This is a genomic window from Variovorax soli NBRC 106424 (genome assembly GCF_001591385.1).
GTDB lineage: Bacteria > Pseudomonadota > Gammaproteobacteria > Burkholderiales > Burkholderiaceae_C > Variovorax > Variovorax soli.
Genome location: NZ_BCUU01000009.1, coordinates 1 through 87,875, shown reverse-complemented (window position 1 = coordinate 87,875; position 87,875 = coordinate 1). Strand labels below are relative to the sequence as shown.

91 protein-coding genes, 1 tRNA gene and 1 pseudogene are annotated in these 87,875 nt (G+C 67.5%); 43 read left to right on the top strand and 50 right to left on the bottom strand.

Features of this window, described 5'->3' with window-relative positions:
• A pseudogene (locus tag VSO01S_RS05045) lies at positions 1-505 on the bottom strand (hypothetical protein); the annotation flags it as partial.
• Between the two features lie 147 nt (positions 506-652).
• Here VSO01S_RS05045 and VSO01S_RS05040 point away from each other — a divergent pair.
• Entirely contained in the window at positions 653-1,930 is a 1,278-nt protein-coding gene (locus VSO01S_RS05040; RefSeq protein ID WP_068640699.1) for a patatin-like phospholipase family protein, read from the top strand.
• On the opposite strand, the gene VSO01S_RS05035 is transcribed toward VSO01S_RS05040, so the two are convergent.
• Positions 1,867-2,340: a GNAT family N-acetyltransferase gene (locus VSO01S_RS05035; protein WP_153305135.1), complete on the bottom strand. Its 474-nt coding sequence runs from the start codon at positions 2,338-2,340 to the stop codon at positions 1,867-1,869. The genes VSO01S_RS05040 and VSO01S_RS05035 overlap by 64 nt on opposite strands.
• A gap of 139 nt (positions 2,341-2,479) precedes the next feature.
• On the opposite strand from VSO01S_RS05035, the gene metG reads away from it, so the two are divergent.
• Genes metG through VSO01S_RS05020 form a run of 3 tightly spaced genes read left to right on the top strand, consistent with a single transcriptional unit; the run spans position 2,480 to position 5,074 of the window.
• Positions 2,480-4,564: a methionine--tRNA ligase gene (metG, locus tag VSO01S_RS05030; RefSeq protein WP_068640697.1), complete on the top strand. Its 2,085-nt coding sequence runs from the start codon at positions 2,480-2,482 to the stop codon at positions 4,562-4,564.
• 4 nt (positions 4,565-4,568) lie between these two features.
• Positions 4,569-4,850, top strand: a complete 282-nt coding sequence (locus VSO01S_RS05025; protein WP_068640696.1) for a hypothetical protein — start codon at positions 4,569-4,571, stop codon at positions 4,848-4,850.
• Positions 4,851-4,858: 8 nt separating this feature from the next.
• The gene (locus VSO01S_RS05020; protein ID WP_068640711.1) at positions 4,859-5,074 is read left to right on the top strand and encodes a SlyX family protein; all 216 of its coding nucleotides are present in this window, start codon (positions 4,859-4,861) and stop codon (positions 5,072-5,074) included.
• 18 nt (positions 5,075-5,092) lie between these two features.
• On the opposite strand, the gene VSO01S_RS05015 is transcribed toward VSO01S_RS05020, so the two are convergent.
• Positions 5,093-6,928, bottom strand: a complete 1,836-nt coding sequence (locus VSO01S_RS05015; protein WP_084241691.1) for a hydrogenase maturation protein — start codon at positions 6,926-6,928, stop codon at positions 5,093-5,095.
• Positions 6,929-7,273: 345 nt separating this feature from the next.
• Between VSO01S_RS05015 and VSO01S_RS05010 the strand changes: the two genes are divergently transcribed.
• Genes VSO01S_RS05010 through VSO01S_RS05000 form a run of 3 tightly spaced genes read left to right on the top strand, consistent with a single transcriptional unit; the run spans position 7,274 to position 10,057 of the window.
• Positions 7,274-8,941: a SulP family inorganic anion transporter gene (locus VSO01S_RS05010; RefSeq protein WP_068640695.1), complete on the top strand. Its 1,668-nt coding sequence runs from the start codon at positions 7,274-7,276 to the stop codon at positions 8,939-8,941.
• A 30-nt stretch (positions 8,942-8,971) separates the two neighbouring features.
• Positions 8,972-9,187, top strand: a complete 216-nt coding sequence (locus VSO01S_RS05005; protein ID WP_068640694.1) for a DUF3460 family protein — start codon at positions 8,972-8,974, stop codon at positions 9,185-9,187.
• 15 nt (positions 9,188-9,202) lie between these two features.
• Positions 9,203-10,057 (top strand): segregation and condensation protein A, encoded by an 855-nt coding sequence (locus VSO01S_RS05000; RefSeq protein ID WP_068640693.1) that lies wholly within the window; start codon positions 9,203-9,205, stop codon positions 10,055-10,057.
• 22 nt (positions 10,058-10,079) lie between these two features.
• Here the strand turns inward: VSO01S_RS05000 and VSO01S_RS04995 are convergent, their stop codons facing one another.
• The 5 genes from VSO01S_RS04995 to VSO01S_RS04975 all read right to left on the bottom strand — a co-directional run bounded on the left by VSO01S_RS04995 (position 10,080) and on the right by VSO01S_RS04975 (position 13,078).
• Positions 10,080-10,760: a hypothetical protein gene (locus VSO01S_RS04995; RefSeq protein ID WP_068640692.1), complete on the bottom strand. Its 681-nt coding sequence runs from the start codon at positions 10,758-10,760 to the stop codon at positions 10,080-10,082.
• 89 nt (positions 10,761-10,849) lie between these two features.
• Complete coding sequence (locus VSO01S_RS04990; protein ID WP_068640691.1) at positions 10,850-11,851, bottom strand: NAD(P)H-dependent glycerol-3-phosphate dehydrogenase; 1,002 nt, start codon at positions 11,849-11,851, stop codon at positions 10,850-10,852.
• A gap of 39 nt (positions 11,852-11,890) precedes the next feature.
• Complete coding sequence (secB, locus tag VSO01S_RS04985) at positions 11,891-12,337, bottom strand: protein-export chaperone SecB (RefSeq protein ID WP_068640690.1); 447 nt, start codon at positions 12,335-12,337, stop codon at positions 11,891-11,893.
• 108 nt (positions 12,338-12,445) lie between these two features.
• A complete protein-coding gene (gene grxC / locus VSO01S_RS04980) occupies positions 12,446-12,706 on the bottom strand; it encodes a glutaredoxin 3 (protein WP_068640689.1) in 261 nt (86 codons plus the stop codon).
• A gap of 21 nt (positions 12,707-12,727) precedes the next feature.
• A complete protein-coding gene (locus VSO01S_RS04975; protein ID WP_068640710.1) occupies positions 12,728-13,078 on the bottom strand; it encodes a rhodanese-like domain-containing protein in 351 nt (116 codons plus the stop codon).
• A gap of 164 nt (positions 13,079-13,242) precedes the next feature.
• Between VSO01S_RS04975 and gpmA the strand changes: the two genes are divergently transcribed.
• From gpmA to VSO01S_RS04955, 4 genes are all read left to right on the top strand, one after another.
• Positions 13,243-13,986, top strand: a complete 744-nt coding sequence (gpmA, locus tag VSO01S_RS04970; RefSeq protein ID WP_068640688.1) for a 2,3-diphosphoglycerate-dependent phosphoglycerate mutase — start codon at positions 13,243-13,245, stop codon at positions 13,984-13,986.
• Positions 13,987-14,077: 91 nt separating this feature from the next.
• Positions 14,078-15,514 carry a S41 family peptidase gene (locus tag VSO01S_RS04965; protein ID WP_068640687.1) on the top strand — a complete coding sequence of 479 codons (1,437 nt, stop codon included), beginning with the start codon at positions 14,078-14,080 and terminating at the stop codon, positions 15,512-15,514.
• Between the two features lie 96 nt (positions 15,515-15,610).
• Positions 15,611-16,381, top strand: a complete 771-nt coding sequence (locus tag VSO01S_RS04960; protein ID WP_068640686.1) for a HesA/MoeB/ThiF family protein — start codon at positions 15,611-15,613, stop codon at positions 16,379-16,381.
• Between the two features lie 147 nt (positions 16,382-16,528).
• The gene (locus VSO01S_RS04955) at positions 16,529-16,945 is read left to right on the top strand and encodes a response regulator (protein ID WP_245684114.1); all 417 of its coding nucleotides are present in this window, start codon (positions 16,529-16,531) and stop codon (positions 16,943-16,945) included.
• A gap of 127 nt (positions 16,946-17,072) precedes the next feature.
• On the opposite strand, the gene VSO01S_RS04950 is transcribed toward VSO01S_RS04955, so the two are convergent.
• Positions 17,073-17,705 carry a response regulator gene (locus VSO01S_RS04950; protein ID WP_068640685.1) on the bottom strand — a complete coding sequence of 211 codons (633 nt, stop codon included), beginning with the start codon at positions 17,703-17,705 and terminating at the stop codon, positions 17,073-17,075.
• A gap of 116 nt (positions 17,706-17,821) precedes the next feature.
• On the opposite strand from VSO01S_RS04950, the gene VSO01S_RS04945 reads away from it, so the two are divergent.
• The 6 genes from VSO01S_RS04945 to VSO01S_RS04925 all read left to right on the top strand — a co-directional run bounded on the left by VSO01S_RS04945 (position 17,822) and on the right by VSO01S_RS04925 (position 21,343).
• On the top strand, positions 17,822-19,207 hold the full coding sequence (locus tag VSO01S_RS04945; protein ID WP_245684113.1) for a CHASE3 domain-containing protein: 1,386 nt from the start codon (positions 17,822-17,824) through the stop codon (positions 19,205-19,207).
• A gap of 77 nt (positions 19,208-19,284) precedes the next feature.
• Positions 19,285-19,449 (top strand): DUF1328 domain-containing protein, encoded by a 165-nt coding sequence (locus tag VSO01S_RS26620; protein WP_084241690.1) that lies wholly within the window; start codon positions 19,285-19,287, stop codon positions 19,447-19,449.
• A gap of 64 nt (positions 19,450-19,513) precedes the next feature.
• Complete coding sequence (locus tag VSO01S_RS04940) at positions 19,514-19,888, top strand: hypothetical protein (protein WP_068640683.1); 375 nt, start codon at positions 19,514-19,516, stop codon at positions 19,886-19,888.
• A 102-nt stretch (positions 19,889-19,990) separates the two neighbouring features.
• Complete coding sequence (locus tag VSO01S_RS04935) at positions 19,991-20,371, top strand: phage holin family protein (protein WP_068640682.1); 381 nt, start codon at positions 19,991-19,993, stop codon at positions 20,369-20,371.
• The gene (locus tag VSO01S_RS04930) at positions 20,361-20,786 is read left to right on the top strand and encodes a hypothetical protein (RefSeq protein ID WP_068640681.1); all 426 of its coding nucleotides are present in this window, start codon (positions 20,361-20,363) and stop codon (positions 20,784-20,786) included. The genes VSO01S_RS04935 and VSO01S_RS04930 overlap by 11 nt, the downstream gene beginning before the upstream one ends.
• Positions 20,783-21,343: a ferritin-like domain-containing protein gene (locus tag VSO01S_RS04925; RefSeq protein WP_068640680.1), complete on the top strand. Its 561-nt coding sequence runs from the start codon at positions 20,783-20,785 to the stop codon at positions 21,341-21,343. The genes VSO01S_RS04930 and VSO01S_RS04925 overlap by 4 nt, the downstream gene beginning before the upstream one ends.
• Before the next feature lie 78 nt (positions 21,344-21,421).
• Here VSO01S_RS04925 and VSO01S_RS04920 read toward each other — a convergent pair whose 3' ends face one another.
• The 6 genes from VSO01S_RS04920 to nudB all read right to left on the bottom strand — a co-directional run bounded on the left by VSO01S_RS04920 (position 21,422) and on the right by nudB (position 25,356).
• On the bottom strand, positions 21,422-21,922 hold the full coding sequence (locus tag VSO01S_RS04920; protein WP_068640679.1) for a BON domain-containing protein: 501 nt from the start codon (positions 21,920-21,922) through the stop codon (positions 21,422-21,424).
• A 99-nt stretch (positions 21,923-22,021) separates the two neighbouring features.
• On the bottom strand, positions 22,022-22,849 hold the full coding sequence (locus VSO01S_RS04915; protein WP_068640678.1) for a DUF429 domain-containing protein: 828 nt from the start codon (positions 22,847-22,849) through the stop codon (positions 22,022-22,024).
• A 19-nt stretch (positions 22,850-22,868) separates the two neighbouring features.
• A complete protein-coding gene (locus VSO01S_RS04910) occupies positions 22,869-23,291 on the bottom strand; it encodes a BLUF domain-containing protein (protein ID WP_068640677.1) in 423 nt (140 codons plus the stop codon).
• Between the two features lie 21 nt (positions 23,292-23,312).
• Positions 23,313-24,059, bottom strand: a complete 747-nt coding sequence (gene folE, locus VSO01S_RS04905; RefSeq protein WP_068640676.1) for a GTP cyclohydrolase I — start codon at positions 24,057-24,059, stop codon at positions 23,313-23,315.
• Between the two features lie 74 nt (positions 24,060-24,133).
• Positions 24,134-24,886 (bottom strand): endonuclease/exonuclease/phosphatase family protein, encoded by a 753-nt coding sequence (locus VSO01S_RS04900; RefSeq protein ID WP_068640675.1) that lies wholly within the window; start codon positions 24,884-24,886, stop codon positions 24,134-24,136.
• Complete coding sequence (gene nudB / locus VSO01S_RS04895) at positions 24,883-25,356, bottom strand: dihydroneopterin triphosphate diphosphatase (protein WP_068640674.1); 474 nt, start codon at positions 25,354-25,356, stop codon at positions 24,883-24,885. The genes VSO01S_RS04900 and nudB overlap by 4 nt, the downstream gene beginning before the upstream one ends.
• 399 nt (positions 25,357-25,755) lie before the next feature.
• On the opposite strand from nudB, the gene VSO01S_RS04890 reads away from it, so the two are divergent.
• Positions 25,756-28,377: a galactose oxidase-like domain-containing protein gene (locus tag VSO01S_RS04890; protein ID WP_068640673.1), complete on the top strand. Its 2,622-nt coding sequence runs from the start codon at positions 25,756-25,758 to the stop codon at positions 28,375-28,377.
• A gap of 130 nt (positions 28,378-28,507) precedes the next feature.
• Here the strand turns inward: VSO01S_RS04890 and aspS are convergent, their stop codons facing one another.
• From aspS to serA, 12 genes are all read right to left on the bottom strand, one after another.
• Positions 28,508-30,313: an aspartate--tRNA ligase gene (gene aspS / locus VSO01S_RS04885; protein ID WP_068640672.1), complete on the bottom strand. Its 1,806-nt coding sequence runs from the start codon at positions 30,311-30,313 to the stop codon at positions 28,508-28,510.
• A gap of 60 nt (positions 30,314-30,373) precedes the next feature.
• Complete coding sequence (locus tag VSO01S_RS04880; protein ID WP_068640708.1) at positions 30,374-30,991, bottom strand: DUF502 domain-containing protein; 618 nt, start codon at positions 30,989-30,991, stop codon at positions 30,374-30,376.
• 17 nt (positions 30,992-31,008) lie between these two features.
• Positions 31,009-31,326 (bottom strand): FmdB family zinc ribbon protein, encoded by a 318-nt coding sequence (locus tag VSO01S_RS04875; RefSeq protein WP_068640671.1) that lies wholly within the window; start codon positions 31,324-31,326, stop codon positions 31,009-31,011.
• 110 nt (positions 31,327-31,436) lie between these two features.
• Positions 31,437-32,879 (bottom strand): high affinity choline transporter 1, encoded by a 1,443-nt coding sequence (locus tag VSO01S_RS04870; protein WP_068640670.1) that lies wholly within the window; start codon positions 32,877-32,879, stop codon positions 31,437-31,439.
• Between the two features lie 50 nt (positions 32,880-32,929).
• Complete coding sequence (ubiB, locus tag VSO01S_RS04865) at positions 32,930-34,498, bottom strand: ubiquinone biosynthesis regulatory protein kinase UbiB (RefSeq protein WP_068640669.1); 1,569 nt, start codon at positions 34,496-34,498, stop codon at positions 32,930-32,932.
• A complete protein-coding gene (locus VSO01S_RS04860) occupies positions 34,495-35,055 on the bottom strand; it encodes an SCP2 sterol-binding domain-containing protein (RefSeq protein ID WP_068640668.1) in 561 nt (186 codons plus the stop codon). Before VSO01S_RS04860 ends, ubiB begins: the two co-directional genes overlap by 4 nt.
• Before the next feature lie 63 nt (positions 35,056-35,118).
• Positions 35,119-36,126 carry a Tim44 domain-containing protein gene (locus VSO01S_RS04855; RefSeq protein WP_068640667.1) on the bottom strand — a complete coding sequence of 336 codons (1,008 nt, stop codon included), beginning with the start codon at positions 36,124-36,126 and terminating at the stop codon, positions 35,119-35,121.
• Between the two features lie 26 nt (positions 36,127-36,152).
• A complete protein-coding gene (gene ubiE, locus VSO01S_RS04850; RefSeq protein WP_068640666.1) occupies positions 36,153-36,884 on the bottom strand; it encodes a bifunctional demethylmenaquinone methyltransferase/2-methoxy-6-polyprenyl-1,4-benzoquinol methylase UbiE in 732 nt (243 codons plus the stop codon).
• Positions 36,885-36,979: 95 nt separating this feature from the next.
• Positions 36,980-37,396, bottom strand: coding sequence for a gamma-butyrobetaine hydroxylase family protein (locus tag VSO01S_RS04845; protein WP_068640665.1), 417 nt, complete (start codon positions 37,394-37,396; stop codon positions 36,980-36,982).
• 2 nt (positions 37,397-37,398) lie between these two features.
• Positions 37,399-37,851, bottom strand: a complete 453-nt coding sequence (locus VSO01S_RS04840; RefSeq protein ID WP_245684112.1) for an HIT family protein — start codon at positions 37,849-37,851, stop codon at positions 37,399-37,401.
• A 25-nt stretch (positions 37,852-37,876) separates the two neighbouring features.
• Positions 37,877-41,758 (bottom strand): DUF3683 domain-containing protein, encoded by a 3,882-nt coding sequence (locus tag VSO01S_RS04835; RefSeq protein ID WP_068640664.1) that lies wholly within the window; start codon positions 41,756-41,758, stop codon positions 37,877-37,879.
• 87 nt (positions 41,759-41,845) lie between these two features.
• Positions 41,846-43,081: a phosphoglycerate dehydrogenase gene (gene serA, locus VSO01S_RS04830; protein ID WP_068640663.1), complete on the bottom strand. Its 1,236-nt coding sequence runs from the start codon at positions 43,079-43,081 to the stop codon at positions 41,846-41,848.
• Positions 43,082-43,235: 154 nt separating this feature from the next.
• Between serA and ugpB the strand changes: the two genes are divergently transcribed.
• The 6 genes from ugpB (at position 43,236) to VSO01S_RS04800 (ending at position 50,887) form a co-directional block, all read left to right on the top strand.
• Positions 43,236-44,546 (top strand): sn-glycerol-3-phosphate ABC transporter substrate-binding protein UgpB, encoded by a 1,311-nt coding sequence (ugpB, locus tag VSO01S_RS04825; protein WP_068640662.1) that lies wholly within the window; start codon positions 43,236-43,238, stop codon positions 44,544-44,546.
• A gap of 167 nt (positions 44,547-44,713) precedes the next feature.
• Complete coding sequence (ugpA, locus tag VSO01S_RS04820) at positions 44,714-45,595, top strand: sn-glycerol-3-phosphate ABC transporter permease UgpA (RefSeq protein ID WP_068640661.1); 882 nt, start codon at positions 44,714-44,716, stop codon at positions 45,593-45,595.
• 42 nt (positions 45,596-45,637) lie between these two features.
• Positions 45,638-46,486, top strand: coding sequence for a sn-glycerol-3-phosphate ABC transporter permease UgpE (gene ugpE / locus VSO01S_RS04815; protein ID WP_068640660.1), 849 nt, complete (start codon positions 45,638-45,640; stop codon positions 46,484-46,486).
• A 163-nt stretch (positions 46,487-46,649) separates the two neighbouring features.
• Positions 46,650-47,663 carry a sn-glycerol-3-phosphate ABC transporter ATP-binding protein UgpC gene (gene ugpC / locus VSO01S_RS04810; RefSeq protein ID WP_068640659.1) on the top strand — a complete coding sequence of 338 codons (1,014 nt, stop codon included), beginning with the start codon at positions 46,650-46,652 and terminating at the stop codon, positions 47,661-47,663.
• On the top strand, positions 47,660-48,403 hold the full coding sequence (gene ugpQ / locus VSO01S_RS04805; protein ID WP_068640658.1) for a glycerophosphodiester phosphodiesterase: 744 nt from the start codon (positions 47,660-47,662) through the stop codon (positions 48,401-48,403). Before ugpC ends, ugpQ begins: the two co-directional genes overlap by 4 nt.
• Before the next feature lie 42 nt (positions 48,404-48,445).
• Positions 48,446-50,887: a DUF3772 domain-containing protein gene (locus tag VSO01S_RS04800; protein WP_068640657.1), complete on the top strand. Its 2,442-nt coding sequence runs from the start codon at positions 48,446-48,448 to the stop codon at positions 50,885-50,887.
• A 3-nt stretch (positions 50,888-50,890) separates the two neighbouring features.
• On the opposite strand, the gene VSO01S_RS04795 is transcribed toward VSO01S_RS04800, so the two are convergent.
• Positions 50,891-51,166 carry a hypothetical protein gene (locus VSO01S_RS04795; RefSeq protein ID WP_068640656.1) on the bottom strand — a complete coding sequence of 92 codons (276 nt, stop codon included), beginning with the start codon at positions 51,164-51,166 and terminating at the stop codon, positions 50,891-50,893.
• An 80-nt stretch (positions 51,167-51,246) separates the two neighbouring features.
• Between VSO01S_RS04795 and hemA the strand changes: the two genes are divergently transcribed.
• The 6 genes from hemA to paeA all read left to right on the top strand — a co-directional run bounded on the left by hemA (position 51,247) and on the right by paeA (position 56,791).
• A complete protein-coding gene (gene hemA, locus VSO01S_RS04790) occupies positions 51,247-52,518 on the top strand; it encodes a glutamyl-tRNA reductase (RefSeq protein ID WP_068640655.1) in 1,272 nt (423 codons plus the stop codon).
• A gap of 110 nt (positions 52,519-52,628) precedes the next feature.
• A complete protein-coding gene (prfA, locus tag VSO01S_RS04785; RefSeq protein WP_068640654.1) occupies positions 52,629-53,717 on the top strand; it encodes a peptide chain release factor 1 in 1,089 nt (362 codons plus the stop codon).
• The gene (gene prmC / locus VSO01S_RS04780) at positions 53,717-54,577 is read left to right on the top strand and encodes a peptide chain release factor N(5)-glutamine methyltransferase (protein WP_068640653.1); all 861 of its coding nucleotides are present in this window, start codon (positions 53,717-53,719) and stop codon (positions 54,575-54,577) included. Before prfA ends, prmC begins: the two co-directional genes overlap by 1 nt.
• Before the next feature lie 26 nt (positions 54,578-54,603).
• The gene (grxD, locus tag VSO01S_RS04775) at positions 54,604-54,933 is read left to right on the top strand and encodes a Grx4 family monothiol glutaredoxin (RefSeq protein ID WP_068640652.1); all 330 of its coding nucleotides are present in this window, start codon (positions 54,604-54,606) and stop codon (positions 54,931-54,933) included.
• 18 nt (positions 54,934-54,951) lie between these two features.
• Positions 54,952-55,428 (top strand): cupin domain-containing protein, encoded by a 477-nt coding sequence (locus VSO01S_RS04770; protein ID WP_068640651.1) that lies wholly within the window; start codon positions 54,952-54,954, stop codon positions 55,426-55,428.
• 40 nt (positions 55,429-55,468) lie between these two features.
• The gene (gene paeA / locus VSO01S_RS04765; RefSeq protein WP_068640650.1) at positions 55,469-56,791 is read left to right on the top strand and encodes a polyamine export protein PaeA; all 1,323 of its coding nucleotides are present in this window, start codon (positions 55,469-55,471) and stop codon (positions 56,789-56,791) included.
• 6 nt (positions 56,792-56,797) lie between these two features.
• On the opposite strand, the gene VSO01S_RS04760 is transcribed toward paeA, so the two are convergent.
• The 3 genes from VSO01S_RS04760 to VSO01S_RS04750 all read right to left on the bottom strand — a co-directional run bounded on the left by VSO01S_RS04760 (position 56,798) and on the right by VSO01S_RS04750 (position 60,512).
• Positions 56,798-57,988, bottom strand: a complete 1,191-nt coding sequence (locus VSO01S_RS04760) for an MFS transporter (RefSeq protein WP_068640649.1) — start codon at positions 57,986-57,988, stop codon at positions 56,798-56,800.
• A gap of 149 nt (positions 57,989-58,137) precedes the next feature.
• Entirely contained in the window at positions 58,138-58,770 is a 633-nt protein-coding gene (locus VSO01S_RS04755; protein WP_068640648.1) for a lytic transglycosylase domain-containing protein, read from the bottom strand.
• Entirely contained in the window at positions 58,767-60,512 is a 1,746-nt protein-coding gene (locus VSO01S_RS04750) for a proline--tRNA ligase (RefSeq protein WP_068640647.1), read from the bottom strand. The genes VSO01S_RS04755 and VSO01S_RS04750 overlap by 4 nt, the downstream gene beginning before the upstream one ends.
• A 124-nt stretch (positions 60,513-60,636) precedes the next feature.
• Here VSO01S_RS04750 and VSO01S_RS04745 point away from each other — a divergent pair, with 124 nt between their 5' ends.
• On the top strand, positions 60,637-61,296 hold the full coding sequence (locus tag VSO01S_RS04745; RefSeq protein WP_068640646.1) for an RNA pyrophosphohydrolase: 660 nt from the start codon (positions 60,637-60,639) through the stop codon (positions 61,294-61,296).
• Positions 61,283-61,783, top strand: coding sequence for a CNP1-like family protein (locus VSO01S_RS04740; protein ID WP_245684111.1), 501 nt, complete (start codon positions 61,283-61,285; stop codon positions 61,781-61,783). The genes VSO01S_RS04745 and VSO01S_RS04740 overlap by 14 nt, the downstream gene beginning before the upstream one ends.
• 52 nt (positions 61,784-61,835) lie before the next feature.
• On the opposite strand, the gene proB is transcribed toward VSO01S_RS04740, so the two are convergent.
• The 4 genes from proB to rplU all read right to left on the bottom strand — a co-directional run bounded on the left by proB (position 61,836) and on the right by rplU (position 64,770).
• Positions 61,836-62,981 carry a glutamate 5-kinase gene (gene proB, locus VSO01S_RS04735; RefSeq protein WP_068640644.1) on the bottom strand — a complete coding sequence of 382 codons (1,146 nt, stop codon included), beginning with the start codon at positions 62,979-62,981 and terminating at the stop codon, positions 61,836-61,838.
• 62 nt (positions 62,982-63,043) lie between these two features.
• The gene (cgtA, locus tag VSO01S_RS04730; protein ID WP_068640643.1) at positions 63,044-64,108 is read right to left on the bottom strand and encodes an Obg family GTPase CgtA; all 1,065 of its coding nucleotides are present in this window, start codon (positions 64,106-64,108) and stop codon (positions 63,044-63,046) included.
• Between the two features lie 77 nt (positions 64,109-64,185).
• Positions 64,186-64,446, bottom strand: a complete 261-nt coding sequence (gene rpmA, locus VSO01S_RS04725; protein WP_068640642.1) for a 50S ribosomal protein L27 — start codon at positions 64,444-64,446, stop codon at positions 64,186-64,188.
• Positions 64,447-64,458: 12 nt separating this feature from the next.
• Positions 64,459-64,770, bottom strand: coding sequence for a 50S ribosomal protein L21 (gene rplU, locus VSO01S_RS04720; protein WP_068640641.1), 312 nt, complete (start codon positions 64,768-64,770; stop codon positions 64,459-64,461).
• A gap of 324 nt (positions 64,771-65,094) precedes the next feature.
• On the opposite strand from rplU, the gene VSO01S_RS04715 reads away from it, so the two are divergent.
• Together VSO01S_RS04715 and VSO01S_RS04710 are read left to right on the top strand one after the other, a co-directional pair.
• Positions 65,095-66,024, top strand: a complete 930-nt coding sequence (locus tag VSO01S_RS04715; protein WP_174544709.1) for a polyprenyl synthetase family protein — start codon at positions 65,095-65,097, stop codon at positions 66,022-66,024.
• 40 nt (positions 66,025-66,064) lie between these two features.
• A tRNA-Pro gene (locus VSO01S_RS04710) sits at positions 66,065-66,141 on the top strand.
• A gap of 103 nt (positions 66,142-66,244) precedes the next feature.
• Here the strand turns inward: VSO01S_RS04710 and VSO01S_RS04705 are convergent.
• Both VSO01S_RS04705 and orn read right to left on the bottom strand, forming a co-directional pair.
• The gene (locus tag VSO01S_RS04705) at positions 66,245-68,023 is read right to left on the bottom strand and encodes a DEAD/DEAH box helicase (protein ID WP_068640639.1); all 1,779 of its coding nucleotides are present in this window, start codon (positions 68,021-68,023) and stop codon (positions 66,245-66,247) included.
• A gap of 246 nt (positions 68,024-68,269) precedes the next feature.
• Positions 68,270-68,902, bottom strand: coding sequence for an oligoribonuclease (orn, locus tag VSO01S_RS04700; RefSeq protein WP_245684110.1), 633 nt, complete (start codon positions 68,900-68,902; stop codon positions 68,270-68,272).
• Between the two features lie 37 nt (positions 68,903-68,939).
• Here orn and VSO01S_RS04695 point away from each other — a divergent pair, with 37 nt between their 5' ends.
• From VSO01S_RS04695 to VSO01S_RS04680, 4 genes are read left to right on the top strand one after another with little or no spacing between them, the layout of a single operon-like run.
• On the top strand, positions 68,940-70,199 hold the full coding sequence (locus VSO01S_RS04695) for a M48 family metallopeptidase (RefSeq protein ID WP_068640706.1): 1,260 nt from the start codon (positions 68,940-68,942) through the stop codon (positions 70,197-70,199).
• 27 nt (positions 70,200-70,226) lie between these two features.
• Positions 70,227-70,565: a 4a-hydroxytetrahydrobiopterin dehydratase gene (locus VSO01S_RS04690; protein WP_068640638.1), complete on the top strand. Its 339-nt coding sequence runs from the start codon at positions 70,227-70,229 to the stop codon at positions 70,563-70,565.
• A gap of 44 nt (positions 70,566-70,609) precedes the next feature.
• Positions 70,610-71,551 (top strand): ribosome small subunit-dependent GTPase A, encoded by a 942-nt coding sequence (rsgA, locus tag VSO01S_RS04685; RefSeq protein ID WP_068640637.1) that lies wholly within the window; start codon positions 70,610-70,612, stop codon positions 71,549-71,551.
• Complete coding sequence (locus VSO01S_RS04680) at positions 71,548-72,675, top strand: glycosyltransferase family 4 protein (RefSeq protein WP_068640636.1); 1,128 nt, start codon at positions 71,548-71,550, stop codon at positions 72,673-72,675. The genes rsgA and VSO01S_RS04680 overlap by 4 nt, the downstream gene beginning before the upstream one ends.
• A gap of 5 nt (positions 72,676-72,680) precedes the next feature.
• Here VSO01S_RS04680 and hisC read toward each other — a convergent pair whose 3' ends face one another.
• The 7 genes from hisC to rpsP all read right to left on the bottom strand — a co-directional run bounded on the left by hisC (position 72,681) and on the right by rpsP (position 77,756).
• Positions 72,681-73,763 (bottom strand): histidinol-phosphate transaminase, encoded by a 1,083-nt coding sequence (gene hisC, locus VSO01S_RS04675; RefSeq protein WP_068640704.1) that lies wholly within the window; start codon positions 73,761-73,763, stop codon positions 72,681-72,683.
• Positions 73,764-73,768: 5 nt separating this feature from the next.
• Positions 73,769-74,770, bottom strand: coding sequence for a CobD/CbiB family protein (locus VSO01S_RS04670; protein WP_068640635.1), 1,002 nt, complete (start codon positions 74,768-74,770; stop codon positions 73,769-73,771).
• Positions 74,771-74,812: 42 nt separating this feature from the next.
• Entirely contained in the window at positions 74,813-75,550 is a 738-nt protein-coding gene (locus VSO01S_RS04665) for a CoA pyrophosphatase (protein ID WP_084241685.1), read from the bottom strand.
• A 102-nt stretch (positions 75,551-75,652) separates the two neighbouring features.
• Positions 75,653-76,036 (bottom strand): 50S ribosomal protein L19, encoded by a 384-nt coding sequence (rplS, locus tag VSO01S_RS04660; protein ID WP_068640702.1) that lies wholly within the window; start codon positions 76,034-76,036, stop codon positions 75,653-75,655.
• Between the two features lie 92 nt (positions 76,037-76,128).
• Entirely contained in the window at positions 76,129-76,878 is a 750-nt protein-coding gene (gene trmD, locus VSO01S_RS04655) for a tRNA (guanosine(37)-N1)-methyltransferase TrmD (protein ID WP_068640634.1), read from the bottom strand.
• 26 nt (positions 76,879-76,904) lie between these two features.
• A complete protein-coding gene (gene rimM / locus VSO01S_RS04650; protein WP_068640633.1) occupies positions 76,905-77,474 on the bottom strand; it encodes a ribosome maturation factor RimM in 570 nt (189 codons plus the stop codon).
• A gap of 18 nt (positions 77,475-77,492) precedes the next feature.
• Positions 77,493-77,756, bottom strand: a complete 264-nt coding sequence (rpsP, locus tag VSO01S_RS04645; protein WP_068640632.1) for a 30S ribosomal protein S16 — start codon at positions 77,754-77,756, stop codon at positions 77,493-77,495.
• Positions 77,757-77,904: 148 nt separating this feature from the next.
• Between rpsP and VSO01S_RS04640 the strand changes: the two genes are divergently transcribed.
• Together VSO01S_RS04640 and VSO01S_RS04635 are read left to right on the top strand one after the other, a co-directional pair.
• Complete coding sequence (locus tag VSO01S_RS04640; protein WP_068640631.1) at positions 77,905-78,432, top strand: GNAT family N-acetyltransferase; 528 nt, start codon at positions 77,905-77,907, stop codon at positions 78,430-78,432.
• Positions 78,429-78,881: an NINE protein gene (locus VSO01S_RS04635; protein WP_068640630.1), complete on the top strand. Its 453-nt coding sequence runs from the start codon at positions 78,429-78,431 to the stop codon at positions 78,879-78,881. Before VSO01S_RS04640 ends, VSO01S_RS04635 begins: the two co-directional genes overlap by 4 nt.
• Positions 78,882-78,918: 37 nt before the next feature.
• Here the strand turns inward: VSO01S_RS04635 and VSO01S_RS04630 are convergent, their stop codons facing one another.
• Complete coding sequence (locus VSO01S_RS04630) at positions 78,919-79,800, bottom strand: LysR family transcriptional regulator (RefSeq protein ID WP_245684109.1); 882 nt, start codon at positions 79,798-79,800, stop codon at positions 78,919-78,921.
• A gap of 123 nt (positions 79,801-79,923) precedes the next feature.
• Here VSO01S_RS04630 and VSO01S_RS04625 point away from each other — a divergent pair, with 123 nt between their 5' ends.
• Positions 79,924-80,913: a zinc-dependent alcohol dehydrogenase family protein gene (locus tag VSO01S_RS04625; RefSeq protein ID WP_068640700.1), complete on the top strand. Its 990-nt coding sequence runs from the start codon at positions 79,924-79,926 to the stop codon at positions 80,911-80,913.
• Between the two features lie 61 nt (positions 80,914-80,974).
• Here VSO01S_RS04625 and VSO01S_RS04620 read toward each other — a convergent pair whose 3' ends face one another.
• From VSO01S_RS04620 to hda, 5 genes are all read right to left on the bottom strand, one after another.
• A complete protein-coding gene (locus VSO01S_RS04620) occupies positions 80,975-81,985 on the bottom strand; it encodes an inorganic phosphate transporter (protein ID WP_068640629.1) in 1,011 nt (336 codons plus the stop codon).
• A gap of 16 nt (positions 81,986-82,001) precedes the next feature.
• A complete protein-coding gene (locus VSO01S_RS04615; RefSeq protein WP_068640628.1) occupies positions 82,002-82,646 on the bottom strand; it encodes a DUF47 domain-containing protein in 645 nt (214 codons plus the stop codon).
• 128 nt (positions 82,647-82,774) lie between these two features.
• Positions 82,775-83,233, bottom strand: a complete 459-nt coding sequence (gene folK, locus VSO01S_RS04610; RefSeq protein ID WP_068640627.1) for a 2-amino-4-hydroxy-6-hydroxymethyldihydropteridine diphosphokinase — start codon at positions 83,231-83,233, stop codon at positions 82,775-82,777.
• A gap of 48 nt (positions 83,234-83,281) precedes the next feature.
• Entirely contained in the window at positions 83,282-84,871 is a 1,590-nt protein-coding gene (pcnB, locus tag VSO01S_RS04605; protein ID WP_068640626.1) for a polynucleotide adenylyltransferase PcnB, read from the bottom strand.
• A gap of 30 nt (positions 84,872-84,901) precedes the next feature.
• Positions 84,902-85,588: a DnaA regulatory inactivator Hda gene (gene hda / locus VSO01S_RS04600; RefSeq protein ID WP_068640625.1), complete on the bottom strand. Its 687-nt coding sequence runs from the start codon at positions 85,586-85,588 to the stop codon at positions 84,902-84,904.
• A gap of 152 nt (positions 85,589-85,740) precedes the next feature.
• On the opposite strand from hda, the gene purM reads away from it, so the two are divergent.
• A complete protein-coding gene (purM, locus tag VSO01S_RS04595; RefSeq protein ID WP_068640624.1) occupies positions 85,741-86,781 on the top strand; it encodes a phosphoribosylformylglycinamidine cyclo-ligase in 1,041 nt (346 codons plus the stop codon).
• 19 nt (positions 86,782-86,800) lie between these two features.
• Complete coding sequence (locus tag VSO01S_RS04590) at positions 86,801-87,874, top strand: AI-2E family transporter (protein ID WP_068640623.1); 1,074 nt, start codon at positions 86,801-86,803, stop codon at positions 87,872-87,874.
• Position 87,875 lies beyond the last annotated feature (1 nt).

The window sequence follows — 87,875 nt, the reverse complement described above, 5'->3', positions numbered from 1 at the left end:
GCAGGGCCTCCTGCAGCTGCTGGCCGAGGCGGTGATGGGCCGCGCCGGGCTGGTCCAGCACCGCCGAGCGCAAGGCGCCGCGCAGCCAGCCGTCGTCGCCGTCGGCCGAGGGCGGGTCGCGCTCCTGCAGCATCGCCAGGTCCACGCACACCGCGCTGATGGTGCTGTCCGCACCGGTGAACAGCTCGAAAGCCTGGTTGCCGAATGCGGCGATGGCCTGGCCCTGGTCCAGCTTGCGCCCGCAGAACCAGCCGGTGGGCACCTGCTGCGACAGGAAGCCGACCGACACCGAGCCCGGCCGGGATTCCCCGCACTGCAGGACGGCCCGGTTGGTCGACTCCCGGAAGATCTGGACGGGGCCCAGCCGCAGCTCCTCCATCAGGCCTTCGAAGGGACCGTGCGACAACTGCTCGTAGCGCTGCTCCCAGTCGCCCAGTCCGCTGCCGTGCGCCTGTGCATCCGCCGAGCGGACGGCGGAAAAATGGAAGGCCTCGGCATCGTTCATCGTCCCGCGATGCTGGCACCTGGCGCCGCGAGCGGCAATCCGGGCCGCCCCGCGTGTGTCCGGTCTGCAACCGCTTGTGCACCCTCGGGCAGAATCGGACGCCATCCCGCCGCCCGCCCTTGCGCGCCGCAGCCCGACGCCACGACGATGCCCTCCACCTTGCACGCGCCCGCGCGCCCCCCGACCGGCCTGGTGCTGACGGGCGGCGGTGCCCGCGCGGCCTACCAGGTGGGCGTGCTTGAGGCCATTGCCGAGCTGCGCCGGATCCATGCGCCGGAAGAATCGCCCGCAAGCAGCCCCTTCGGCGTCATCACCGGCACCTCAGCCGGCGCCATCAATGCGGCCGCGCTGGCCTGCGGCGCGGACGACTTTGCCACCACCGTGCGCCGCCTGGCCGAGACCTGGCGCAACTTCCACGCCGAGCAGGTCTACCGCGTCGATTCGCTGGCCATGCTCAACAGCGCGGCGCGCTGGCGCCTGCTGCTGGGCATGGGGCAATTGCTGGCCCGGCTGCTGCGCATCAAGCCGCGCTCGCTGCTGGACAACACGCCGCTGGCCGAGCTGCTGCAGCGCACGGTGCCGCTGGAGCGCCTGCCGGGCCTGCTGCGTTCGGGCCAGCTGCAGGCGCTGGCCATCACGGCCTCCAGCTACAGCTCGGGCGAGCATGTGTGCTTCTTCGACAGCGCCATCACCACGCAGACCTGGGTGCGCACCCAGCGGCTGTCGGCGCACGGGCGCATCGGCCATGCGCACCTGCTGGCGTCCTCCGCCATTCCCTTCATCTTTCCCGCGGTGCCGCTGGGCATCCGCGGGCGGACGGAGTATTTCGGCGACGGCTCCATGCGCCAGTCGACACCGCTGGCGCCGGCCATCCACCTGGGGGCGCAGCGCATCCTGGCCATCGGCGCCGGGCGCATGAACGAGCCGCACGACGAAACCCAGCTGCCGCCCAACACCCTCACCGGCCATCCGTCGATGGCGCAGATCGCGGGGCATGTGCTGTCCAGCATCTTCCTGGATTCGCTGGGGGTGGACGTGGAGCGGCTGCGGCGGGTCAACCACACGCTCTCGCTCATTCCGCCCGGAGCGCGGGCCGCCAGCGGCCTGCGGCAACTGGACCTGCTGCTGATCTCGCCCTCGCAGCGCATCGACGCGATCGCCGCCCGCCACGTGGACGCCCTGCCCGGCCCGGTGCAGCGCCTCTTCGTGGGCCTGCAGCCCAACAGCGTGACGCAGCTCAAGGCCGCCGCCTTCGCCAGCTACCTGCTGTTCGAGACGCCGTTCACCGAGGAGCTGATTGCCCTGGGCCGGGCCGACACCCTGGCCAGGCGCAGCGAGGTGTGTGCCTTCTTCGGCTGGCCTCAGGCCGCGTCGGGCGCGGACAGCCGCTTGAGCATGCGCACCGCGTCTTCCACGCCCTCGTAGTAGCCGACGGCCACGCCCGCTTCCTCGAAGCCGCGCTGGCGGTAGAAGGCCATGGCCCCGGGGTTGGTGATGCGCACTTCGAGCCGCAGCAGCTTGCAGCCGGCCACCCGGGCCGTGGCCTCCAGCCAGGCGAGCAGGGCCGAGCCCAGGCCGTGCCGGCGCTGGGCCCCGCGCACGGCCAGCAGGGCCAGGTGCGCCTCTTCCTGCCCGTACTGCATGATGCCGAAGCCCGCCACGCCGATGCCCTGGCGCGCCACGACGACGTTGGTGTCGGCGTCGTGGATGCTGTGCATCACCCGCCGGGTGGTCCAGCGCCAGGCCAGGCCGTACTCGATGGCATCGCGCGACAGCTCGGCAATGGCCAGCGCGTCGGTGGTGCGCGCGAGGTCGATATCGTGGTGGTAGATCACGAGTGGGCCCTGGTTCACGACGACTATAGCCCGCCAACTAAAATACCGCTCCCCCCGCCTGGAGGCCGGGCCGCGCCGTCCGGCGGGGCCGGCGCCTCCTGCCCCTGAAGCCTCCACTCAACCGAAAAGCGCACGCTCGATGACCCAGCGCAAACTGTTCGTCACCACCGCCCTGCCCTACGCCAACGGCAAGTTCCACATCGGCCACGTCATGGAATACATCCAGGCCGACATCTGGGTGCGGTTCCAGCGAATGCAGGGCGCCGAGGTGAACTTCGTCTGCGCCGACGACGCCCACGGCGCGGCCATCACCATTGCCGCCGACAAGGCGGGCGTGACGCCGCAGCAGTTCGTGGCCGACATCGCCGCGGGCCGCAAGCCCTACCTCGACGGCTTTCACATCGCCTTCGACAACTGGCACTCCACCGACGCGCCGGAAAACCACGAGCTGGCTCGCCAGATCTACCTCGACCTGAAGAAGGCGGGGCTGATCGAGACGCGCCCGGTCGAGCAGTTCTACGACCCCGAAAAGGGCATGTTCCTGGCCGACCGCTTCATCAAGGGCGAGTGCCCCAACTGCCATGCCAAGGACCAGTACGGCGACAACTGCGAGGTGTGCGGCGCCGTGTATGCGCCCACCGAGCTGATCAACCCCTACTCGGCCCTCTCGGGCGCCAAGCCCGAGCTGCGCAGCTCCGACCATTTCTTCTTCCGGCTCTCCGACCCGCGCTGCGAGGCCTACCTGAAGGAATGGACCACCGCGCCCGGCCATGTGCAGCCCGAGGTGCAGAACAAGATCCGCGAGTGGCTGCACAAGAAGGAAGACGGCACCGGTGGCCTGGGCGACTGGGACATCAGCCGCGACGCGCCCTACTTCGGCATCGAGATTCCGGACGCGCCGGGCAAGTACTTCTACGTGTGGCTCGACGCGCCCGTGGGCTACCTCGCCTCGCTGAAGAACCTGCTGGACAAGACCTGTGTCGAAGCCGCCGGCGAAGGCATCTCCTACACCGAGTACATGGCCCAGCCCGACCTGGAGCAGGTGCACTTCATCGGCAAGGACATCATCACCTTCCACACGCTGTTCTGGCCGGCCATGCTGCACTTCTCGGGCCGCAAGGCGCCGGACGCCATCTACGTGCACGGCCATCTCACGGTGAACAACGAGAAGATGAGCAAGAGCCGCGGCACCGGCATCGACCCGCTCAAGTACCTGAGCGTGGGCCTGAACCCCGAGCACCTGCGCTACTACCTGGCGGCCAAGCTCAACGGGCGCAACGAGGACATCGACTTCAACCCCGAGGACTTCATCGCCCGCGTCAACTCCGACCTGGTGGGCAAGTTCATCAACATCGCCAGCCGCGCAGCGGGCTTCATCGCCAAGCGCTTCGACGGCAAGCTGGGCACGCCCAGCGCCGACGGCGGCGCGCTGCTGGCCGCCCTGCAGGCCGAGGCGAAGACCATCGCCCAGCTCTACGACAGCCGCGACTTCGCCCGCGCCCTGCGCGACGTGATGCAGCTGGCCGACAAGGTCAACGAGTACGTCGACCATAACAAGCCCTGGGAGCTGGCCAAGAAGCCCGACCAGGTGGAGCGCCTGCAGGATGTGTGCAGCACCTGCATCGAGGCCTTCCGCCTGCTCACCATCTACCTCAAGCCGGTGCTGCCGGCGCTGGCGGTGCAGGTCGAGGCCTTCCTGGGCTGCGATGCGCTCGGCTGGGCCGATGCCGGACGCCTGCTGGGCGCGGGCCACGCCATTGCCGACTACAAGCACCTGATGCAGCGCGTCGACCCCAAGCTGCTCGACCAGCTGCTGGAGCCGCCGGCGCCTGAGCCCGAAGCGAAGCCCGAGGCCGCCGCGCCCGGCGGCGAGCCGCTGGCCGAGACCATCGGCATCGACGACTTCGCCAAGATCGACCTGCGTATCGCCAAGATCCTGGCCTGCGAGAAGGTCGAGGGCTCGACCAAGCTGCTGCGCCTGACGCTGGACGTGGGCGAAGGCAAGACCCGCAACGTGTTCTCCGGCATCGCCAGCGCCTACCAGCCCGAGCAGCTGGTGGGCAAGCTCACGGTGATGGTGGCCAACCTGGCGCCGCGCAAGATGAAGTTCGGCGTGTCCGAAGGCATGGTGCTGGCCGCCAGCCACGCCGACGAGAAGGCGCAGCCGGGCATCCACGTGCTGGAACCCTGGCCGGGCGCCACGCCCGGCATGCGGGTACGCTGAACCCATGACACCTGCGCAGGCCGCTCTTCTTCTTCGCCCGGCGCTGGCGGCTGCCGTGCTGGGTTCGGCGGGCATCGGCCTCACGGGCTGCGCCGTCGTCAGCGTGGCCAGCGCCACCGTGAGCGTTGCCAGCACGGCCGTGAGCGTGGGCGCCAGCGCCGTCGGCCTCGCTGCAGACGCCGCCATCGGCACGGCGCGCATCACCGGCAAGGCAGTGGGCGCGGCGGCCGATGCGGCGCTTCCTTCCTCCTCCTCTTCTTCCTCCGAACCTGCGAGCGAGCCGTGACGGAAGGCATGTCCGAAGACGCGACTTCGCGCCTGACCGAACTGGAGATCAAGGCGAGCTATGCCGAGGACCTGCTCGAGCAGCTGAACATGACGATCTACCGCCAGCAGCAGCAGATCGACAGCCTCATCCAGCAGATCGCCCAGTTGCGCGAGCAGAGCAGCCGTACGGCGCAGGACCCGGCCACCCGCAACCTGCGCGACGAACTACCCCCACATTACTAGATCCCTCCGGTAGGGGTCCTACTGCACCAGCCTGTCGGTCAGTGGTGCCAGGTCCGACAACGGGATCAGATCCGACAAACCATCGCTTTCCAGCGCGCGCCCCGCGCCCTTGTGCGGGCGGACAGGCCGCGTGGCCTCGTGGCCGTTCAGGCCGAGCTCGGCCAGGTGCTCGGGCGTGCCGGGCGGCTTGCGCTTGTGCACGAAGTCGGCACGCAGCTGGTGGTACGGCTGGCCGGGCTCGAAGAAGTTGCGGTGCATCTCGGCCAGTTCCTCGTCGCGGTACTGCTGCAGCGGCTTGGCGGCCTCGTCGCGTGCACGAGCGGTCTTCTTGTGCGTGATGCGGCGGCCCAGCTCGGGTGCGCTCGCCAGTTCGGCTGCCAGGCGCAGCACGGCGTCGCCGAATTCCTCCGACGGCACATGCAGCAGCCGGTCGGCCAGGCCCAGGCGGCAGGCGCGCCGCGCACTCACCGGCAAGGCGTCGACCGCCAGCTGCAGGGCCATGTCCGGCCCCACGCGGCGCGGCAGCGTGTAGGTCCAGTACTCCGAGCCGTGCAGCCCCATGAGCCGGTAGTGCGGGTTGAGCACCACGCCTTCGCGGCACCAGACCTCGTCGCCCGCCAGGGCCAGCATGGCGCCGCCCGCGGCCGCGTTGCCGCCCAGGGCCGAGATCACCCAGCGGTCGGTGGTCTCGAGCACGGCCCGCACCACGTCGTTCATGGCGTGGATGTTCGCCCACGATTCGACCGCGGGATCGGCCGCCGCCTCGATGGCATTGAGATGGATGCCGTTGGAGAAGAAGCCGCGCGAGCCGCCCAGCACCAGCACCCGCGTGGGCCGGGTGCAGGCCCATTGCCAGGCCGCCAGCAGCCGGCGGCACTGCGCCGTGCTCATGGCGCCGCCGGCGTACGAGAACGACAGCATGCCGGCCTCGCCCAGCTCGCGGTAGCGGATCTCGCTCCAGGTGCGGCGGCCCTCGGGCAGCTCCAGCGGCGCCGGCACCTCGGGCAGCTTGGGCATGTGCTCACCCAGCGCTTCGGCCAGCGCATCGACCGCCGCGCGCTTGAAGCCGGGCGCCTCGCCCGGCGCGGCCACCGGGCGCAGCTGCGGGATCCACACCGCGCCGTCGACGGTGGCGCGGCAGATGGCGCCGTCGCGCGTGGCGATCAATTCGCCCGGGGCGCCGCGCAGCTCGTCCTCGAAATGGCCGCCGTGCAGGTACCAGCGCCGGCCCAGCAATTCATCCTGCACGCCGGGCTGCGAATCGGCGGCGCGCAAGCGGCGCAGCACCTGCTCGGTGCTGTCCCGCCGCCAGTCGATGCCCCGCTCGGGCTGGCGCATGAAGCAGCGCCAGCCGGCGGCCAGGTCGGCGGCCTTCTGGCGCTTGGGGGTGTACTTGCCGGTGGCAAAGCGCTTCACCGCCTGCATGACGGCCGCCACGGCGGCATCGGCCACCTCGCCCCGGTACAGCTCGCTCTTGCCCACCTCGGACACGGGGAACGGGCCGCTGGCCCAGACATCGCCGGCGTCCATCTCGGCCACCGCCTCCAGCACGGTCACGCCCCACGCCGGCGCGCCCTGCTGCACCGCCCAGTCCAGCGACGAAGGCCCGCGGTCGCCGGGCGGGCCGGGATGCACGATCAGGCAGGTGTGCGATCGCCAGACGTCTTCCGGGATGGCGGTGGTCAGCATGGGCGCCACGATGAGCTGCGGCGCGTGGCGTGCCACCGCGGCGCGCAGCGCGTCGTCGTCCCCCAAGGCCAATTCGACCCCCACCGTGTAGCCCTGGTCGCTCAGCTCGGCATGGACGCGCTGGGTCAAGCTGTTGAACGCACTGGCAACGAGCAAGATGTGCATCAGGATCCTCCCGGTTTCCGGACTGTTTTTCTGGCGAGGCGTGAATTTGTTATCGCCAGTTAACAATGTATATCTTCGAACCAGAACGCAACGCAATGTCACATGACGTCGTTTGACGCCATTTGAGTAAGAAGGCAGTACGGCCAGAAGGCGTAGACCGACGCCTCCCCGAAAACCGGCGGGCCCCGTCGCCGCCGCCGCGCGATCGGCCTACACTGGCGGCATGCCCGCCCTGCCTGTCTTGACGATGTCGCGCCGACGGCGCTTCATCGCGCGGTTGCTGCATTGCGGGCCTCCGGAGCCGAACCGTTTCCTTTGCGAACCGTTCGACTTCCGGAGACTCACTTGCCCCTGAATTTCACCTTCAGACCGCGCCTGCTCGATGCAGTGCGCGGTTACGACCGTTCACGCTTCTTCAAGGACCTGGGCGCGGGCGCCACGGTGGGCATCGTCGCCCTGCCGCTGGCCATGGCCTTCGCCATCGCCTCGGGGCTGACGCCCGAGGCGGGCATCTGGACGGCCATCATCGCCGGCTTCCTGATCGCCGCCTTGGGCGGCTCGGCCGTGCAGATCGGCGGACCCGCCGGCGCCTTCATCGTCATCGTCTACGGCATCGTGGAGCGCTACGGCGTGGCCAACCTGCTGATCGCCACCGCCTGCGCCGGCGTGGTGCTGTTCCTGCTGGGCCTGTTCCGGCTGGGCACGCTGGTGCGATACGTGCCGGTGTCGATCGTGGTGGGTTTCACCAACGGCATCGCAACGCTGATCCTGCTGTCGCAGCTGCGCGATCTGCTGGGACTGACTGTCGAGAAGATGCCCGCCGACATGTTCTCGCAGATGGCCACGCTGTGGGAGCACCGGGGCAGCTTCAACCCCTACGCCTTCGGCCTGGGCGCCACCTGCGTGGCGGGCCTGTTCATCTGGCCGCTGCTGCTGCACGACAAGTCGCGCTTCGGCTATGCCGTGCACCTCATGTTCGGCCGCGTCACCGAACTGCGGCCGGTGAAGGTGGCCAGCCGCGTGCCGGGCCCCATCGTGGCCCTGGTGAGCCTGACGGCCGTGGCCTGGGCTTTCGAGCTGCCGGTGGAAACCATCGGCACCCGCTTCGGCGGCATTCCGCAAGGCCTGCCGGCCTTTGCCCTGCCGGAGTTCAGCTGGGAAACCGTCAAGCAGCTGGTGTCGCCCACGCTGACCATCGCCATCCTGGGCGCCATCGAATCGCTGCTGTGCGCCCGGGTGGCCGACCAGGTCAGCGGCCTGCCGCGCCACGACCCGAACCAGGAGCTGATGGCCCAGGGGGCGGCCAACCTGGTGGCGCCCTTCTTCGGCGGCATGCCGGCCACCGGCACCATCGCCCGCACGGTGACCAACATCCGGGCGGGCGCCACCTCGCCGGTCGCCGGCATCGTGCATGCGCTCACGCTGATGGCGGTGGTGCTGCTGGCCGCGCCGCTGGCGCGGCTGGTGCCGCTGTCGGTGCTGGCCGGCATCCTGATCTTCGTGGCCTGGAACATGGGCGAGTGGCGCGAATTCGCGCCCTACATGCTGCTTCGCTTCAGCAACCACTACCGCCTGCTGATGCTGGGCACCTTCTTTCTCACGGTGGTGTTCGACCTCACGGTGGCGGTGCAGGCGGGCATCGTGCTGGCCTGCGTGCTGTTCATCCGCCGCATGAACACGCTGTTCCGGGTGGAGCTGGTGTCGCTGGAGCCGCCGGTGCTCACCTATCGCCTCTACGGCGCCTTCTTCTTCGGGGCGGCGAACAAGCTCGACGCCGCCATCCAGGCGGTGGAGCGCGCGCCGCGCGGCATGACGGTGGTGCTGGACGCCATGCACATGATCCAGCTGGACACCACCGGCCTGGATGCGCTGCGCCAGTTGCACAAGGCAGTGCTGGCCCGGGGCGGCACGCTCCGGCTGGACTCGCTGCAGCCGCAGCCGCAGGGCCTGATCGAGCGCTCGGGATTCGCCGCCGAACTGGCGGCGGGCGCCGCAGGGCCCGCGCACCAGTAAAATCGCGGGCAGCCAAAGGTACCCCACCCCATGTTCTCTTTCTTCCGTCGCCCCCACTACAGCTCCGAAATCACCAATTTCATCGAGGAAATGCGGCAAAAGAAGCCCACCCTCGAAGCCGAGCAGCGCGCCGGCCGCGCCCTGCTGTGGGACAAGCACCTCGACCGCGAGTCGCTGGAGGAGTTCAGCGAGGCACGGGTGGCCCAGCAGCCGTACGTCTACCAGACCCAGCCTACCAGCAAGTAAGCGCGTCACCGGTCGATGACCAGCGAGGCGTACAGCACACAGGACGACGACGGCTCGCCCGTCGTCTCGCCCATGCCCGAAGTCGTCGACCAGGTTGCCCTCGCCCGCCTCTACGGCGAGCCGCTGTTCGCGCTGCCGAACGACCTTTACATCCCGCCCGAGGCGCTGCGCGTCTTCCTGGAGGCCTTCGAGGGGCCGCTGGACCTGCTGCTCTACCTCATCCGCAAGCAGAACTTCAACATCCTCGACATCCCCATGGCGGGGCTCACGCGCCAGTACCTGGCCTACGTCGACGAGATCCGCCAGACCAACCTGGAGCTGGCCGCCGAGTACCTGCTGATGGCGGCGATGCTGATCGAGATCAAGTCGCGCATGCTGCTGCCGCCCAAGAAGACGGCCGAGGGCGAAGAGGCGGAAGACCCGCGGGCCGAGCTGGTGCGCCGGCTCATGGAGTACGAGCAGACCAAGATGCAGGCCGCCGCCATCGGCGCCATGCCCACCTTCGGCCGCGATTTCTGGCGGGCCAATGTCTACATCGAGCAGTCGCTGAAGCCGCGCTTTCCCGATGTGAACGTGGTCGACCTGCGCGACGCCTGGGCCGACATCCTCAAGCGGGCCAAGCTGGTGCAGCACCACAAGATCTCGCGGGAAGAACTCAGCGTGCGCGAGCACATGAGCATCGTGCTGCGCCACCTGCAGGGGCGCCGCTTCGTCGAATTCGAGAACCTGTTCGACGTGAGCCGTGGCGTGCCGGTAATGGTGGTCACCTTCATCGCCATGCTCGAACTGGCCAAGGAAACCCTGGTCGAGATCACGCAGGCCGAGGCCTTCGCCCCGATCTACGTGCGTTTGGCCTACTCGCCCGCCTGAACCCGCGCGCCCGCCAAGGGCCTCAGTTCGTTGCGAAGCAATAGAGAAGGCCGGCGCTGCCGCTCATCTTCAGTTGGTCGACGCTGCAGCCGCGGGTGCCGTGCGAGGCGTTCCACGAAGCGTTGGCCACCGGATCGGGGTTGGTGCCCTTGCGGTCATGGTGGCCGACGATGGCCGAGCCGCCGTCGGACTTCGTCCAGTTGCCGCAGGTGGTGTCCTTGCCCGCTTCGGGCACGGCCACCGTGCCGTCGGGACGCGAGCCGGTGAGGATGTCGTGCCGGTTGACCGGATCACCGAAGCCGCTGACCGGCTCGCCCTTTTCGGTGAGCGAGGTGTCCTTGCCCAGCTTGGCGTTGGGGCTGTGCAGGTCGGCCACGCTGCTGGCCACCATCACGCCCTTGGCGTTGTACCAGGGGCCATTGCCGATGCGGTCGCGCGCATTGACCGCCGGTGCGCTGCCGCTGGCCGTGGTGCTTAGGTAGGCACGCCAGGTGCGGCCGCCGCCGCCCGCCGACGCCGCCAGTGCCTGGCACCAGGCGTCGGCGCCGGTCAGCCCGCCCAGGTCGCCGCCCTTGCCCGGGCCGTTGCTGGTGATGAAGAAGCCCATGGGTTTGGACCCCATGCCGGTGGCGCAGGCGGCCAGCAGCCCCGCAGCGCACAGCGCAGCTGCAGCGAGTCGAATCGGCTTGGCGTGACGGATCATGGGCAGTCCCCCGGGATTTGGAGTTGAAGGAGCCGCCACGCTAGCGCAAGCCCCCGCCGCCATCAAGGCGGGATTCACTGCTGGCGCAATCAGCCGAGTTCGGCCGTGGGCTCGCGCCCCATCAGGGCTGCCACCACGTCGGCCGGCCGGGCGCCGCCATCCAGCAGGGCCACGACGCCGCTGGCAATGGGCATCTCGACGCCCAGTTGCGCGGCGCGCTGCACGACGGTGCGGGCGCAGTACACGCCTTCTGCCACGTGGCCGAGGGATTGCACCGCCTCGGCCAGGCTCATGCCCTGGGCCAGGAGCAGGCCCACCTTGCGGTTGCGCGACAGGTCGCCGGTGGCGGTGAGCACCAGGTCGCCCAGGCCCGACAGGCCCATGAAGGTGTCGGCCCGCGCACCGAGCGCGCAGCCCAGGCGCGTCATCTCGGCCAGGCCGCGAGTGATGAGCGCGGCCCGCGCATTCAGGCCCAGCGCCAGCCCGTCGGCCAGGCCGGTGGCGATGGCCAGCACGTTCTTCACCGCGCCGCCCACTTCGACGCCGACGATGTCGTCATTGGCATACACGCGCAGCGACGGGCCATGGAAGGCTTCGACCAGCGCCTGGCGCACGTCGGCATGGGTGCTGGCCGCCACCAGGGCGGTCGGCTGGCCCCGCGCCACTTCCAGGGCGAAGCTGGGGCCGCTGAGCACGCCGGCCGGAAGGTCGGGCGCGACCTGGGCCTGGATCTCGTGCGCCAGCAGGCCGGTGTCCTGGCCGCTGCCCTGCGCCGGTTCCACGCCCTTGCAGAGCCAGGCCACGGGTACGCGCAGCCCGCGCAAGGCCTGCAACTGCTCGCGCAGCGCCGCCATGGGCGTGGCGACGATCACCAGTTTTGCCGCGCGGGCCGCATCAAAGGCGGTTCCGCCAACGATTCGCAAGGACGGCGGGAAGGCGACGCCCGGCAGGTAGCGGCGGTTCTCCCGCTCGGCCTGCATGGCGGCCAGCTGCGCCGCGTCGCGCGCCCACAGGCTGACCTCATGGCGGCCGGTGGCATTGATGGCCAGCGCCGTTCCCCAGGCACCGGCGCCAAGCACGCAGATCTTCATCTTCGAGGCACGCCGCGCCTCAGCGCGGCATGTTGCCGTTTACTGGGCCGGAGTGCCGGCGGCCTGCGCCTGCTGCTGCTCGAACATGGCCTGGAAGTTGATCTCGGCCAGGTGCACGGGCGGGAAGCCGGCGCGCTGGATCGTGTCCGCCACGTTGCCGCGCAGGTAGGGGTAGACGATCTGCGGGCAGGCAATGCCCAGGATGGGCGACATCTGGTCCTGCGGCAGGTTGCGGATCTCGAAGATGCCGGCCTGCTTGGCTTCGACCAGGAACACCGTCTTGTCGTTGATCTTGGTCTGCACGGTAGCCGACACGGTCACCTCGAAGATGCCGTCGTTGACCGGCTGCGCGTCCACGCCCAGCTGGATGTCGACGGTGGGTGCTTCCTGCTCGAGCAGGATGGCCGGCGAATTGGGCTGCTCCAGCGACAGGTCCTTCAGGTAGACGCGTTGGATCTGGAAAACGGGATCTTGGTTGTCGGCCATGGTGTTCTTTCGGGTATCAAGACAAGGCCCGCCGGGAAGCAATTCCCGTCGCGGGCCAGAGGTGAATCGGTGATTATGACCGGTGGGCGCGACACGCCCGCAGGAGGTTCAGGCGGCCTTGAGCAGCGGCTCGAGGCCGCCGCGGCTGTCCAGCGCCATCAGGTCGTCGCAGCCGCCCACGTGGGTGTCGCCGATGAAGATCTGCGGCACCGTGCGGCGCTGGGTGATCTGCATCATGGTGGCGCGGGCGTCGGGGTCGGCGTCCACGCGGATTTCCTCGATCTGATCCACGCCCTTGGACTTGAGGATCTGCTTGGCGCGGATGCAGTAGGGGCAAACCGCGGTGGTGTACATCTTGACGGGCTTCATCTTGGGTATCTGGCGCGAGCCTCAGGCTTTTTCAAGCGGCAGGTTAGCGTCTTTCCAGGACTTGAGTCCGCCCGCCAGGGCTTGGGCCTGCTCGTAGCCGAGCTTCTTGGCCACGGCCACGGCGCGCTGGGCGCGCGCGCCGCTGGCGCACACGATGAGCAGCGGCAGCGACTTGTTCTTCACGGTGCCGGCCAGCTTGGCCTCGAGCTGGTCGAGCGGCACGTTGCGCGCGCCGCTCACGTGGCCGGCGGCAAATTCCTCGGGGGGGCGGATGTCCACCACCACCGCACGCTGGCGGTTGATGAGCTGCACGGCGCCCTCGGCGCTCAGCGCGCCCTGGCCGGCCTTCTGCAGCATGGGGACGAACAGCATGGCGCCGGAGCTGATTGCAACCAGGAACAGCACCCAGTTGGCAATGACGAAGTCGAAGAAGAATTTCACGGGAGTCCTTGGATGACGAACCCCGGATTTTAGAATGTCGGGTTTTGCGGATCTGCCGATGGCAGTCCCTCCCAGTCGAAAAAGGGCCCCTACACATGTACAAGCTGGTGCTGATTCGCCATGGCGAATCGACCTGGAACCTCGAAAACCGCTTCACCGGTTGGACCGACGTCGACCTCACCCCCACCGGCATCGAGCAGGCCAAGCAGGCCGGCCGGCTGCTCAAGGCCGAGGGCTACGACTTCGACATCGCCTACACCAGCGTGCTCAAGCGCGCCACGCGCACCCTGTGGCACACGCTGGACGAGCTCGACCGCACCTGGCTGCCCGTGGTGCATTCCTGGCGCCTGAACGAACGCCATTACGGCGCCCTGCAGGGCCTGAACAAGGCCGACATGGCCAAGCAGTACGGCGACGAGCAGGTGCTGATCTGGCGCCGCAGCTACGACACGCCGCCCCCGCCGCTGGAGCCGAACGACCCGCGCAGCGAGCGGGCCGACGTGCGCTACGCCAAGCTCTCGCCCGAGCAGATTCCGCTCACCGAGTGCCTCAAGGACACGGTGGCGCGCGTGCTGCCCTTCTGGAACGAATCCATGGCGCCGGCCATCCGCGCCGGCCGCCGGCTGGTGGTGGCCGCCCACGGCAACTCCATCCGCGCCCTGGTGAAATACCTCGATGGCATTTCCGACGCCGACATCGTGGGCCTGAACATCCCCAACGGCATTCCGCTGGTCTACGAACTCGATGGCGATCTCAAGCCGCTGCGCCACTACTACCTGGGCGATGCCGAGGCCGCCGCCAAGGCCGCGGCGGCCGTCGCCAACCAGGGAAAGGCCTAGCGCCCCGCACAGGCTTGGAACTGTTGTGGATGCTTCGCTTCCAAGCTGTGTATATTGACCCGGTTCGCTGACAGGACACCAGGACTCCCCCATGGGCCAGAAACTCAAGATTACAGGCTGGGTCGCCGCCGGCGCCGTGGCCGGCGCGCTGACCACCGTCTCGCTGCAAACCGTTGCCCGCGGCTCGCTGGCCCCGCTTCCGCTCGAAGAGCTGCAACAGCTCGCCGCCGTGTTCGGCATGGTCAAGAGCGACTACGTGGAGCCGGTGGACGAGAAGAAGCTCATCTCCGACGCCATCTCCGGCATGGTGGCCGGGCTCGACCCCCATTCCCAGTACTTCGACAAGAAGTCCTTCAAGGAATTCAAGGAAGGCACCACTGGCCGCTTCGTCGGCGTGGGCATCGAGATCTCGCAGGAAGACGGCCTGGTCAAGATCGTCTCGCCCATCGAGGGCTCGCCCGCGTTCCGCGCGGGCCTCAAGCCCAACGACATGATCACCAAGATCGACGACACGGCCGTGCGCGGCCTGACGTTGAACGAGGCCGTCAAGCGCATGCGCGGCGAAGCCAACACCAAGGTACAGCTGACCATCTTCCGCAAGGACGAGAACCGCACCTTCCCGGTGACCATCACCCGGGAGGAAATCCGCACGCAGTCGGTGCGCGGCAAGATGCTGGAACCCGGCTACGGCTGGATCCGCCTGTCGCAGTTCCAGGAACGCACGGTCGACGACTTCGTCAAGAAGGTCGAGGAACTGTACAAGGCCGACCCCAACCTCAAGGGCCTCGTGCTCGACCTGCGCAACGACCCGGGCGGTTTGCTCGACGCGGCCGTGGCCATCTCGGCCGCCTTCCTGCCCGAGAACGTCACGGTGGTGTCCACCGACGGCCAGCTGCCCGAGAGCAAGTCGGTCTACAAGGCAGCGCCCGAGTACTACCAGCGCCGCTCCGGCAGCGACCCGCTGCGCGGCCTGCCGGCGGCGCTCAAGTCGGTGCCCCTGGTGGTGCTGGTCAACGAAGGCTCGGCATCGGCCAGCGAGATCGTGGCCGGCGCCTTGCAGGACCACAAGCGCGCCACGGTCATGGGCAGCCAGACCTTCGGCAAGGGCTCGGTGCAGACCGTGCGCCCGCTCGGCCCCGACACCGGCCTGAAGATCACCACGGCGCGTTACTACACGCCCAGCGGTGCGTCCATCCAGGCGCGCGGCATCGTGCCCAACGTGCTGGTCGACGAAACCGCCGAGGGCAGCCCCTATGCCATCCTGCGCATGCGCGAGGCCGACCTCGACAAGCACCTGACCAGCGGCCAGGGCCCCGAGGACAAGAGCGCGGACCGCGAAAAGGCCCGCGAGGAAGCGCGCAAGCGGCTGGAAGCCGAAGCTCTGAAGTCGCCCCAGGACCGCAAGGCGCCCGATTTCGGCTCCGACAAGGACTTCCCGCTGATGCAGGCCCTGGCGCAGCTCAAGGGCCAGCCGGTCCTGGTGAGCAAGACCCAGGTCGAGCGCAAGGAAGAGAAGAAAGAGAACTAGCCCCCTCAAGGGGCCAACACCTGCGGCCTGGCAACGCCAGCCCGCGGTGTTTCCCTAACGGGCTTCGCCCGCTCGCCGCTTTGCAGCTGCCAAGCCATGGAAGACGACGACCTGCTGCGCTATTCGCGCCACATCCTGCTGGAGGAGTTCGGCATCGACGGCCAGGCCCGCGTATCGGCGGGCCATGCGCTCGTGATCGGCGCAGGCGGGCTGGGCTCGCCAGTGGCGATGTACCTGGCCGGTGCCGGGGTCGGGCACATCACGCTGGTGGACGACGACGAGGTCGACCTGACCAACCTCCAGCGCCAGATCGCCCACACGGCCGCTCGCGTCGGCCAGGCCAAGGTCCGGTCGGCGGCGACTGCCATGGGCGACCTCAACCCCACCATCCGGGTCGAGACCCACGTGCGCCGGGCCGACGCGCCCCTGCTCGAAGAGCTGGTGCCGCAGGCCCAGGTGGTCATCGACTGCTCCGACAACTTCGCGACCCGCCAGCTGGTGAACCAGGCCTGCGTGCGTCACGGGCGGCCGCTGGTGGCCGGCGCCGCCATCCGGTTCGACGGCCAGCTCAGCGTGTACGACACGCGCGACGAAGCCTCCCCCTGCTACGCCTGCGTCTTTCCGGCCGACGCGCATTTCGAGGAAACGCGCTGTGCCGTGCTGGGGGTGTTCGCGCCGGTGGTGGGCACCATCGGCGTGCTGCAGGCCGGTGAAGCGCTGAAGCTGCTGGCCGGCATCGGCGAGCCGCTGGCCGGGCGCCTGCTGATGTTCGACGGCCGCACGGCCAGCTTCGACACCCTGCGCGTCGCCCGCGATCCGGGCTGCCCGGTCTGCGGAAACCGCCACCACGGCAACGCCCACAGCTGAAATCCCCATCGCCGGGCCTCAGGCGTCGATGTCGGCGCACTCCTACAGCGCGAAGCCCTCACAACTTGCACCATATGGTGCAACCGATCGATACGATTGGCACTCCTGGACCATTGCTCCTCGTCAGTGGCAGGCCGAAAAATGTGAATGTCTTCCGACATGCCAAGGACGCTCAAGACATACATCGTCGAAGACAACGCCACGATCCGGGAAAACCTGGTCGGGACCTTGGAGGAACTGACCCGAGTCTCGGCCATCGGCCATTCCGAAACTGAATCCGACGCCAGGCGCTGGCTTCATGAGCATGCCAACGACTGGGACCTGACCATCGTCGACCTCTTTCTCAAGCAAGGCAGCGGCCTGGGCGTCCTGCAGGAATGCCTCCAGCGCCTGTCCACCCAGAAGGTGGTGGTGCTCAGCAACTACGCCACGCCCGACATCCGCAAGCGTTGCGCGCAACTGGGCGCGGATGCCGTGTTCGACAAGTCCAATGAAATCGACGCACTGGTGGACTACTGCGCGCTGCTCTCCAGCGACTCAGGCGCGGCGGCCAGTGCGCCGTAGCCGCAGCCTCCTCCCCGGCCGCTTGGCGGCAGCGCCCGGGCGCCGTCGGCCCGCGGGGCTGCCGCAAGTGCAGGCATGCGGCAGTGCAGCACAGCCCGGGGGCCTGCGCTGCGCTTTCGCGACCGGCTCAGTCGATCAGCTTGTTCTTCAGGGCGTAGTAGGTGAGGTCGCTGTTGGAGGACAGGTTCATCTTCTCCATCAGCCGGGTGCGGTAGGTGCTGACCGTCTTCACGGACAGCGACAGCGCCTTGGCGATGTCGCCCGCGGTTTCGCCCTTGGCGAGTTTCAGGAACACCTGGAACTCGCGCTCGGACAGTTGCTCGTGCGGCGCGCTGTCGGTCTTGCGGTCCAGCTGGCGCGCCAGCAGGTCGGCCACGGCCGGCGTGATGTGGCGGCGGCCCAGGGCGATGGTGCGGATGGCGTTCACGATTTCCATCGGATCGCATTCCTTGTTGAGATAGCCGCTGGCGCCCTGTCGGATGAGGTTGAGTGCGTAATGCTCCTCGGGATAGGCGCTGAGGATGAGGATGCCCACGTCGGGCGCCTTGGCGCGAATCATCGCCAGCGCATCGATGCCGCTTTGCCCCGGCATCGACAGATCCATGACGAGCACATCCATTTCGGTGTTGCGCACGAGGTCGATCGCCTCGCGGCCGCTGGCTGCCTCGCCGACGACGCGCAGGTCGACATGTTCCGAGAAGAACTGTCGCAAGCCCGAGCGGACGATGGCATGGTCGTCCACAATTCCGATTCTGATCATCTGTTGCCCTTGTCGCTTGATCGCATTCTGATGAGCGCTTACGGTCCCGTCCCTGGTTCAAGATGATTATTCACAGTTTGACCTCAAGTCTTGTCGGACAGCGCCTGCAACGTTGGTTGGCATTTCGCCCACTCCAGCTGGGCCTGGGCCTGGCCGTGCTGGCCGCGCTCGTGCTGGTGTTCATCAACGAAACCGGCTATCGGCAATCCACCCGGGCGCTGCAGGAGATCGGCGAGGCGCAGGGCGAGCGCCTGGTGCTCAGCTCGCTGGTGCAGAACATCGTGGACGCGGAAAACGGCCAGCTCGGCTATTTGCTGACCGGCCAGCCGCAGTACCGCGAACCCTACGACGCGGCGGCCAAGCAGATTTCCAACCAGCTGGCCGCCCTTCGCAAGCTCTACGAGGGCAAGTCCGACGAAAGCGCGCGCCTGGCCACCCTCACCGACCATGTGATGCGCAAGATGGCCGAAATCGAGATGACGGTGCGGCTGCGCGAATCGGGCAAGGACGATGCCTGGAAGTTCGTGGTCACCACCGACGTGGGCCGCGAGGAAATGGCGGCCATCCGCACCGAGGCCGCCGGGCTGATGGCCCTGAGCAACCAGTCGCTCATGGCGGGCCAGGCGCAGATCGCCCGGTCCCTGGCCACGGCGCGGCTGGGCATCGGGCTGGCCGCCCTCACCGGCCTGTTCGCCTTCTATCTCTACCTGCGCCAGACGCACCGCCTGCGCGAAGCCGGCGAGCGACAGCAGCAAGCGCTGGAACGCGAGCGCAACGCCCTGGAAGATGAAGTGCGCGAGCGCACCGCCACGCTGGGCGAGCTGGCCACCCACTTGCAGGAGGTGCGCGAGAACGAGCGCGGCTTCCTGGCGCGCGAGCTGCACGACGAGCTCGGTGCGCTGCTCACCGCCGCCAAGCTAGACGCCGCACGGCTCAAGTCGCGCCTGGCCACCTCGCCGGAAGCGACCGAGCGGCTGCAGCACCTGACCGAGCTGCTCAACAGCGGCATCGCGCTCAAGCGCCGCATCATCGAAGACCTGCGCCCTTCGTCGCTGGCCAACCTCGGGCTGGTGGCATCGCTCGAGATCCTGGGCCGCGAGTTCGCGGAGCGTTCGGGCATCCAGGTGGAGATGGCGCTGGAGCCGGTCAACCTCAGCGAGAGCAACCAGCTCACCGTCTACCGCATGGTGCAGGAGAGCCTGACCAACATCGGCAAGTACGCGAAGGCCACCGAGGCCACCATCGTCCTGCAGAACTTCGGCAGCCATGTGCAGGTGGAAGTCGCCGACAACGGCCAGGGCTTCGACATGCACAAGATGAAGCCCGCCACGCATGGCCTGTCGGGCATGCGCCATCGGGTGGAGACCGCGCACGGCAAGCTCAGCATCGCGTCGGCGCCCGGACGCGGCACGACGCTGCGCGCGGTGCTGCCCGTGGCGGCTCCGCCTGCCGCGGAGCCGGCAAATGGCCTGCCTCCTACGCCCCCCGCGCCCGGCGGCTGACACCTTCGCCCCAGCAGAGCGCCTAAGGTTTTCACATGCGCCAGACACGTGGCGCAAGACCCGCTGAGGAGTTCATCATGCTGTACTACGCAGTCGTCTTCCTGATCATCGCCCTGGTGGCCGCAGTGCTCGGCTTCGGTGGTATCGCTGCCGGCGCGGCCGGTATTGCCAAAGTGCTGTTCGTCATCTTCGCGGTTCTCGCCATCGCCGGTTTCATCGCAAGCTTGATGCGCCGCGGCTAGCGCGGCTACGATGGCCGGGGCAAGTTCCATCGTCAACATCTCATTCAAAGAAAGGGAAGAAGCAATGAGCGCAACACCCAAGACCGCCTCCGAACTGGCCGAGGAATATCGCCAGGCCGCACAGGACACGGTTGAATCCACCCGCGCCTATGCGCAAAACGCGGTGAACGCTGCCGGGGAACGAGTGCGCGACTTCCGGCGCGAAGCCGAACCCACCATGGAGCAGATCGCCGCCCGGGTCCAGCAGGCCGTGCAGCGCGGACTGGAATCTGCCTCGAAGACCAGTGCGCGCGCGCAGCGCCGGTTCGAGGAAGCCGCGGACATGACCGGCCGGTACATCGCCGACCAGCCTGTGCGCTCGGTGCTGCTGGCGGCCGCCGCGGGCGCTGCCATCACGGCGCTGATCGTGCTGGCCACGCGGCGAAGCGACGACGACTGACCGATGGCGCCAGGGCACGCAGGTGCCCTTTGCGCCTGTTCGTCAGCCGAGCTTCGCGCGGCGCGAGGCATTTCTCCATTCCGGGCCTCGCCCGCATTCAACATGCTGCATCCCATCTACACCACGGTACTCGGGCATCCGGAACTGGTTGCCGACCATGTTGCCAACTACATGGCGCTGGTCAGGGAAGAAGCCGCAGAAGCGAGCCGCCGCCTGGTGGCCCGCATCGTGGCAGGCGTCCTCGCGGCCATCAGCGCGGTCATGGCGTTGGGGCTCATCGGCATCGCCGCCATGATGGGTGTGATGCACGGGAGCTTTCACTGGGTCCTGGCCGCGGTGCCGGGCGTCGCGGTGGTGGTGGCGCTGGTCGCCGGCTACTACGCCTCGCGCCCGGCCAACCTCGAGGGCTTCGAGGACATCCGCGCGCAACTCGAAGCCGACGTCCGTGCGCTGCACATGGCAGGAGAAGCCCGTGCCGACTGAACCACAACAGCGCCTCACCCCGCAGCAGCGCCTGGCCGTTTCGCGCCACGCGCTGATGAGCCAGCTGCAAGGCAGCGAAGCCTCGGGCCAGCGCGCGAGCGAGCGCCCTTCCTTCCTGAACGGCGTGTCCTGGGCACCGGTCGCGCGCGGTGTGGCGCGCCATTGGTGGCAGCGCCACCCCCTGCACGCTGCGGGCCAGTTGGCCCGCCCGGTCCTCGAGAAGTACGCGCGCGAAGAGCCGCTCAAGCTGGTGGCCGTGGCGGCGGCCGTCGGCGCCGCCGTGGTGCTCACCCGCCCCTGGCGCCTGCTCAGCGCGTCGGCCCTCGTCGCGACCACGTTCAAGACCTCGGAACTCGCGGGCGTGGTCAATGCGCTGATGCAGCGCAAAACCTCCCCACGAAAGGATTCGCCATGACACAACAACAGAACACGGCCCATGCGGCCCCGGCCAGCGGCCGCCTGCAGCTGGACGAGGCGGCCATCCGCGCAGCCGGCCAGCGCCTGGACGACGGCGCCGTCACCCCGGGCTTCGGCCCCTGGCGCGACGACATCGTGAAGCTGCTCAACGATGCGCTGGCCACCGAGCTCGTCTGCATCCTGCGCTACAAGCGCCACTACTTCACCGCCAACGGCGTGCAGTCGCCGGCCATTGCCGACGAGTTCCTGGTGCATGCCAACGAAGAGTCGGCGCATGCCGACAAGATCGCGGAGCGCATCGTGCAATTGGGCGGCGAGCCCGACTTCGCGCCCTCGCACCTGCTCGAGCGCAGCCATGCCGGCTACGACGCCTCCACCGACCTGCAGTCCATGGTGCGCGCCAACCTCGTGGCCGAGCGCATCGCGGTCGAGAGCTATCGCCAGATGATCAACCTGATCGGCGACAAGGACCCGACCACCCGCCGGATGCTGGAAGAGATCCTGGCGCAGGAAGAGGAACATGCCGACGAGCTGAAGGACTGGCTGGGCCACTGAAACGGCCGGCCGGAAGACAGTAAAAAGCCCTGCGATGCAGGGCTTTTTACTGTCCGTCGGGTCCCGGTAGCGCCGCGCCTACATCGTCTTGACTTCGAGCTGGTTGTCCACCGAGCTCACGCCCTTGACGTTCTTGGCGATCTCCTCGGCACGTTCCTTGGCCACCGGGTTGGGGGCCGGGCCGCGCAGGGTGACCTTGCCGGCCTGCGTGTCGACGTCGATCTTGATGGCACTCAGATCCGGATCCTTGGCCAGGCCGGCGCTCACGGCGGCCGTGATGGTGGCGTCGTCGGCCGCCTTGGCCATGGCGCTGCCGGCGTCCTTGGCCGCCTCCGTGACGCGCGATGCGGCATCGGAAGACTCCACCTTCGCCCGCGCTTCCTGCGCCATCTGCTCGGTCTTTGCCTTGGCTTCCTCCGCCGCGCGCTCCGTACGGGCGACCGCGTCGTCCACTGCCTGTCCGGCACTGCGGTTTTCGCCCTTGTCGCAGCCGCCCAGTGCCAGCGCCGCAGCGCCCAGCAGCGCGCAGGCGCAGCCGGCCTGCAGCTTCCCGGCCAACAGCAGTTTGGCTTCTGTCATGGCAATCTCCTGAAATCGAGATGACCCAATCTAGCCAGGGCACCACGCGGCGCCTGTCTGCCCGGTGCCGCCAATCGCTGTAGGACAAGGGTGCACGCTTCAGGCGGTGACGATCCAGCCTTCCAGGGGGTCGATGCCCTCCGGAAGCCCGAAGCCGGGCACGCGCTGGCTGGCCCATGCCGCCTGCACGAGGCACAGCAACGCGTCGATGGCGTCGCCGGTGGCATCGGCCACGAGCATCTCGAGCTGCCCGGGCGTCGCGTCGAGCGAGATGGCCAGCCGTGTGTCGCCACGCACGAGCGCAGCCGCCAGATCGGCACGCGCCACCCGGCGTTCCTCCGTCTGGCGCGACGTGTCGTCGCTCTTGTAGCTGCGGCGCCCGATCAACTCGCGCGCCAGCAAGCCGGGGTAGCCTTCCAGGGCGATCCGCCCGGCGGCGTTCGCTGGCATGTGCAATGCAGGAAACGCGGCGCCGGCCGCCAGCAGGCGCGGCACGCCGGCGTGCAGCATGTAGGCCACCGGCGGGTTGACCCACTTCATCGAGGAGCTGGAGCCGGCCGGCCCGTCTGTCGCCCGGTGGACGAACTTGGCGCCGACGGGACGCGCGGCGCAGAACGCGGCAAACAGGCGGCGGATCTCGGGGCGCTCCAGTGCGGCGTAGTGCGCGATGAGTTCAGGCCATGCGGTGGGCCAGCCCAGGTGCTCGACCAGCTCGCGCGGCAGGCTGAACGGGAAATCGAAGGCACCGATCCAGCGCGGCTGCCCGGCCAGCCAATCGCCCCAGGCCTGCAGCGTGGTGAATCTCAGCAGTTCATCCAGCGCCAGCCTGCGGCCGGCCGGGTCGAGCGAACCGACTGCGACGACGATGGCCTTGCGGCGGGTCGGTGCGCTGGAGAAGTCGCAGCCGAGCAGCAGCTCCGGTGGCAAGGGGCCGTCCGGCGGTGCCCTAGGGGCGGCAGACGATCGATGCGGTGGCCATCAGCTCTTCGAGCAGCGCCATCGAGACCTTGCCGGACACCGCATACGGGTCGAGCTCTGGCCGCTCGGAATAGCGCAGCAGCATCGAGGAGTGGACCTTGGTGAGGCTCACCAACCCCATGGTCCAGCCGCCGAAGCGGCGCTCGTTGATCTCTTCGAAGTGCAGCAGCTCCACGTCCTTGTGGCGCGGGTCCTTCTGGATGTGGCCGAAGAGCTCGCTCACCGCCTTGCGGCCGCCCTCGATGGCCTGCAGGAACACGCCGCCGCCATGGCACAGGATGCCGGTGATGCCGGTGGAGGTGTTGTGGGCGCGCGCCTGGGCCAGAATGGCCTCGACGGTCCTCGGATCGGAATCCACCGCACGGCTGGCATAGAGCAGACGGACGAGCATCTCGAATCAACCTTTGCTTGATTAGCCTTTGCGCGGAAGCAGCGACAGGAATTCGCGGCGCAGCGAGGCGTCTTTCAGGAAGGCGCCGCGCATGACCGAGTTGATCATCTTGCTGTCCATTTCCTTCACGCCGCGCCACTGCATGCAGAAGTGCTCGGCCTCGACCACCAGCGCCAGGCCGTCGGGGCTGGTCTTTTCCTGGATCAGGTCGGCCAGCTGCACCACGGCTTCTTCCTGGATCTGCGGACGGCCCATGACCCACTCGGCCAGGCGCGCGTACTTGGACAGGCCGATGACGTTGGTGTGCTCGTTGGGCATGACGCCGATCCACAGCTTGCCGATGATCGGGCAGAAGTGGTGCGAGCAGGCGCTGCGCACCGTGATCGGGCCGACGATCATGAGCTCGTTCAGGCGCTCGGCGTTGGGAAACTCGGTGAGCGAAGGCGCGGGCACGTAGCGGCCCCTGAACACCTCGTTGAGGTACATCTTGGCCACGCGGCGGGCGGTGTTGCCGGTGTTGTGGTCGCCTTCGATGTCGATCACCAGGCTTTCGAGCACGCCCTTCATCTTGTCCTCGACCTCGTCGAGCAAGGACTCCAGCTCGCCGGGCTGGATGAACTCGGCGATGTTGTCGTTGGCGTAGAAGCGCTTGCGGGCGGCCTGGATCCGCTCGCGGATCTTCACGGAGACGGGCGTGCCTTCATCCTCCGCAGCCGGCGTGGCCGGCGCCTCCACGGGGCGCAGCTTGGCGTCGATCTTGGTCAGCATTGGTGCATCCTATCAGTGAATGGATTCCCTGCCCTCCCAGGCCGGAATACACGTGGCAATTGCCTCGTCTGCTATCAATCTTGTAGCGAAAAATCGGCCACGAGCGGCAGGTGATCCGACATGCGCGCCCAGATCGGGCCGCGCGGTACCGAGCACTCCGTCAGCCGCAGGTGGCGTGCATAGATGAAATCGAGCTGCGTCAGGGGCAGGCGCGAGGGGTAGGTCAGGATGCGCGGGCCGCGCAGGTCGCTGGCGTCGCGCAGGCCCATCGCGTTCATGGCGTAGCGCATGCGCGCACCCCAGTCGTTGAAGTCGCCGGCCACGACCAGCCGCTCGTCCGGCGGGATCTCGCGCTCGACGAAATCGCGCAGCTGGGCCACCTGGCGGATGCGGCTGCCCTTGATCAGCCCCAGGTGCAGCACGATGGTGTGCAGCGGCGTGCCGTCGACGTCGATCACCGCGTGCAGCAGGCCGCGCTGCTCGAAGCGGTGGTCGGAAATGTCGCGGTGCGTCTTGCGGATCACCGGCCAGCGGGTGAGCAAGGCGTTGCCGTGTTCGCCGTGGCGGGTGTAGGCATTGGTTTCGTAGACCGCCGTGTAGCCCAGGGGCGCGAGGAACTCGGCCTGCGACTGCTCGGGCCAGCGCGCGAACTTGAGGGCCGCCTTGCGGTTCATCTTGCGCACTTCCTGCAGGCAGATGATGTCGGCGTCCAGCTGCTCGACCGCATGGCCGAGGTTGTGGATTTCGAGCCGGCTCGCGGGCCCGAGCCCCTGCACACCCTTGTGGATGTTGTAGGTGGCAACGCGCAGCTTGTTCTCGGCAGTCATTCCAGAAATTTTGGCATCAACAGGATCGCTTCGGCGTTCGACGGCGAAAAGCAGGCGTCGGCCGCCTGCCGGAACGGCAGCCATTGCCAGGCGTCATGCTCGCGCGGCTCGAGCACCGGCTCGATGCGCTCGGGAACGCACAGGCCGAACAGGTGCTCGGTGTTGCGCAGCACGCCCGGCGCGTAGCGCCATCGCCATTGCGGATAGATGGAATAGACGTTGGAAACGTTCCAGGCCCGCAGTCGCGCGGACAGCGGCGTGCCGGGGCGGCAGTCGATGCCCGTTTCCTCGTACACCTCGCGCGAGGCGGTCAGCGTCAGAGGCTCGTCCACCGTGTTCTTGCTGCCGGTGACCGACTGCCAGAAGTCCGGCGCGTCGGCGCGCCGGATGAGCAGCACGTCTTGCGCCGGCGTGTAGATCACGACCAGCACGGACTCGGGGATCTTGTAGGGCTTGGCAGGGACCGTCATGGGATGCAGCGGGGCTCTTGCGCAGTGGGCGGGACCGGACCGACATGCTATTGCACGGCTGAAGAAAGTTGAATTTCAGAGGATGGCTCGCCGCCCATACTGCGCCCGCCAAGGGATGGTTCGCTGTGTCATTCCCATCGAATCTGCATTCGCCGAAATGGCGCGCGGTCCTCTCGAGGCATCACACAAATATCGCTCAGAGAGGAAACCATGAAGATGCATTCAGTCCCCAGGGGTATTCAGCGGCTACGGGCCGTCGTTTCGGCATCCGCGGTCGTTGCCCTGCTTGCCGGTTGCGGCGGAGGCGGCAGCGGCGGTGAAAGCGGCCAGTCCGCCGCCGTCCAATCGGCGAATGGCGACCCGATCGCGCAAGCGGGCCGGGCTGAAGGCACGGGCAACATGGCGGCGGCGCCCCAGGGCGCTTCCAACGCGCTGACGACGGACATTCCGCCGCCTCAGCGCCAGCCGGAGAGCAACTACGACTCTGCGCTGAACTGGGCATCTCAGAAGCTCGCCCAACTGACGACCCGCACCGTGACGGCTGACAACGACGTCAAGTCCACCAGGGCCGCCGTGGCGCCCGCCGCCGCACCGGATGCCAACGCCAAGGGCGGCTGGACGCCCCGGGCGACCTGGCCGCTCATCGCCATTCACTCTGCCCTGCTGCCCGACGGACGCGTGATGACCTACGGCACCGACGGCACCGGAATGCTTCAGACCGGCAAGCTCATCTATGACGTCTGGGATCCGGCCGGCGCCCTGGATGCAGGGCACCTGACGCTGCCGAACATGACCGGCACCGACCTCTTCTGCAATGCGCAAACCCTGCTCGCGGGCAGCGGGCAGTTGTTCCTGGCAGGCGGCGATCAATACGAGCCGGGCGATCCCCCAGTGGGCTACAACCTCCGAACCCGCGACACCGCGCTCTTCGACCCGGGCACCAATACCTTGAGTCCGGCCAAGGGCCTCAACCGGGAGCGGTGGTATGCCACCGTCACCACCTTGTCCGATGCGCAAATCTTCATCGCCGGCGGCGCCGGCGGAAACGACAGGCCCGAAGTGCGCGCCAAGGACGGCACGTTCAGGCTCCTCGAGGACGCGCCCACCGACAATTTCAGCTACTGGTATCCGCGCAATTTCCTGACGCCGGACGACCGGATTTTCGGCCTGGACATCGACGGCCTCATGTTCTTCGTCGATCCGCGGGACCGGGGCTACGTCCAGCGGGTTACCAACCTCGTCAAGGATTTCGCTGCGAAGGGCTCCAGTGCCGCCATGTACACGCCCGGCCAGATCCTGCAGATGGGCGCCAACAGCAATCGCGTGGCGCGCATCGGAATCAACCGGCCGGTGCCCCAGGTCAGCGAGACGGCACCGACGTCGACCAAACGCTTCTGGGGCACCACCACCGTGCTTCCGGACGGCAAGGTCCTGGTCACGGGCGGGAGTGAAGTCGACAACCGCTTCGTGGGCGTCAACAACGCGGCGGAGATGTGGGATCCGGCCGTGGGCCAGTGGAGCGTCGGTGCCGTGGGCACCGACCCGCGGCTCTATCACTCCAGCGCCATTCTGCTTCCCGATGCCACCGTGCTCGTCGCCGGGGGTGGAGCGCCCGGGGTGCGCCCCGCCGACAATGTCAACGCGATCGATGGCGTGAACTACAAGACCGCCGAGCGCTATTCGCCGCCCTACCTCTTCGGCCCCAATGGCGAACCCGCGCCGCGCCCGCAGATCACCTCCGCACCGGACACCCTCACGCCGGGGCAGATCATCTCCATCGGCGTCAACAGCGGCCTGCCCATCTCGAAGGCGGTGCTGCTGCGCACCGGCTCGGTCACGCACTCCTTCAGCTTCGACAACCGGCGCGTGCCACTGGACATGCAGCAGACCGGCAACACGCTCCAGGCGCATGTGCCGACCAATGGCGCGGTGGTCCCGCCGGGCTACTACATGCTGTTCCTGATCGACACCGCCGGCGTGCCGTCGGTCGCCAAGATCGTGTCGATGAACGAAGGCGCCCGACAGGCCATCCACGCCGACTGGCTGGGCACCATCGGCAACTGGGGCGGGGGCCAGAGCTTCACCTCTGAATGCCAGAGCGACGAAGTGCTGGCGGGCATCCAGGGGTCCTCGAACAACGAGGTGAGGAACATCGGTGCGCAATGCGTGCGCGTCGACAAGGCCGGCCGCTGGATCGGCGAGCCGTACAACGAGAAGACGTACGGCGGCACCGAGGGCGGGGCCTACACCCGCACCTGCCCGCGCGACCAGGCGGTGGTGGGCTACAGCGGACGCTCGGGCGCGCGCACCGACAACATCGTCGTCTCGTGCGAGCCGCTCAGCGGCCTCAACCGCGCCGGCGGCGTGCCCACAGCGCTGGCCGCCGTGGGTGGCGCAGGCGGCACCGAACGTGCCTACCGGCGCTGCGGCGCCGAAGGCGTTGCGCGGGGCCTCTACGGGCGCTGGGGCGCTTCGGTGGACGCGGTGGGCCTGCTGTGCCGCAGCGAAGACACGGCTGCCGCATTCCCCTTCTTCACCGCCTCGAAGACTAGCTCGTTCGGCAGCAGCACCGGTGGATCGCCCTTCGCCCTGTCCTGCCACAGCGACGAAGTGCTCGTGGGCGTCAGCGGCCGTTCCGGCGGCAATCTCGACAAGCTCGCGCCGCTGTGCGCGAAGGTCGACGAATGGGGCAAGTGGTCTTCGGACGTGATCGGCCGCGGCGCAGCCGGCAACAACGGCGGCAGCCCCTTCAGCCGGCTCTGCCCTGCCGATCAGGCGGTCAGCGGCTTCGGCGTGCGGACCGGCGCCTACGTCAACCACATCACCCTCCAATGCCAGCCACTGGCCAGCCCGGGGCGGCTCAAGGCTGGCGTGACCACGCTGGACGGTGCCGGCAATGCCAACGGAACGGCCAACGGCGCTGCCTGCGCCAACGGGCAGCCGGCGAATGGGCTTTACGGCCGTGCCGGCTGGTACATCGATGCGGTGGGCCTGGCGTGCCGGGGCAGTGCCTCGAGCTGATCGATTGCCGGACAACGCCGGTCGTCGCGCCTGACGTGCGATGACCGGCAGAAACAAAAACGCCGGGCATCACCCCGGCGTTTTTTTGTTGTGCGGCGAATGAAGCCTGCTCGCCCGTCGGGCGCCCGCGTCAGCCCGCAGGCGTCGGGTTGCGCAGGCGGATGTGCAGCTCGCGCAGCTGCTTCTCGTCGACCGGGCTCGGGGCCTGGGTGAGCAGGTCCTGCGCGCGCTGGGTCTTGGGGAAGGCGATCACGTCGCGAATGGACTCGGCGCCGGTCATCAGCATGACCAGGCGGTCCAGGCCGATGGCGATGCCGCCGTGCGGGGGCGCGCCGTATTGCAGCGCGTCGAGCAGGTAGCCGAACTTGGCCTGCGCTTCGTCGGCATCGATCTTGAGGGCGCGGAACACCTTGCTCTGCACTTCCTCGCGGTGGATACGCACCGAGCCGCCGCCCATCTCGATGCCGTTGAGCACCATGTCGTAGGCCTTGGCCAGGCACTTCTCGGGCGCGCTGTCCATCAGGTCTTCGTGGCCGTCCTTGGGGCTGGTGAAGGGGTGGTGCACCGCGCTCCAGCGCTGGCCGTCCTCGTCGTATTCGAACATGGGGAAGTCGATCACCCACAGCGGGGCCCAGCGGTCTTCGAACAGGCCCGCCTTCTTGCCGAAGGCGCTCTGGCCGATCTTGATGCGCAGCGCGCCGATGGCGTCGTTGACCACCTTGGCCTTGTCCGCGCCGAAGAACAGCAGGTCGCCGTTCTGTGCGCCGGTGCGCTCGATGATCTGGGCCAGCACGTCGTCGCCGATGTTCTTGACGATGGGGCTTTGCAAGCCCTCGCGGCCGGCGGCCACGTCGTTGACCTTGATGTACGCCAGGCCCTTGGCGCCGTAGATCTTGACGAACTCGGTGTAGGCGTCGATTTCGCCGCGCGAGAGGCCGCCCTCTGCGCCGCCGCCGGGCACGCGCAGGGCCACCACGCGGCCACCGGGCATGTTGGCCGCAGCCGAGAACACCTTGAAGTCGACCGTCTTCATCAGCTCGGTGAGTTCGGTGAACTCCAGCTTCACGCGCAGGTCGGGCTTGTCGGAGCCGTACTTGAACATGGCGTCGCCATAGCTCATGACCGGGAATGCGCCCAGCTCGATGCCGGCGGCGTTGGTGAACACCTGGCGGATCATGCCCTCGAACATGGCGCGGATCTCGTCCTCGGCCAGGAAGGAGGTCTCGATGTCGATCTGGGTGAATTCGGGCTGGCGGTCGGCGCGCAGGTCTTCGTCGCGGAAGCACTTGACGATCTGGTAGTAGCGGTCGTAGCCGGCCACCATCAGCATCTGCTTGTACAGCTGGGGCGACTGCGGCAGCGCGAAGAAGCTGCCGTCGTGCACGCGGCTGGGCACCAGGTAGTCGCGCGCGCCTTCGGGCGTGGACTTGCCCAGCATGGGCGTCTCGATGTCGATGAAGCCGTTGGCGTCGAGGAACTTGCGCACCTCCATCGTCACCTTGTAGCGCGTCATCAGGTTCTTCTGCATGGCCGGGCGGCGCAGGTCCAGCACACGGTGCGTGAGGCGCGTGGTTTCGCTGAGGTTGTCGTCGTCCAGCAGGAAGGGCGGCGTGACCGAGGGGTTGAGCACCTTCAGCTCGTGGCAGAGGACTTCGATCTTGCCGCTCTTGAGCTGGTCGTTCACCGTGCCCTCGGGGCGGGCGCGAACCAGACCGGTGACCTGCACGCAGAATTCGTTGCGCATGCTCTCGGCCGTCGCGAACGTGGCGGCGCGGTCGGGGTCGCACACCACCTGCACATAGCCCTCGCGATCGCGCAGGTCGATGAAGATGACGCCGCCGTGGTCGCGGCGACGGTTGACCCAGCCGCACAGGGTGACGGTTTGGCCCATCAGGGCTTCGGTCACGAGACCGCAGTAGTGTGAACGCATGGCCATGGCTCGTTGCCGGCGCCCTCTTGAGGCGCCTACTCCTCTAACTTGATTTCTGTCGGTTTCTTAAGCGGTGGCGATCGATGCGGGGCCGCCTGGCACCACCACACCCATCGACACGATGTACTTGAGCGCCTCGTCGACGCTCATCTTGAGTTCGATGCATTCGCTGCGCCGCAGCATCACGAAATAGCCGCCGGTGGGGTTCGGCGTGGTGGGCACGTACACGCCCAGGTAGTCGTCCTGCAGGTAGTTGAGCACATCGCCGCCCGGCGTGCCGGTGACGAAGGCAATGGTCCAGACGCCCGGGCGCGGCCATTCGATGAGCACCGCGGTGCGAAAGGCGTTGCCGCTTTCGGAGAACAGGGTATCGGAAACCTGCTTGACGCTGGAGTAGATGGAGCGCACCACGGGAATGCGGCGCACCACTGCGTCGCCCCAGCCCAGCAGGCGCTTGCCGACGAAGTTGCTGGCAATGGCCCCGACGCCCAGCAGGATGGCCAGCGTCAACAGCACGCCCAGGCCGCGCACGCGATGCTGGGTCAGCCATGTCTGCCAATCGGTGGGCAGGAGCCAGAGGGTCTGGTCCAGCGTGCCGATGATCCAGTCGAGCACCCACAGCGTGATGGCCAGGGGAACGATGACCAGCAGGCCGGAAAACAGCCACTTGCGCAGCGCGAGCATGGTGCCGTGCATGCCTCTTAGTTGGTGCTTGCAGGAGCGGGACTGGCCGCAGGCGCAGGCGCGGCGGCAGGCGCCGGGGCGCTCGCCGCCGGCGCGTCAGAAGACGAGGCCGACGCGCCCTTGCTGTCGCTGCCGGCCTTGCCGGCGCTGTCGCCGCCCCGGAAATCGGTGACGTACCAGCCGGAACCCTTCAGCTGGAAGCCGGCGGCGGTCACCTGCTTGCTGAATGCGGCGGCGCCGCATGCCGGGCAGTCGGTCAGCGGTGCATCGGACATCTTCTGCAGCACGTCCTTGGCATGGCCACAGGCGCTGCACTTGTAGGCATAGATTGGCATGGGAAACGGGGAGAAAAGGCACTGGCAGGATGGCGCCAGCAAAGCCTTCAATTATAAGGGCGCCCTCCCCCGGTCGGCGCCCATGGCGCCCGAGCGGGCGCCATGCCGGCTCAACTCACCGCAATCGGGCGGTGCGGGGTGCGTACATTGGTCAGCCATTGCGGCGCCAGCGACCCGGCCAGCATGCCGGCCACCGAGGCCAGCAGCCCGGCCAGCTGGGCCGGGAAAGCCTCGCCCCAGGCCATGCCCAGGCCGGCCAGCCAGACGCCGATGCCCAGGGCGATGGCCGCCACCGCACCCTGGGTGGTGGCGCGCTGCCAGTACAGGCCGAACACCAGGGGTACGAAGGCGCCCACCAGCGGCACCTGGTAGGCGCCGGACACCAGCTCGTAGATCGAGGTGCCCTGCATGCGGATGGCATAGCCCAGCACGCAGGCGCTGAACACCAGCACGGTGATGCGCATGGTCATCAGGTTGGACTTGTCCGACCCCGCCGGACGGAACTGGCGCCAGATGTTCTCGGTGAAGGTCACGCTGGGCGCCAGCAGCGTGGCCGAGGCGGTCGACTTGATGGCCGAGAGCAGCGCGCCGAAGAACAGCACCTGCATCACGAAGGGCATCTTCTCCAGCACCAGGGTGGGCAGCACGCGCTGGGGGTCTTCCTTGAGCAGGGTGGCCGTGGCTTCGGGCATGATCAGCAGCGCGCTGGCCACCAGGAACATGGGCACGAAGGCGAAGAGGATGTAGCAGATGCCGCCGATCACCGGCCCGCGGGTGGACGACTTGACGCTGTTGGCCGACATCACGCGCTGGAACACGTCCTGCTGAGGGATCGAGCCCAGCATCATGGTCAGTGCGGCCGCCAGGAAGAAGATCATGTCCTTGAAGCTCGGCTCCGGCCAGAAGCGGAACAGGTCCTTGCTGGCGGCGAACTCGATCACCTTGGACGCCCCGCCGGCCATGTTGCCGGCGAACATGGCGATCACCGCCAGGCCCAGCACCAGGATGATCATCTGGATGAAGTCGGTCACGGCCACCGACCACATGCCGCCGAACAGGGTGTAGGCCAGGATGGACACCACGCCGATCACCATGCCCACCGGCACGCTGATGAAGCCGCCCGACAGCACGTTGAACACCAGGCCCAGCGCCGTCACCTGCGCCGAGACCCAGCCCAGGTAGCTGAGCATGATGATCAGCGAGCACGCCACTTCCACGCTGCGGCCGTAGCGCTCGCGGTAGTAGTCGCTGATGGTCAGCAGCGTCATGCGGTAGAGCTTGCCGGCGAAGAACAGGCCCACCAGGATCAGGCAGGTGCCGGCGCCGAAGGGGTCTTCCACCACCGCGCCCAGGCCGCCTTCGATGAACTTGGCCGGAATGCCCAGCACCGTCTCCGAGCCGAACCAGGTCGCGAAGGTGGTTGTGACGATCATGTACAGCGGCAGGTGCCGCCCCGCGATGGCGAAGTCGGCCGTGTTCTTCACCCGCTTGGCGGCCCACAGGCCGATGGCGATGGTGACCAGCAAATAGACGATGACCAGGCTCAGCAGCACGAAAGTCTCCTCAAATCCTCTTTTTCGATCTCTTGAATGCCCGCCGCGGCTCAGAAGAACAGCCGCACGCGCACCAGCAGCTGCATGGCCAGCAGGCCCAGCACGAACCCGATGCCGCCGTAGATGATGGCTTGCAGCAGCTTGTTCGTGCGCTTCTGTGCCGCCAGCAGTTCCAGGAGTTCCCGGCGGTGGTCGGTGGGCGGGCGCTCCAGGTAGTCGTGCAGCAGGCGCGGCAGTTGCGGCAGCAGCTTGGCCAGGCGCGGCGACTCGGCGCGCAGCTGCTGAAGCAGCTTCTTGGGGCCGAGCTGGTCGAGCATCCACTTCTCGAGAAAGGGCTTGGCGGTGGCCCAGAGGTCCAGCTCGGGGTCGAGCTGGCGGCCCAGGCCTTCGATGTTGAGCAGGGTCTTTTGCAGCAGCACCAGCTGCGGCTGGATCTCGACGTGGAAGCGCCGCGAGGTCTGGAAGAGGCGCATGAGCACCATGCCCAGCGAAATTTCCTTGAGAGGCCGGTCGAAGTACGGCTCGCACACGGTACGGATGGCCGCCTCGAGTTCGTCCACCCGGGTGCCCGGCGGCACCCAGCCGCTTTCCAGGTGCAGCTCGGCCACGCGCTTGTAGTCGCGCCGGAAGAAGGCGGCGAAGTTCTGCGCCAGGTATTCCTTGTCGACCTCGGTGAGGGTGCCGATGATCCCGAAGTCCAGCGAGATGTAGCGCCCGAAAGTGGCCGGCTCCAGGCTCACCTGGATGTTGCCCGGGTGCATGTCGGCATGAAAAAACCCGTCGCGGAACACCTGCGTGAAGAAGATGGTCACGCCGTCGCGCGCCAGCTTCGGGATGTCGACGCCGGCCGTGCGCAGGCGGTCGAGCTGGGCGATGGGCACGCCGTTCATGCGCTGCATCACGATGACTTCCGGATGGCAGAAGTCCCAGAACATCTCCGGAATGAGCACCAGGTCGAGCTTGCTCATGTTGCGCCGAAGCTGGGCGGCATTGGCGGCCTCGCGCACCAGGTCGAGTTCGTCGTGCAGGTACTTGTCGAACTCGGCCACCACCTCGCGCGGCTTCAGGCGCTTGCCGTCGGGCGAGAGCCTCTCGACCCAGCCGGCCATCATGGCCATCAGCGCCAGGTCCTTCTCGATCACGCCGCGCATGCCGGGGCGAAGCACCTTCACCGCGACTTCGCGCCTGCCGCCATCGGGCTTGCGCAGCACGCCGAAGTGCACCTGCGCAATGGAGGCGCTGGCAATGGGCACCTCGTCGAACTCCTCGAAGATTTCCCCCACCGGCCGGTGGAAGGCGCGCTCGATGGTGGCGATGGCCACCTTGGAGTCGAAAGGCGGCACCCGGTCCTGCAGCCAGGCGAGTTCGTCGGCGATGTCGGCCGGCAGCAGGTCTCGCCGGGTCGACAGCACCTGGCCGAACTTCACGAAGATGGGGCCCAGGCGCTCGAGCGCCTCGCGCAGGCGCTGGCCGCGCGGCGCGTCGAGCTTGCGCCCGAACGAAACGATGCGCGCCAGCGCGTGCAGCCAGGGCTTCTGGAAACTGGTGAGAACGAGCTCGTCCAGGCCGTAGCGCAACGCGACCAGCACGATGAACGCGCCGCGAACGAGCCGGCTCATTCGGCGTCGGACTTCGTGGCAGCAGGGCCTTTGCGAGCCGCCTTGTCGACGAACTGGCGCAAGCCCGCCACCATCCTGCGCGCGGCATTGCCGATGGCATGCGCGGGCACGTCGCCGATGACGCGCGCCAGGTCGTCCTCCACGTCCCAGCGGACATGGTCGACCAGCCAGTTGACCTCGGCGGCCAGTTGCACGTCGCCGACGATGCGCACCATGGGCTTGTCACCCAGCATGGCCGCCTGCGCCAGCTCCAGCGGGTTTTCCTGCGTGATGCTCAACGTCAGGTCGGGCGTGGCGCCCTCGGGCGCCAGGTCGAGCAGGCCGGCGGGCGTGGCCACCAGGCGAATGAAGATGCCGCGCCAGCGCGCCTCCACCACCTGGCCCTGCTGGCGCTTCAGGCGCGCCTGCGCCTCGGGCTCCTGCTGCAGCACATGGTTGAGGAAGAGCACCGTCCGATGCTGGATCTCGTGGATGGCCCACGCGGGGGGCTGCAGTCGGCTCGACGCCTTGTCGAACAGCTCGGCGAGAAAAGCAAATGGGGACGATGGTGTGGCCATGTCCCCATTATCGTCGCGTCACGCAGGCGCCCCGCTTTGCGGCGGCCGCCCCAGGCTGACTTTTTACTGCAGCGCTTGCACGCCCGCCACCAGCCAGCCGCTGCTGCCGTTCAACGGCTTGGTCATGTTCCAGACCTCGCGGAAGGGGCTCGGGCCGGCCGACATGTCTTCGCGGATCATGCCGGAGAACTCGACGCTGGCCATGTAGACGTCGGGCAGCTCCTCGATGCCCAGCAGCTTGGCGTCGAGCATGACCACTTCCGTCTTGTTGGGCTGGCCACCCGTGTGCGCCTCGCGCTCGGCCAGTTGCGCGCGGATCTCGCCGACCATGCCGTCGGTCATCATGGAACGCAGCATGGTGATGTCGCTCTTGTCCCAGGCGTCCTGCAGCGTCACGAAGTTGCGCTTGGCAGCGGCCAGGAAGCCGTCGGTGTCGAAGCCGGCCGGGATGCCCCACGACTGCGCACCCGACAGGGCCGAGCCGATCATGCTGCCGCCGGCCAGCGCGGCCGAGCCGTGCTGGGCCGACGCACCGGCGTCGAAGGCCGCGCCCTGGCGCTCCCAGGGGCGTGCCGAGGCATCGTTGCCGACGTTGTTCGGGCTGTACTGCGCGGGTGCCGTGGCCGTGGCCGGGCCGCCCGCGCCCTGGAAGGCGTAGCCGCCCTGGCGGGCCGGCGGCGACTTGCGGGCGCTGAACATCCGCCACGCAATGAGCGCGGCCATGGCCACCAGCATGATCAGCAGGAAGTTGGCAAAGGCCGGGCCCAGGCCCAGCGAATTGGCCAGCCACGCCAGGCCCAGGCCGGCCGCCAGGCCGCCGAGCATGGCGCCCCACGGACGCTTGGGCGCTGCCGCGGGTGCGGCAGTGCCAGGCTTGGCGGTAGCAGCCGACGGATTGGCCGACTGCGTGGGCGCTGCCGTGTTGGTCGGGGCGCTGGGAGCCGCCTCGCGCTGCGTCACGTTGCTGGACTGGCGGCCTACCGACTTGCCGCCGCCGATGCGCGCGGCATCCGCTTGGATGCTCGCAAGGGCGATGGCACAGGCAAACAGAACAGGCATCAATTTCTTCATGGCGTCTCCTCTAGGGCGCTTTTCTTTCAACACTTGATTCCAACATGCAGGGCAACCACGCCCCCGGTCATGTTGTGATAGTCCACATGCCCGAAACCGCCCTCCTTCATCAGGGTTTTAAGTTCTTCTTGGGCGGGATGCATGCGGATGGACTCAGCCAGATAGCGGTAACTCGCGTCGTCACCGGCCACCAGCTTGCCCAGGCGCGGCAGCACCTGGAACGAATACCAGTCGTAGACCTTGGCCAAGGGCTTGGCCACCTTGGAGAACTCCAGCACGAGCAGCTTGCCGCCCGGCTTGAGCACGCGGTTCATCTCCTTGAGCGCCGCGTCCTTGTGCGTCATGTTGCGCAGGCCGAAGGCGACGCTCACCACGTCGAAATAGTTGTCGGGAAAGGGCAGCTTCTCGGCGTCGCACACCAGCGTGGGCAGCGCCACACCGGCGTCGAGCAGGCGGTCGCGGCCGGTGCGCAGCATGGCCTCGTTGATGTCGGTGTGCACCACCTGGCCCGATTCGCCGACCTTGCGCGCGAACGCCTGCGACAGGTCGCCCGTGCCGCCGGCAATGTCGAGCACGCGCGAGCCTTCGCGCAGGTTGGCGACCATGACGGTGTAGGCCTTCCAGGCGCGGTGCAGTCCGCCGGACATCAGGTCGTTCATCAGGTCGTAGCGCGAGGCCACGGAATCGAAGACGCCGCGCACGCGGCGCGCCTTGTCCTGCTCTTCAACCTGCTCGAATCCGAAATGCGTGCTGCTCATGGCACGCATGTTAGGACGGAAGCCCTATTTCCAAGCCGACGACCCCGCACGGTCGGCGGGCATTTGTGGTATTTCCGTGCCCGGAGGCGATGGCTTCAGTGGCTGCCGCAGGCGTGGCCGCCGCCCTTTTCGGGCATGGGCGCATCGCGATCCACACCGGCAGCGGCCAGGCGCGACGCGTATTCGGCCCACAGCGACTTCTCGTTGGCACCCAGCTCGTACAGCAGGTCCCACGAATAGATGCCCGAGTCGTGGCCGTCGCTGAAGGTGGGCTGCACCGCATAGTTGCCCACCGGCTGCAGGTCGACGATCTGCACCTCGCGCTTGCCGGTCTGCAGCACCTCCTGGCCCGGACCGTGGCCCTGCACCTCGGCCGAGGGCGAATAGATGCGCATCAGCTCGAAGGGGATGCGAAAGACGGCGCCATCGGAAAAACCCACCTCGAGCACGCGCGACTGGCCGTGCAAGGTGATCGATTGGGGCGTCGGCGCCCCGGACTGCAGACCTGCCATGTCTAGGAACTCCTGAGTCTCTCGATGATGCGCGATTCGAGCGCCGGCAGCCTGGCCGCCACCTCGGCCTCGCGCTGCACGGCGCGTTCGCGCTGCGCAGCCGACCAGACGGGGCTTGGGAAATGGCTGTCCCAGTCGAAACGGGCGATCAGGTGCCAGTGCAGGTGCGGCACCACGTTGCCCAGGGTTGCCAGGTTCATCTTGGTGGGCGAGAGCAGCTCGCGCATGGACTGCTCGATGACCGTCACCGCCTCCATGCACAGCAGGCGGTCCTCCTTGGACAGATCGGAAAACTCGCGCACATGCTCGCGCCAGATCAGGCGATAGAAGGCCGGGAAGCCCGCTTCCGAGGCGTGGATCACCCGGAACCTGGGGGTCTCGTACACCAGCCGTCCGCCGCTGCCCTCGCACAGGGGGCAGCTGACGATGCCGCTCGACGCCAATGCTCCCATCATGCCCTCCGGCTCATCGGTGCTGTGCTCATACCAGCACCCGCTCGATGCCGCCCTGGTTGGCGGCCTCCACATATTGCGGCATCCATTCCTCGCCCAGGATCTGGCGGGCCATCTCGACCACGATGTAGTCGGCTTCCAGCAGGCCGTTGTTCAGGTCGTTGCCATAGCGGGAAAGGCCCTGCAGGCAGCTCGGGCAGCTGGTGAGGATCTTCACGTTGTCCTTCTGGCCGACCAGGCCGCCCTGGCGCAGCGCGGCTTCGCCCTTCTTCAGCTCTTCTTCCTTGCGGAAGCGGATCTGGGTGGAGATGTCCGGCCGGCTCACGCCCAGCGTGCCCGACTCGCCGCAGCAGCGGTCGCTCTTGAGCACGTTGTCGCCCACCAGCGCCTTGACCGTCTTCATCGGGTCCTGCTGCTTCATGGGGCTGTGGCAGGGGTCGTGGTACAGGTAGCCGCCGCCCGCGGCATCGCCCAGGGTGATGCCCTTTTCGAGCAGGTATTCGTGGATGTCCACGATGCGGCAGCCCGGGAAGATCTTGTCGAACTGGTAGCCCTGCAGCTGGTCGTAGCAGGTGCCGCAGCTCACCACCACCGTCTTGATGTCCAGGTAGTTGAGCGTGTTGGCCACGCGGTGGAACAGCACCCGGTTGTCGGTGATCATCTGCTCGGCCTTGTCGTACTGGCCGCTGCCGCGCTGCGGATAGCCGCAGCACAGGTAGCCCGGCGGCAGCACGGTCTGCACGCCGGCATGCCAGAGCATGGCTTGCGTGGCCAGGCCCACCTGCGAGAACAGGCGCTCCGAGCCGCAACCCGGGAAGTAGAACACCGCCTCGGTTTCCGACGTGGTGGCCTTCGGGTCGCGAATGATCGGGACGTAGTTCGCGTCCTCGATGTCCAGCAGCGCGCGCGCCGTCTTCTTGGGCAGGCCGCCCGGCATCTTCTTGTTGACGAAGTGGATGACCTGCTCCTTCACCGGCGCCGGGCCCAGCGTGGCCGGCGGGTGGGCGGTCTGCTTCCTGGTGGCCACGCGCAGCAGGTCGTTGGCGAAACGCTGGGCCTTGAAGCCCACCTCGACCATGCCCGTGCGCACCGCCTTGATGGTGGTCGGGTTGGTGGCATTGAGGAAGAACATGGCCGCCGCATTGCCGGGCCGGAAGCTCTTCTGCCCCATCTTGCGCAGCAGGTTGCGCATGTTCATCGACACGTCGCCGAAGTCGATCTTCACCGGGCAGGGCGTGAAGCACTTGTGGCACACCGTGCAGTGGTCGGCCACGTCTTCAAATTCTTCCCAGTGCTTGATGCTGATGCCGCGGCGGGTCTGCTCTTCGTACAGGAAGGCCTCGACCAGCAGCGAGGTCGCCAGGATCTTGTTGCGCGGCGAGTACAGCAGGTTGGCGCGCGGCACGTGGGTGGCGCACACCGGCTTGCACTTGCCGCAGCGCAGGCAGTCCTTGACCGAATCGGCAATGGCGCCGATGTCGCTTTGCTGCATGATGAGCGACTCGTGCCCCATCAGGCCGAAGCTGGGCGTGTAGGCGTTGGTCAGGTCGGCATGCAGCACCGGTGCGCCCTGCCCTTGCACGCGCAGCAGCTTGCCCTTGTTGAAGCGGCCCTCGGGGTCGACGCGGCGCTTGTAGTCGGTGAAGGGGGCCAGTTCCTCGTCCGTGAGGAACTCCAGCTTGGTGATGCCGATGCCGTGCTCGCCGGAAATGACGCCGCCCAGGCTGCGCGCCAGCACCATGATGCGGGCCACCGCGGCATGCGCGGTTTGCAGCATCTCGTAGTTGTCGCTGTTGACCGGGATGTTGGTGTGCACATTGCCGTCGCCGGCATGCATGTGCAGCGCCACCCACACGCGGCCCTTGAGCACCCGCTGGTGGATCGCATTGCACTCCGCCAGGATCGGCGCGAAAGCGGCGCCGGAGAAGATCTGCTGCAGCGGGGCGCGAATCTGGGTCTTCCAGCTCGCGCGCAGGGAATGGTCCTGCAGGTGCGGGAACAGCGCATCCACGTCGCGCAGCCAGCCGGCCCAGCGTTCGCGCACCTCCTGCACCAGCGCCACAGCCTGGGCCACGCGGTCTTCCAGCAGTTCGGCCGAGGGAATGTCGTTGGCGTCGTCGGTCTTGCCCAGCGGCAGGTTGCCGCGGGTGAGGAAAACCTCCAGCGCGTCGCACAGCGCGAGCTTGTTCGCGAGGCTCAGCTCGATGTTGATGCGCTCGATGCCGTCCGAATACTCGGCCATGCGCGGCAGCGGGATCACCACGTCCTCGTTGATCTTGAAGGCGTTGGTGTGGCGGCTGATGGCCGCGGTGCGCTTGCGGTCCAGCCAGAACTTCTTGCGCGCCTCGGGGCTGATGGCGATGAAGCCCTCGCCGCTGCGCGAATTGGCGATGCGCACCACCTCCGACGTGGCCCGCGCCACGGCGTCGGCATCGTCGCCGGCGATGTCGCCCACCAGCACCATCTTGGGCAAGCCGCCGCCGTGCTTCTTGGACTTGGTGGCGTAGCCCACCGCCTTCAGGTAGCGGTCGTCCAGGTGCTCCAGGCCGGCCAGCATCACGCCCGTACGGCGCTGCTCGGCGAACATGAAGTCCTTGATCTCGACGATGCTGGGCACCGCGTCCTTGGCGTTGCCGAAGAACTCCAGGCACACCGTGCGGGTGTGCTCGGGCATGCGGTGCACCACCCAGCGGCAGCTGGTGATCAGGCCGTCGCAGCCCTCCTTCTGGATGCCCGGCAGGCCCGAGAGGAACTTGTCGGTCACGTCCTTGCCCAGGCCTTCCTTGCGGAAGCTCCTGCCCGGAATCTCGAGCCGCTCGGTACGCAGCAGGGTCTTGCCGTCGGCCGCGTAGTAGGTCAGGTCGAACGCCGCCACCTCGGCGTCGTGGATCTTGCCCAGGTTGTGGCCCACGCGGGTGACTTCCAGCCACTCGGCCTGGGGCGTGACCATGCGCCACGAGGCCAGGTTGTCCAGCGCCGTGCCCCACAGCACGGCCTTCTTGCCGCCCGCGTTCATGGCGACATTGCCGCCCACGCAGGAGGCCTCGGCGGAAGTGGGGTCCACCGCGAAGACGAAGCCGGCCCGCTCGGCCGCATCGGCCACACGCTGGGTGACCACGCCCGCCTCGGTATGGATGGTGGGCACCGGTGCGTCGAGGCCGGGCAGCGAGACCAGCTCGACCTCGGTCATGGCCTCGAGCTTCTCGGTGTTGATGACCGCGCTGTTCCAGGTCAGCGGAATGGCGCCGCCGGTGTAGCCCGTGCCGCCCCCGCGCGGGATGATGGTCAGGCCCAGTTCGATGCAGGTCTTGACCAGCTCGGCCATCTCGGCCTCGGAGTCGGGCGTGAGCACCACGAAGGGGTATTCGACCCGCCAGTCGGTGGCGTCGGTGACGTGCGAGACGCGCGACAGGCCGTCGAACTTGATGTTGTCCTTGGCCGTGACCCGGCGCAGGGCCCGGGTGGCCTTGCGGCGCAGCTGCGCCACGTCGCGGAACTTGGCGTCGAAGGCGTCGATGGCCTGCGACACCAGGCCGGTGAGCTCGCCCACCAGGGCGTCGCGCTGGGGGTCGGCGTCGGGCGTGCGGCGCTTCTGCACCTCGGCCATGCGGTGGTGCAGGGCCTCCACCAGCTGGCTGCGCCGGCGCGGGTTGTCCAGCAGGTCGTCCACCAGGTAGGGATTGCGCTGGACCACCCAGATGTCGCCCAGCACCTCGTAGAGCATGCGGGCCGAGCGGCCCGTGCGGCGCTCGTCGCGCAGCACCTGGAGCAGTGACCAACCGCGTTCGCCCAGCAGGCGGATAACGATTTCTCGGTCGGAGAAACTGGTGTAGTTGTACGGGATCTCGCGCAGTCGCACCGGCTCGGCAGCCTGCGACAACAACGCGGTCAGCGCGGTCGGAGCATTCATCGGGATGGGGCCTCGGCTGGGCGCTGCGCGCCCCATGAGCCGGGGCCGGTCATTTTAAGGCAGGGGCCAAAGGCCCGCCCGGCGTGGCTAGAAGAGCACCCGGCTGCGGATGGTGCCGGGCACCTTGGCCAGCTTTTCAAGCGCCAGGTCCGAATAGGCCGCATCGATGTCCGTCACCACGTAGCCGATCTTGTCGTTGGTCTGCAGGTACTGGGCCGAAATGTTGATGCCGTTTTCGGCAAACACGCGGTTGATCTCCGACAGCACGCCCGGCACGTTGCGGTGGATGTGCAGCAGCCGGTGCTTGCCGGGGTGGGCCGGCAGCGCCACTTCAGGAAAGTTGACCGACGAGGTGGTGGTGCCGTTGTCGCTGTACTTCACCAGCTTCTCGGCCACTTCGAGGCCGATGTTGGCCTGCGCCTCCATGGTGGAGCCGCCGATGTGCGGGGTGAGGATCACGTTGTCCAGCCCGCGCAGCGGCGACTGGAACTCGTCCTTGTTGCTCTTGGGCTCGACCGGGAAGACGTCGATGGCGGCGCCCAGCAGCCTCCTGTCCTTCAGCGCCTTGGCCAGCGGCTCGATTTCGACCACCGTGCCGCGCGAGGCGTTGATGAGGATGGACCCCGGCTTCATGGCCGCGATCTCGCGCTCGCCGATCATCCATTGTGTGGCCGGCGTCTCTGGCACGTGCAGGCTGACGATGTCGCTTTGCGCCAGCAGCTCGTGCAGGTCGCGCACCTGGCGGGCATTGCCCAGCGGCAGCTTGGTCACCACGTCGTAGAAGGCCACCTGCATGCCCAGCGCCTCGGCCAGCACCGACAGCTGCGCGCCGATGGAGCCGTAGCCCACGATGCCCAGCGTCTTGCCCCGGATCTCGAAGGCGTTCTCCGCCGACTTGAGCCAGCCGCCCCGGTGTGCCACCGCGCTTTTTTCCGGCACGCCGCGCAGCAGCAGGATGGCCTCGGCCAGCACCAGTTCCGCTACTGAGCGGGTGTTGGAATACGGCGCGTTGAACACCGCCACGCCATGCTCGCGCGCGGCGTCCAGGTCGATCTGGTTGGTGCCGATGCAGAAGGCACCCGCCGCCACCAGCTTGGGCGCGGCCTCGAACACGGCGCGCGTGAGCTGCGTGCGCGAACGGATGCCCAGGAAGTGCACGTCCGCCAGGCGCGCCTTGAGTTCGTCCTCGCTGAGCGCGCCGGCCACCTGCTCGACCCGGCTGTAGCCCTGCTCGTGCAGCAGCTTCACGGCCGAGGGATGAATGCCTTCGAGCAGCAGGAAATGGATCTTGTCCTTGGGAAGCGAGGTGCGGGCGGTGGTCATGAAAGCCTTCTTGCAAGTGAGAACCGGAAGGAAACCGGAAGGGTTTTTACGGTGGAGTCGCGACTCAAAACGTGTGACAAACGCTGACTCCGCTGTGTAACAACTGTCAAATACCCTACACGGTTCCGTATTTCCCAAGCAGGAGTGTTCCCTTATGCAAATCAAGACCGCAGCGATGGGTGCCGCGCTGGCCGCCGCACTGATCGCCCCAGTCCACGCTCAAACCGAAATCCAGTGGTGGCATTCGATGAGCGGGCCGCTGGGCGAGTGGGTCAATGACTTGGCCAAACAGTTCAACGCCAGCCAAAAGGACTACAAGGTCGTGCCCACCTACAAGGGCCAGTACGACGAATCGATGACCGCCGCCATTGCCGCCTTCCGTGCCGGCAATGCGCCCGACATCCTGCAGGTGTTCGAAGTGGGCACCGCCACCATGATGGCCTCCAAGGGCGCGATCAAGCCGGTGGGCGAAGTGATGAACTCGGGCGGCGCCAAGTTCGACCCCAGCGTGTACGTGCCCGCCGTGGCCGGCTACTACACGGCGCCCAACGGCCAGATGCTGAGCTTCCCGTTCAACAGCTCGACCACCATCTTCTATTACAACAAGGACGCCTTCAAGGCGGCCGGCCTGGACCCCGAGAAGGCGCCCACCACCTGGCCCGAGGTCATGGCGGCGGCCGACAAGCTCAAGGCCAGCGGCCACAAGTGCCCCTTCACCACCAGCTGGATGAGCTGGACCCAGCTCGAAAGCTTCTCGGCCTGGCACAACACCCTGTACGCGACGCAGAACAACGGCTTTGGCGGCACCTCGGCGCGCCTGGCCTTCAACTCGCCGCTGCATGTGAAGCACTTCGAGAACCTGGCCAAGATGGCCAAGGACGGCACCTTCGTCTACAAGGGCCGCAACAACACGGCCGACGCCGCCTTCCCCTCGGGCGAGTGCGCCATGATGACGGGCTCGTCGGGCCTGTACGCCCGCGTGGCCAAGGACGCCAAGTTCAAGTACGGCATCTCCACCCTGCCCTACTACCCCGACGTGAAGGGCGCGCCGCAGAACACCGTGATCGGCGGCGCCAGCCTGTGGGTCATGTCGGGCAAGCCGGCCGACCACTACAAGGGCGTGGCCAGCTTCTTCACCTTCCTGTCCGACACCAAGGTGCAGTCCGACAGCCACAAGCGCACGGGCTACCTGCCCATCACCACGGCGGCCTACAAGCTGACCGATGCCTCGGGCTTCTACAAGGAGAACCCGGGCACCGACGTGGCGGTGACGCAGATGATCCGCAAGACCACCGACAAGTCGCGCGGCGTGCGCCTGGGCAACTTCGTGCAGATCCGCACCATCATCGACGAGGAAACCGAGCAGATCTGGAGCGGCAAGAAGAGCCCCAAGGAGGCACTCGAGGCCGCGGTGAAGCGCGGCGACGAGCAGCTGGAGCGCTTCCAGAAAGCCAACAAGGGCTGAAAGCCCTTGTTGGCTGACGCCACACTGTTTGCACCCCTCCCCAACCCTCCCCGCCGAGCGAGGAGGGAGCCCGCCGGTGATGGTGTCGTCGCAGTAGACTCGCACGCCCGCCCTGAATAACGCCGGGGCGGGCGTTTCGTTTTTTGAGAGAGAAGGTCCGAGGGGATATGGAGAAACGCGTTCTTTTTCGGTCAGGCTGGCTGCCGTGGCTGCTGATCGCGCCGCAGATGGCGGTGATCCTGGTGTTCTTCTTCTGGCCGGCCAGCCAGGCCATCCTGCAGTCCATGCAGGCCGAAGACGCCTTCGGCACGTCCACCACCTTCGTCGGGCTGGAAAACTTCAAGACGCTCTTCGACGACCCGGCGTACATCGAGTCGTTCAAGGTCACCGCGATCTTCTCGATCCTGGTGGCCGGCATCGGCATTGCGCTGGCGATGCTGCTGGCCATCTTTGCCGACCGCATCCTGCGCGGCGCGCTGGTCTACAAGACCTTCCTGATCATTCCCTACGCGGTGGCGCCCGCCATCGCGGGCGTGCTGTGGGTCTTCATGTTCTCGCCCAGCATCGGGCTGGTCACTTATTACCTGCGCTTCCTGGGCGTGGACTGGAACCACTTCCTCAACTCCAACCAGGCGCTCACCCTGATCGTGGCGGCCTCGGTGTGGAAGCAGATTTCCTACAACTTCCTGTTCTTCCTGGCGGGGCTGCAGTCCATTCCGAAGGCGCTGATCGAAGCCGCCTCCATCGACGGCGCCGGGCCGCTGCGGCGCTTCTTCGACATCCAGTTTCCGCTGCTGTCGCCCACCACCTTCTTCCTCCTGGTGATGAACGTGGTGTATGCCTTCTTCGACACCTTCGCCATCGTGCACGCCACGACCGAGGGCGGCCCGGGGCGCGACACCTCCATCCTGGTCTACAAGGTGTGGCACGACGGCTTCAAGGCGCTGGACCTGGGCGGCTCGGCCGCGCAGTCGGTGGTGCTGATGGTGATCGTCATCGCGCTCACGGTGATCCAGTTCCGCTACGTCGAAAAGAAGGTTCAGTACTGATGGCCCGCCCGCAACCTCATCAATTCATCCGGAGTCGCCGACATGGTTGAACGCCGCCCCGGGCTCACCATCCTGTCGCACGTGGTGCTCCTGCTGGGCATTGCGCTGGTGGTGTTTCCCATCTACCTGGCCTTTGTCGCCTCCACCCACACGCGCGACGAGATCCTGAACGTGCCCATGCCCATCGTGCCGGGCAAGCACATGCTCGAGAACTACAGCGCCGCCCTGCTGGGCGCCGACACCCAAGGCGCCCGCGTGGTGGTGGGCCGCATGATGTGGATCAGCTTTGTCACGGCGATGGTGATCGCGGTGGGCAAGATCGCCATCTCGCTGCTGTCGGCCTTTGCCATCGTCTACTTCCGCTTCCCGTTCAAGAAGCTGGTGTTCTGGCTGATCTTCGTGACGCTGATGCTGCCGGTGGAGGTGCGCATCCTGCCCACCTACAAGGTGCTTGCCGACCTGAACATGCTCAACACCTATGCGGGCCTGACGGTTCCGCTCATCGCATCGGCCACCGCCACCTTCCTGTTCCGGCAGTTCTTCCTCTCGGTGCCCGACGAGCTCGTGGAAGCCGCGCGAATCGACGGCGCCGGGCCGATGCGCTTCTTCAAGGACATCCTGGTGCCGCTGTCGCAGACCTCGATTGCGGCGCTGTTCGTCATCCAGTTCATCTACGGCTGGAACCAGTACCTGTGGCCGCTCTTGGCCACCACCACCGAGGACATGTACCCGGTGGTGATCGGCATCAAGCGGATGATCGCCTCGGGCGATGCCGCGGTGGACTGGAACCTGGTGATGGCCACCGCCGTGCTGGCACTCATCCCGCCAGCCATCGTGGTCGTTCTCATGCAGCGCTGGTTCGTCAAGGGCCTGGTGGATACGGAGAAATGAGCCCACCCCCGACTCTCGCCCACTTCGTGTGGCTCGCATCCCCCCTCAAGGGAGCAACACCTGCGGCCCGGCAAAGCCGCTTCCGCGGCGTTTCCGGCTCCTATCTTTCATCCGCCGCCACAGAAGAACGCAAAGCGGCCGCTACTTAAGCTGAAAAAACAAGATGTCTGCAATTTCATTTCGCAACGTCATCAAGCGCTACGGCAAGGGCCCCAAGGCCAACCAGGTGATCCACGGCGTCTCGGCCGAGGTCGAGGCGGGCGAGTTCATCGTGATCGTCGGGCCCTCGGGCTGCGGCAAGTCCACCCTGCTGCGCATGGTGGCCGGTCTGGAGGAAATCAGCGCGGGCGACATCGCCATTGGCAACAAGGTCGTCAACAACGTCGAGCCCGCGCAACGCGACATCGCCATGGTGTTCCAGAACTACGCGCTGTATCCGCACATGCGCGTGTTCGACAACATGGCCTACGGCCTGCGCATCGCAGGCGTCGGCAAGGACGAGATCAAGACCCGCGTCGACAAGGCCGCCAAGATCCTGGAGCTGGGCCACCTGCTCGAGCGCAAGCCGCGCGAGCTGTCGGGCGGGCAGCGCCAGCGCGTGGCCATGGGCCGCGCCATCGTGCGCCAGCCGCAGGTCTTTTTGTTCGACGAGCCGCTGTCCAACCTCGACGCCAAGCTGCGCGCGCAGACGCGCCTGGAAATCCAGAAGCTGCACCGCGAACTGGGCATCACCTCGCTGTTCGTCACGCACGACCAGGTGGAGGCGATGACGCTGGCGCAGCGCATCATGGTGATGAACGCCGGCGTGATGGACCAGTTCGGCACGCCCGAAGAGGTCTACAACCGCCCCGCCACCACCTTCGTGGCCAGCTTCATGGGCTCGCCGCCGATGAACCTGCTGCACCATGCCCCGGGCGTGAAGCAGGGCGCCATCCTGGGCATCCGGCCCGAGCACCTGGTGTTCGGCGACGACGGCTGGCTGGTCAAGGTCGAGCAGGTCGAGATGCTGGGCGCCGAGCGCCTCATCTACGCCCGCATCGGCGACGAGCAGCTGGTCATGCGCGTGGAAGAAGGCGTGCCCGCGCCCGCCATCGGCGCCTCGGTGCGCATTGCCGCGCGGCCCGAAAAGCTGCATTGGTTCGACGCCGGCTCCGGCAAGCGGCTGACCAACGCATGAGCACGCTCCCCGCCTGGCCCTACCCCCGCTGGATCGCCCACCGCGGCGCCGGCAAGCTGGCCCCCGAGAACACCCTGGCCGCGTTCCGCCTGGGCGCGCGCCACGGCTACCGCATGTTCGAGTGCGACGCCAAGCTGAGCGCCGACGGCGTCGTCTTCCTCATGCACGATGCGCTGCTGGACCGCACCACCAGCGGCAGCGGCACCGGCGGCGAACTGCCCTGGTCGCAGCTGTCGCAGCTCGACGCCGGCAGCTGGCATTCGCGCGAGTACGCCGGCGAGCCGCTGCCCACGCTGGCCAACCTGGCGCGCTGGTGCCTGGCCAGCGGCCATCTGATGGACATCGAGATCAAGCCCACCCCCGGCACCGAGCGCCGGACCGGGGAGGTGGTGGCGCGCGAGGCCGCTGCCTTGTGGGCAGGCACCCCGGTTCCGCCCTTTCTCACCTCCTTCCAGCCGGAATCGCTCAAGGCCGCGCTGGAAGTGGCGCCGCAGCTGCCGCGCGGGCTGCTGCTCGACAAGCTGCGCGAAGGGTGGCTGCAGGAGGCGCAGGCACTGCAATGCGCCGCTGTGGTCTGCCACTACAGCCTGTGGGATGCCGATGCCGTTGCCCAGGTGCACGGCGCCGGCATGCGCGCCCTGAGCTACACCGTCAACGACGAGAGCGTGGCCCAATGGCTGTGGCAACTGGACACGGACGGCATCGTGACCGACCGCGTCGACCTCTTCCCGCCGGACTGACGCGCCGGCCGCCCCGGTCCGGCCTTTTCTTATGATGCGCCGATGACCTGGATCACCCGCTGCGCCCTCCTGCTCGTCGCCCTGCTGCTGGCCTGCAGCGGCGCACTGGCGCAACAGGGCCCCGCTTCGGCCACTCCGGCACCGCCCGAAATCACCCTGGAGTCGCTGCGCCTCAAGGTGGAGCAGATTCCGGAGACGGCGGACACCGACGAGGACGTGCAGCGCCTGAACACGCTCACCGACGAGATCACCGCCGAGTCGGAGCGCTTCGTGGCCAGCCGCACCACCCAGCTCAACGACCTCAATGCGCGGCTGGGCGAACTCGGCCCGGCGCCGGCGCAGGGCGCCGCCAGCACCGAAACACCGGACATCACCCGCCAGCGCGCCGCCCTGACCAAGCAGCGCAACGCCATCGACGCCGACATCCGGCTGGCACGCCTGTTGATCGTGAATGCGCAGCAGCACCGCACCGAGATGCTGGCCCAGCGCCGCGCGGTGTTCGAGGCCAAGCTGTTCGAGCGCTCCCTCTCGCCGCTGACGTCCAGCTTCTGGGAGCGGATGTCCGACGAATGGCAGGGCGACAAGGAAGACCTGGCGGGCCTGTCCAAGGAGTTCGGCCGAGGCATCGAAAGCGCGCTGGGCGAGACGGGCTGGTTCGCCATCGCCCTGGGCCTGCTCCTGGGAATCGGCGCCCTGGCACTGGCGATCCGGGTCATGGAAGCGTGCCTGGCCTGGCTGGCCGCGCGCAGCTTCCCCATCGGGCGGCTGCGGCGCTCGCTGCTCGCGCTTTTGACCGTGCTCGCGTACGTCCTGATTGCCGGGCTGGCAGGCACCGCCGTCTGGGGGACGGTCGAGCGGCTGGGCGACTGGGGCACCCGCACCACGCGCCTGGCCGGCATGCTGGTGCAGTGGCTCATGTTCCTGGCCTTCGTGGTGGGCCTGGGGCGCGCCATGCTGTCCAACCGGCGGCCGTCCTGGCGGCTGCCGCCCATCACCGACGGAGTGGCCCGTCGGCTGTGGCCGCTGCCCTGGCTGGTGGCGCTGTGCGCACTGGTCAGCGGCGCCCCGCTCTCGATCAACCAGGTCATCGACGATCCGCTCAACAGCATGCTCACCAACCTCATGCCGGTGGCCGCCTTCCTGGCGACCTGCATGCTGACGGTGTTCCTGGTGCGCCAGTCTCGCATCGGTGCACTCGGCGCCGAGTCCGAGGCAGCCGATACCGCAGCGGTCGAGCGGCCGGCCTGGGTCAGCCTGCTGCGCGGGCTGGTGGGCATGGTGCTGCTGGCGCTCCTGCTGCTGGTGGCGGTCGGCTACCTCGCCTTCGCCCGGGTCCTGGCGGGCCAGATCCTGTGGGCGGGCATCGTCGCGGTCCTGGGCTACCTGCTGCTCAAGTTCGCGGACGACCTGTGGATGTCGCTGCTGTCCTCGCGCAGCACGTCGGGCCAGAAACTGCAAAAGAGCATGGGCCTGCGCGCGCAAACGCTGGACCAGGCTGCGGTGCTGATGTCGGCGCTCAGCCGCATCGTCATTGCGTTCTACATGGTGGTCGCCTTCATTGCGCCGCTGGGCAGCACGCCGGGCGAACTGGCGCAGCGCAGCGGCCGCGTGAGCACGCGCCTGAAGGTGGGCGAGTTCGAGCTCGACTCCAGCGCCATCCTGGGCGCCGTCGCGGTGCTCATCATCGGCTTCATCGTGCTGCGCCTGTTCAAGCGCTGGCTCGAAAACAGCTACCTGCCCAACACACAGCTCGAATCGGGCATGCGCAGCTCCATCAGCACTCTGCTGGGCTACGTGGGCGCGGTGGTGGTGGTCGCGCTGGCGCTGTCGGCCCTGGGCATCGGGGTGAACCGCATCGCGTGGGTGGCCAGCGCGCTGTCGGTGGGCATCGGCTTCGGTTTGCAGGCCATCGTGCAGAACTTCATCTCGGGCCTGATCCTGCTGGCCGAGCGGCCGGTGAAGGTGGGCGACTGGGTGGTGCTGGGCACATCGGAGGGCGACGTGCGCCGCATCAACGTGCGCGCCACCGAGATCCAGCTGGGCGACCGTTCCACGCTGATCGTGCCGAACTCGGAGTTCATCACCAAGACCGTGCGCAACATGACGTTGGCGAACGCCGAGGGCCGCGTGCTGATCCGGCTGCCCATGCCACTGACCACCGATGCGCAGCAGGTGCGCGAGGTGATGCTCAAGGCCTGCCGGGAACACGACGCCGTGCTGCCCACCCCCGAGCCGAGCGTGACGCTCGACGGCATCGAGAACGGCCTGCTGGTGTTCCAGGCCATCGCCTTCGTGCCCAATCCGCGCATGGCCTCGGGCGTTCGCAGCGACCTGCTCTTCACCATCCTGGACGGGCTGCGCCAGGCCCAGGTACCGATGGCGGTGTACCTGTCGGCGCCGGTGCCGGGCACGCTGGGCGCGTCGCTGGCCCCGGCCTCCCCTGCAGCGCCGCCGGCGCCGTCCTCGCCGCTCAGCGGCGCCTGAGCCTCAGCTGCGCAGGCCGCCGGCCAGAAGCCATTGCAGCGTGCCGCAAACCAGTACCAGGGCGGCATACGTCGCCATCATCCCGTCGCGACCGAAATACGCCAGCCCGCCGGCCAGCACGACGACGCCAGCCACGAAATTGATGACGATCTGCTTCCACAGCGCGAGCGGGGCGCCCTTGCCCATGATGAGCCGGCCGCCCAGGCCCAGCACCACAGCCACGACAAGGGCCGGCAGGGCGAAATTGGCCAGGTGGTCGATCAGGGCAAACGGGGACATGAATAGGGGTGGAGGGCACCTCGAGGGGCCATTGATTCAGCGCAAGGGCCGAGCAAGGCGGCAAATTTTATAATCCGGGGATGGCAGTCTGGGCCCTGGGCTTGAATCACACGACCGCGCCGCTCGATCTGCGCGGTCGTTTTGCGTTCGCCCTCGACCAGTTGGCGCCCACCCTGCACAGCCTGCGCAGTTCGTTCGGCGCCCAGCGCCATCCGGACGTCGAGGCGGCCATCATCTCCACCTGCAACCGCACCGAGATCTACTGCGCGGCCAACAACGCCGCGCTGGAGCACACGGTGGGCTGGCTGGCCGAGAGCGGCGGCGTGTCCCCATCCCTGCTGCGCTCGCATGCCTACACGCTGGAAAACGACCAGGCCGCACGCCACGCCTTCCGGGTGGCCAGCGGGCTCGATTCCATGGTGCTGGGCGAGGCCCAGATCCTGGGCCAGATGAAGGATGCCGTGCGCGCCGCCGAAAGCGCCGGCTCGCTGGGCAGCACGCTGAACCAGCTGTTCCAGCGCTCGTTCGCGGTGGCCAAGGAAGTGCGCACCGCGACCGAGATCGGCGCCCACTCCATCAGCATGGCGGCCGCCTCGGTTCGCCTGGCCAGCCAGCTCTTCGAAGACCTGAAGCAGACCCGCGTACTGTTCGTGGGTGCCGGCGAAATGATCGACCTGGCGGCCACGCACTTCGCGGCGCGCAGCCCCAAGGCGATGGTCATTGCCAACCGCACGCTGGAGCGCGGCGAAAAACTCGCCTCCCGCTTCGGCGGCGAGGCCATGCGCCTGGCCGACCTGCCGGCGCGCCTGGCCGAATTCGACATCGTCGTCAGCTGCACCGCCAGCACGCTGCCGCTGATCGGCCTCGGCGCCGTGGAGCGGGCGCTCAAGCAGCGCAAGCACCGGCCCATGTTCATGGTCGACCTGGCCGTGCCGCGCGACATCGAGCCCGAGGTGCGGGCCCTGTCGGACGTGTACCTCTACACGGTGGACGACCTGGCGCAGGTGGTGCAGCAAGGCCAGGCCCAGCGCCAGGCCGCCGTGGCGCAGGCCGAGGTGATCATCGACGCCGGCGTTCAGAGCTTCATGCACTGGCTCGGCCAGCGCGGTACGGTGCCGCTGATCCAGCAGCTCAACGCGCAGACCGACGCCTGGCGCAGCGCCGAGCTGGCCCGTGCGAAGAAGCTGCTGGCCAAGGGCGAAGACCTGGACACCGTCCTCGAAGCCCTGTCCCGCGGCCTCACCCAGAAGATGCTGCACGGCGCCATGGCCGAGCTGCATGCGGGCGACGCGGCCTCGCGCGAACAGACGGCGCAGACCATTGCGCGCCTGTTCCTGCGCAAAGAGCGTTAGCGACGCTGCCTTTGCCGATGGGCCCATGCGGCCTGCTCCGTGCCAGTCCATGGCGGGTCCCAAGGCCCCTTCCCTCTTTTGCCCATCTGCCGACCTCGGCCATTCTTCTTGTGAAAAGCTTTCTGCGCCAACAACTCGAACGTTATGTGCAACGCCTGGAAGAGTTGGACTTCCTGCTCTCGCGCGAGGACATCATGGCCGACATGTCGCAGTACCGCGTGCTCTCGCGCGAACATGCGCAGGTGACCCAGGTGGCCGGCCGCTACCAGCGCTACAAGCAGGTCGAGTCGGACCTGGCCGGCGCCCGCGAAATGCTCGAAGACCCCGACATGGCCGAGATGGCGCGCGAGGAAATCGAAGGGGGCGAGGCCGAGCTGGTGAAGCTCGAAGCCGAGCTGCAGCGCCTGCTGCTGCCCAAGGACCCGGACGATGCACGCAACGCCTTCCTGGAAATCCGCGCGGGCACCGGCGGCGACGAATCGGCCCTGTTCGCCGGCGACCTGCTGCGCATGTACACCCGCTACGCCGAGCGCGCGGGCTGGCGCTGCGAGATCGTGAGCGAGAGCGAAAGCGAACTGGGCGGCTACAAGGAAGTGGTGGTGCGCATCGTGGGCGACGACGTATTCGGCGCCCTTCGCTTCGAATCGGGCGGCCACCGCGTGCAGCGCGTGCCCGCCACCGAGACGCAGGGCCGCATCCACACCAGCGCCTGCACGGTGGCGGTGCTGGCCGAGCCCGATGAAGCACAGGCAGTGCAGATCAACCCGGCCGACCTGCGCATCGACACCTACCGCGCCAGCGGCGCCGGCGGCCAGCACATCAACAAGACCGATTCCGCGGTGCGCATCACGCACATCCCCACCGGCATCGTGGCCGAGTGCCAGGACGACCGCAGCCAGCACCGCAACAAGGCCAAGGCGCTGCAGGTGCTGTCGGCCCGCATCCAGGAAAAGGAGCGCAGCGAGCGCGCCGCCAAGGACGCGGCGCTGCGCAAGGGCCTGATCGGCAGCGGCGACCGCTCCGATCGCATCCGCACCTACAACTTTCCGCAGGGGCGGCTGACCGACCACCGGATCAACCTCACGCTCTACAAGCTGCAGTTCATCATGGAAGGCGACCTGGGCGAGGTGCTGGGCGCGCTGAAGGCGGCGCACGAGGCCGAGCAGCTGGCGGAGCTGGAAGCGGCGGGCCAGGCGTGATGAATACAGCCGAAGACAAGGGCGCCCTGCCCGCCACCGTCGCGCAGGCCCTGTCGGCCGCCGCTGCGCTGGGCGTGGAGCGGATCGATGCGCAGTTGCTGCTGCTGCATGCGCTGGGCCGCTCGAGCGGCGAGCGCGCCTGGCTGCTGGCGCACGACAGCGATCCACTCACTGCCGACGCGGCGCAGTGCCTGCAGGACAGCCTGCTGCGCCGCCTGGCCGGCGAGCCGGTGGCCTATCTGCTGGGCGAAAAGGAATTCCATGGCCTCGCATTGCAGGTGGACGCCCGCGTGCTGGTGCCCCGGCCGGACACCGAGACGCTGGTCGACTGGGCCCTCGAGCGCCTTCAAGGCCTGCACGAGGTGCGCGTGATCGACCTGGGCACCGGCAGCGGCGCCATCGCCCTGGCGCTGCAGAAGGCGCGGCCCGACCTGCAGATCCATGCCGTCGATGCCAGCGAAGACGCCCTGGCCGTGGCCCGCGCCAACGGCGAGCGCCTCGGCCTGCCGGTGCGCTTCGCCCACGGCGACTGGCTGGAGGGGGCCGGCACCGGCTACGCCCTGATCGTGAGCAACCCGCCCTACATCCGCGCCGACGACCCGCACCTGCCGGCCCTGCGGCATGAGCCGCTGTCCGCCCTGGCGGCCGGTGCCGACGGCCTGGCCGACATCCGCCGCATCGTGCAGGCGGCGCCGCGACACCTGGCCGACGGCGGCTGGCTGCTGCTGGAGCACGGCCACGACCAGGCGGCCGACGTGCGCGCCCTGCTGGTGGCCGGCGGCTTCCAGGAAGTGCAAAGCCGCAAGGATCTTGCCGGCATCGAGCGCTGCTCCGGCGGGCTTTGGCGCGCGGTGAAATAATCAACCCATTCTTTCGAGGAGCCCCCATGAGCGACGCCCAGCAACGCATTGACGACCTGGTCAAGCAAAACGAGATTCTTCTTTTCATGAAGGGAAGCGCCAGCTTTCCCATGTGCGGCTTCTCCGGCCGCGCCGTGCAGATCCTGAAGGCCTGCGGCGTCGACCCCAAGTCGCTCAAGACGGTGAACGTGCTCGAGGACGACGGCATCCGCCAGGGCATCAAGGAATACAGCAACTGGCCCACCATTCCCCAGCTGTACGTGCGCGGCGAATTCATCGGCGGCTCGGACATCATGATGGAGATGTACGAGTCGGGCGAGTTGCAGCAGGTGCTGGCAACGCCCTCCGCACAGTAAGAGCAGGTCGGAGCCGGCATGGCGCACCCCCACCCCACCGATTGGAAAAACGATGGCGTGCGGGTGATCCCGGCCAACCAGCTGGACGCCAACACGGCGCAGACGCCCGGCATGAACCGGGCGGCCGCCATCAATTTCGCGCGCGTCGGCGCCCAGAAACTCTGGGCCGGCACGGTGCACATCCACGCGGGCGCCAAGACCGGCGCCCATCACCACGGGCCCCTCGAATCGGTCATCTACGTGGTGCGCGGTCGCGCCCGCATGCGCTGGGGCGAGAAGCTCGAGTTCACAGCCGAAGCCGGTCCGGGCGACTTCATCTACGTGCCGCCCTTCGTGCCGCACCAGGAAATCAACGCCAGCAGCACCGAGACGCTCGAATGCGTGCTGTGCCGCAGCGACGGCGAGGCCGTGGCCGTCAACCTGGACATCGAGCCGGTCGAGAAGCCGCAGACGGTGCTCTGGGTCGACCCGACCCACCCGACAGGCGGGGTCTGACGGCAGGCTCGTGGCACCATGTGGGGTTGAAGAACCGCACATGACCCTCACGCAGAGCCTCCTGACCATTGCCGCGCTGATCGCAACCAGCGCCTTTTTCTCCCTGGCCGAGATCTGCCTGGCGGCCGCGCGCCGGCTGCGTCTGCGGCAACTGGCAGACGACGGGGACGCCCGGGCAGAAAAGGTACTGCAGTTGCAGGAGCAGCCGGGCCACTACTTCACCGTGGTGCAGATCGGCTTGAACGCGGTGGCCATCCTGGGCGGCGTGGTGGGCGAAGGCGCATTCAGCCCCTACTTCGCGGACCTGTATTCCAACTGGATGAACCCGGAACTGGCGCAGCGCGCCGCCTTCCTCAGCTCCTTCGTGCTGATCATCTCGATCTTCCTGATCTTCGCCGACCTCTTTCCCAAGCGGCTGGGCATGAACGAGCCGGAGCGGCTCGCGCTGCGGCTGGTGGGGCCGATGCAGTTCCTGATCACCGCCTTCAAGCCGCTGGTCTGGCTCTTCACGCACGGCACCGACGTGCTGTTCAAGCTGCTGGGCATGCCCACGCAGCGCGAGGAAACCATCACCTCGGCCGACATCCTGGCCATGACCGAGGCCGGCCTGCGCGCCGGCGTGCTGGCCGAGCGCGAGCAGCAGGTGATTGCCAACGTGTTCGAGCTGGACACCCGGCCGGTGAGCAGCGTCATGACCTCGCGCGACCGCGTGATCTGGTTCGACAAGGGCGAGTCCGAAAGCATCCTGCGCGCGCGCATCATTGCCGAGCCCTTCTCGGCCTATCCGGTGTGCGACGGCGACATCGACCATGTGCTGGGCTATGTGGACGCCAAGGACATGTTCCAGCGCGTGCTCAGCGGCCAGCCGCTGTCTTTCGACCAGGGGCTGCCGCTGAACAAGGCGCTGGTGATCCCGGACCGCATCTCGCTCACCGAAGTGCTCGAGCAGTTCCGCCAGGCCCACGAGGACTTCGCCATCGTCGTCAACGAGTACAGCCTGGTGGTGGGCGTGATCACGCTCAACGACGTGATGAGCACCGTCATGGGCGACCTGGTGCCGCCCTCGGACGAAGAGCAGCAGATCGTCCGGCGCGACGAGAACTCGTGGCTCATCGACGGCGTCACGCCCATTCAGGACGTGCAGCGCGCGCTCGACATCGACGAGATGCCGCACGTCGACGAGTACGAGACCCTGGCCGGCTTCCTCATGTACATGCTGCGCCGTGTGCCCAAGCGCACCGACAGCGCCACCTGGGCGGGCTTCAAGTTCGAGGTGATGGACGTGGACAGCCACCGCATCGACCAGGTGATGGTGACGCGCGAGGCCGCGCGCCAGCCGGCTGAAGCCAGCGCGGCAGGCTGAACCGCCTCAGGCGGAGCGATTGGCCACGACGCCCGTGGCCGCCGGGGCCTGCGCTGCGCCGCGGCTTGCAACGCGAGCGGCCCAGGCGCTCACGGCCATCGCGGCCACCAGCAGCACCAGGCCCGCCAGGTGCAGGCTCTGCATGGCCTGGTGCGAGATCATCCAGCCGCCGACGGCCGTGCCGATCGCCTGGCCGGCATACATGGCCGAGGTGTTCAGCGCCACCGAGCCGCCTGCCAGGGCCGGCGCCAGCGACACCAGCCGCGCTTGCTGCGCCGAGTTGGCCGAGAAGCAGCCGAGCGCCCAGGGCACCAGCACCACGGCGGCCAGCACGAGCGTCGAGGCCAGCGGCCAGGCCAGCATGCTCAACGCGATGGCGCCGATGGTGATCATCACGCCGCGGGGCGCGCCCAGCCGGTCGATGTAGCGGGACATCAGCACGTTGCCCAGCAGGCCGAATGCGCCGAAGAACATGAACAACGCGCTCAGCTCATGCACGCTGGCGCCCAGGCTGTTGCGGAAGATGGGCGCGAAGTAGGCAAACACCACGAACTGCCCCGCCGCGCACAGCAGCGTCACGGCCACGCACAGCATGAGGGCCGGCATGCGCAAGGCCGTGCCCCAGCTGGCCAGCGAGAAGCGCGGCGGCCGCACGTCGTGGGGCATGGCCTGCCAGACCCACGCCGCACTGGCCAGCGACAGCACTGCGACCAGCCCGTACGCGCCCTGCCAGCCGAGCATGCCGCTCAGCCACGCATTCAGCGGCATGCCCAGCACCGAGGCCAGCGACCAGCCGACGAAGACGAAGGTGATAGCGCGCCCGCGCTGTTCGGCCGGCATCAGGTAGCCGGCGCATGCCGCAGCCTGCGGCGTGAACACCGCGGCCGGAATCACGGCCAGCACCCGCAGGGCGAGCAGCACATGGAAGTCGGTGGCCAAGGCACAGGCCGCATGCAGCAGGCCGTACCAGACCATGGCCGCCGCCAGCAGCTTGCGCCGGTCGAAGGGCGCCACCGCGGCGGCCAGCGTGGGCGCGCCCAGACAGACCACCAGGGCCGCCACCGAGATGAGGTAGCCGGCCACGGGCACCGGCACCTGGAAGAAGGCGCTGACTTCGTTGAGGGTGGCGCTGGCCACCATCACGCCGGTGCCGATGGCGAAATTGCCGGCCAGGAGGGCCCAGAGCATGGAAGGCATGGAGTTATCGGATCGAAGGTTGGAATGCGAGCAGCCATATCGACAGCCGTTCGAAGGACCGCGATATTGCTATGCGATCCCCGCCTCCACAAACGCTGATTTGGAATGCCTCGCATGCGCCGCACGCATGCGAATGCCGACCTGCCCGGTCAATCCTGCCGGTCGACGAACTTCCAGTTTCGCTGGTTCGCAAACACCGCGTTCGGATAGGGCGACTGGCCCCGGCTGCCGTTGTAGCGGCCCAGCGTCATGAACAGGTCGCCGCGCTCGCGGTCCAGGTAGTGGCGCAGGATCACGCAGCCGAAGCGCAGGTTGGTCTGCATGTGAAAGAGCGTGGACGGATCGCCGTCGCCGATCACCCGCGTCCAGAACGGCATCACCTGCATGAAGCCCCGCGCGCCCGCGCTCGACACCGCGAACTTGCGGAAATTGCTCTCCACCTGCACCAGCCCAAGCACCAGGCTCACGTCGAGGCCGGCGCGCTTGGCCTCGTACCAGATGGTCTGCAGGAATTCCTTGCGCGTGTTCCAGTCGGGCATGCGCTTTTTCAGGCGCTCGCTCATGCTGCCCAGCCAGCGCAGGTAGGCCAGGCGCGATTCGGTGTCCTTGAACTCGGGGATTGGCGGCGCGCTGTTGTGGATGGCCGAACTCAGCGCGGTGCGCACCGAGTCCATCAGCGGCTCCTCGATCTGCGCGCCGGCCATTGCCTGGCGTGGCAGGCCCGCCAGCGACAGCACGCCGGCCGCGGCACCGCCCAGGCAGTGGCGCCGCGAAAGTGTCATGCCGCGAGTTTGCTGCGCACGAAGGCGGCCGCCTCGGCCACGGGAACCTTGGTGGCAGCGGCATCGCGGCGGTGCTGGTACTCGACCACGCCGTCCTTCAGGCCCTTGTCGCCGATGGTCAGGCGATGAGGCACGCCGATCAGTTCCCAGTCGGCGAACATGGCGCCGGGGCGCTCGCCGCGGTCGTCCAGGATCACGTCCACGCCGGCAGCCAGCAGGTCGTCGTAGAGCCGGGTCGCAGCCGCCTTCACCTCTTCGCTGCGGTCCATGCCGATGGGGCACACCACCACGGTGAAGGGGGCGATGGCATCGGGCCAGATGATGCCGCGCTCGTCATGGTTCTGCTCGATGGCCGCGGCCGGCAGACGCGTGATGCCGATGCCGTAGCAACCCATTTCCAGGTGCTGCGGCTTGCCGGCCTCGTCGAGGAAGGTGGCGTTCATGGACTTGCTGTACTTGGTGCCCAGCACGAACACGTGGCCCACCTCGATGCCGCGCTCGATGGCCAGCAGGCCCTTGCCGTCGGGCGACTTGTCGCCGGCCACCACGTTGCGGATGTCGGCCACCACGTCGGGCTCGGGCAGGTCGCGGCCCCAGTTGACGCCGGTGGTGTGGAAGTCCGCCTCGTTGGAGCCGCAGATCCAGTCGGCCATGACGGCCACGTCGCGGTCGGCCACCAGCTTGACCGGCTTCTTCATGTTCAGCGGGCCCAGGTAACCGGGCTTGGCGCCGAAGTGCTCTTCGATCTCGGCGACGGTGGCAAAGCGGAAGCCCTCGTTCAGGCCCGGCACCTTGCTGACCTTGATCTCGTTCATGTCGTGGTCGCCGCGCACCAGCAGCAGCCACACCTGCGAGCCGACGATCTCACCCTTGTCGTTGGTCTTGTCGGTGGCCAGCACCAGCGACTTGACGGTGGTGGACAGCGGCACGCCTAGCAGTGCGGCCACTTCCTCGCAGGTGGCCTTGCCGGGGGTCGGCGTCTTGGTGGCCGGCTGGCTGGCAGCCGGACGCGGACCGGCAGGCGCCAGCGCCTCGGCCTTTTCCATGTTGGCCGCGTAATCGCTCTCGGGGCAGTAGACGATCGCGTCTTCACCGGTGGCGGCAATCACCTGGAACTCTTCGCTCATGTCGCCGCCGATGGCGCCGCTGTCGGCGCGCACGGCCCGGTAGCGCAGGCCGAAGCGGTCGAAGATCCGGCGGTAAGCCTGCGACATCACCTGGTAGCTGGTCTTGGCGGCATCGAGGTCGCGGTCGAAGCTGTAGGCGTCCTTCATGGTGAACTCGCGCCCGCGCATGAGGCCGAAGCGCGGACGGCGCTCGTCCCGGAACTTGGTCTGGATCTGGTAGAGGTTCAGCGGCAGCTGCTTGTAGCTGCGGATCTCCTGCCGGGCGATGTCGGTCACCACCTCTTCGCTGGTGGGCTGCACGACGTAGTCGCGCTCGTGGCGGTCCTTGATGCGCAGCAGCTCGGGGCCCATCTTGTCGAAGCGGCCGCTCTCCTGCCACAGCTCGGCCGGCTGGACCACCGGCATCGTGATCTCCACCGCACCCGCGCGGTTCATTTCCTCGCGCACGATGGCCTCCACCTTGCGGATCACCCGCAGGCCCATGGGCATGTAGGTGTAGATGCCAGCGCCCAGCTTCTTGATCATGCCGGCGCGGGTCATCAGGCGGTGGCTGACGACTTCGGCGTCGGCCGGTGCTTCCTTGAGGGTGGAGACAAAGAAACGGGAGGCTTTCATCGGGTGGCGGCTCAGATATGCGGGAAAAACAGGATGCCCCGGGGCCAGGGCCAGGAAACCGGTCTACTTGCCGAGCGCAACCCGGCATGCATAATCGACTCAGTTCAAAAATTGGGGTTCGATTATGCTCGACCGAGATGGCTTCAGGCCCAACGTCGGCATCATCCTGCTCAACCATCGCAATCAGGTTTTCTGGGGCAAGCGCATACGCACCCATTCATGGCAGTTTCCGCAAGGCGGAATCGACCGCGGCGAAAGCCCCGAGCAGGCCATGTATCGGGAGCTGCATGAGGAGGTCGGCCTATCGCCGGAACATGTGCGCATCGTGGCCCGCACCCGCGACTGGTTGCGCTACGAGGTGCCGGATCGGTTCATCCGCCGCGACGCGCGCGGCCACTACAAGGGCCAGAAGCAGATCTGGTATCTGCTTCAACTCACCGGTCACGACTGGGACCTGAATCTTCGCGCCACCGACCACCCGGAATTCGACGCCTGGCGCTGGCACGACTACTGGGTTCCGCTGGACGTCGTCGTCGAGTTCAAGCGCGGCGTCTATGAAATGGCGCTGACCGAACTCGCCCGCTACCTGCCCCGCCAGGATTTCCGCAACCGCTTTCTGCGTGGCAACGTGCGCGGCCGCGAGTTCGATCGCCATCCCGCCGTCGGCGGGCACGAGCCGAACTTCGAGCTGCCGCCCGGCGCCTCCTTCGATCCCGATCCCAATGTCCCGTCTGCCCCCGAGGGTGCCGCACCGGCGCCCAGCCAGCTTCTTGCGCCGCGCTAGCCGGCTGCTTGGCGCCGCCCTGCCCGCACTCGTGCTGGCCCAGGCCGCGTCAGCGCAGCTTTTCACCGACCCTGACTGGAAGGAATCTCCGGTGCCGCCGGCGCCGGAATTCGACCAGCGGCGCATGCTCGAGATCGACATGCCGCGGGTGTACGACCTGAAGTACGGCGTCGATCCCAAGACACTTGCCATTACCGACGACGGCGTGGTGCGCTATGTCGCCATCGCCAAGAGCACCGGGCCGGGCGCTGCGCTCAATGCCTTCTACGACGGCGTGCGCTGCGCCACGGGTGAAATCAAGACCTACGCCCGCTACAGCGGCGATGCATGGCATCCGGTCGAGAACCCGGAGTGGCAGCCGCTGGGACAGGCCAAGACGCGCTACAGCCTTGCCCTGGCGCGGCAGGCCATCTGCCGCAGCGGCGCGCCGCGCGGCACCACGGGCGAGATGGTCCAGGCCCTGAAAAAGCCGCACTACATCGACTGAGACATCGCAGGCAGGCCAGGCAGCCTGCCCACTTCCGCACCCCCCGTGCAGATCAGACCGCGACAGCAGTCAGGATCATGTTGTCGCGGTGGATCATCTCGGGCTCGGCCACGTAACCGAGCAGCCGCTCGATTTCGCCCGACGCCTTGCGGCACAACAGCCGCGCTTCGGCGCTCGAGTAGTTGGCCAGGCCGCGCGCCACTTCGCCGCCATCGGGGCCGCGCACCGCGATCACGTCGCCGCGCGAAAACTCGCCTTCCACCGCCGTCATGCCGATGGGCAGCAGGCTCTTGCCTTCGCCGCGCAGCTTGGCGGCCGCCCCGGCATCCACGCTCACCGCACCGCGCAACTGCAGGTGGTCGGCCATCCAGCGCTTGCGCGCCTGGTGCTTGGGCGTTTGCGCCACCAGCAGCGTGCCGATGGCATCGCCCTTGGACAGGCGCACCAGCGCATCCGCCTCGCGGCCCCAGGCGATCACGGTGGACGCCCCCGAACCGGCCGCGCGCTTGGCCGCCAGGATCTTGGTGATCATGCCGCCCTTGCCGATGCTGCTGCCCGCGCCGCCGGCCATGGCCTCCAGCGCCGGGTCGCCCGCGGCGGCCTCATGCACGAACTGTGCGGCCGGGTCCTTGCGCGGGTCGGCCGTGTACAGGCCCTTCTGGTCGGTCAGGATCACCAGCGCGTCGGCCTCGACCAGGTTGGCCACGAGGGCGCCCAATGTGTCGTTGTCGCCGAACTTGATCTCGTCGTTGACGACGGTGTCGTTCTCGTTGATCACCGGCACCACGCCCAGGCCCAGCAGCGTGAGCAGCGTGGAACGGGCATTCAGATAGCGCTCGCGATCAGCCAGGTCGGCGTGGGTGAGCAGCACTTGCGCGCTGCCCAGATCGTTCTCGCGCAGCTTGGTCTCGTACATCTGGGCCAGGCCCATCTGCCCGACCGCCGCGGCCGCCTGCAGCTCGTGCACCTCGTGCGGCCGGGTCCGCCAGCCCAGGCGCTTCATGCCTTCGGCGATGGCGCCGCTGGAAACCATCACCACTTCCCGGCCGTCGCGCACCAGCAGCGCCAGCTGCCGGCACCACTCGCCGATCGCCGCCTCATCCAGCCCGCGCCCCTCGTTGGTCACCAGGCTGGAACCGACCTTGACGACGATGCGACGGGCGTCGCGAAGAACCGTGGAACCAGCTTTGGCAGTCATCGACTTTCTTGAGAATTGACGGATCGATTGTTGGACGGAGCTCGCGCCGCGGCAGCGCAGGCTCAGGTGGGATCGACGAAACGCGGATCGACCTCGGTGGGCGGCTGCTCCGCGACCTGCGCAGCCTTGACCTGCTGGTAGACCGCCTGCACCAGGTGCTCGCAGCCTTCGCGCGTGAGCGCCGAGATCTCGAACACCGGCCCCTTGAACCGCAGCCGCTTCACGAAGTCCTTCACCTTGGCCGCGCGCTCCTCGACCGGAATCATGTCCAGCTTGTTGAGCACCAGCCAGCGCGGCTTTTCATACAGCTGCGGGTCGTACTTCTTGAGCTCGCCCACGATGGCCTTGGCCTGCGCGACCGGGTCGACGCCTTCGTCGAAAGGCGCGAGGTCGACCACATGCAGCAGCAGGCGCGTGCGCTGCAGATGGCGCAGGAACAGGTGGCCCAGGCCCGCGCCTTCCGAAGCGCCCTCGATCAGCCCGGGCAGGTCGGCCACCACGAAGCTTTGCTCCGGCCCCACGCGCACCACGCCCAGGTTCGGATGCAAGGTGGTGAACGGGTAGTCGGCAATGCGCGGGCGCGCATTCGAAACGGCCGAGATGAAGGTGGACTTGCCCGCATTGGGCATACCCAGCAGGCCCACGTCGGCCAGCACCTTGAGCTCGAGCTTGAGGCTGCGCTTCTCGCCGGGATGGCCAGGCGTCTTCTGCCGCGGCGCGCGGTTGATCGCGCTCTTGAATCGCAGGTTGCCGAAGCCGCCGTCGCCGCCCTTGGCAATGGTCAGGCGCTCGCCCGGCTTGAGCAGTTCGAACAGCACCTCGCCGGTCTCGGCGTCGGAGATGATGGTGCCCACCGGCATGCGCAGCGTGATGTCGTCGCCGGCCGCGCCGAACATGTCAGAGCCCATGCCATGCTGGCCGCGCTTGGCTTCGTGCCGGCGCGAGAAGCGGAAATCCACCAGCGTGTTCAGGTTCGGGTCGGCCACCGCGAACACGTGGCCGCCGCGTCCGCCGTCCCCGCCGTCGGGGCCGCCGAACTCCTTGTACTTCTCATGACGGAACGACACGCAGCCGTTGCCGCCATCGCCGGCGGCGATGTCGATGAAGGCTTCGTCAACGAACTTCATGAGCTACTTTCCAAGTTTACAAACAAGAAAGCCCCGCCAGGCGGGGCTTCGGGTTCACGATCGAGGTGACCGGGCTTTTAGGCCGCGGGCGTCACGGTGACCGTGTGCTTGTTCAGCGAACCCTTGGTGCTGAACGACACGTGGCCGTCGACCAGTGCATAGAGGGTGTGATCCTTGCCAACGCCGACATTGGTGCCGGGGTGGAATTGCGTGCCGCGCTGGCGCACGATGATCGAGCCTGCGCTGATCAGTTCGCCGCCGAAGGCCTTCACGCCGAGCATCTTGGGCTTGGAATCGCGCCCGTTTCGCGTAGAGCCGCCGCCTTTTTTCTGTGCCATGGTGTCCGCTCCTTAGCCAGCAATCGCGCCGATTTGCAGTTCGGTGAACTGCTGGCGATGGCCTTGACGTTTCTGATAGTGCTTGCGACGGCGCATCTTGAAGATGCGAACCTTGTCGTGCTTGCCGTGCGACAGCACCGTGGCCGTCACCGTTGCGCCGGACACCAGGGGCGTGCCGACCTTGATATCGCTGCCGTTGCCGACAGCCAGAACCTGGTCGATCACGATTTCCTGGCCAACGTCCGCAGCAATCTGTTCTACTTTGATTTTCTCGCCGGAAGCAACGCGATACTGCTTGCCACCGGTTTTTATGACCGCGTACATGTTTAACCTCTTGGAATGCGGGCTCAGACTGCAGCCAGTCAACAAGTAACCGGCCAGGGCCAGCCAAGAGCCCATCGAAGCTTCGTAGACGAATTTCCACGAAGCCCAATATTCTAGCACGAAGCACTCCGGAAGCCAGTGGGCGGCCTGGGGCCGGCCCCATCCGGCGCCGGAGGGCGCGTGAGCCTCTCCCTATAATTGCCGGCTGCCGGCGGACGCAGGTCCGCCTCCCCTCCACCCTTCCTCCGGCGCCAGGCGCCCCGCGACTTGCCAGTTTCCGCCGCAACCAATACCGCGTCCGTGCTCGGCCTTATCGCCGACGACATGGTCGAAGTCGACCGAGTCATCGCCAATCGCCTGGACACGGGCGTGCCGCTCGTCAGCGAGGTTTCGCGCTACATCATTTCCGCCGGCGGCAAGCGCCTGCGGCCGGCCCTGCTCCTGCTGATGAGCGGCGCGCTCGAGTACAAGGGCACGCAGCACTACAACCTGGCGGCGGTCATCGAGTTCATCCATACGGCCACGCTGCTGCATGACGACGTGGTGGACGAATCCACCCTGCGCCGCGGCCGCCCCACCGCCAACGAATCCTTCGGCAACCCGGCCAGCGTGCTGGTGGGCGACTTCCTGTATTCGCGCGCCTTCCAGATGATGCTGGATGCCCACGACATGCGCGTGATGGAGATCCTGGCCGAAGCCACGAACATCATTGCCGAAGGCGAGGTGCTGCAGCTCATGAACATGCACGACGCCAGCCTGGACGAGGCGGCGTACCTGCGCGTGATCCGCTCCAAGACCGCCAAGCTCTTCGAGGCCAGCACCAGGCTTGCGGCGGTGCTGGCCAAGGCACCGCCCGAAGTGGAAGAAGCCTGCGCCACCTATGGCCAGGCGCTGGGCACCGCCTTCCAGGTCATCGACGACGTGCTCGACTACGCGGGCGACGCCAACGAGACCGGCAAGAACCTGGGCGACGACCTGCGCGAAGGCAAGACCACACTGCCGCTCATCCTCGCCATGCAGCGCGGCACCGACGAGCAGCGCGCATTGATCAAGGCCGCCATCGAAGCCGGCGACACCACGCAACTGCCGCAGATCGTTGCGATCGTGAAACAGACCGGCGCACTGGAAGCCACGCGCGCAGCAGCAGCCGCGGAGGCTCAACGCGCAATTGATGCACTTCCTGCACTTGCGCGCAATCAACACGCCGAAGGTTTGCTACAATTAGCGGCTCAGCTGACTGAGCGACGCGCCTGAAGTCAAAAACACAAGGCCGCTTTCTCAATTCACTGCACTTCGGGGTGTAGCTTAGCCTGGTAGAGCGCTACGTTCGGGACGTAGAGGCCGGAGGTTCGAATCCTCTCACCCCGACCAGATTCCTGTTTTGAAAAACAAAAGCCCGGCTCCTTGCGGAGTCGGGCTTTTTGTTTTGCCTGGCTTGTTCGCCATCGGCCCTTGCGGGCCGGGCGAGGCGCGATCAGCGGCCGGGCTTGAAGGCGCGCTTGGCCGGCTGGCCGTCGCGCGGCGCGAAGCTGCGCGCACCACCGCCGTTGCCGCGATGTCCACCGTCGCGCTGCTGGAAGCCGAAGCCGTCGCCACGGCGCTGGCCATCGCCGCGGTGGGCGTTGTCACCCCAGCCAGACTTGCGGCCGTAGCCGCCGCCTTCGTCGCGCGGGCCGCCATGGCCGCGGCCACCGCCGAAGCCGTTGCCGCCACCGAAGCCATGGCGCTGCTCGCCAAAGCCGCCGCCCGAAGAACGCTGGCCGCCGCCGCCGAACTTGCGGTCACGCGAATGGTGGTCGCGGTTGTCGCGACCACGGCCGCCGAAGTCGCCATGCGGGCGCGACTGCGGGAAGCGCTGCTGCGGCTCCAGACCTGGAATGGTTTCTGCCGTGAACTGCTGGCGCGAGTAGGCCTCGATGTCGAAGATCTTGCGGCGATCGCGGAACTCGGCAAAGGTCACGGCCAGGCCCTGGCGGCCGGCGCGGCCCGTTCGGCCGATGCGGTGGGTGTAGTCCTCCGCCTTCATCGGCAGGCCGAAGTTGAAGACGTGGGTGATGGTGGGCACGTCGATGCCGCGCGCCGCCACATCGGTGGCCACCAGGATCTGCACCTGGCCGTTGCGCAGCGCCATCAGTCGGCGGTTGCGCAGGCCCTGGCTCAGTGCGCCGTGCAGCGCCACGGCGGAGAAGCCCTCTTGCTGCAAATCGTTGGCCAGCCCGTCGCATTCGACTTGCGTGCTGGCGAAGACGATCGCCTGGTTGATGCTGGTGTCGCGCAGCCAGTGGTCGAGCAGCTTGCGCTTGTGCTGGGCGTTGTCGGCCCAGAACATCACCTGCTTGATGTTGGCGTGCTTTTCCTGCGGCGTGTCGATCTGCACGCGCTGCGGCTGGCGCATCACGCGCGCGGCCAGTTGCTGAATGCGCGGCGCAAAAGTGGCGCTGAACATCATGGTCTGCTTGCGCTCGATGGTCAGCTGGTTGATCTCGGCCAGATCGTCGGCAAAGCCGAGGTCGAGCATGCGGTCGGCTTCGTCGACCACCAGGAACTGCACCTGGTCCAGCTTGATCTGCATCGAACGCTGCAGGTCCAGCAGGCGCCCGGGCGTGGCCACCACGAGGTTGGCGTTCTGCAGGCGCGCGATCTGCAGCTGGTAGGGCATGCCGCCCACCACGCTGGCGATGCGCAGGCCGCGGCAGTGCTGCACCAGGCCGATGGCGTCATGCGCCACCTGCTGCGCCAGTTCACGCGTGGGGCACAGCACCAGGGCGCCGGGCACGGCAGGCTTGAAGTTGCGCGAGTTGGTCGGGTCCTTGCGCTTGGGGCGCTTGGGGGCGGGCTCGCCGCGGGCGGCGGCCTCGGCGGCCAGGCGCTGGAATTCGGCGCGGGCAGCCTCTTCGGCTTCGGCCTGCTGCTGGATCAGGGTGTGGAGCACGGGCAGCAGGAAGGCCGCCGTCTTGCCGCTGCCGGTCTGGCTGGAGACCATGAGGTCGACAAAACCCTTGGCATCGGTGCCCATGGCCAGGGGAATGGCCTTGTCCTGCACCGCGGTGGGCTGGCTGAAGCCCAGGCTCTCGACGGCGGCCAGCAGTTGCGGCGACAGGCCCAGGCGGGCAAAGCCGTTGGGTTCCTGGGGTGCCGCGGCGGCGTCGAGCGCCTCCAGCTCGGGCGATTCAACGCCGGCATTGAATTCGGCGGATACGGAAACGGATTGCGCGGGCGCGAGATCGCCCTGCGCTTCAAAAGCGTCGGTCATGAAAGCAAACTTTCTTGCACGCAAAACAAGAGCCGTGGGGCCTTGCTTGCCGTGGATGGTCAAAAAACATCAACCATCCAACGACATTCAGCTCGGTCAGAAGGCACCGGGCTGCGGCCCATTCAAAGGGGCACGCTGTGCAAGATAGGGAGATGCGGGAACTCGCTGCCGGCCTTGGTTGCGCATCTTCATGCGCACCGGACATTTCGCGAAGCCTGCGATTATCACATGGCTTCGGGTTTTTACCTAATCATTGATTTTCAGGAAGGTTTCCCGGTAGTGCTCGAGCTCGTCGATGGACTCGTGCACGTCGGCCAGGGCCGTGTGCGCCTGCTGCTTCTTGAAGGCGCTGTAGGCGGCGGGCTTCCAGCGCTTGGCCAGTTCCTTGAGCGTGCTCACGTCCAGGTTGCGGTAGTGGAAGAAGGCTTCCAGCTTGGGCATGTACTTGACCAGGAAACGCCGGTCCTGGCCGATGGTGTTGCCGCACATGGGCGAGCCGTTCTTGGGCACGTAACGGGAGATGAACTCGAGCAGCTGCTTTTCGGCCGCCGCTTCGTCGACGGCGGACGCCTTGACCTTGTCGATCAGGCCGCTGCGCCCGTGCGTGCCCTTGTTCCAGGCATCCATGCCGTCCAGGACCTCGTCGCTCTGATGGATGACCAGAACGGGGCCGTCGATGCGGGGCGTGAGGTTCGGCCCGGTGACGACCACGGCAATTTCCAGCAGGCGCTCCTTTTCGGGATCGAGCCCGCTCATTTCGCAGTCCAGCCAGACCAGGTTCTGGTCGCTCTTCTTCAGGCTGGCGGGGGCTTGTGCGGCTGGCTCGCCAGCGGGCGCCTGAATGGGTGCGGAAGGGTTCGGGTCAATCGGTTCGTGCATCGGGCGATTGTCGTCGATGGCCTACACTGCGCCCCGCATGTCCGCCTCGCTGATCCTGACCTACGCCTTTGCCGCCGCCCTGGCAGCCGGCCTGCTGCTGAAGTTCTGGCTGGCCTCGCGCCAGATCCGCCACGTGGCGCAGCACCGCGACGCGGTGCCCGCCGCCTTTGCCGGCACCATCACGCTGGCGGCGCACCAGAAGGCGGCCGACTACACCGTGGCCAAGAGCCGCTTCGGCATCCTGGAGATGGCCTGGGGATCGGCCGTACTGCTGGGCTGGACGCTGCTGGGCGGCCTGGACCTGCTCAACCGCGGCCTGGGCGACCTGCTGGGCGGCGGCATGTGGCAGCAGCTGGCCCTGCTGGCCTGCTTCAGCCTGATCGGCGGCCTGCTCGAGCTGCCCTTCTCGCTCTGGCAGACCTTCCGCCTGGAAGAGCGCTTCGGCTTCAACAAGATGACCTGGCGCCTGTGGGTGGCCGACGCGCTCAAGGGCGCGCTGGTCGGCGCCCTCATCGGCCTGCCGCTGGCGGCGCTCATCCTGTGGCTCATGGGTGCAGCCGGCGCGCGCTGGTGGCTGTGGGCATGGCTGGTGTGGGTGGGCTTCAACCTGACGCTGATGCTCGTCTACCCGACCTTCATCGCGCCGCTGTTCAACAAGTTCCAGCCGCTGGACGACGCCACGCTCAAGAACCGCGTCACCGCGCTGATGAAGCGCTGCGGCTTTGCCGCCAAGGGCTTGTTCGTGATGGACGGCAGCCGCCGCAGCGCGCATGCCAATGCGTACTTCACCGGCTTCGGTGCGAGCAAGCGCGTGGTGTTCTACGACACGCTGCTTCGCCAGCTCAATGCCGGCGAGGTGGAGGCGGTGCTGGCGCACGAGCTGGGCCACTTCAAGCATCGTCACGTGTTGAAGCGGATGGTGGCCATGTTCGCGATGAGCCTGGCCGGCTTCGCGCTGCTCGGCTGGATGTCTTCGCAGGCCTGGTTCTATACCGGCCTGGGCGTGCAGCCGAACATGGCTGCGCCCAACGATGCGCTGGCCCTGCTGCTGTTCATGCTGGCCGTGCCGGTCTTTGCTGTTTTCCTGTCGCCCCTGGCAGCCATGCTCTCGCGCAAGCACGAGTTCGAGGCAGACGCCTATGCGGTCGCACAGACGAGCAGCACCGACCTGTCCAACGCCCTGCTCAAGCTCTACCAGGACAACGCGTCGACGCTCACGCCCGACCCGGTGTTCGTCAAGTTCTACTACTCCCACCCGCCCGCCTCCGAGCGCCTCGCTCGCATGGCCGCGGCCTGAGTACGCACGTCAAGAAAGAGGCACGCCATGAGCAGCATGTTCCAACCCAAGGTCTGGCAAGGCCAGCCCCGCCGGGCCATGAGCGCCACCGAAGCCGTCACCGCCCTCGCCCGCCTCGACGGCTGGAAGCTGTCGGGCGATGGTGCCAGCGTCGCCATCGAGAAGACCTTCAGCTTTGCCAACTACTTCGAGACCATCGCCTTTGTGAACGCGGTGGCGATGGTGGCGCATGTTCAGGACCACCACCCGGATCTCTCGGTGCACTACAACCGCTGCGTGGTGCGCTTCAATACGCATGACGTGGGCGGGATCTCGTCCACCGACATCGACTGCGCCACGCGCGTCGACGCGCTCCTGGCAGGCTGAAACGTACCGGCCCATGCGACTGCACAAGAAGAAAGCCAATTCGCATGGCCAGGCCGCCTAAGGCGGGCGCAGCAGCCGCCGGCAAGGCGGACTTGCGGGCGGGCCTCGTGGTGGCCAGCCACGGCCGCCATTGCCTGGTCGAGACGGCCGAAGGCGAACGCCTGATCTGCCACCCGCGCGGCAAGAAGAGCCAGGCCGTCGTGGGCGACCGGGTGCTGTGGCAGGCCAGCCAGGATGAAGGCACGGTCGAGCGGGTGGAGCCCAGGCGCAACCTCTTCTATCGGCAGGACGAGATCCGCACCAAGTCCTTCGCGGCCAATCTCGACCATGTGCTGATCCTCATCGCGGCGGAGCCCGAGTTCTCCGAGCACCAGCTGGCGCGCGCGCTGATTGCCGCGCAGGCCGAAGGCATCACGCCGATCATCGCGCTGAACAAGAGCGACCTGGTGGCACCGTTCGAGCGCGCATGGGCGCGGCTCGCGCCCTACCGGCACATGCACCATGGCGTGCTGCCCCTGTCGCTCACCGCATCGGGCGACGTCGACCGCGAAACGCTGGAAAAGCGCCTGGCAGGCAAGACGACGCTCGTGCTGGGGCCTTCGGGCGCCGGCAAGAGCACCTTGATCAACCTGCTGGTGCCCGGCGCCGCGGCGCAGACGGGCGAGATCTCGCAGGCACTGAACTCGGGGCGGCACACCACCACCAGCACCACCTGGTACTGGGTGGACCGCGCAGCGGGCACCGCGCTGATCGACTCGCCGGGCTTCCAGGAATTCGGGCTGCATCACATCGAGCCGACGCAGCTGGCCCGCCTGATGCCCGACATCGGCGAATACGCCAACGACTGCAAGTTCTACAACTGCACGCACCTGCACGAGCCCGGATGCAGCGTGATCGAGCATGTGAAGGCCGGCGCCATCGATGCATCGCGCTACCGGATCTACGGCGAACTGTTCGACGAATTGAGCCAGCCCCGCTACCCATGAAGGTGCTGCTCTACTCGCACGTCTTTCATCCTTCCACGGGTGGCGTCGAGACGGTTTCGCGAACCCTGGCCGAAGGGTTGGCCCAGCGCGGCATCGACTTCAAGCTGCTGACCAGCACGCCCGCGGGCGACGATCGCACCGAATTCGGCTACCACGTCATTCGCGCGCCCGATGCGCGCACGGCGCGCCAGCTCATCGACTGGGCAGACGTGGTGCTGTTCAACGGTGCCAGCCTGGCGCTGCAGCCGGGCTTGCTGTTCTCGCGCAAGCCTTTCATCTGGGTCCACGTGGGCTACCAGGTCTCGTGCATCGACGGCTTGGGGTGGGTCGACGGCGAACCTGCGCCGAGAACGCCCTGGGCCTCGGTGGCTTTCCATGCACGCCGCAGCGGTCCGGCACGCGCTGCCATCGGCGGGCTCAAGCTGCTGCTGCGTCGGCTGGTCGCACGGCATTTCGTGGACCGGCATGTAGCCATCACGCAATGGATGGACAAGGCACAGCCGCTGGCACGGCAGGTGCAGATCTACAACCCCTTCCCCATCGACCGCTTCCGCGGGGCCGCACCGGTCGGCGATGCGTCTTACGACTTCGCCTACCTCGGACGCATGGTGTCGGAAAAGGGCGTCGACACACTCATCCAGGCCTTCGCCCGCGTGGTGCGACAGGCCGATGCGAAACCGAGACTGCTGCTGATTGGCGACGGCGACCGCATGGCGCAGGTGCAGGCGCTGGCGCGCACGCTGGGTATCGAAGACAGCGTGCATTTCGCCGGCCGGCAGAGCGGACAAGGCCTGGTCGACTGGGTGGGCCAAGGTGCGGTCGGCATCGTGCCCTCCGCCTGGGAAGAGCCGATGGGCGGCGTCGCCATCGAGCTGATGGCGGCGGGACGCGGCCTCATCGTGTCCGAGCGGGGCGGACTGGCCGAATGCGCCGGCGACGCCGGCCTGCTCTTCCCCAACGGCGATGCGGATGCGCTGGCGCGTTGCATGCTTCGCATCCTGGCCGAGCCGCAACTGCGGCACATGCTGGGCCAGCGCGCCCTGCTGCGCGCCGAGCGCTTTGCGCCCGAGCGCTTCATCGATCAGTACATCGAGCTGCTGCGCGCCACCGCAAGGGCGGCCTGATCTGATCAGGCGTCGGAAAGTACTTCGCGCAGCGCCGCGACGAGCAGCGTGCACTGTTCGCGCGTCCCGATGCTGATGCGCAGGTACTGGTCGATGCGCGGCTGCCTGAAATGCCGCACCAGCACCTTGCGCTGGCGCAGCCCGGCCGCCAGCTGGCCCGCGTCATGCACCGGATGGCGCGCGAACACGAAGTTGGCCTGCGAGGGCAGTACGTCGAAGCCAAGATCTTCGAGCGCGAGCACCAGACCTTCCCGCGTGTCGATGACGGCATCCCGTGTCCTGGAGAACCATGCCTCGTCTTCCATGGCTGCCATCGCGCCGGCCTGTGCCAGGCGGTCGAGCGGATAGGAGTTGAAGCTGTTCTTCACCCGCGTGAGCGCTTCGACGAGATGCGCCTGCCCGCATGCGAAGCCGACCCGCAGGCCCGCCAGCGAGCGCGACTTGGACAGCGTCTGGGCCACCAGAAGATTGGAATAGCGGTCGATCAGGGGCAAGGCGCTCTGTCCACCGAAATCGACGTAAGCCTCGTCGACCAGCACCACACGCTGGGGGCAGGCCTGCAGCAGGGCCTCGATGTCGGCCAGGGGCAAGCCGATGCCGGTGGGCGCATTCGGATTGGCCAGCACCACGCCGCCGCAGCCCGACCTTGCGCGGGCGCACAGCGCGGGGATGTCGATGCGAAGGCGCTCGTCCACCGGCTGCAGGTCCGCATCGATGCCGTACAGCTGCGCATAGACCCGGTAGAAGGTGTAGGTGACGTCGGGCACCAGCAAGGGCTGCGCCTGCTGGAAGAAGGCGAAGAAGGCATGGGCGAGCACCTCGTCCGAGCCGTTGCCGACAAAGACCTCCGACGCCTGCAGGCCGTGCCGGCGTGCAATGGCTTCGCGCAGCAGCAGCGACTCCGGGTCCGGGTACAGCGCCAGCGCGTCGCCTGCGGCGTTCTGGATGGCGTCGAGCGCAGCCGGCGAAGGCGCATACGGGTTCTCGTTGGTGTTGAGCTTCACCAGCCCGGCAATGCGCGGCTGCTCGCCGGGCACGTAGGGTTCGAGCGCGCGGATGCGCGGGCTCCAGAAGTCCTGGGGCGACACGGCCGTCAACCCAGCAGCCGGGCCAGGGTGAGCAGCGCCAGCAGCACCAGCCACATCACCACCGACCGCCACACCAGTCCCACCACGCTGCGCAGGTGCCCCGGCTCGGGCTCGCGGCCCGGCGTGCTGCCGCTGTCGGGCGGCAGCGTGCTGAAAACGGAATCCCCTGCCTGCGCCTGCTGCAGCGGATCGGCCACCGCCTCGCTGCGCAGCACGCCGCCGCCCAGGCGCACGTTCAGCGCCCCCGAGGTGGCGGCCAGGATGACGCCGTCGTTCTCGTTGGGGAAGCGATCCGCGTCGTTGCGCCAGCAGTCGATGGCCTCTTCGAAGCTGCCCACGACGGCAAATCCGAGCGCGGTGATCCGGGCCGGCAGCCAGTCGATCAAGCCCCATGCGCGCCGGGACGCGTCCTGCACATGGCTGCTGGCCGGCTGCAGCGCGCTGGCCCCCTGGCTGGACCAGTAGCGCGCCACGAACTCGCTCATGCGATAGAAGACCGCCCCGGCCGGCCCCAGGCCGATCGCCGCCAGGATGGAAAACCAGGCCAGCACGCCGAACACGTGCCGGTGCGCGGCAATGACCGAATGCTCGATGACATGGCGCACGATCTCGCTGCGCGGGAGGTTGGCCGCGTCGATGTGCTGCCAGTGGGCCAGCAGCGAGCGCGCCAACGGCTCATCGCCCTCTTCCAGCGCATCGCGGATGCCGGTGAAGTGGTGGCTGAACTGCCGGAATCCCAGCGTGACGTAAAGCAGCGCAATGTTCCAGAGCACCGCAAAGGGCAAGCCCAGGGTCAGGATCAGCAGCCAGTGGATGCCCAGCGCCGCAAACGTAGGAACAAGAACCGCCAGGCTCCAGGCCACCCAGCCGTGCTGCGGCTTGCCGGCGTCGAAGTTGCGGCTGATCCAGCGCGTCCAGTCGAGCACGCCTGCGTACACCGGGTTGTGATAGCCCAGCGGTCGCACCTGTTCGATGAGCAAGGCGCACAGGATGGCGAAAAAACTCATGTCCCGATGATAGCGACAGGCCCCGCCCGGCTAGCGGCCGCCTCAGGCGCTGAGGAAGCGATAGAAGTTGCGCAACATGCCCGCCGTGGCCCCCCAGACGAAGCGCTCGTGCGGGCCGTCCTGGTAGGGCATCGAGAACCATTGGCGCGCGTTGAGGCCCTCGCCCACCATCGCATGCCGACGGTGGTTCGCGGGGTTCATCAGGAAGTGCAGCGGCACTTCGAAGGCGTCCGCCACCTCGTAGGGATTGAGCGTGAGCTCGAAGCCCGGCCGCACCAGCGCCACCACCGGCGTGACCTCGAACGAGGTGATGGTGGTGTAGGTCGGCAGGCTGCCGAGCACCTCGATGTAGTCGGCCGAGAGCCCCACCTCTTCCCACGCTTCGCGCATCGCCGCCGCAGCGATATTGGGGTCGGTCGGGTCGACGCGCCCGCCCGGGAAGGCCACCTGGCCCGAGTGCGTGCTGAGCTTGGCCGAGCGCTCCGTCAGCAGGACGGTGGGCGCTTCGGGGCGCAGCACGATCGGGATCAGCACCGCAGCCTTGGCCGGCAGGCGCCCGTCCAGCTTGGGTTCGCGCCGCACCTCGGGCGTCCAAGGCGGCGGATGGGCGAAGCGCTCGCGCAGGGCCTGCGCCGTCAACCGCTGCAACTCGACCGCGGGCAGCGCACTGTCCACCGCCACCACGGGCACGCGATGCGGGTCGAAGGTCCGCAGCGAAACCGCGTTGATCGGCTCGGAAGGCTGGGCAGTGTCGGCAGACGGAGGAACTGGGGCGCTCAAGTGATGGTTCTTTGTTTTGGAGGGAATTGATTAGGGCAGAAAAGCAAAAAGCCGCCTCGTCGGCGGCTTTTGCGCAAGGGCCATGCCCATACGAGCAGCAGATTACTCCGCAGCTGCGCCGGTGTTGGCCTTGCCCGGCAGCTTTTCCTTGATGCGAGCCGAACGGCCGCTGCGCTCGCGCAGGTAGTACAGCTTGGCACGGCGCACATCGCCGCGGCGCTTGACTTCGATGCCGGCGATCAGCGGGCTGTAGGTCTGGAAGGTACGCTCCACGCCTTCGCCGCTGGAGATCTTGCGCACCGTGAAGCCGCTGTTGAGGCCGCGATTGCGTTTGGCGATCACCACGCCTTCGTAGGCCTGCACGCGCTTGCGGTTGCCTTCGACGACGTTGACGCTGACGATGACCGTGTCACCGGGGGCGAATTCAGGGATCTTGCGGCCAAGGCGCGCAATTTCTTCCTGCTCGAGGGTTTGAATGAGGTTCATGTTTTCCTGCTTGTCGATCATGTCCGCGCTGCACTAAAGGCGGCTTCCTAAAAAAGGTACCGCGGCCGGCCAGAGGATCGGGGAACCCGCAATTATAGCTTTTTTTTGAGCGCGGCCTCGTCCTGCCTGGACAGGCGCCCGGCGGCACGCGCCACCTCCACCAGTTCGGGCCGCCTGGCCTGCGAGATGGCCAGCCGCTGGTCGCGCCGCCAGCGCTCGATGAGTGCGTGGTTGCCCGACATCAGCGGCGCCGGCACTGCCTCACCCCGCCACTGCTCGGGCCGCGTGTAGTGCGGGCAGTCGAGCAGGCCGTCCAGCGCCGGGTTGAAGCTGTCCTGCACATGGCTGGCCTCGTCGCCCAGCACGCCCGGTTGCAGCCTCGCCACGGCATCGAGCAGCGCCATGGCCGCAATCTCGCCACCCGACAGCACGAAGTCGCCCAGGCTCAACTGGTGGGTGACGCGGGCGTCGATGAAGCGCTGGTCGATGCCCTCGTAGCGGCCGCACACCAGCACGGCGCCGGCACTCGCCGACCATTGCACCACGACCTCGTGGCGCAGGCGCTCGCCCAGGGGCGAGAAAAGGACCACAGGCGCACCGTCGTTACTCCGGGCGGCCTGCGCCGCATCCAGGCAGGCCGAGAGGGGCTCGGCCATCATCACCATGCCGGGCCCGCCGCCGAAGGGCCGGTCGTCCACCCGCCGGTAGTTGCCGGCGGCGTAGTCGCGGGGGTTCCACAGCACGACTTCGACCTGCTTGGATTCGTAGGCGCGCCGGGTGACGCCGCTTTCGAGAAAGGGCGTGAAGAGTTCGGGAAAGAGGGTGAGGACGTCGAAGCGCATGACGCTACATGGCGCTGGAAGCGGCCTCAGTAGTCGGCCTGCCAGTCGACCAGGATGGTGCGGCCGGCCAGGTCGACCTTGTCGACGAAGGCACTCACGAAGGGAATCATGCGCTCCACAGGCTTGGCGCCCTCGCCTTCGGCCGGCTGCTCGAGCACCAGCGTGGTCTGCGGGCCCGTGGCGAGCAGTTCACGCACCGTACCCAGGGCAACGCCTTCGCGGTTGACCACGGCCAGGCCGATGAGGTCGACCCAGTAGTACTCGTCTTCGCCCGCCGACGGAAAGCTCGACCGGGGCACGAACACGCGTGCGCCGCGCAGGGCCTCGGCGGCATTGCGGTCAGGCACCTCGGGCGAGGTGGCGACGATGCAGTCGGAGTGTTCCTTGGCTTCGCGGATCGGAAGGCGGAACGCACTGGTTGCGCCGGCAGCGGTGCCAGGCGGCTTCAGGAACCAGCGCTTGGAAGAGAAAAGCGCCTCGGGCTGGGCGCTGTGGGGAAGGACCTTGAACCAGCCCTTGATCCCCCACGCATCGGCAATGCGCCCGACTTCGATGGCGTCCGCCGGCAATTCGGCGGCTTCGAGTCCGGGCAGCATCACCGTCGGCAGCAGCGCTTAGGCGGCGGCCTTGGGAGCAGCCGCGGCGGCTTGCTTGATCAGGCGGGTGACGGTGGGCGAAGCCTGGGCGCCGACGCTCTTCCAGTAGGTCAGGCGGTCCTGGGCGATGCGGATGCTTTCCTCGCCGCCCTTGGCGGTGGGGTTGTAGAAGCCCAGACGCTCGATGAAGCGGCCGTCACGGCGCACGCGCTTGTCGGCGACGACGATGTTGAAGAAAGGACGGCCCTTGGAGCCGCCGCGCGAGAGTCGAATCACGACCATGATTTATCCTTCGGGTGGAGCCGGCGAATGTGCTTTCCGAGCACTCGAACCGCCGACCAATTTCCTTCAGCGTTGAGACACGCGACATGGCCACCCGGCCAGCGACACGCTGAAAAGCCCTCGATTATAGCCTGAGCGCTCTTTTTTCATGCCACCCGTCACCATCCGTGCCAGCCGCGACGAGGATGTCGCCGCCATTTCCACCATCTACGCCCATCACGTCCTGCACGGCACCGGCACCTTCGAGACCGAACCGCCCTCGCCCACCGAGATGGCCGCACGCCGCGCCGACGTGCTGGCGAAGAACCTGCCCTACCTGGTGGCCGAGCAGGCTGGCAAGGTGGTGGGCTATGCCTATTGCAACTGGTTCAAGCCTCGGCCGGCCTACCGTTTCTCGGCCGAGGATTCGATCTACATCGCCAACGAGGCCCGGGGACAGGGCCTGGGCGCCCAGCTGCTGGCGGCGCTGGAGCAGGCCGCGCAAGTCTCGGGCGTTCGCAAGCTGATCGCCGTCATCGGCGATTCGGCCAACGCCGGTTCGGTGGGCGTGCACCGCAAGCAGGGCTTCAGCCAGGTAGGCGTCATCAAGGACTGCGGCTGGAAGTTCGGGGAGTGGCGGGACATCGTGCTGATGGAAAAGGTCATCGGCGCCGGCAGCACCACCCGCCCCGAATGAAAAACAAGAACAAGACCCTGGCCGCCTGGCTGGCCTTCCTGGGCGGCCCGCTGGGCCTGCACCGCTTCTACCTGCACGGCATGGGCGACACGCTCGGCTGGCTCCTGCCGATCCCGACCGCGCTCGGCCTGTACGGCATCGAGCGCGCGCGACAGTTCGGCCTGGACGACGGCTGGAGCTGGGTGCTGATTCCCTTCCTGGGCTTCACCATCGCGGCCTGCGCGCTCACGGCCATCGTCTATGGCCTGACCACCACCGAGAAATGGAATGCGCGGTTCAACCCGCAATCGCAGGCGCAAGCCCCTGCGGGCCGCACCGGTTGGCTCACCATCGGCGCGGTGGTGCTGGCGCTGTTTTTCGGCGCCATCGTGCTGATGTCCAGCATCGCCTTCAGCTTCCAGCGCTACTTCGAGCACCAGGTGGAAGAAGGCCGCAAGATGTCGCAGTAGGCCGACCCGGGCGCCCCCCGTGCGATGGCGCCGCCGCTTACGCCATCATTGCGGGCAGCGCCTGTGCGAGTGCATCGACCGCGAGGCGCACCTTCAGCGGCAGGTGTGGCGTCGGCAGCCACAGCGCGTGTGCATCGTAGGGAAAGTCGGCCTCGCCGGGCAGCACCTTCACGAGCGTGCGCGCCTGAATGCGTTCGCGCACGAGCCAGGACGGAAGCCAGGCCAACCCCATGCCGAGCATGGCGGCATCCGCGATTGCGTCGAGATCGTCGAGCCGCAGGCGATGGGGCGGCAAGATTTCCGCGGGAGGCCGATCTTCGCGCGGGAAGAGCCAGGGTCCGACGCGACCCGAGCGCCAATAGACGATCGCCTGGTGATTGCGCAGATCATCGATGCCGCCCGGTTGGCCGTGCGTCTCGATATACGACGGCGCAGCGCAGACGAGCATGCGCTGGCGGGCGATGCGGCGCGCGATCAAGCCGGCCCTGTCGCTGATATCGCCGGTCCGGATCGCAAGGTCGTGATCGTTCTCGGCCAGATCGACGAAACGATCGTTGAAGGACAGATCAAGCTCGAGCGCCGGGTGCCTTTGCGCAAAGGCGACCAGGACCGGCATCACGCAGCGCCGCCCGAAATGCACGGGCATCGTCACGCGCAGCCTGCCGCGCGGCTCGGCCAGTTGGTCGGCCGCGAGCCCATCCGCAGCTTCGGCTTCTGCCAGCACGATCCGGCAGCGGTCGTAGTAGGCGCGCCCGAAATCGGTCAGGCTCTGACGGCGCGTCGTCCGGGTGAGAAGTCGAACACCGAGCCGATCTTCAAGAAACCGGACGTGCTTGCCGACCATGGGGCCCGACAGTTCGAGCGCGTCCGCGGCGGCCGCAAACGACCCCAGATCGACGGCTTTGACGAACACGGCCATGCTCGTAAGACGGTCCACATTAAAAACCAATAGTTTCGACGGTCTTCAAAATACCTCGATTTATCAAGAAAGAGAAGATACCTACAGTTGATTCCATTCAATTTTTAATGAATGGAGAACGAAATGGCACGCGTCATCCGCTTCCTCGAGCATGGTGGTCCCGAGGTATTGCGCATCGAGGAGGCTCAGGTTCCGCAGCCTGCGGCCGAAGAGGTGCGCATCCGGGTCAAGGCGCTGGGACTCAATCGCGCCGAAGCCCTGCTGCGCGCCGGCCACTACATCGAGACACCACCGCTGCCCTCCGGGCTCGGCCTGGAGGCTGCCGGTGTCGTCGATGCCGTTGGCGAAGGTGTCCATGGGTTGGCGCCAGGCGAGGCCGTCAGCATCATTCCCCCGATGTCGATGGTTCGCTGGCCTGCCTATGGCGAGCTGGTGAACTTTCCCGCGCACCTGGTCGTGAAGCACCCGCCGTCGCTCGGCTGGGAGGCGGCCGCATCCGCCTGGATGCAGTATCTGACGGCCTATGGCGCGCTCGTCGACATTGCCGGCGTGACCACGCAGGACTTCGTCGTGATCACGGCGGCGTCGAGCAGCGTCGGCCTTGCCGCCATCCAGATCGTGAACATGCTGGGCGCGACCCCTGTTGCCGTGACGCGCACGTCCGCCAAGAGGAAGGCCCTGGTCGAAGCGGGCGCTGCGCACGTGATCGCTTCGCAGGAAGAAGATCTGCAGGCGCGGCTCAAGGCCATCACCGGGGACCGTGGCGCAAGGGTGGTCCTGGACGCCATCGGCGGTTCGATCTTCGAGCCGCTGACCGCCGCGATGTCTCCGGGCGGCATCCTCATCGAATATGGCGGCCTGAGCACGGAGCCGACGCCGTTTCCGCTGTTTGCCGTGCTGAGCAAGACGCTGACGCTGCGCGGCTATCTCGTGCACGAGGTCTTGCGCGATCCGGCGCGGCTCGAAGCCGCCAAGGCTTTCATTCTTGCGGGGCTGGAATCGGGCGCACTGCGCCCGGTGATCGCGCGGACCTTTGCGTTCGATGAAATCATCGAGGCGCATCGCTTTCTCGAGTCGAACCAGCAGTTCGGCAAGATCGTCGTGTCGGTTTGACGCCGGGCCCTCGAGGCGCACGCCAACGGCCAAGCCGGCCAAGCTCGGGAGTGGGGCGTGCTCAGAACAGCTGCAGGCTGATCCAGTACGCAATCGCCGCCACGAAGGCCGAGGCCGGGATCGTGAAGATCCACGCCCACACGATGTTGCCCGCTACGCCCCAGCGCACCGCGCTCATGCGCTGCGCGGCGCCCACGCCGACGATGGCGCCGGTGATGGTGTGCGTGGTGGACACCGGAATGCCCAGGAAGGTGGCCAGGAACAGCGTGAGCGCCCCGCCCGTCTCGGCGCAGAAGCCGCCCACGGGCTTGAGCTTGGTAATTTTCTGGCCCATGGTCTTCACGATGCGCCAGCCGCCGAACATGGTGCCCAGCGCAATGGCCGTGTAGCAGCTCACGATGGTCCAGGTGGGCGGCGCAGCGTCGGTGGCGGCCGAATGGCCGGTGGCGATGAGCAGCATCCAGATGATGCCGATGGTCTTCTGCGCGTCGTTGCCCCCGTGGCCCAGGCTATAGGCGCCGGCCGACACCAGCTGCAGGCGGCGGAACCACCGGTCCACGCGCGACGGCGTGGACAAGCGGAACACCCACGCCACCGCCACCATCATCAGCGCGCCCAGGAAGAAGCCCAGCACGGGCGAGACGAAGATGAAGGCCACCGTCTTCAGGATGCCGCCAGCCAGCAGCACGCTCGAGCCGGCCTTGGCCATGACCGCCCCGACGATGCCGCCGATGAGCGCATGCGAGGAACTGCTCGGAATGCCGTAGTACCAGGTGACCAGGTTCCACGTGATGGCGCCGAGCAAGGCCCCGAACACCACGTGCACGTCGACCACCCCCGGCTCGACGATGCCCTTGCCCACCGTGGCGGCCACGCTCAGGTGGAACACGCCGATGGCGATCAGGTTGAAGAAGGCCGCAAAGGCCACCGCATGCGTCGGCTTGAGCACGCCGGTGGACACCACCGTGGCAATCGAGTTGGCGGCATCGTGAAAGCCGTTCATGAAATCGAAGGCCAGTGCAAGGCCCACGAGCAGGATCACCAACCAAAGGCTGGCCTGGATCGTTGTCATGGCGAGGCGCTGCCGATCAGGAGTTCTCGAGGACGATGCCCTCGATCACGTTGGCGACGTCTTCGCACTTGTCCGTGATGGTTTCGAGCAGTTCGTAGATGGCCTTGAGCTTGATGACCTCGCGCACGTCCGGCTCTTCGCGAAAGAGCTTGCTCATGGCGCTGCGCATGACGCGGTCGGCGTCGGATTCCAGCCGGTCGATCTCCTCGCAGGCCTTCAGGGTGGCCTCGGCGGTGGCCGGGTCGCTGATCTTGCCCAGGTGCTTGACCGCGTCCTTGACGCGCTCGCAGCACTTGACGGACAGCGCCGTCAAGCGGCTGATCTCCTCCGTCATGTGCCGCACGTCGTACAGCGCCATGGTCTCGGCCGAGTCCTGGATCAGGTCGGCCACGTCGTCCATGGTGTTGATCAGCTTGTGGATCTGCTCGCGGTCGATCGGGGTGATGAAGGTCTTGTGCAGCAGGCGATTGACGTCGTGCGTGACGCGGTCGGCCGCGCGCTCGGCATTGTCGACGTCACGGTTGTACTGCTCGCGAAGGTGCAGGTCGTTGTAGTTCGCCACCAGTTGTTCGAAAGCGCGGCCCGCCTCGACGATGCGCTCGGCATGCTGGTTGAACATCTCAAAAAAATTGCCCTCGCGGGGCAGCAACTTACCGAACATGGCGTGGAATCCCGTTGAGGCGTTTTGTGTCGATTTGATGACAGGGCACGAAACCCGGAAGTGTAATTGGCTCGGGAAAACCCGGACAGGCGGTCCGTCGCGCCCGGACCACGCCCCCCTGAAAACCTTCAGAGGCGCTGGATAGCCTGCCCCGCCACGGCGGCAAGTTGTGCGGCCGTCACACGGTTCGGCGCGATTTCGGCCAGGGGCACCAGAACGAAGGCCCGCTGGCCCATCCGCGGATGCGGCAGCGTCAGGGTCGGCGTTTCGAGCGCCCGCTCACCATGGATCAGAAGATCCAGGTCCAGTGTGCGCGGCGCGTTGCGATACGGGCGCTCACGTCCTGCAGCCGCCTCGATGGCCTGCAGGCGCGCCAGCAGGTCCAGCGGCGCCAGTTCGGTTTCGAGCGCCACCACGGCGTTGATGAAATCGGGCCCGCCGGCATCCACCGGCGCAGTCCGGTAGAGCGACGAACGCGCCACCAGCCGGCTTTGCGGCAGGCGGCCCAAGGCGTCGATGGCATGTTCGACAGCTTGGCGCGGATCGCCGAGGTTGGCGCCGATGGCAACGTAGGCGATCTCGGCCACGGCTGTTTCTCGCTCAGTCTTCACGCAGCAAGGCGCCGCCGGGCCGCCTCAGGGCTGGCTCGTGGATGCGCCACCATCGGCACCGCCCGCAGCGCCGGTGCGCGGCTTGCGGCGGCGACGGCGCTTGCGCGGTGCGGCCCCGGCGCTCTCGCCGGCCTCTTCGCCGGAAGCCGTTTCAGAGGCGGGCGCCGTGTCGGCATCAGCCGCAGTTGCCTCGCGCCTGGGCGCACGCGTGTGCACGCGGCGCCCCTTGTGCTGCTCTTCGCGCACCTGGTCCAGCAGGTCCTGCCGGCGCACCTCGTCGGCGGTGCTGAACTCCTGCCACCATTCGGCAATCGCTTCGCTCACCTCGCCCACGTCGGCACGCAGGCGCATGAAGTCGAAGGCCGCGCGAAAGCGTGCCTGCTCCACCAGGCTGTAGGGCGTCGAGCCGCTGCGCTTGTCGAAGCGCGGCTGCATCATCCAGATCTCGCGCATGTCGGCCGCCAGCTTGCCGCGGCCCGACACGTCGCCGATGCGGGCATTGAAGACGTCGTCGATCGCGTCCTGCAGCGCCGGGAACGGCGCCTGGCCGCGCTGGCCGTGGCGGCCCTCCATGCGCTGGGCCCAGCCGTCGCGCACGTCCTTCCAGAGCACGCAGGCCAGCAGGAAGCTGGGCGCCACCGGCTTGCCTTCACCCACGCGGCGGTCGGTGTCCTGAAGGGCGGCTTTGACGAACGGCAGGTCGGCGCGCTCCACCACCACATCCAGCAGGGGGTAGATGCCGCGCTCGAGCCCCAGCGCCTTGAGCTGCGCCACGGTGGCGAGCGCGTGGCCGGTCTGCAGCAGCTTGAGCATCTCGTCGAACAGGCGGCTTTGCGGCACGTCGGCCAGCAATTTGCTCATCTCGACCAGCGGAGAGGCAGTCTTGGGCTCGAGCTTGAAGCCCAGCGCCGCCAGCTTGGCCGAGAAGCGGATGGCGCGAATGATGCGCACCGGGTCTTCGCGATAGCGCGTGGCCGGGTCGCCGATCATGCGCAGCACCAGCTTCTTGGCGTCCTTCAGGCCGTTGTGGTAGTCGACCACGATCTGGCGCGCCGGGTCGTAGTACATGGCATTGACGGTGAAGTCGCGGCGGGTGGCGTCTTCGTCATGCGGGCCCCAGACGTTGTCGCGCAGCACGCGGCCGCTGGCATCCACCGCATGCTTCATGGCGGCCAGCTCGCCCTTGCTGGTGCGCTCGTTGCCCGAGACCTGCTCGGCGGCCGAGTTGTCCATGTAGGCGCGGAAGGTCGAGACCTCGATCACTTCATGCTCGCGCCCCCGGCCGTACACCACGTGCACGATGCGAAAGCGCCGGCCGATGATGAAGGCGCGGCGGAACAACGCCTTGACCTGCTCGGGCGTGGCGTTGGTGGCCACGTCGAAATCCTTGGGCCGCAGGCCCAGCAGCAGGTCGCGCACGGCGCCGCCCACCACATAGGCCTCGTAGCCGGCTTCCTGCAGGGTGGTCACCACGTTCTTGGCGCGGTCGTCCACCAGCGACGGGTCGATGCCGTGCACGTCGGCCGTGTGCTCCTGGCGCTTGCCGAAGCGCATCTTGGCGCCGTTGCCGCCGCCGGATTTGCCCAGCAGCTTGTCGATGAATTTCTTGATCATTGGATTTCTTTGTCGAAGGGCGTGCGCCCCTCATTCATTCTCGAGCATGGCCCGGATCAGCGGGATGGTGATGGCGCGCTGCGTCTGCAATGCAAAGCCGTCGAGCTGCACCAGCAGCTCCATCAGGCTTCCCAGGTCGCGGCTGAAGCGATGCAGCATGAAGTTCAGCACGTCGTCCGACAGCATCAGCCCGCGCGCGTCGGCCGCCTGGCGCAGCACCGCACGGCGCTCGGCCTCGGTCAGCACCTGCAGGGCAAACACATGGCCCCAGCCGAGGCGGGTGCGCAGGTCTTCGCGCAGCGGCAGGTCGGCCGGCGGCAGCAGGCCGGCCGCCACCACGCCGCGCTGCAGGCTCTGCGCGTTCACGAACCAGTTGAACGCCGCGTGCTGCTGCACCGCGTTGTAGCGCTCCACGTCGTCCATCAGCACCGCCACCCAGTTCTCGTCGAACTCAGGCGGCTCGTGCATGTCGGCATGCAGCCATCCCACGCGAGAACCTTGCGCGGAAAGCGCCGCACCAACGCTTTGCAGCAGGTGCGACTTGCCGCTCCCGCTCTCGCCCCACAGGTAGGTGGGCACGGGCGAGTGCAGGTTGGCCTGCCCCGCGCTCCCCAGCCAGAGCTGGAGATGGCGCAGGGCTGCCTCGTTGGGTCCCGCGAAGTAGCCTTCTAGCGTCGGACCCGTCGTCAAGCCGATGTCGAGCGCGAGCTGCTTCATGCGAAAGGGTCGGGGAATAGGCCGGAAGTGCTGCTCCAGGCCCTTAAAATCGTGACGAATTCTATCGGCCCGGCCCCGGACGCCATCACGCAAGGCCCTCAAGCACGCATTGCGCAGCCGATTCCTCCCATTCATTTCCTTTGACGCACGCCATGACTTCCGCCACCAACGCCCCGCTCAGCTACAAAGACGCCGGAGTCGACATCGACGCGGGCGACGCGCTGGTCGACCGCATCAAGCCCCTGGCCAAGAAGACCCTGCGCGAAGGCGTGCTGGGCGGCATCGGCGGCTTCGGCGCCCTGTTCGAGGTGCCCAAGCGCTACAAGGAGCCGGTGCTGGTTTCCGGCACCGACGGCGTGGGCACCAAGCTCAAGCTGGCCTTCGAATGGAACATGCACGACACCGTGGGCATCGACCTGGTGGCCATGAGTGTGAACGACGTGCTGGTGCAAGGCGCCGAGCCGCTGTTCTTCCTGGACTACTTCGCCTGCGGCAAGCTCGACGTGGACACCGCCGCGGCCGTGGTGGGCGGCATTGCCCGCGGCTGCGAGCTCAGCGGCTGCGCCCTCATCGGCGGCGAGACGGCCGAAATGCCCGGCATGTACCCGGCCGGCGAGTACGACCTGGCCGGCTTTGCCGTTGGCGCCGTCGAGAAGTCGAAGATCCTCACCGGCACGGACGTGAAGCCCGGCGACGTGGTGCTGGGCCTGACGTCTTCCGGCGTGCACTCCAACGGCTTCAGCCTGGTGCGCAAGGTGATCGAGCGCGCCGGTGCCGACCTGCCCGCCACGCTCGACGGCAAGCCCTTCCGCGAAGCTGTGATGGCCCCCACCCGCCTGTACGTGAAGCCCGTGCTGGCTGCGCTCGCGCAACACCCCATCAAAGCGCTGGCCCACATCACCGGCGGCGGCCTGCTCGAGAACATCCCGCGCGTGCTGCCCGAAGGCACCGCCGCGCACCTGCGCAAGGGCAGCTGGCCGCAAACCGAGCTGTTCGCCTGGCTGCAGAAGGTGGCCGGCATCGACGATATCGAGATGAACCGCACCTTCAACAACGGCATCGGCATGGTGGTGGTGACCGATGCCGCCAGCGCCAAGGCCTGCGCCGAGACGCTGCGCGCCGCCGGGGAGACGGTTCATGAAATCGGCGTCATCGCGCCGCGCGGCGAAGGCGCGGCGGTCGTGGTCGCCTGAGCCTTCGGCCTTGCCGCCGATGGACCGTCTGCCCGCGTTCCCGCCCCTGCGCGCAGAGCGCGGCTTCTCGCGCCCGGTGCTGATCGCCAGCTATGTGCTGATGGCGGCAGTGCTGCTGCTGTCGCTCACTGCGCACCTGCTCATCGGCCTGCTGGCCGTGTGCGTGGGCTTTCTTTCGGCGCGCTGGATCTCGCGCTGGCTGCTGGCCGGCTTCGAGCGCATCGGCCTGGTGCGCCTGGCGCCGCGGCAGGTTGGCCTGCTGGCGGACATCGTGGCGGTGGCGCTGCTGATCCTCTCGCCCATCGCCATCCTGACCGGCACCCTGTCGCAGTCGCGCGAGGTGATGCTCAACGCACCGGCGCAATACCGCGAGCTGCTGGACTATGTCGCGCGCACGGTGCTGGAACTGCGCTCCAAGCTCTCGCCCGAGATGGCGGTGTACCTGCCCGACGGCGTGGCCGATCTGCAGCGCATCGTCGCCAAGTACCTCAGCGCCCAGGCCGGCTCGCTGGCCATGGCCGGGCGCGCCTGGCTCAATGCGCTCCTGTTCGCCTACGTCGGCATCATCGTCGGCTCGCTGGCGGCGGTCAGCCGGCGTGCCGAGGCATCGGGCCCGCTCACACTGGCACTGCGCGAGCGCGTGTCGCTCTTCGGCGAGGCCTTCGGCCAGATCGTGGCGGCGCAGTTCTGGATCGCGACCTTCAACACCATCCTCACGGCCGCCTTCCTGCTCTTCGTGCTGCCGCTGTGGGACCTGCACCTGCCCTACACGCCGGCCCTCATCACCCTCACCTTCCTGGCGGGCCTGGTCCCCATCGTGGGCAACCTGATCTGCAACGGCGTGATCACGGTGGTCGGCCTGTCGGTCTCGCCCGTCACGGGTCTGGCCTGCCTGGCTTTTCTCATCCTCATCCACAAGGCCGAGTACCTCATCAATGCCAAGGTGGTGGGCCAGCGCACGCACATGGCCGTGTGGGAACTGCTGGCGGTGATGTTCGCCGCCGAAGCGGTGTTCGGCCCGGGCGGGCTGGTGGCGGCACCCCTGTTCTACGCCTACCTCAAGAAGGAACTGCAGGCGGCCGACCTGGTCTAGC

Coding starts and splice junctions, on each gene's coding strand:
- VSO01S_RS05040 (WP_068640699.1), top strand. CDS start 653: ATGCCCTCCACCTTGCACGCGCCCGCGCGCCCCCCGACCGGCCTGGTG.
- metG (WP_068640697.1), top strand. CDS start 2,480: ATGACCCAGCGCAAACTGTTCGTCACCACCGCCCTGCCCTACGCCAAC.
- VSO01S_RS05025 (WP_068640696.1), top strand. CDS start 4,569: ATGACACCTGCGCAGGCCGCTCTTCTTCTTCGCCCGGCGCTGGCGGCT.
- VSO01S_RS05020 (WP_068640711.1), top strand. CDS start 4,859: ATGTCCGAAGACGCGACTTCGCGCCTGACCGAACTGGAGATCAAGGCG.
- VSO01S_RS05015 (WP_084241691.1), bottom strand. CDS start 6,928: ATGCACATCTTGCTCGTTGCCAGTGCGTTCAACAGCTTGACCCAGCGC.
- VSO01S_RS05005 (WP_068640694.1), top strand. CDS start 8,972: ATGTTCTCTTTCTTCCGTCGCCCCCACTACAGCTCCGAAATCACCAAT.
- VSO01S_RS05000 (WP_068640693.1), top strand. CDS start 9,203: ATGACCAGCGAGGCGTACAGCACACAGGACGACGACGGCTCGCCCGTC.
- VSO01S_RS04995 (WP_068640692.1), bottom strand. CDS start 10,760: ATGATCCGTCACGCCAAGCCGATTCGACTCGCTGCAGCTGCGCTGTGC.
- VSO01S_RS04990 (WP_068640691.1), bottom strand. CDS start 11,851: ATGAAGATCTGCGTGCTTGGCGCCGGTGCCTGGGGAACGGCGCTGGCC.
- secB (WP_068640690.1), bottom strand. CDS start 12,337: ATGGCCGACAACCAAGATCCCGTTTTCCAGATCCAACGCGTCTACCTG.
- grxC (WP_068640689.1), bottom strand. CDS start 12,706: ATGAAGCCCGTCAAGATGTACACCACCGCGGTTTGCCCCTACTGCATC.
- VSO01S_RS04975 (WP_068640710.1), bottom strand. CDS start 13,078: ATGCTGTTCGTCCCCATGCTGCAGAAGGCCGGCCAGGGCGCGCTGAGC.
- gpmA (WP_068640688.1), top strand. CDS start 13,243: ATGTACAAGCTGGTGCTGATTCGCCATGGCGAATCGACCTGGAACCTC.
- VSO01S_RS04965 (WP_068640687.1), top strand. CDS start 14,078: ATGGGCCAGAAACTCAAGATTACAGGCTGGGTCGCCGCCGGCGCCGTG.
- VSO01S_RS04960 (WP_068640686.1), top strand. CDS start 15,611: ATGGAAGACGACGACCTGCTGCGCTATTCGCGCCACATCCTGCTGGAG.
- VSO01S_RS04955 (WP_245684114.1), top strand. CDS start 16,529: ATGTCTTCCGACATGCCAAGGACGCTCAAGACATACATCGTCGAAGAC.
- VSO01S_RS04950 (WP_068640685.1), bottom strand. CDS start 17,705: ATGATCAGAATCGGAATTGTGGACGACCATGCCATCGTCCGCTCGGGC.
- VSO01S_RS26620 (WP_084241690.1), top strand. CDS start 19,285: ATGCTGTACTACGCAGTCGTCTTCCTGATCATCGCCCTGGTGGCCGCA.
- VSO01S_RS04940 (WP_068640683.1), top strand. CDS start 19,514: ATGAGCGCAACACCCAAGACCGCCTCCGAACTGGCCGAGGAATATCGC.
- VSO01S_RS04935 (WP_068640682.1), top strand. CDS start 19,991: ATGCTGCATCCCATCTACACCACGGTACTCGGGCATCCGGAACTGGTT.
- VSO01S_RS04925 (WP_068640680.1), top strand. CDS start 20,783: ATGACACAACAACAGAACACGGCCCATGCGGCCCCGGCCAGCGGCCGC.
- VSO01S_RS04920 (WP_068640679.1), bottom strand. CDS start 21,922: ATGACAGAAGCCAAACTGCTGTTGGCCGGGAAGCTGCAGGCCGGCTGC.
- VSO01S_RS04910 (WP_068640677.1), bottom strand. CDS start 23,291: ATGCTCGTCCGTCTGCTCTATGCCAGCCGTGCGGTGGATTCCGATCCG.
- folE (WP_068640676.1), bottom strand. CDS start 24,059: ATGCTGACCAAGATCGACGCCAAGCTGCGCCCCGTGGAGGCGCCGGCC.
- VSO01S_RS04900 (WP_068640675.1), bottom strand. CDS start 24,886: ATGACTGCCGAGAACAAGCTGCGCGTTGCCACCTACAACATCCACAAG.
- nudB (WP_068640674.1), bottom strand. CDS start 25,356: ATGACGGTCCCTGCCAAGCCCTACAAGATCCCCGAGTCCGTGCTGGTC.
- VSO01S_RS04890 (WP_068640673.1), top strand. CDS start 25,756: ATGGCGGCGGCGCCCCAGGGCGCTTCCAACGCGCTGACGACGGACATT.
- aspS (WP_068640672.1), bottom strand. CDS start 30,313: ATGGCCATGCGTTCACACTACTGCGGTCTCGTGACCGAAGCCCTGATG.
- VSO01S_RS04880 (WP_068640708.1), bottom strand. CDS start 30,991: ATGCTCGCGCTGCGCAAGTGGCTGTTTTCCGGCCTGCTGGTCATCGTT.
- VSO01S_RS04875 (WP_068640671.1), bottom strand. CDS start 31,326: ATGCCAATCTATGCCTACAAGTGCAGCGCCTGTGGCCATGCCAAGGAC.
- ubiB (WP_068640669.1), bottom strand. CDS start 34,498: ATGAGCCGGCTCGTTCGCGGCGCGTTCATCGTGCTGGTCGCGTTGCGC.
- VSO01S_RS04860 (WP_068640668.1), bottom strand. CDS start 35,055: ATGGCCACACCATCGTCCCCATTTGCTTTTCTCGCCGAGCTGTTCGAC.
- VSO01S_RS04855 (WP_068640667.1), bottom strand. CDS start 36,126: ATGAAGAAATTGATGCCTGTTCTGTTTGCCTGTGCCATCGCCCTTGCG.
- ubiE (WP_068640666.1), bottom strand. CDS start 36,884: ATGAGCAGCACGCATTTCGGATTCGAGCAGGTTGAAGAGCAGGACAAG.
- VSO01S_RS04845 (WP_068640665.1), bottom strand. CDS start 37,396: ATGGCAGGTCTGCAGTCCGGGGCGCCGACGCCCCAATCGATCACCTTG.
- VSO01S_RS04840 (WP_245684112.1), bottom strand. CDS start 37,851: ATGATGGGAGCATTGGCGTCGAGCGGCATCGTCAGCTGCCCCCTGTGC.
- VSO01S_RS04835 (WP_068640664.1), bottom strand. CDS start 41,758: ATGAATGCTCCGACCGCGCTGACCGCGTTGTTGTCGCAGGCTGCCGAG.
- serA (WP_068640663.1), bottom strand. CDS start 43,081: ATGACCACCGCCCGCACCTCGCTTCCCAAGGACAAGATCCATTTCCTG.
- ugpB (WP_068640662.1), top strand. CDS start 43,236: ATGCAAATCAAGACCGCAGCGATGGGTGCCGCGCTGGCCGCCGCACTG.
- ugpA (WP_068640661.1), top strand. CDS start 44,714: ATGGAGAAACGCGTTCTTTTTCGGTCAGGCTGGCTGCCGTGGCTGCTG.
- ugpE (WP_068640660.1), top strand. CDS start 45,638: ATGGTTGAACGCCGCCCCGGGCTCACCATCCTGTCGCACGTGGTGCTC.
- ugpC (WP_068640659.1), top strand. CDS start 46,650: ATGTCTGCAATTTCATTTCGCAACGTCATCAAGCGCTACGGCAAGGGC.
- ugpQ (WP_068640658.1), top strand. CDS start 47,660: ATGAGCACGCTCCCCGCCTGGCCCTACCCCCGCTGGATCGCCCACCGC.
- VSO01S_RS04800 (WP_068640657.1), top strand. CDS start 48,446: ATGACCTGGATCACCCGCTGCGCCCTCCTGCTCGTCGCCCTGCTGCTG.
- VSO01S_RS04795 (WP_068640656.1), bottom strand. CDS start 51,166: ATGTCCCCGTTTGCCCTGATCGACCACCTGGCCAATTTCGCCCTGCCG.
- hemA (WP_068640655.1), top strand. CDS start 51,247: ATGGCAGTCTGGGCCCTGGGCTTGAATCACACGACCGCGCCGCTCGAT.
- prmC (WP_068640653.1), top strand. CDS start 53,717: ATGAATACAGCCGAAGACAAGGGCGCCCTGCCCGCCACCGTCGCGCAG.
- grxD (WP_068640652.1), top strand. CDS start 54,604: ATGAGCGACGCCCAGCAACGCATTGACGACCTGGTCAAGCAAAACGAG.
- VSO01S_RS04770 (WP_068640651.1), top strand. CDS start 54,952: ATGGCGCACCCCCACCCCACCGATTGGAAAAACGATGGCGTGCGGGTG.
- paeA (WP_068640650.1), top strand. CDS start 55,469: ATGACCCTCACGCAGAGCCTCCTGACCATTGCCGCGCTGATCGCAACC.
- VSO01S_RS04760 (WP_068640649.1), bottom strand. CDS start 57,988: ATGCCTTCCATGCTCTGGGCCCTCCTGGCCGGCAATTTCGCCATCGGC.
- VSO01S_RS04755 (WP_068640648.1), bottom strand. CDS start 58,770: ATGACACTTTCGCGGCGCCACTGCCTGGGCGGTGCCGCGGCCGGCGTG.
- VSO01S_RS04750 (WP_068640647.1), bottom strand. CDS start 60,512: ATGAAAGCCTCCCGTTTCTTTGTCTCCACCCTCAAGGAAGCACCGGCC.
- VSO01S_RS04745 (WP_068640646.1), top strand. CDS start 60,637: ATGCTCGACCGAGATGGCTTCAGGCCCAACGTCGGCATCATCCTGCTC.
- proB (WP_068640644.1), bottom strand. CDS start 62,981: ATGACTGCCAAAGCTGGTTCCACGGTTCTTCGCGACGCCCGTCGCATC.
- cgtA (WP_068640643.1), bottom strand. CDS start 64,108: ATGAAGTTCGTTGACGAAGCCTTCATCGACATCGCCGCCGGCGATGGC.
- rpmA (WP_068640642.1), bottom strand. CDS start 64,446: ATGGCACAGAAAAAAGGCGGCGGCTCTACGCGAAACGGGCGCGATTCC.
- rplU (WP_068640641.1), bottom strand. CDS start 64,770: ATGTACGCGGTCATAAAAACCGGTGGCAAGCAGTATCGCGTTGCTTCC.
- VSO01S_RS04715 (WP_174544709.1), top strand. CDS start 65,095: ATGGTCGAAGTCGACCGAGTCATCGCCAATCGCCTGGACACGGGCGTG.
- VSO01S_RS04705 (WP_068640639.1), bottom strand. CDS start 68,023: ATGACCGACGCTTTTGAAGCGCAGGGCGATCTCGCGCCCGCGCAATCC.
- orn (WP_245684110.1), bottom strand. CDS start 68,902: ATGCACGAACCGATTGACCCGAACCCTTCCGCACCCATTCAGGCGCCC.
- VSO01S_RS04695 (WP_068640706.1), top strand. CDS start 68,940: ATGTCCGCCTCGCTGATCCTGACCTACGCCTTTGCCGCCGCCCTGGCA.
- VSO01S_RS04690 (WP_068640638.1), top strand. CDS start 70,227: ATGAGCAGCATGTTCCAACCCAAGGTCTGGCAAGGCCAGCCCCGCCGG.
- rsgA (WP_068640637.1), top strand. CDS start 70,610: ATGGCCAGGCCGCCTAAGGCGGGCGCAGCAGCCGCCGGCAAGGCGGAC.
- VSO01S_RS04680 (WP_068640636.1), top strand. CDS start 71,548: ATGAAGGTGCTGCTCTACTCGCACGTCTTTCATCCTTCCACGGGTGGC.
- VSO01S_RS04670 (WP_068640635.1), bottom strand. CDS start 74,770: ATGAGTTTTTTCGCCATCCTGTGCGCCTTGCTCATCGAACAGGTGCGA.
- rplS (WP_068640702.1), bottom strand. CDS start 76,036: ATGAACCTCATTCAAACCCTCGAGCAGGAAGAAATTGCGCGCCTTGGC.
- trmD (WP_068640634.1), bottom strand. CDS start 76,878: ATGCGCTTCGACGTCCTCACCCTCTTTCCCGAACTCTTCACGCCCTTT.
- rimM (WP_068640633.1), bottom strand. CDS start 77,474: ATGCTGCCCGGACTCGAAGCCGCCGAATTGCCGGCGGACGCCATCGAA.
- rpsP (WP_068640632.1), bottom strand. CDS start 77,756: ATGGTCGTGATTCGACTCTCGCGCGGCGGCTCCAAGGGCCGTCCTTTC.
- VSO01S_RS04640 (WP_068640631.1), top strand. CDS start 77,905: ATGCCACCCGTCACCATCCGTGCCAGCCGCGACGAGGATGTCGCCGCC.
- VSO01S_RS04635 (WP_068640630.1), top strand. CDS start 78,429: ATGAAAAACAAGAACAAGACCCTGGCCGCCTGGCTGGCCTTCCTGGGC.
- VSO01S_RS04630 (WP_245684109.1), bottom strand. CDS start 79,800: ATGGCCGTGTTCGTCAAAGCCGTCGATCTGGGGTCGTTTGCGGCCGCC.
- VSO01S_RS04625 (WP_068640700.1), top strand. CDS start 79,924: ATGGCACGCGTCATCCGCTTCCTCGAGCATGGTGGTCCCGAGGTATTG.
- VSO01S_RS04620 (WP_068640629.1), bottom strand. CDS start 81,985: ATGACAACGATCCAGGCCAGCCTTTGGTTGGTGATCCTGCTCGTGGGC.
- VSO01S_RS04615 (WP_068640628.1), bottom strand. CDS start 82,646: ATGTTCGGTAAGTTGCTGCCCCGCGAGGGCAATTTTTTTGAGATGTTC.
- pcnB (WP_068640626.1), bottom strand. CDS start 84,871: ATGATCAAGAAATTCATCGACAAGCTGCTGGGCAAATCCGGCGGCGGC.
- hda (WP_068640625.1), bottom strand. CDS start 85,588: ATGAAGCAGCTCGCGCTCGACATCGGCTTGACGACGGGTCCGACGCTA.
- purM (WP_068640624.1), top strand. CDS start 85,741: ATGACTTCCGCCACCAACGCCCCGCTCAGCTACAAAGACGCCGGAGTC.
- VSO01S_RS04590 (WP_068640623.1), top strand. CDS start 86,801: ATGGACCGTCTGCCCGCGTTCCCGCCCCTGCGCGCAGAGCGCGGCTTC.